Genomic DNA, 110,264 nt, shown 5'->3' with positions numbered 1-110,264 from the left:
TTGTCGCTTTGCGCCGCGCCGCGCGCCGCATTCGACATCCGCTCGAACAACGTGCCGCCCATCTTCACCCGCGGCGCCGGAGCAGCCGCCTGATCGGCGGCGCCCTCCCCGCCCGGTGCCAGCCAGCGCCGGCGGGACGGGTCCTCGCCCGCCACCGGTGCGGCCGGTGCCGAAGGCGCGGCAGGCGCATCCTGCGGCACGATGGTGTCGCTGCCCAGCACCAGCTCGTCCTTGTCGGCGGCGGGGGCAGCCGGTGTCGGGGCAGGTGCCGCCTGCGGGGCCACCGCGGCCGCGGCTGCCGGCGCCTGTTCGGGCGCCAGCGGCTGTACCGCCTGCGCCGGTGCGGCGGGCTCGCTCGGACGGAAGGACGGCGTTTCGTCCGTCTTGCGGCCCATGCCGAAGCTGAAGCCGCGCGATGCTTCGGACGGGGCCGGCGTCGGGGCCGCCTTTACATCGGCATCGATACCGGTCGCCACCACCGACACGCGGATGCGGCCTTCCAGTTCGGGGTTGAAGGCCGAACCCCAGATGATGTTCGCATCGGGATCGACCAGGTCGCGGATGTGGTTGGCGGCCTCGTCCACCTCCAGCAGGCGCATGTCGTCGCCGCCGGTGATCGAGATGATGACGCCTTTGGCACCCTGCATCGACACGCCGTCGAGCAGCGGATTGGCGATCGCCTTTTGCGCCGCTTCGAGCGCACGGTTGTCGCCCTCCGCCTCGCCGGTGCCCATCATCGCCTTGCCCATCTCCTGCATCACCGACCGCACGTCGGCGAAGTCGAGGTTGATGAGGCCCGGCATGACCATCAGGTCGGTGATCCCGCGAACGCCCTGTTGCAGGACCTCGTCCGCCATCGAGAACGCTTCCTTGAAGGTCGTGTTCGCATTGGCGATCAGGAACAGGTTCTGGTTGGGGATGACGATCAGCGTATCGACGAACTTCTGCAGCTCCTCGATCCCGCCATCCGCCGCCTTGGACCGGCGATTGCCCTCGAACGCGAACGGCTTGGTGACCACGCCGACGGTCAGGATGCCCATGTCGCGCGCCGCCTTGGCGATCACGGGGGCCGCACCGGTGCCGGTGCCGCCGCCCATGCCGGCGGCGATGAACACCATGTGGCAACCCTCAAGCTGCTTGGCGAGGCTTTCGATCGTCTCCTCGGCCGCGGCGCGGCCGATCTCGGGTCGGGCGCCGGCGCCCAGCCCTTGCGTGATCTTGGCGCCCAACTGGATGCGGTTGGGTGCGTTCGACTGCTTCAATGCCTGCGCGTCGGTGTTGGCGACCAGGAAGTCCACCCCCTGGACGTCCGCACGCATCATGTTCGCAATCGCGTTGCCGCCCGCACCACCGACGCCGATCACCGCAATGCGCGGCGTCAGTTCGTCGACTTCCGGTGCGATGAATTCGATGCTCATCCAAAATTCTCCGCCGTCCCGAAACGATACGCTGGGTTCGGGCCCCTGATTAACCTTTGTGCACCATGCTATTGCCCGGTGCCAATCGAAAAGCACGCGATTCGCGTGATCACTCGTCAATAATTTGCGCGCGCGGCCTGAATAAGCTTGCGGAAAATTCCAATTCCGCTTGGCCGGTGGACGGTTTGCCCCGTGGGGGCAACGCTGCGCAGATCAATTGGGTCCGCCGCTGCATAGAAAGCCAGACCTGCAAGCGTCGCGAAAGCCGGTCCGCCATGCGCTTCGGGCAGTCCGGTCAATCCGCGCGGCCGGCCGACCCGGACCGAGCGCCCAAGCGCCTGTTGCGCATAGTCGGCGACCCCCTTCAACTCGGCGCCACCGCCGGTCAGCACCACCTGGCGCCCGACCGGGCCCTCGAATTTAAGGTGCTGGAGCGCCTTGCGAATCTCGCCCATCTGATGTTCCAGCCGTTGGCGGATCACACCGATCAACTGCGCCTTGGTGATCTGCATGCCATCGCCTGCCCCATCTTCCGCCGAGATCGGCACGACCGGGATCATGTCGTGATTGTCGCGCGGGGAGGCATTGGCCGAGCCGTGGAAGCATTTCATCCGCTCCGCCTGCTGACGTCTGGTGCCGAAGGCGGAGGCGACGTCGTCGGTGATGTCCGCCGCCCCCATCGGCAGCGAGCACAGCCCGACCAGCATCCCGCCCGCGAACAGCGACACGTTGGTGATTCCCGCCCCCATCTCGACCAGCGCGACGCCCAGTTCGCGCTCCTCTTCCGACAGGCAGGCAAGGCCGGTGGCGACGGGCGAGGCGATGATCGACTTCACCTCCAGATGCGCCGAGCGCACGCACAGGTCGAGATTGCGCACCGGCGAGCCGTCGGCGGCGACGACATGGATATGCACGCCCAGCCGGTCGGCATGCAGGCCCAGCGGCTTCTTCACGCCGGTCAGCCCGTCCAGCGTATAGAGCGCCGGCTGCGCGTGCAGCACCATGCGTCCTTGCGGATCGATCGAGTTGCGCCCGGCCTGGAGCAGCGCGTCGATATCGCCCTGTTCCACCCGGTGCCCGCCCAGCTCGAACTCCACCTCCGCCACGTCGGACACCAGTCCGCCGGCGGAGAAGCCCACCCAGACATTCTCGATGTTCAACCCGGCGATCCGCTCGGCCTGTTCGACCGCCTCGCGCACCGCCGCCTCGGTCGCGCCCATGTCGGCAATATAGCCGCGTTTCACGCCGCGACTTTCGCGCTGGCCGGTGCCCAGCACGATCAGTTCGCCGCCATCGCCCTTCTTCGCGATCATCGCCGAGACCTTGGACGATCCGATGTCCAAGGCGGTAATCAGGCCTTCCGGTGCCACCTTTGCCATTGCCGTGCCCCTTTATGCGCCATCCGCGCTTGCGGTCATCGCCGGGGTGCCCCCTTGCGGCTCGGCGATGGCGTGATTCTGATTCATTCCCGGCTTGCGCGCAACGAGCTTTGCGGGGTCGCGCATGTCGAAACGCAACCACCCCCGGCCCAGCAGCGGCCGCGCGCCGTCCATTTCGGCGAACTTGACCAATGCGGCACCCGCCCCGTCTTCGGGCAGGGCCAGCGTTTCGCCGCTTTCGAAGGTCAGGTCCCAGCGCCGGTTGCCGACCCAGGTCGCCGCCTTCACCCGCGGCTTGAGCGCCGGTGCCGCAGCCAGCAGCGCCTGATAGCTCGCCTCCTGCCGGTCCGCGCCGGGCCCGATGACCAGCGGCAGGTCGGGGATGGCGGCGGCGTCCACCGGCTCCAGCAACACCCCTTGCGCATCGATCAGCGTGAGTTGGCCATTGTCCTGCCACACCGCCGCCGGCGTCCGCTCCTCGATATCGACGAGCAGCGTGTCGGGCAGGCGGCGCGAGACGTGCGCATCCTTGATCCAGCCATAGCGCAGCAGCTTCTGGCGCACCGCCTCCAGATCGACCAGCGGCATCGCCCGGCTCTGCTGGTCGAGCGCGACGGCATAGACCGACATGCGATCCATCCGCTTCAGCCCGGTCACCTCGATCTGTTCGACCCGGAAGCCGGCACGCCCGACCTGTTCGGCCAGCGCCGTGCCGATCATCCCCGGCACGCCGATCCACGTCGCCAGCGCCAGGGCCGCGATGCCCGCGCTCCCGGTGATCGTCCAGGTGACGGCCTTCTTCACCGTCTCTTCGCTGACCGGCACGCGTGCCAGGATGCGCTGCGACAACGGCACCTTGCGCACCGGCTGGCGGCGGCGCGGGGCCGGCCGCTTGGGCGGTGGCCCGCGCTTGATCGTCCGGCTCACGGCGTCCCGGCCCCGGTTATTGCCTCGTCGACGATGGCCTGCACCAGTTCCGGATAGCTCATGCCCAGGTGGCGCGCCTGTTCGGGCACCAGGCTGAGCGGGGTCATGCCCGGCTGGGTGTTCACCTCCAGCAGGAACAGGCCGTCGACGCCGCGCTCGTCGTCCCAGCGAAAGTCCGACCGGCTCGCCCCCTTGCAGCCGAGCAGGCGGTGCGCCTCCAGGGCCAGGGACTTGCAGGCATCCGCAATCTCGTCCGGAATCTGCGCGGGGCAGACATGCTCGGTCAGGCCATCGGTATATTTCGCGTCGAAATCGTACCAGCCGTTCCGGGGCTTCAGCTCGGTCACGCCCAGCGCCCGGTTGCCGAGGACCGCGGTCGTGAGCTCGCGCCCGCGAATATAGGGCTCCGCCAGCAATTCGTCGAACTCGGCCCACGGCCCCGCCGATCCCTGCGGGATCGGGTTGCCGTAATTGCCCTCGTCGGTGACGATCGCGACGCCGACCGACGACCCCTCGTTCACCGGCTTCAGCACATAGGGACGCGGCAGCGGATCGCGCTCGAACAGGTCGGCGGATCGGACGATCCGCCCACCCGGCATCGGCACGCCGTGCGGCACCAGCGCCTGCTTGGTCAGCACCTTGTCGATCGCGATCACCGAGGTGGACAGGCCCGAATGCGTGTAGCGCAGGCCCATCAGGTCCAGCATCCCCTGCACCGTGCCATCCTCTCCGGGCGATCCGTGCAGCGCGTTGAACACCAGATCGGGTTGCGCCTTGGCCAGATGCGCCGCCACGTCGCGGTCCATGTCGATGCGCGTCACCCGGTAGCCCAGCGATTCCAGTGCATCCGCCACGCCATTGCCCGACTGCAACGACACCGATCGCTCGGCGGACCACCCGCCCATCAGAACGGCGATATGCATCACTTCTCAACCCCTACGCGCTGGATTTCCCATTCGAGCGTGACGCCCGACTGCGCCTTTACCCTGTCCCGCACCACCTCGCCCAGCGCCTCGATGTCCGCGGCGGACGCGTCACCCAGGTTAAGCAGGAAGTTGCAGTGCTTTTCCGACACCTGCGCCCCGCCCAGCGTCAATCCACGACAGCCCGCGGCATCGACCAGCGCCCAGGCCTTGTGCCCGTCCGGGTTCTTGAAGGTCGACCCGCCGGTCTTCGACCGCAATGGCTGCGACGCTTCGCGTGCCGCCGCAATACGGTCCATCTCGGCACCGATCGCCGCCGGCTCGCCGGGGGTGCCGCGGAACACCGCCTCCACCACCACCGCGCCGTCCGGCAGCGCGGAATGACGATAGGTATAGCCCAGCCGCTCGGCCGGCCATACCGCCAGCATGCCGTCGCGCGTCACCACCGTCGCCTCGACAAGGATGTCGCACACTTCGCGACCATAGGCGCCGCCGTTCATCCGCACGAAACCGCCCACCGTGCCGGGGATCGAGCGCAGGAACTCGACGCCCGCAATCCCTGCATCGCGCGCGGTCGAGGATACCAGGATACCGCTCGCCCCGCCGCCGCAACGTAAGGTCACGTCATCCACCCGCGTGACCCTGGCAAAGGCCTTGCCCAGCCGGATCACCACGCCCGGCATCCCGCCGTCGCGCACGATCAGGTTCGACCCCAGTCCCAGCGGATACACGGGAATGGCGGGATCGAGCGCGACCAGAAAATCGGCAAGGTCCGCGACATCGGCCGGCTCGAACAGCCACTCGGCCGCCCCGCCCGCCTTGAACCAGACGAGCGGCGCCAGCGGTGCGTTCGGCGTCAGCCTGCCGCGAACCGCGGGCAGCGTCACCACGGATTCACCACGGCCCGGCGCCCCATAGCCGTACCCAGGCGCTCCACGCCGCGACATTGGCCTCCGCCGCACGACGCGTGGCTTCCTGCGCCTGCACCAGTGCGTCACCGGCCGCCGTCGCATGGCCCCCCGCCTCCAGCGCCTTGCGCTGCGCGTCCAGCATCTGCCGCTGGAGCCGGATCGAAGTGTCGAACCAGTCGCTCATCACGCCTTCTCCTGCTTTGCCGCGATCGCCGTGGCCAGCCCGGCCGCCCATTTGGTGATGTCGCCGGCGCCCAGGCAGACGATCATGTCGTCGCGCCGGATCGTGCCCGCCAGTTCGGCGGCCAGCGCATCGGCATCGGCAACCGTCGCCGCGGAGCGATGCCCGCGCCGCTTCAGCCCCTCGACCAGCGCATCGGCATCGACCCCGGCGATCGGCGCCTCGCCCGCGGCATAGACCGGGGTCACCAGCACGCGGTCGGCATCGTTGAACGCGGTCTGGAAATCCTCCATCAGATTGCCCAGCCGCGTGAAACGGTGCGGTTGCACCACTGCGATCACCCGGCCCGCCGCGCCCTCGCGCGCCGCGGCCAGCACGGCGCGGATCTCCACCGGATGGTGGCCATAATCGTCGATCACCACCGCCTTGCCGCCATCGGTCGCGACCTCGCCCACCTTGGTGAAGCGGCGCTTGACCCCGCCGAATGCGTGGAAGCCCTTCTGAATCGTCGCGTCGTCGATGCCCAGTTCCAGCGCGACGCCGATCGCGGCCAGCGCGTTCTGCACATTGTGACGCCCCGGCATCGGCATCTCGATATGCTCGATCGAGCGGGTCGATCCGTCGCGGTTGCGCACGATCGCCTCGAACCGGTTGCCGCCGGGGATGGGCGTCACGTTCACGCCGCGCACGTCCGCCTGCGCGGAAAAGCCATAGGTCACCACCCGCCGGTCGCGTACCCGCGGCAGGATGTTCTGCACCTCCGGATGATCCAGGCAGAGCAGGGCCGCGCCGTAGAAGGGCACGTTCTCGACGAATTCGACAAACGCGTCCTTGACCCGGTCGAAGCTACCATAATGGTCGAGATGCTCGGGGTCGATATTGGTCACGACCGCGATCGTGCCGTCCAGGCGCAGGAAGCTGCCGTCGCTCTCGTCCGCCTCCACCACCATCCAGTCGCTGGCGCCCAGCCGCGCGTTGGAGCCATAGCTGTTGATGATGCCGCCATTGATGACGGTCGGGTCCACCCCGCCCGCGTCGAGCAGCGCCGCGACCATCGAGGTCGTCGTCGTCTTGCCATGCGTGCCCGCCACCGCGACGGTGGATTTCAGCCGCATCAACTCGGCCAGCATCTCGGCCCGGCGGACGACGGGGATGCGCCGCTCCAGTGCGGCCTCGACCTCCGGGTTGGACCGGGTGATCGCGGTGGAGGTGACCACCACCGCCGCATCGCCGATATTGTCCGCTGCGTGCCCGATCGCGACCGGAATGCCCTTGTCGCGCAGGCCCTGCACCACATAGCCCTCCGCCACGTCGGAGCCCTGCACCGCATAGCCGAGATTCTTCATCACCTCGGCGATGCCCGACATGCCGATGCCGCCGATGCCGACGAAATGGATGGTGCCGATATCGGTGGGGACGCCCTTCATGCGCCCGCTCCCGCCAGCACCGGCTTGGCGCGCCCGACCGGCAGCTTCACCCGCGGCGCGTCCAGGCTCTCGACCAAATCGGCCAGATCGCTGGCCGCATCGGGCCGCCCGCACGACCGGGCCCGGCCGGCGGCATTCTGAAGGGCGGCGGGGTCCAGCCCCAGCTTCTGCATCTGCTTGGCCAGTTCCACGGCGGTGAAGTCCTTTTGCGCGATCGTGCGCGCACCGCCCGCCAGCGTGATCTCGCGCGCATTGGCGGTCTGGTGGTCGTCGGTGGCGGAGGGCAGCGGCACCAGGATCGCCGGCCGCCCTGCCGCGGTCAGCTCGGCCAGCGTCGATGCGCCCGCGCGCGCGATCACCAGATGCGCCCAGGCCAGTTGCTCGGGCAGATCGGGCAGATAGGTCGCCAGTTCGGCCGGGATCTGATGCTCGGCATATTTGGCGCGCACCGCGTCGATATCCTCGACCCGCGCCTGATGCGTCACCTGCAACCGCCGGCGGAAGGTGACGGGCAGCATGGCGAGGCCGTCGGGCACCACTTCGCTCAGGATGCTCGCGCCCTGGCTGCCGCCGGTGACGAGCACGCGGAAGATGCCGTCTTCCTCCAGCAGCGGATAGGCCTTGGTGCGCAGCGTCAGCACCGCATCGCGCACCGGATTGCCGATCAGGTGCGTCTTGGCCGCATGCTTGGCCGCCAGCCGCTCGGTCTTGTCATAGGACGTGGCGATCGCATCCACCTTGCCCGCGACCAGCCGGTTGACCCGGCCCAGCACCGCATTCTGCTCGTGGATCGCGGTCGGGATCTTGTCCGCGAACGCCGCCAGCAGCGCCGGCATCGCCGGGTATCCGCCGAAACCGATCACGGCAGCGGGCCGGAAAGTGCGGTACAGCTCACGCGCCATTGCCCGGCCGCGCCACATCTCGCGCGTCGCCTTGGCCCATCCGATCGGCCCGCCGGCAAAGCGCCCGGCGGGCAGCACATGCGTCTGGATATCCTCGAACAACCCCGGAAAACGCACGCCGCGCGCGTCGGAGACGAGCGCAACACGGTGCCCGCGCCTGGTTAGCTCGGCGGCCAGCGCGGCGGCGGGAACCATATGCCCGCCGGTGCCCCCGGCGGCGAGAACGAAATGCCGGCTCATTCCCCGCTCCACCGCACGACATAGGGGCTTCGCGTCAGGAACGGATTACGCCGGGTAAAGGCGAGCAGCAGCCCCATGCCGATCGACAATGCGATCATCGACGAACCACCATAGCTGATAAAAGGCAACGTCATTCCCTTGGATGGGGCCAGCCCCGTATTCACCGCCATCGACACCAGCGCCTGCGCGCCGAACTGCACCGCCAGCCCGGATGCCGCATACAGCTTGAACTCGTCCTGTTCGTCCAGCAGCTTCACGAACACGCGTACCACGATCGCGAGAAATACGAGCGCGACGATCGAACAGGCGATCAGGCCGAATTCCTCGCCGATGACCGAGAAGATGTAATCGGTATGCGCCTCGGGCAGCCCGAACTTGGCACTGCCGCCGCCCGGCCCGGTACCCGTCCAGCCGCCCGCGGTCAGCGTGTTGTGTGCGGCGTTCACCTGAAAATGGTCGGACGCCCCCTCGCCTTCCGCATCGGGAAAGATGAACGCGTTGATGCGGTTGCGCGCGGTGCCATAGAACATATAGGCCGCGGCCAGCCCGGCCGGTGCCATGGCGGCGATCCCCACCAGATAGCGGGTCGGCGTGCCGGAGATCATCAACAGGGCCATCCACACCGCGCAAAAGATGATCGTTTGTCCGAAATCGGGCTGCAGCATCAAAAGCGTCGCCACTACCCCGGTCAACCCGCCGGTAATCCACACGACCGGCAGCGTCTTGTCCTTTGCGCGCAGCGACAACAGCCATGCCGTGGTCACGATGAACATCGGCTTCAGGAACTCGGACGGCTGGAACTCCGCCACGCCCAGGCTGATCCAGCGCCGCGCGCCGTTATGCTGCGCGCCCAGGATCGGCGTCGCCAGCAGCAGCGCGATGCACACCCCTGCCCCGACCAGCGCCATGCGCCGCGCGGTCGGCACCGGCAGCATCGACACGCCGAACAGCACGGGCAGCGACACGCCCACCCACATCAACTGGCGCCAAAAATAATAAAGCGGCGTGAGTTTATGATGCTCGCCCGAATAGCGCACCGCGGTCGCGGGGCTGGCAGCGGCGACCGCGATCAGCCCGATCGCGATCAGGAACAGCGTCAGCAGCAGCAGCACCCGGTCGATATCCCAGAACCAGGTGCCCAGCGGCGAGCGATCGCCGCGGCCGCCGCGCCCCTTCATCGATGCGACCAGGCCCGGCGCCCGTGCCCTGCCCCTTGCCATATCGGTCACGATAGCGCCTCCACTGCCGCCCGGAACGCCGCACCACGTGCCTCGAAATCGCGGAACTGATCGAAACTAGCACAGGCAGGCGACAACAGCACGACATCCCCTGCCCGCGCCGCCGCCGCGGCCTGCGCCACCGCCCGCTCCAGCGTCACCGCCTGCTCCACCACCGGCACCCGACCCTGCAACAGATCAAAGAACAGCGGCGCCGCCTCGCCGATCGTATAGGCCGCCACGACATTGCCGAAATAGGGCGCGCAAGGGTCGAGATCGTCGCCCTTGCGCTTGCCGCCGACGATCCAGTGGATACGGGCAAAGGCGCCCAGCGCAGGGGCGGCGGATTCCGGATTGGTCGCCTTGGAGTCGTTCACGAAGACGACGCCGCCGCGCTCGGCCACGCGCTCCATCCGGTGCGCCAGCCCCTGGAAGCTGGCCAGTCCCGCCGCGATTGCCTCCTCACCCACGCCGAGCGCGCGCGCCGCGGCGATGGCGGCAAAGGCGTTCTGCGCATTGTGCGATCCCTTCAGCGAGGGCCAGCGCGACTGGTCCATCGCCACGTCCGACGGAATGACCGTCAGACGCTCCGTCGGCACCTTGGCCGCGATCCCGGCCGACGCCGCATCGCCCGTCCCGACGATCGCCACCTGCCCCGCCGACTGCATCGCAAACAGCCGCGCCTTGGACGCCGCATAGGCATCGAACCCGTCATAGCGGTCGAGGTGATCGGGCGTGACGTTCAGCAACACCGCGACATCGCAGCCCAGGCTCTGCGTCAGGTCGATCTGATAGCTGGACAGTTCCAACACGTACACGCCACCCGCCGGCAACGGCTCCTGCGCGAGGATCGGCAGGCCGATATTGCCCCCCATCCGCGCCGGCACTCCGGCGGTGTCGAGAATGTGGTGGATCAGCGCCGTCGTGGTCGACTTGCCGTTGGTGCCGGTAATGCCGACCACCTTGTGCGGCGGCAGATCGACGCGCGCCTGCGCGAAGAGTTCGATATCCCCGATAACGAGAACGCCCGCTTCCCGCGCCGCCGCCGCCAATGGATGCGTATTGAGCGGCACGCCCGGGGATACGACCAATGCGTCGAAGCCGGTCAGGTCTGCAATAGGTTCAATACGCATACCCCCTCTCCCCGCCGGGGGGAGGGAGGGGCCCGTCGCACCAGCGACGGGAGGGTGAGGGGCTGCCCCAGACGCAGCCCCGCTTGGCTGCCCCTCACCCCGGTGGGGAGAGAGAGCAAGGTCACTCCGCTTCGCGGCATCGCTATCCCAGGCAACAACCTCCGCCCCGCCGGCCAGCAGCGCGTGCACCGTCGCCGCGCCCGAGCGCGCCAGCCCCAGCACCGCGAACCGCTTGCCCGCCCAGGCGCGTGCGACGATCACCGCAACTTCAACGTCGAAAGACCGGCCAGCGCCAGCACGAAGGCGATGATCCAGAACCGGATCACCACCGTCGGCTCCGACCAGCCGAGTTGTTCGAAATGATGATGGATCGGCGCCATCTTGAACACGCGCCGGCCGGTGCGCTTGTAGAAGAAGACCTGCACGATCACCGACAGCGCCTCCACCACGAACAGCCCGCCGATGATGCCCAGCACGATCTCGTGATGCGCCGACACCGCGATCGTGCCCAGCGCGCCGCCCAGTGCCAGGCTGCCGGTATCGCCCATGAACACCGCCGCCGGCGGCGCATTGAACCACAGAAACGCCAGCCCGGCGCCGATCACCGCGCCGGTAAAGATCGCCAGCTCGCCCACCAGCGGAACGTGCGGGATGCCCAGATAGGCGGCGAACCGCGCGTTGCCGGCCAGATAGACGATCACGGTGAACGCCATCGATGCGATGATGACCGGCATCGTCGCCAGCCCGTCCAGTCCGTCGGTCAGGTTCACCGCATTGCCGAACGCCACGATCGTGAACGCCGCGAACAGCGGATAAGCGTAGCTCAGGTCTAGATACATGCGCTGCGTGAAGGGCAGATAAAGGTGCGGCCCGTTCTGTCCCATGATGATCCACGCCGCGATGCCGGCGATCAGGAATTCCAGGATCAGCCGCGTCCGCCCGGACACGCCCGCAGTCGAGGCTTTGCGCACCTTGTCGTAATCGTCCAGGAACCCAATCGAGCCGAAACCCAGCGTCACGAACAGGCATGCCCAGACATAGGGGCTGCGCGGGTCCATCCAGATGAACACGGCCAGCGCCATGCTGGTCAGGATCATCAGCCCGCCCATCGTCGGCGTGCCGCGTTTGGCGAGGTGCGTCTGCGGGCCATCGGCACGGATCGGCTGGCCCTTGCCCTGCCGAACGCGCAGCCAGCCGATGAACTTCGGCCCGATCAGCAGCCCGATCAGCAGCGCGGTCGCCACTGCGGCCCCAGTCCGAAAGGTCTGGTAGCGAATAAGGTTCAGGACCCCGGGAAACCCGAGTTGCTCCGCGATCCAATACAACATGCGTTACGTCCCGCCCCGCAGGGCCGCCACGACGCGCGACAGCCCCACCCCGTTCGATCCCTTGACGAGCACCGCGTCACCCGGTGCCAGCCTGTCCGCCAGCACCGCCTGGGCCGCGCGTGCGTCGGCCACATGGACGAAATCGACCCGGCCCTCAAGCGCCCTGCCGAGCGGGGCCATCGCTTCGCCGACGAGCAGCGCCATTTCGACGCGCGCGGCAAGGATCGGTTCGGCCAGTGCCGCATGGTAATCGTCGGACGCGTCACCCAGTTCGCGCATCTCGCCCAGCACCGCGACATGACGGCCCGGCTCATGCGCCAGCACGGCCAGCGTGGCACGCATCGACGCGGGATTGGCGTTGTAGCTTTCATCGATGACGAGGGCGGTCTGGCCGTCCGCCAACGGTGCGATGAACCGCGCCCCGCGCCCCGCCAGCCCGCCCAGTTCGGCCAGCGCCAGCCCGGCCTGCCCCAGGTCGCCACCCGCCGCGTCGACCGCGGCCAGCACCGCCAGCGCGTTCGACACCCAATGTGCGCCGGGCTGCGACAGGGTGAAGCTCAACTCGCGCTCCCCCACCCGCGCGGTGACGAAGCTGCCGCCGGTGGCCGCCCGCATGCTTTCGATCGCCCGCACATCGGCGCCCTTGTCGAAGCCGAAGGTGACGATCCGCGCCGCATGAGGCTGCGCCGCCACGATCAGCCGGTCGCGGTGCGGACTGTCATGGGGCACGATGGCGACGCCGCCCGGCTCCAGCCCCTGGAAGATCTCTCCCTTCGCGTCCGCAATCGCCTCCTCGCCGGAGAAGAAGGCGGTGTGTGCGGGCGCGATGGCGGTGACGATGGCGATATGCGGGCGGACGATCCGGGTCAGCGCGGCCAGTTCGCCGGCATGGTTCATCCCCATCTCGAACACGCCCGCGCGCATCCCCTGCGGCATCCGCGCAAGGCTCAGTGGCACGCCGGTGTGATTGTTGTAGCTCTTGACCGACCGGTGCACCCGGCCCCGCCAGCCGCGGTCGAGCGCCGCGAACAGCGCCTCCTTGGCGCTCGTCTTGCCGACCGATCCGGTGACGCCGATGATGGCCGCCTCGCTGCGCGCACGGGCGGCGCGGCCCAGATCCTGCAATGCGTCGAAACTGTCCCGGACGCGCACATGCGGGTGATCGGTCGGCTCCGACACGATCGCACCGGCCGCCCCTTGCGCAAAGGCCTGGGTCAGGAAATGGTGCCCGTCGGTCGCCTCACCCTTCATCGCGACGAACAGGTCGCCGGGGCCGACCTCACGGCTGTCGAAGGCGACGCCCACCGTCTCGAAGGGGGCGGACGCGGTGCCGCCGGTGGCCGCGGCGATATCGGTGGAGGTCCACACGGTCACGGCGCATTCCCCGGCGGGGGCGCAGGCTGCGACCCTGCCCCGCCGCCATATTTCAGACCCAGCTTCGGGCGTGCGGGCTTGGCATCGGCCCGGCCTTCGGGCGCGCCCGCCGGCGTCTTTGGCGTGCCGCTCATGCTGCCGCGCACTCCCGCGCGACCGTTACGTCATCGAACGGCAGCACCATGTCACCGACGATCTGCCCCTGCTCATGTCCCTTGCCGGTGATCAGTACGATATCCTCCGACCCCGCCTCGCGGATCGCCGCACCTATCGCCGCGCGCCGGTCGCCGATCTCCGCCGCACCCGGTGCGCCGCGCATCAGCGCGGCACGGATCTGGGCCGGGTCCTCGGTCCGGGGATTGTCGTCGGTCACGATCACGCGATCCGCCTGCATCGCCGCCACCTGCCCCATCGCCTCGCGCTTGCCCGGGTCACGGTCCCCACCCGCACCGATTACGGCGATCAGCCGCCCGCCCGCATGCGGCTTCAGCGCGGCGATCGCGGCCTCGATCGCGTCGGGGGTATGCGCATAATCGACATAGACCGGCGCCCCCGATCGCGCGATGGCGGCGCGCTCCAGCCGGCCGCGCACTGGCTGCAAACGCGCCAGATTGGCCACCGTCTGCCCGATATCGCCGCCGGTCGCGATCACCAGCCCCGCCGCCACCAGCGCATTGGCCGCCTGATATCCCCCGATCAGGGGCAGTTGCACGCGGTGGGTGGCGCCGTGCTCGTCCTCGATCACCAGCCCCTGGCCGAGCAAGGTCGGATGCCGCTCGACCAGCCTGAGCGTGCTGCCGCGCGTGCCGACCGTCACCAGCCGGTTGCCGCGCGCCCGCGCCAGATCGATCACCCGCGCCGCCTCGACATCGTCGGCCCACACCACCGCCGTGCCGGCCGGGTCGAGAACCTCGGAGAACAGCCGCATCTTGGCGGTCAGATAGGCGCCCATGTCGCCGTGATAATCGAGATGATCGCGGCTGAGATTGGTAAACGCCGCCGCCGACACGGTCAGCCCCTCGGTCCGGTACTGCGTCAGCCCATGGCTGGACGCCTCGAACGCCAGATGCGTGACACCCTCACGCGCCAGCCCGGCAACGTTCGACAAAAACGTCACCACATCGGGCGTGGTCAGCCCGGTATGCACCCGCTCGTCCGCCGTCGTCACGCCCAGTGTTCCGATCGAGGCGGCATGTTCGCCCGCCATCCGCCACAACTGGCGCGTCATCTCGACGGTGGAGGTCTTGCCGTTGGTGCCGGTCACCGCGACGTTGGTGGACGGGAACGGCGCAAAGAACCGCGCGGCCAGCCGGGCAAAGGCGGCCCGCGGCTCGTCGTCGGCGACATGCACCGCACCCTCGACCGTGACGCCGCGCCGCGCGACCACCGCGACCGCGCCGGCGCGCACCGCATCGGCGATGAAATCCTCGCCATTCACCCGCGCGCCCTGAAATGCGCCAAAGATCGTTCCCGGCGCCACCTTGCGATGATCGATCGCAAAGCCGGTGACGACGTCCGTCTCGCTACCGCCGGTCAGTTGTCCCAGCTTCATCGCACCATGCTCAATGCCCGGCCGCCGGCCGACGGCTGGGATCGTCCCACAAGGTCGGCGTGATATCCGACACGTCCACGTCGCGCGTCTCGTCGGGCACCACGCCCAACATCGCGCCGATGCGCGATATGGTCCGCCCGACAACCGGGGCCGCGTTCCACGCTGCGGTCTTCCATCCAGAGGTCTCCTTCGTGCCGAGCGGCGAATCGAGCATCGCCAGCACGACGTAGCGCGGCGCATCCATCGGAAATGCCGCGGCAAAGGTCGCCACGTTGCGCGACCGATCATAGCCGCCTGCCACAGCCGCCTCCGCCGTGCCAGTCTTGCCCCCCACCCGGTAACCGGGCGCGTCGCCCTTGCGACCGGTGCCGCGCTGCACGATCAGGCGCAGCATCTGGCGCATCCGGGCGCTGGTCTGCTCGCTGATGACGCGGCGTCCGACCGGCACATGGCCGGGCTGCACCTTCAGCAGGGTCGCCGGGCGCCAGATGCCACCATTGACCAGCGCGGCATAGGCATTGGCCAGGTGCAGCGGCGTGACGGCGATGCCGTGGCCATAGGCGGTGGTCATCGTCGTCGTTCGCGCCCAATAGGTCGGCAGCAACGGCCGCCCCTTTTCGCGCAGTTCGATATCGGGCTTGGTGTCGAAGCCCAGCTTGCGGAACATCGCCTGCATCCGCTGCGGCCCGATCTCGTCGGCGACGCGCGCGGTGGCGATGTTGGAGGAATAAATCAGCGTTTCCGCCATGTTCAGCCAGCGCTTGGGATCGCCGCGCTCGTCATGGATGGTGTAGCCGCCGACATGCAGCGGATGCGTCGCATCGAAGCGCCGCTCGAACGAGGTGACGACACCGGTGTCCATCGCGGTCGCCATGGTGATCGGCTTGAAGGTCGATCCCAGCTCGAACACGCTCTGCGTCGTGATGTTGCGCAGCTCCTCGCTGCCCGCCATGCCGACGCGGTTGGGATTGAACGTCGGCAGCGACACCATCGCGATCACCTCGCCCGTCGCCACGTCCAGCACGATGCCGCCGCCGGCGCGCGCCGAAAAGGTCGTCATCGCGCGGCCCAGTTCGCTTTCCATCGCCGCCTGCACGCGCGTGTCGATCGACAGCGCCACCGGCTTGCCGCTGGTCGCCGGATTGGTCAGCCGCTCGTCCAGCACGCGTTCCATGCCGCTCATGCCGTGCCCGTCGGTCGACAGGAAGCCCAGCGCGTGTGCCGCCATGGTCGATTGCGGATACAGGCGCTGCGTTTCGCGGTCGAAAACGATCGCCGGCTCGCCGATCGCGTTCACCTGCTCGACCAGTGCCGGGCTGGCACGGCGCTGGAGATAGGTGAAGCTGACATCCTTGGTCAGCAGGCCATAGAAAAAGGCCTGGTCGCCCCGTTCCGGCATCAGTGCGGCCAGCTTGGCGGCGATCTCCATCGGATCGCCGATCAGCTTTTTGGGATGGACCGCGATCGTCCAGGCGTCGATCGTGCGGGCCAGCGGCGCGCCGTTGCGATCGACGATATCGCCTCGCGCCGCCAGCGTCGCGATCCGCGTCGCCGCGTCCGCCGGCCCCTCGAAGATCGCCAGCAGCGCCAGCCGCCCGATCACCACCAGCACCGCGGCGGCGAACAGCAGCATCAGCATCATCAGCCGGGTATGCGCCGTCGCCACCAGCGCCTGCCGCTGGCCCGGCGATCGACGCGCCGTATCGGGTCGGGCGACCAGTACGCTCAACGCAGGCGCTTCGATTCGGCGCGGGCACCGGTCAGGATGTCACCCAGCGTGGTATCGGACAGGAGCTTGCGGTCCAGCATCGCCACCGCCTGCGGCCGCACCTTGGCGACCGCGGCGGCGCTGCGCACGACGGCCACCTCGCGCGCCTTGGTGGGTGCGATCGTGTTGGCGACGGCCGCGCGCACGACCTGGGGCTTGGGCGTGGGCAGCGATGCCATCTGGACGATCGCGGCGCGGGCGGCGGGCTTGGCGGCGGATGGGGCGGCGGGCTGCACGATGACGGTCGCGGGGGCGGCGGGCAGGACGGCAGGCGGTGCGGGCAGCGAGGGGACGAGCAGGGCGGCGGTCTGGATCGCGCCGCCGGCCTGGCCGCGCGTCACGTCCAGCGAGGCGAGTGCGACCTCGTCGGCCACGAACTGGCCCGCCACCGGTGCGGTCAGCGCCAGCGTGTCGCCGTTCCACTTCTCCAACTGAACGAGGTTCGCGCGCGTGTCGAACTCGGTCTCCAGCGCGCGGATGTCGCACTCGGCATTGCGGATGCGCGTGTTGACGTCATCCAGCTTCTTGCGCTCGGCCGCGACCTGCAGCGACACCAGGTAGAAGCCCAGCACCACTGCCACGCAGCTGCCGAACCATCCCAGACCTTTCAACCGATACGCCGCCGTCATTCGCCCAACTCCCGTGTCCCCCAACTGCCCCATGCCGGCGCGGCCGTCCGCCGCGCCGCCCGCAAGGTCGCCGATCGTGCGCGTGGATTGCGGGCCAGCTCGGCCTCGCTCGCGCGGATCGCTTTTCCAACCATCTCGAAACTGGGCGCTTTTGCCTGAACCTGCGCTGGCAGGTGGCGTGACCCGCCCGGCATCGCGCCCGATCGTTCGCGCAGGAACCGCTTCACCATGCGGTCCTCCAGGCTGTGAAAGGTCACTACCGCCAGCCGCCCGCCCGGCTTCAGCGCGCGCTCGGCCGCCGCCAGCCCCTCGGCCAGTTCGTCCAGCTCGCGGTTGATATGGATGCGGATCGCCTGAAAGGCGCGCGTCGCCGGATCCTTCTTCTCGTGCGGGCGATGGCCCAGCGCGCGGCGCACCACCGCGGCCAGTTCACCGGTGCGCGTCAGCGGCCGGGCCGCGACGATCGCACGCGCCACCCGCCGCGACTTGGGCTCGTCGCCATATTGGTACAGGATGTCGGCGATCTGGTCTTCGTCGGCCGTGTTCAGGAAATCCGCCGCCGACAGCCCGCTCCGCGCCATGCGCATGTCGAGCGGCCCGTCCGCCTGGAACGAGAAGCCGCGCTCGGCCTGATCCAGCTGCATCGACGAGACGCCGATATCCATCACCACGCCGTCGACCGGTGCAGCGAGCGCCGCCTCCATGCCGGAGAAGTCGGCATGGACCAGCGTCAGCCCCGGCTCGGCCGCCGCAAGCGACTGGCCCCCCGCGATCGCATCGGGATCGCGGTCGAACGCGATCACCACCGCGCCGCGCCCCAGCATCGCGCGGGTATAGCCGCCCGCCCCGAACGTGCCGTCGACATGCGTCTCGCCGGGCAGGATGGCGAGCGCGTCGAGGACCTCATCGAGCAGGACGGGGATGTGCGCGGCATCATGCGCCATCGCGGTCACAACGCGATCCCCTTTTCCATGCAGTGATACTGCGCGGCGGAGATCATCTTGGCCGGCAGGCCCGGCGTATCGACCAGCGTCCTGGGGTCCCAGATTTCGATATAGTCGAACGTGCCCCAGAAAAAGGCATGACCCTTTATGCCGGCGTGGAAGCGGGGAAAGCCCGGCATGATGAAGCGCCCGGACCCGTCGAACGGCACCGATTCGCCGTTCGCCAGATCACGCTTGATGTTATAGTCGATGCGGCCATCCGCGCCGCGCGACAACTCGGTCCGCGCGTCCAGCTCCTTCTTGAGCACGGCGACATAGGCGGGGTCATAGGCGATCAGGCAGCGCTCGGTTTCGTGAACGGCGATGATGATGGTGCCGCCATCCTTGCCGTCGGGGCGCGGCGCATTCTGGGCCAGGGTGGAGCGCAGGGCGTTCGGAATCGCGACCCGGCCCTTGTCATCGACAAGTCCGATACCGCTTCCCTGATACAAACCCCTTTCGGACACGCGAACCTCGCACTGGCGCGCACGGCCTCACCATGTCGAAAACCGCTTTTCGACGCGTTGAAATAGCCAACAGTGAGCCTGCCCCTCTGTTGATTTGGATTTACTATGCGCATGCCGGGGAAGCAACGGGATTTTTGGGGATGGCCGGGGAAACGCCCTTAAAATGGGCTGGGATCAGCTGGCAATTCGGGGAATGCGCCACATGGCGAACCGGTCACGGCCGCCGAAAACGACGCTGGCGCGCGGGTTTCGCACGCGGATCCCGGGTTTTCCCGCCGCGTCCCGCTGTTCGGAAATTCCTATGGCCCGCCGGTCATCGGCGCGGATCTGGTCGACCGTATCAACGATCGTCGACGGCAACCTGCGCGTTCACGCTGGGGGAGATGCCCAGTTCGGCCAGCGGTTCGTTGGGCAGCGCCGTCTCGTTCCCCGCCGCGACATTGGCCGCGATATCGGGCTGCGCCGCGACGCCCGCCGGCTGGTCGCGGCTGAGCGAGGCCAGGATCGTGCTGGCAAGGGCGATCAGCAGCACGACGGCTGCCAGGCCGATCATGCCGACCTTGACGCGCTGCATCGCTTGATGGGGATCGGGAGACTTCATCTGGTCGGACAAGACTAACGCATCATCGCGGTCCTGTCGATTCTTGGCTCGATGCAGCAGGATCGCGCCCTTCCTTAAAGCCCTTTGGCAGCGCGCCATGCCGGATCGTGCAGCGTCGACAGATAGCGAAAGCCGGTATCGCACAGAATCGTGGCAATGCGCTTGCCCGGCCCCAGCTGCCGCGCCAGCGCCACGGCGCCTGCGACGTTGATACCCGACGACAGGCCCAGGCACAGCCCTTCCTCGTCGAGCAGGCGGCGCACCCAGTGCCAGCCCTCGCCATCGGCGATTCGGAACTGCGTATCGACGGGCGCACCCTCCAGATTGGCGGTGATCCGCCCCTGCCCGATGCCCTCCGCGACGGACGATCCTTCCGCCTTCAACTCGCCATGCGCATAATAATCGTAGAGCGCCGCGCCATGCGGATCGCTCAGGGCGATGCACACCCCCTCGTCCCGCGCCTTCAGGCCCAGGCCGACGCCCGCCAGCGTTCCCCCCGTCCCCACCGCACAGGTGAAGCCGTCGATTCGGCCCTCCATCTGCGCCCAGATCTCCTCAGCGGTGCCGACGATGTGCGCCCGGCGATTGGCGATATTGTCGAACTGGTTCGCCCACACCGCATTTTCGGTTTCCTCGGCGATCCGGCGCGAGGTGTGCACGAAGTGGCACGGGCTGGAATAGGGTGCGGCCGGCACCAGCACCAGCTCGGCGCCCAGCGCGCGCAGCGTGTCCATCTTCTCCCGGCTCTGCGTCTCGGGCATCACGATGATCGTGCGATAGCCCTTGGCATTCGCCACCAGCGCCAGCCCGATGCCGGTATTGCCCGCGGTGCCCTCCACGATCGTGCCGCCGGGACGCAGCGCACCGCGTGCCTCGGCATCCTCGACGATGAACAGCGCCGCGCGGTCCTTCACGCTGGCACCGGGATTGGCGAACTCGCACTTGCCGAAAATGTCGCACCCGGTTTCCTCGCTCGGCCCCTTCAACCGCACGAGCGGGGTGTTGCCGATGAGCGCCAGAGTGTCGGGAATGATATGCATGGCGCGATAGATGGCGCCTCGAACCCCGCCCGGCAAGCGAGCGATACTATTCGCCGGCAAAGCCCGCCCGCGCCAGATGCTGGCCCAGCCGCCCGGTCATCCACAGGAAGAACATACGAAAATCACTGACCAGCGACCACCAGGGGTGGCGAAACGTCGCCGGCCGGTTCCGCTCCACCAGGGCATGGGCGGCCCATGCGAAGCCATAGCCCGCGGCCGGCACCGCCAGCCACCACCATCCCCCGATCGCGATCGCCGCGGCCAGGCACAGCAGGGTCAGCGCGGTGCCCGCATAATGCAGCGCCCGTGTCGCGGGCCGGCGATGCTCGCGCAGATAATAGGGCCAGAAGGCTGCGTAGCTGCCGATTCGCTCAACCATGATCCGCTCTCCGGGCACCATGCTAAGCCGCTTTGCACCCATCGGAAAGCGTCTGCCATCTTGACGTAACCATGTTGCATGCGCGAAGCAGCGGACCGCTATGAAGAGCCTCCTTCCCCTCTCCGTCGCCGCTGCCTCGCTGCTCGCGCTTGCCGCATGCAACTCGCAGCCCGCTCAACCCGAAGTCGTGGATGCCAATCCCGATCCCATGGCGACCACCCTCGCCAATCGCGCCCCCGTCGAGCTGCCGCCGGCGATCAAGGCGGACAAGACCTTCCGTTGCAAGGACAACAGCCTCGCCTTCGTCACCTTCTTTGAGGGCGACAAGCTGGCCAATGTCCGGCTGAAGGAGGGCGAGACCCCGGTCCGCCTGACCGCTCCGGAGGCCGGCCAGCCGCTGACCGCCGATGGCGGCTGGAAGCTGACGGGTGACGAGAAGAACATCACCCTGACCACCCCGGATAAGCCCGCGCAGACCTGCCACGTCTGATCGCGGTCACGAAACAGCTTGATCCATGTGAGGTCGGCGGGAGATAGCTTCCGCCGACCTTTTTCTTTGCCGAAACCGGCGGGGCACGGGCGTCAGGGGGCCTTGTGAAGACGATCGCGATCTACAGCCTGAAGGGCGGAGTGGGAAAGACCAGCATGGCGGCCAACCTTGCCTGGTGCGCGGCCAGCCAGGGGCGGCGGACCTTGTTGTGGGATCTCGATCCCCAGGCCGCGGCGACCTGGCTGCTCGGCGGACCGGCCAAGGGGGACCGCGCCCAGGCGATCTTTTCGCGCGACATCGCTCCCGCCAAGCTGATCCGCACCACCGACACGCCCCAACTAGACCTGATCGGTGCCGATGCTTCGCTGCGCCTGCTCGACCAGCTGTTCCATGACCTGTCCAAGAAGAACCGGCTGGGCAAGCTGCTTGACGGCCTTGGCGATTATGACCGCATCATTCTCGATTGCCCGCCGGGGCTGACCGAAACCACCGAGCAGGTGCTGCGCGCCGCCGATCTGGTGGTCGTGCCAGTAGTGCCCTCCGCCCTCGCCCAGCGCGCGCTGGAGGTGGTGGACGGCCATGTCCGCGGCCGGGTGCCGCTTCTGCCGGTCCATGTCATGGTCGATCGCCGCCGCCGTCTCCATGCCGATGCGGTGGCGGCACAGCCGGAGTGGCCGGCGATCCCGATGGCGAGCGTGGTGGAGGCGATGGGCGAGCATCGCGCCGCCGTCGGCCGATTCGCCCCGCGCAGTGCCGCCGCACAGGGCTACGCCGCCTTGTGGCGCGAGGTCGAGCGCCGTATCGCCAAAGGCTGATGGAACGGCTCGATCCCCAGCTTGTGCTCGGTGCCTATGCGGTCGGCGTCTTTCCGATGGCGGACCGCCGCGATGCCGACAGCGTCTATTGGGTGGAGCCGCGCAAGCGCGCGATCATGCCGCTGGACGGGTTCCGCCTGTCCCGTTCGCTGCGCAAGGTGGTGGCGGCCGACCGGTTTCGCGTCACCTGCGACCTGGCCTTCGACGCGATGATCCGCCTGTGCGCCGAAAGCGCCGCGGACCGCCCCGAAACCTGGATCAACACCGGCATCGAACAGGCGTTCGGGCGCCTGCATGCGATGGGGTTCGCCCATTCGGTCGAATGCTGGGTTGGCGACGAGCTGGTCGGCGGCCTTTACGGCCTGGCCTTGGGGCGCGCCTTTTTCGGCGAAAGCATGGTCAGCCGCCGCACCGATGCGTCAAAGGTCGCGCTCGCCTGGCTGATCGCCCGGTTGCGCCGCGGCGGCTTCACCCTGCTCGATTGCCAGTTCCAGACGCCCCACCTCGCCTCGATGGGCGCGGTGGAGGTCAGCCGCGCCCGTTATATGGCGCTGCTGTCCGATGCATTGGCCGGGGTGATCGATGCCGGCGCCTCCTCGGCCGGGGTGTCCGCCGCGGGCGACTTCTTCGCGCTGGATCGCGGCGCGGGTGCCGCCGACGACACCGTATCCGGGCCGGTCTCGGGCCAGGACATCGCGCAGCTCTTGGTCCACACGTCGTAGATCGGGTGCGGCACCACGTTCAGCTGTGGCCGTTCCTTGTAGAGCCAGCCTGAAAAGGCGCGGCGCCAGTGCCGGTCGGTGCCGCGCACGTCCAGTTGCACGAAGGCGCCGGTCAACTGCTCCTGCTCCCACGATGCGGTGCGCTCGCAGGCGCGCAGGCGCACGATCGCGTCGCCGACGCGCACCGCCTGGCCGGGCCTCAGCTTCAGGTCGCGCGATTCGCCGTTCCGCTTGTTCAGCAGGCCGACCACCGCGACGCGCTCCGCCATCGGGGTGCCGCCCTGGGGCAGCGTTCCCGCTTCGGGATCGACCGTTTCGATGCCGGGCGCGCCCGGCCGGTCGGGCACGAGCTGGCTGACCGACGGATCGGCCGCTTGGGGCTGCGCGGACGGACCGGTCCAGGCCTGGTATCCCAGCCAGCCACCGACCCCCAGCGCCGCCGCCAGCACGCCGCCGGCGAGCCAGCGCGTCTTCACCCCTCGGGCGTCCAGGCTTCGTAGTCGCCGGTCGCGGGGGCACGGCGGCCACCCTTCTCCAGCGCGCCGGCCGGGCGATAGGCCATCGCCGTGCCGGTCAGGTTCGCCGCCGCCGGCTTTTCCCAGCGACGCGGCTCGGGCAGCGAACGGTCGGGCACGTCGTCCACCTGATGGTGCAGCCAGCTGAACCAGTCGGGCGGGACCCGGCTGGCGTCGTTGGAACCGCTATAGATCACCCAGCGCCGCGGGCGGCCTGCGGTGTCGGTGCCACCCTGATAATAGACGTTGCCCAGCGCATCCTCGCCGACACTGGTCTTGCCGCGCAGGCCGAACCAGGTGCCGACGGTGGCGCCGTTCCACCAGGTGAAGGGGTTGAGGTTGATGCCCATAATGAAACAGCGCTTAGCCCGTGCGGGGCGTGCCTTCAACCGCGATCAACGCGGCCACGTCACCCGGTCGCCCTCGGCGATGCCCAGCTCGGCCGATCGGCCACCGACCAGTTCCAGCACCGCGGTCACCGGCTCGCCGGACGGGATCTGCGCCTCCGAAAACGGCGTGGTGTTCTCCGCGATGCGCGCGATCGTGCCGTCGGCGCGGATATACAGGATGTCCAGCGGGGTCGGCGTGTTCTTCATCCAGAAGCTCGTCTCGCGCGGGGGGCCGCCATCCGGGGGATAGGGCGCGAACAGCATTCCGCCATCCGGGGTCAGGTCGGTGCGGTACATCAGCCCTTGCGCCTGTTCCGCCACCGTGCGCGCCGGCTCGACCTGGAAACGATGCTCGCCGCTTGCGGAATGGACGGTGACGGGGATCGTCTTCGCCGCCGCCTGCGCCGTGCCGGAACCGTCCCGGTCGCCGCCCCCGGCCGAGCAACCGGCCAGCACCAGCGCCACCGGGAGGGCCAGACACCGGATCAAGCCGCCGTCCCCATGGCATCGCCCTCGACGACCACCGCCAGCGGCCCTTTTCGACCGTCGACGATGCGCGCGCGCAGCGGCTCGTCCGGCTCCACCGCCGCGATCCCGCCCCGGCGCAGCGTCTCCATATGGACGAACACGTCGCGTCCGTCGCTGCCCCGCACCAGGAAGCCATAGCCTTTCAGGCGGTTGAACCATTTCACGACCACCGGCTCGAACGGCCCGGCGCTGTCCACCAGCGCGACCGGATCGATCCGGTCGCCCTGCGTGCGCGCCACCTTGGGTGCCGGCTCTTCCACCGCACCCGACAGGTCGATCGTCAGGATCTCGCGCGCCTGGAATCCGCGCCCGCGCTCCACCGCCAGCGCCTCGACGCGCGCCCCTTCGGGCAGGCTGCGCCGGCCGTGCGGCTGCAGAACGGAAAAGTGCACCAGCACGTCGCCGATTGCGCTGTCGTCCGCCACCGCGAAGCCGAAGCCGCGGGTCACGTCGAACCATTTGATCACCCCGGCCAACCGGACGACGTCCCCTGTCGTCCCATCGGCTGTGGCGTGTTGCTCCTGCGGCGTTTCACCAAGCATAATCGCACCCCTGAGGTGCTGTGCTAGCATGCTTCTTCGCAGCCGCAACGAAAAGCCGCATTTCAGTGGCCTCAAGCGTCCTCTTCAGGGACATCGCCGGGTGCGCACGCAACGATCCTGCGGGAAAGCGCGAAATCGTGCCCGGCGCGCAGCATCGCTGCCAGTTGCTTCTGCTGCACGTCCCGGTCCGCCTCGCCGCGGCCATAGGGCCCGATCCGCTTGCGCCGGGCAAAGGTCAGCGCCGCCGCCATCGCCTGCCCCTCGATCACCGGAGCGAGCGCCTCGCTGTCCGCTTCGTCGACATGCGCCTCGCGCAGCGCCCCCGCCACCCGCCTCGCCCCCAGCCCGCGCCGCCCCAGCGCCCCCACCCGCGCCTCCGCGAACAACCGGTCGTTCACATATCCCAGATCCACCATCCGATCCGCCAGTGCCGCCGCATCCCCAGGCTCCCCCGCCCACCCCCGCTCGCGCACCTTGCGCCGCAGATACGCGATCAGCTTCCCCCGCGTCGTCGCAAATCGCTCCACATAACGCAGCGCCAGCCGCTCCAATGCAGCATTATCCAAAGGCTTTGGCGGGCGGCGCTCGGCAGACACGCCTTGTTTGTGCCACAGTGACGCAGGAATGAGAACGTGCAAAGCCGCCATCGAAGCGGTCGCACAGACCTGCAATCAGGCGGGCGCAGCAAGGAACGAAGGCAAGGGACATGAGCAACCAGCACCATCAGGACGACGCCGGCGCGCCCGTCGCGACGCCGACCGAGGATGCGCTGCCGCGCCGTTTCGCCGACTTCGAAACGCTGGGCGAGGCACTGGATTACGCGGCCGAGGGTAACCGCGGCCTTAATTTCCACGACGCGCGCGGTACGCTGCTGCGTCCCTATCCCTTTGCCCAGCTCCGCCTGGATGCGCTGGACTATGCCCGCCGGCTGATCGCCGCCGGGATCAGGCCCGAGGATCGGATCGCGATCGTCGCCGAGACGGGTGCCGAGTTCGCCGCCCTGTTCTTCGGTGTGGTCTATGCCGGTGCGTGGCCGGTGCCGCTGCCCCTGCCCACCTCGTTCGGCGGCCGTGGCTCTTATATCGAACAACTCCGCGTCCAGCTTTCCTCCTGCGATCCGCGGATGCTGATCTATCCGCCCGAGCTGGCACCGATGGCGGGCGAAGCCGCTGCGCTCGCCGGGGTCGAGGGAATCGACTGGTCCGAATTCGCCACCCGTCCCGCGCCCGACGCGCCGCTGCCCAGCGCGGATGCGGAGGCGATCGCCTATCTGCAATATTCCAGCGGCTCGACCCGCTTCCCGCACGGTGTGGCGATCACCCACCGGGCGCTGCTCAACAACCTCGCCGCCCATGCACACGGCATGGCGCTGATCGGCACCGATCGCTGCATCTCTTGGCTGCCCTGGTATCACGACATGGGGCTGGTCGGCTGTTTCCTGTCGCCGGTCGCCAACCAGGTTTCGACCGATTATCTGAAGACCGAGGATTTCGCCCGCCGCCCGCTCGCCTGGCTCGACCTCATCACCCGCAACACCGGCACTTCGATCAGCTATTCGCCGACCTTCGGCTACGACATCTGCGCCCGCCGCATGTCCAGCCAGACCAAGGCCGCCGACCGCTTCGACCTGTCGCGCTGGCGCCTTGCCGGCAACGGCGCGGACATGATCCGGCCGGACGTGATGCAGAGCTTCGTCGATGCCTTTGCCGATGCCGGCTTCCCCGCCACCGCCTTCCTGCCCTCCTACGGTCTGGCCGAGGCGACGCTGGCCGTCTCGATCATGCCGCCGGGCGAGGGCATCCGCGTCGAACTGGTCGAGGAAACGCAGCTTTCCGGCGCCGCCAATGACGAGCGCCGTCCGCAGCGTTTCCGTGCCATCGTCAATTGCGGCAAGCCGGTGCGCGATATGAAGGTCGAGATCCGCGAGGAAGACGGCACGCCGCTTCCCGAGGGCGCGATCGGCAAGGTCTGGTGTTCGGGCCCGTCCGTGATGGTAGGCTATTTCCGTGATCCGGAGGCGACCGCGGCCTGCATGGTCGATGGCTGGCTCGACACCGGCGACATGGGCTATATGTCCAACGGCTATATCTACATTGTCGGCCGCGCCAAGGACATGATCATCGTCAACGGCCGCAATCACTGGCCGCAGGACATCGAATGGGCGGTGGAGCAACTGCCTGGCTTCAAGGCCGGCGACATCGCCGCCTTTGCGATCACCACGCCCGGCGGCGAGGAAACGCCCGCCGTCCTCGTCCAGTGCCGCAGTTCCGACGAAGCCGAGCGCCTGCGCCTGCGCGAGGAAATTCGCGAGCGCGTCCGTGCGGTTACCGGCATGAACTGCGTGATCGAACTGATCCCGCCTCGCACCCTGCCCCGCACCTCCTCGGGCAAGCTCAGCCGCGCCAAGGCTCGCAACCTTTATCTGGCCGGCGAGATCAAGCCCTACGACGTCGCCGCCTGATCCTTATCTGCTCCCCTCCCCTGCGGGGGAGGGGTTACGGCCCTACCCCTTCAGCGGATCGTGCCCCCAGTTCATCAGCGAATAGCGCCACGGTGAGTGTTCCTTGTCGTCCGCCGGGCCACCCTGTTTCAGGTGGCGGTGCACATAACCGACCACCTTCTTCATGTGCGCATAATCGTCGTCGGTCAGATCGGCCTTCTTCTTGCGCTTGATCTCCACGATCCGCTTGCCCGACTTGTGGCCGACGCTCTCGCCCGCGCCGTCGCCATCCTCGCCCTTCCAGCCGACCTCCTTCGACTCGTCGGTATCCAGAAACTTCTCCAGCTCGGCGGGCGTCATGTTCACCGCTTCGCCGAAATCCTTCCAGATCGTCTCGTGATCGTCCGCCATCATCAAACTCCTTTGACGATGGGAAAACGCCGAGGTCGCGATCAGGGTTGCGACAGCATCACGTCGATCGCAAAGCCGATCCACATCGCCAGCAATACCGCCACCGACATCAGGAACAGGCGGAAGCGCCGGATGGTCGAACCCGTGACATGCGCATGGCTGTGCAGCGCACGCAGCACGACATAGATCCACCCCAGCAATACCTGCGCGACGCCGCCCTGCCCGGTGATCAGCAGCAGCGGCACCAGCGCGTAGAACAGCACCGGCATCTCGAACAGATTGCGCAGATTGTCCGCCGGCAGCGCGACCGCGGCGAAATAGCGGGTTGCCGCCTCGCCGCTGGCGAAATCCTCCCGGCGCGGCGGCGTCGCCTTCATGTGGCGCAGCCGTGCGCCCAGCAGCACGAACGTCATCACGAAGGTCAGCGCGACCAGCCCGATCACCGGCCCCAGCATGGTCAGCAACATCCTCATTTCGCGCGCACACCCCCCTTGATCACCGCGACCGGCCGTTCCAGCACCCGCACATCGGCCAGCGGATCGCCGGCCACCGCCACCAGATCGCCCCAGCGCCCGACCGCGATCGCACCCACGTCGTCACGCGCCAGGGCGGCGGCGGCGTTGGTGGTGGCGGCGCGGATCGCCTCGATCGGGGTCATCCCCCATTCCACCATCTTGGCGAATTGCAGCGCGTTCTGCCCCGCCGGAAAGACCGCGCCATTGTCGGTGCCGAAGATCATCTTCACGCCCGCACGGTGCGCATTGCGAAACGTCTCGCGCTGCTTGCGTCCGATCGCGCGCTCCTTGGCGAGGCTTTCCTCATGCACGCCGTTCTTCGCGCCCTCGGCCAGGATATAATCGTCGTCATAGATATCCATCGAGAACCAGGCGCCCTTCTCCTTGGCCAGTCGGAAGGACTCCGCATCGGCCAGGCTGGCATGCTCGATCGTATCGATCCCGGCGCGCAGCGCGTCGTTGATGCCGGCGGTGCCATGCGCATGCGCGGCGACCTTCATGCCCAGCATGTGCGCCTCGTCCGCCACCGCCTTCATTTCGTCCAGGCTCATCTGCTGCGCACCCGGCGCATCGCGCTTGGACAGCACGCCGCCCGTGGCACAGATCTTGATCGCCTCCGCCCCGTATTTGCGCATCACCCGCACCAGCCGGCGATAGGCATCGGGCCCGTCCGCCACCGCCGGATTGGGCACGTCCTGAAAACTGGGCGGCAGGCTCTCCGTCCCGTCGCAATGCCCGCCCGTGGCCCCCAGCGCATAGCCCGACGGCACGATCCGCGGCCCCGGCACATAGCCGCGCTCGATCGCCTGTTTCAGGCCGACATCGTTGTAATTCTCCGCGCCGACATTGCGCACCGTGGTAAAGCCCGCCTCCAGCATCGACTTCGCATTTGCCACCCCCACCGCGGCCCAGAAGCTGTCGGTATATTCAAGGCGGCGATATCCGCTGATCCGCGCATCGGCATCCAGATGGACATGCATGTCGATCAGGCCGGGCAGGATCGTCACGTCGCCCAGATCGATCCGCTTCGCATCCGCCGGCACCACGCCGCCGATCGCGGTGATCCGCCCATCGGTGATGGTGATGACCGGCTTCGTCGTCACGCGCCCACGCTCCACATCCAGCATCCGCGCCGCGGTGACCACCACCGTCTCCGCCGTCGCCGGCGTGGCAAGAAAAAGCGCGGCAAGGATCGCTAGTCGCATCGGGGCTCCGACAAGAAAGGAGGGAAAACACGGTGGAAAAAGGAAGGATTGCAGAAAGACCGCGCCCGGAACAGCGCCCCGCACACAAAAAAGGGGCGGAAAGCACGACGCTTCCCGCCCCCGCCGCTGCATGTGCGCCGGCTTAGATGTGGATGGCCCGCCCATAGGCGGACAGGACCGATTCGTGCATCGATTCGGAGATGGTCGGGTGCGCGAACACCGTTTCCATCAACTCCGCCTCGGTCGTCTCCAGCTGGCGGGCGACGACATAGCCCTGGATCATCTCGGTCACTTCCGCGCCCACCATGTGCGCACCCAGCAATTCGCCGGTCTTGGCGTCGAACACGGTCTTCACGAAACCTTCCGCCTCGCCCAGCGCGATCGCCTTGCCGTTGCCGATGAAGGGGAACTTGCCCACCTTCACGCTGTAGCCCGCTTCCTTGGCCTTGGCTTCGGTCAGGCCGACGCTGGCCACCTGCGGGCGCGAATAGGTGCAGCCCGGGATGTTGCCCTTGTCCATCGCATGCGGGTGCACGTCCTTGTTGCCCAGCGCCTGCGCGATCGCCTCGGCCGCGATCACGCCCTCATGGCTCGCCTTGTGCGCCAGCCACGGTGCGCCGGTCACGTCGCCGATCGCCCAGATGCCGTCGACGTTCGTGCGGCCATAGCCGTCGGTATCGATATGCCCCCGCTCGGTCTTCACGCCCAGCGTCTCCAGGCCGATATTCTCCGTGTTTGGCACGATGCCGATCGCGACGATCGCATGGCTGAACTCGGTCGTCTCGACCTTGCCGTCCGCGGTCTTGATCGACGCCTTGACGCCCGATCCGGTCGCTTCCAGCTTTTCCAGCCCGGCCTTGATCTTCAGCGTCATGCCGAACTTGGTCAGTTGCTTGGCCATGAACTCGCTGACTTCGGCATCCTCGACGGGCAGGATGCGGTCCATCATTTCCACGACCGTCACGTCCGCGCCCATGTCGTTGTAGAAGCTGGCGAACTCGATGCCGATCGCGCCCGATCCGATGACCAGCAGCTTGGTCGGCATTTCTTCCGGCACCATCGCATGGCGATAGGTCCAGACGCGCTTGCCGTCCGCCTTGGCAAAGGGCAGGTCGCGGGCGCGCGCGCCGGTGGCGACGATGATGTGCTTCGCTTCCAGTTCGACGGTCTTGTCGCCCTGGCGGACGGAAAGCTTGCCCTTCCCCGTCAGCGTGCCGACGCCCTCGTGCACCGTCACCTTGTTCTTCTTCATCAGGCCCTTGACGCCGGCATTGAGCTGGCCCGCGACCTTGCGGCTGCGGTCTACCACCTTGCTCAGGTCGAACGAAGGCTTCTCCGCGGACAGGCCGTACTGCGCGGCGTGCGTCATGTAGTGATAGACTTCGGCCGAACGGAGCAGCGCCTTGGTCGGGATACAACCCCAGTTGAGGCAGATGCCGCCCAGCCGCTCGCGCTCGACGATCGCGACCTTGAGCCCGAGCTGCGCGGCCCGGATCGCCGCAACATAGCCGCCCGGACCGGAGCCGAGGACGATAAGGTCGTAAGTGTCAGCCACGTTGATCTTCCTTATGATCGCTCGGCCCCCCGAGCGGATGCAGATGGCGGCGGGCTCGCGCCCGCCCTATTCTATCAGGCGGCCATCGGCGGCACGCGCCGCGGCTGGCGATCCTCGCCCATTGCGACGAAGACGAAGCGCGCCTGCGTCACCATGAAGGCTTCTTCCTTGTGCCGGCTGCGGCGCCACGCCTCGACGTCGATCGTCATCGAGGTGGAGCCCGTCGCCACCAGCGTGGCATAGACCGACACCTCGTCGCCGACGATCACCGGGCGGTGGAACTTCATGCCCTCCGCCGCGACCGTGACGGCGCGGCCGCCCGAATGGCGCGACGCGACCGAGCCTGCGGCCAGGTCCATCTGGCCCATCAGCCAGCCGCCGAAGATATCGCCATAAGGGTTGGCGTCGGCCGGCATCGCGGTGACGCGGATCGTCGGCGCACCATCGGGCAGGACGCCCGGCAGGCTGCTCATGCCCGCACCCCGCGATCGATCGCGCGGGCACGGCGCAGCGGGCCGATGCCCATCGCGATCGTCGCCACCATCGCCGCCGCGCCGCACCACCAGATCACCTCGCGACCCAGCGGATAGGCCCAGGCGCCGGCCCAGGTCATGGCCAGTGCCACGACCAGGCCGGCAACGATGTAGAACAATTCGATCGCGCTACGCATCGTTCAGGCGTCAGGCGAGCATGCCGAGCGGGTTCTCGACCAGCTCCTTGAACACCTTCATCAACTCCGCGCCATCCGCGCCGTCGATCGCGCGGTGGTCGAAGCTGCCGGTGGCCGACATCACGCTCGCCACGCCCAGTTCGCCGTCGATGATATAGGGGCGCTTCTCGCCCGCACCGATCGCCAGGATCATGCCCTGCGGCGGATTGATGACCGCCTCGAACTGCTTGATGCCGAACATGCCCATGTTCGAGATCGACGCAGTGCCGCCCTGGAATTCCTCCGGCTTCAGCTTGTTGTCGCGCGCGCGCCCGGCCAGATCCTTCATCTTGGTCGAGATGGACGACAGCGAGCGGGTGTCCGCCTCGGTCACGATCGGGGTGATCAGGCCGGCGGGCGTCGACACCGCGACCGAGATGTCGGCGCGGTGGAAGGTGATGAGCTGGTCCGGCGTGAACATGACGTTGCACTTCGGCACCGCCATCAGCGACACGCCCAGCGCCTTTACCAGCATGTCGTTGACCGACAGCTTGACGCCGCGCGATTCCAGGCTGGCGTTCAGCTCGCCACGCAAGCGCAGCAGCTTGTCCAGGCGGATGTCCACCGTCAGGTAGATGTGCGGCACCTGCTGCTTCGACTCAGTCAGGCGGCGGGCGATCGTCTTGCGCATGTTCGACAGCTTGGTCGCCTCATGCGGGATGTCCGGGATCTGCGCAGGCTTGGGTGCGGCCGCCGGCGCTTCGGCTGCGGGCGCGGCGGCGGGTGCCGACGCCGACGGGGCGCTCTTGGTCTGCGCACCGGGCTTTGCACCCTCGACATCGGCCTTCACGATCCGGCCGTTCGGACCCGAGCCGGCGATCGCCGACAGTTCCAGCCCCTTGTCGGCGGCGATGCGGCGGGCCAGCGGGCTGGCCTTCACCCGGTCGCCCGACGACGAAGCACCACCGGATGCGGGCTTGGCGGCGCCGGCATCGGCGGGGCGGCCATGATCCTCGGCCTCTTCCTTGGTGCGCTCGACCGGTTTGGCCTCGCTGCCCGTCTTGTTGGGATCGCTGGGGTCGGGGCGGCCCTTGAACTCGGCATCGGTAGGCTCTGGCGTTTCGGCCTTTTTCGGCGCCTCGACGGACGCTGCATCCTCGCCTTCCTCGGCCAGGATGGCGATCACCGCGCCGACCTTCACATTGTCGGTGCCCTCGGCGACCAGGATCTTGGCGATCACACCCTCATCGACCGCCTCGAACTCCATCGTGGCCTTGTCGGTCTCGATCTCGGCCATGATATCGCCGGACTTCACCGTATCGCCTTCCTTGACGAGCCATTTGGCCAGCGTGCCTTCCTCCATCGTCGGGGACAAAGCAGGCATCTTGATCTCGATCGACATGGAGGTCCTCTCGGGGAAAACGAATTCCGTAGCGGCCCCGTCTCTCGCGCCCCAAGCCGTCAGGGTCAAGTCACGGCCTTGCGCGAAAAGGGTGAAGGCGCCATCCACAGGCCAAACAAGGGGAATGGCATGCGCATCTATCTGGTCGTGGTGGACGATACGCCCGAGGCGGAAATCGCGCTGCGCTTTGCCGCGCGCCGTGCGGTGAAGACGAACGGCGGCGTCGAGATCCTCACCCTGCTTCCCCCGCAGGAGTTCATCGCCTTTGGCGGCGTCCAGGCCACGATCGAGGAGGAGGCCCGCCACCATGCCGAGGCGCTGGTGCAGGGTGCGGCCGGCACGCTGTTCGAGGAATCGGGCCTGCGCCCCTCGATCACCGTGCGCGAAGGCGAGGGCCCCAAGGTCATCCGCGAGATGATCGCGGGTAATCCCGAAATCGCCGCGCTGGTGCTGGGCGCGGCGGCCAGCGGCGCACCCGGCACGCTGGTGGCGCATTTTTCCGGTACCGATGCCGGCGCGCTGCCCGTCCCTGTCATGATCATCCCCGGCTCGCTCAGCCTGGAGGCGATCGACCGGCTGAGCTGACAATCTCTTTGACGGAGATTGTTGCCACGTCTCTCGCACCTTGGCACGGTCGCCCGCATGATTGCTGCCCTGCTTCTCGCCGCCGCGGCGCCTGCCGCCCCCGCCCCGTCCGTTCCCCGGCTGAAGGCCAGCGTCGCCGCCCTGGTCGGCTTCGGCACGCGTCACACCCTGTCGACCACCACCGATCCCAAACGCGGCATCGGCGCCGCGCGCGACTGGGCCGCGGCACAGTTTCAGGAGATCGGCGCCACCTGCGGCGGCTGCATCACCGTGGAGCGGATCAATCGCTCCTTCACCGGCCCGCGGGCGCCCAACGGGGTGATGGTGGAGGACGTGCTGGGCATCCAGCGCGGTCGCGATCCTAACCGCGTCGTGATCGTCGGCGCGCATATCGACAGCCGCGTCACCGACGTGATGAACTTCACCGACGATGCACCCGGCGCCAATGACGATGCCTCCGGCGTCGCCCTGGTGCTGGAGGCGGCGCGCCTGCTGGCCGGCAGGCAGTTCGATGCGACGATCGTCTATGCGGTCTTTTCCGGCGAGGAACAGGGTCTGTGGGGCGCGACGCTGCTGGCCGAAACCGCCAAGCCGCGCGGCTGGCAGGTGTCGGCGATGCTCAACAACGATATCGTCGGCAACACGATGGGCCAGGGCGGCAAGCGCGAGGCGCGCTGGGTGCGCGTCTTTTCCGAAGGCATCCGCTCGTCCGAGGATCTGGCGCAGCAACAGCGCCGCCGGTCGGAGGGTGGCGAGGATGACGGCCCCAGCCGCGCGCTGGCCAAGGCGATCGACGGCATCGCCGACGGGCTCGGCCCGCGCGGGGTCGACGTGTTTCTCGATCGCCGCCCGGATCGGTTCGGGCGCGGCGGCGATCACGAACCGTTCCTGAAGCTCGGCTATCCTGCGATCCGCTTCTCGGTCGCCAACGAGGATTGGGACGCGCAGCATCAGGATCTGCGTACCGAGGCGGGCACCGCCTATGGCGACACGATCGACAAGATGGACTTTCCCTATCTGGCCAAGGTCACCGCGGTGAACGTCGCCACGGTGCAGCGCCTTGCCGCGGCCCCCGCGGCGCCGGCAAGTGCCTCGATCGCCGGTGCCCTGTCGCGCGACACGACGGTGAAATGGGCCGCGGTTCCCGGTGCGGTCCGCTACCGCGTCCATTGGCGCCGCAACGACACGCAGGACTGGAGCCAGTCGCGCGAAGTGACCGAAACCGAAACCGTGCTGACGCAGGTGCCGGTCGACGATCACTTCGTCGGCGTCTCCGCGATCGGCGCGGACGGCGCGGAAAGCCTGGTCACCTTCGCGGGCCGCGAGGGACGATAGCGCCACCGGCCCGTTCCCGTCGGGGAACGGGCAGCGTCGTTCAGCGGCGCAGCAGCTTCGTCTTGCGCCGGACCACCTTGCGCGGTGAGTAGCGCACCCGGTCCTCATACACCTCGGTGGTCGTGGTGGTGACCACCGGTGCACTCTGCACCACCACCGTCGTCGTGGTCGTGCCCGGATAATAATAGCCACCGGCCGGATATCCGCCCGCGGTGGTGGTCGTCACCGTGGTACGCCCGTCGGGCGAGACCCAGGGCGCACCGCCCTGCACCGTCGTCACCGCCGGGGCGACCGGGGGCGGGGGCGGCGGATAGCCGTCGTCATAATAGGGGTCGTATCCCGGGCCGTCATCGTCGGCATAACCGGGCCCGTAATCGGGGGCGACCAGATAGTCATATCCCGGTTCCGCCCGGCGTCCCCGGCCGCGCGAACGCGAGCGGTCGATCGCATAACCGCCCGCCGCGCCGACCCCTGCCCCGATCAGCGTCCCGCCCAGCCGGTTGCCCCGTCCGGCAATCACATTGCCGGCAACACCACCCGCCACCGCACCGATGGCAGCACCCGTCAGGCCGTCACCGTCGCGGCGATCGTCGCGCGCGAACTGTTCGCGCCGGCGTTCGCCCATCCAGTCGACGTCGCCCACCATGTCATAGACCGTGCCACGATCGTCGATCAGCACCGCATCGTCATAATAGCGCGCCCAGCGGCGCCCCCGGCCGGGCGTGTCGAGCCCATAGTCGCGCCAGTCGTTGACCGTGAACCGCGGCGATACCCAATAGGGTGGCAAGGCGACGCCGCGCACCGGGCGACGATAGGCGTTCCAGCCCCCCGGCGCATTCGCGCCGCCCCACCAGCGGCCATCCACCATGCTGCCCCAGCGCGCGGCGGTCGGCCGGGCGGCGGCAGGGAGCGGCGCCGGGCGGTGGCTGGCGTTCGGCCGGTTTGCGGGCGGCAGGGCCGCAGGCGGTTGGGGTGCCGGCACATTCGCACCCGGCGGCGGATAGCTCGCGCCCGGTGCCCGCTGGGCCTGTGCCCCGCCACTGATCGCCGTGATGATACCCGCGCCTGCGAGCAGCAGCGTCCGCATGGTCGCCTGTCTCCCTGTTGTCAGCCCCGCCAACGCGGCAGCCGGTTTACAGGTTGCTTACCATGCCCCTGCGTAAGCCGAGAAGCGCCCGCCGCCGTCCCGATTTGGGCCGCGCGATACGCCTTCAGCCAAGCCGGGGAGCCAGCAGCGCCATCAGCGCCTCGCACCCCTGCTGGTCCTCCGCGTCGAAACGGTCGGGCACCGGGCTGTCGAGGTCGAGCACCCCCAGCACGCGGCCGTCGACGACGATCGGCACCACCAGCTCCGACCGGCTCGCCGCATCGCATGCGATATGTCCCGGAAAGGCATGGACATCGGCGACGCGCTGCGTCTCCCCGCTTGCCGCCGCCGCGCCGCACACGCCTTTGCCCAGCGGGATGCGGATGCAGGCCGCCTTGCCCTGGAATGGCCCCAGCACCAGTTCGCCCTCCACCATCCGGTAGAAACCGGACCAGTTCAGCGCGGGCAGATATTGCCAGATCAGCGCGGCAGCATTCGCCATGTTGGCGATCGCGTCGCGCTCTCCCGCGGTCAGCGCGTCGAGCGCGGCGTGCAGGTCACGGTAAAGCTCCGCCTTGGAGCCGGCGGCGATATCGAACTGGAACATGCGCCGCCATGTAGGCCGGCCCCGGCACGATGCAAACCGCCCCTCCCGCCTCATTGCCTCATCTGTTTGCAACAAAAGGATAAGTTCGGGGATTTTTCCGGATGCACGGCGCTGGCATCTTGGTACAGCTTGGCGTCGATGGGAGAGTTCGCAATGCCAGACACGGTGCCATTGGCCGCCGCCGCCGAACCGCCGGCCCCCGTGGCGCCGCCGGACGGGTTCTGCCCCGCCGACTGGTATGAACGCCATCAGGCGCCGTTCCGCGCCGGCATCCTGGTTCGGCAGGATCGGTCGCCACGCCTGCTGGAACAATTGCCGCCCGCCTGACGGCCTCAATCCAGCCGCGGCTTGCCGCGTCCCGCCTTGACCGTGCTGCGCCCCTTCTTGGCGTCCACCCGCCGCGTCTGCGACGCACGGGTCGGCTTGGTCGGGCGGCGCTTCTTCTGAACAAAGGTCGCGTCGCGGATCAGCGCCAGCAACCGCTCGCGCACCTCTTCCCGGTTCATGTGCTGCGACCGGCTCGATTCGCCGCGCAGGATCAGCACGCCCTCCCGCGTCATCCGCGATCCCGCCAGTTCGATCAGCCGCCGCTTCACCATGTCGGGCAGGTTGGGCGAACCGGCGACGTCGAAGCGCAGCACCACCGCCGAATCGGTGGTGTTCACATGCTGCCCCCCGGCGCCTCCCGAACGCGTCGCCGTCTCGACCAGTTCGTCGCTGTCGATGGAGATGGAGCGGGTAACGGGAATGGCGACCATCGGGCAGCTATGCGGCGAAGGTTCCGAAGCGTTCGGGCACCGGCGCGCTCGCCACGATCGGGTCCTTGGCCCCGCGGCCGATCTTCAGGTCCGCGGCGTGGAGCAGCATGCCGGCCGCATCCGCGCGCCCATATACCGGATCGCCGACCACCGCGACGCCCAGCCCCGCGGCGGCATGGACGCGGATCTGGTGCGTCCGCCCCGTCTCCGGCCGGAACTCCACCAGCGTGCGCCCGCCCTCCTGCCGGATCGCGCGCCAGCCCGAGCGGGCCGCCTTGCCGTTCGTATCCGGGACCATCCGCCATCCGGTTTCGCGCGTGGAAACCTTGGCGAGTGCGAGGTCGATCACGCCCTCCCCCTCGACCAGCCCGTCCAGCACCGCCAGATAGCGCTTTTCGACCAGCCCGCCCTCGAACGCCTGCTGGAAGCGCGCATGCGCCTTGGGATTGCGCGACAGGAGCAGGCAGCCACTGGTGTCGCGGTCCAGACGGTGCACCGGCTGCGGCCAGCGCTGGAAGCCGAAGCGAAGCGAATCCAGATGGTTTTCCAGACTGATGGCGCCATCGCGCGGCGGATCGACGGGCAGCCCGGCGGGCTTGTCGATCACCAGCGCTTCGCCGTCGATAAAGAGTACTCGGTCACCATGCATGATGCCGCTCCCTTGCCACCGAGTGCGCGCACATGCCAGAGCCGGTGGATTATGATGCTGCGAATGCTGCCCTTCCTGTCGCTTCTTCTCGCCCCCGGCCTGGCCGCGGCGCAGATTTGCGAGGGCACCGGGCTGAAGCCGTCCGCCGATGGCCGCGTGCTGGGCCATTTCCCCTATGGCGACGTGTCGCGCGACGAACTAGTGGAAGCGCCCGCGGGGTTCGCCCTTGGCCAGCGCTGCATGATCCGGCGCGACATGCTGCCCGATCTCCAGCGGCTGATCGCCGCCGCGGCGGGCGATCCGGCGGTCATGGGGTCGCTGCGCGGCCTGTCCTGTCACCGCGCGATCATCCGGCAGGGCAATGTCTTCTGCCGCGAACAACCGGGCGATGCATCGTCGCGCGCGATCTCCGTCGCGCCGCCGGGGCATAGCGAGCACACGACGGGCTATGCGATCGACTTCGCCGTCCGCCCTTCGCCCAACTGCCCAGATGCCGAAGCCTGCATGGCCGCGACGCCGGCCTTTCGCTGGCTGATGGCGAACGGCCCGAAATACGGCTTCGAACTGAGCTTCCCCGCCGCCAACAAGCAGCGGGTGAAGTGGGAGCCGTGGCATTGGCGCTGGGTCGGCGCCAGCGCCACCGCGCCGGGCGCCGCCCGTGCCCGCTTCATCTTCGCCAAGGCGCGGGCGGCCTTTCCGGCCAATCCCGCGGTGGCGGACCTGGTCAAGGTGACCGTGTCCGCCCAGCCGCCCATTCCCGCGGCACCGCCTGCGCCGGAGCCCAGGAAAGGCAAGCGCAAGCGGAAGTAGCGGCACGCCATACACCCCCTCCCCGGGAGGGGAGAGGGTATAAAGGCGTTACCCCTTCAACTTCGCCGCGGTCTCGGCAATGCGCTTGCCCTGATAGCGCGCACCATCGAGTTCCACCTGGCTCGGCTGGCGGCTGCCATCGCCGTCGGCGATCGTGCTGGCGCCGTAGGGCGTGCCGCCCTTCACCGCATTGACGCCGTTCTGGCCGGAAAAGCCGTAATCCAGCCCGACGATCGTCATGCCGTGATGCAGCAGGTTGGTCAGGATCGAGAACAACGTCGTCTCCTGCCCGCCATGCTGGCTGGCGGTGGAGGTGAACGCGCCGCCGACCTTGCCGACCAGGCCGCCCTTCATCCACACGCCGCCCGTCGTGTCCCAGAAGGCCGCCATCTGGGAAGGCATCCGGCCATAGCGGGTCGGTGCGCCGACGATTACCGCGTCATAGTTGGTCAGCGCGTCCGGCCCCTCGATCTCGGGATGCGCGGTATCGGTCTTGAAGTGCGCGGCGGCGACCACCTCGGCGGGCGCGGTCTCCTTCACGCGGCGGATGTCCACCTCGGCACCGCCGGCACGGGCACCCTCGGCGATCGCGTCCGCCATCTGCTCGATATGGCCATAGGACGAGTAATACAGAACGAGCACCTTGGTCATGGTCGGTTTCCTTGAACGTGAACGAGAAACGTTATGCGGCGTCGACAAGGACGATTTCGGCATCCTCGACCGCGGTGATGGTCACGCGCTGGCCGCCGCTCAGCGCCGCGCCATCGCGGGCGGAGAACGCGACACCGTCGATCGTGATCCGCCCGGTTGCGGGCACGAGATAGGCATGCCGCCCCTCGCCCACCGCATGCTCGACGCTTTCGCCGGCCTTCAGCGTCGCGCCCAGCACCCGCGCATCCGCCCGGATCGGCAGCGCATCGCCGTCATCGGCAAAGCCGCTCGCCAGCGTCACGAACCGGCCGGAACGCTCGCCCTTGGGGAAGGGCTTGGCACCCCAACTCGGCTGGCCACCGCGACGGCGCGGCTCGATCCAGATCTGGAAGATGCGCGTCGTCTCGGACTCCAGATTATATTCGGCATGGCGCACGCCGGTCCCGGCGCTCATCACCTGCACGTCGCCCGCCGCGGTACGGCCGCTGTTGCCCAGCGAATCCTGGTGCGTGATCGCACCGGAGCGGACATAGGTGATGATCTCCATGTCGGCATGCGGATGCGGCGGGAAACCGGCATTGGCGGCGATCTCGTCGTCGTTCCACACCCGGATCGCCCCCCACCCCATCCGGGCGGGATCGTAGTAGTTGGCAAAGGAGAAATGGTGCCGCGCGTTCAGCCAGCCGTGATCGGCATGGCCGAGCGAATCAAAGGCGCGGCGGTCGATGGTGTTCAGCGTGTCGGTGGTCATGATGTCATGCTCCCGTTTGGTTGCCCCCAAGATAAGCAGGCCATCGATCGCGTAAACGGAAACGCTGGAAACCGATCGTTTCCCGTATTAACATGGGCCGGATCAACAAGGGGTCACGTCATGCGCCTGCCGGATCTGGAAGCCTGGGCGATCTTCGCCGCGGTGGTCGAACATCGCTCGTTCAGCGCCGCGGCAGAGGCGATCGGCCTGTCCAAGGCCACCGTGTCCAAGGCGATCACCCGGCTGGAGGCGCAACTGGGCCAGTCGCTGTTCCACCGCACCTCGCGCCGCCTGGCGCTGACCGAGGCGGGCAAGCCATTGTCCGAGCACGCCGCCCGCATCCTGGCCGAGGCGCGCGCCGCTGAGGAGGCGGCCCACCATGCCGCCAGCGCCCCCACGGGTCGCGTCCGCCTCGCCGCGCCCATGTCGTTCGGGGTCGCCAACATCGCCCCCCTGCTCGCCGATTTCCTGAAGCTGCACCCGGGGATCGAGATCGAGCTCAGCCTCTCCGATTCGCGCATCGACATCGTCGCCGAAGGGTTCGACATCGCGCTGCGCATCGCCGATCTGCCGGACAGCAGCCTGCGGGCGCGCCGGCTGTGCGGCATCTCGACCCACATCATCGCCTCGCCCGGTTATCTCGCCGAACACGGGCATCCCGCGCATCCGGCGGAACTGGGCGAACACCGGCTGCTCGGCTATTCCAACCTCGCCGGCCCCTGGCGCTTTCGCCGCGCCGACGGTGCCGAGGTGTCCGTCCGCGCCGAAGGACCGCTCAGCGCCAATAGCGGCGACGCGCTGGTGCCCGCGATCCTCGCCGGGCTCGGCATCGCGCGCCTGCCCGGCTTCATCATCGGGCCCTATCTGGCCGATGGCCGGGTGGTGGAAATCCTGCCGGACTGGGCGCCCCCGGCGATCGGTCTCCACCTGCTCACCCCGCCCAGCCCGTTGCGTCCCGCGCGTGTCGAGGCGCTGATCGGCTATCTGGCCGATCATGTCCGCGATCCGTGCGGAGCGGGTCGATGAGCCGCCTGACTCCCGACGAGGACGATGCCCGCTATGTCCGCCGGGTCGTCCTCACCATCCTCATCGTCGCCATCACCGCCGCGCTCTACCGCGCCGGCGACCTGCTGATTCTCGCCTTTGGCTCCATTCTGGGTGCGATCGTCATCCACGCCATCGCCGATCTCTACCGCGATCACCTGCCGGTCGGCCCCAAGCGGTCGCTCAGCATGGCGATCGTCACCGTGCTGGCGGTGATCGGTTTTCTCGGCTGGCTGTTCGGCGTTGCCTTTCGCCAGCAACTCAACACGCTTGTCACGCAACTGCCCTCGCTGCTCGGCAATCTGGAGGCGTGGGCGAGCCAGTCGCCGGTCGGCGCCAAGGTGGTCGATGCGGTGCAGGCCGCCTATGCCGGCAGCCGCGTCGCGCAGGATGTCGGCGGGATCGCGACGGGCGCGGGTGAGTTCGTGCTCAACTGCCTGCTCCTCCTCGTCGGCGCGTTGTTCTTCGCCGCCGATCCCAAGGTGTATGAGCGCGGCTTCCTGTTCCTCATCCCCCGCGGCAAACGCCGTGCGGTGGAGGATGCGCTGTTCGACACCGCCTCGACGCTGCGCCTATGGCTGCGCGCGCAGTTGATCCAGATGACCACCATGGGCGTGCTGGTCGGCCTCGGCCTGTGGATCGCCGGGGTGCCCTCCGCCGCCGCCCTCGGCCTGCTGACCGGGCTCAGCGAGTTCGTCCCCTATGTCGGCCCGATCGCGGCGATGCTGCCCGCGCTCGGCCTTGCCGCCACCACGCATGGCAACGGCGCGATCATCGGCACGCTCGTCACCTTCGGCGTCGTCCGCATCATCCAGACCAACGCCATCACCCCCTTCGTCACCAGCCGCGTCGTCGCCATCCCCCCGGCGGTCACCCTGTTCGCCATCATCGCGGTCGGCGTAATCTTCGGATTGTTCGGACTTTTCTTCTCCGCCGCGCTGCTCGTCGTGATCTTCACCCTGATCCGCAGCCTGTATCTGCGCGAGGTGCTGGGCGAGGACATTCCGCGCGCCGAACACAATACCCTGCTCGGTCCCGGCGCGTGGCTGCGCCGCGACGACAAAGATAACAAACCCACTTAGGCATCAATTAACCTTTGGCGTTCACAGATTGCGTGGTTAATGAATCAAGGGTCGACCGCCGGGGCCGGTGGATTTCCGACGTGGAATAGACCGACAGGGGAATGCCAGATGCGCGTACTGCTGATCGAGGACGAGCCGACGACCGCCAAGGCGATCGAGCTCATGCTCTCCACCGAAGGCTTCAACGTCTACACGACGGATCTGGGCGAAGAGGGCTTGGACCTCGGCAAGCTCTACGATTACGACATCATCCTGCTCGACCTGAACCTGCCCGACATGCACGGCTATGACGTGCTGAAGCGGCTGCGCGTCGCGCGGGTGTCGACGCCGGTGCTGATCCTGTCCGGCGTCAACGAGATGGATTCCAAGGTGCGCAGCTTCGGCTTCGGCGCCGACGACTACGTCACCAAGCCCTTCCACCGCGAAGAACTGATCGCGCGCATCCACGCCGTCGTCCGCCGGTCCAAGGGACACAGCCAGTCGGTCATCCGCACCGGCAAGCTGGCGGTGAACCTCGATGCCAAGACGGTCGAGGTCGACAGTGCCCGTGTCCACCTGACCGGCAAGGAATATGCGATGCTGGAGCTTTTGTCGCTCCGCAAGGGCACGACGCTCACCAAGGAAATGTTCCTCAACCACCTGTATGGCGGCATGGACGAGCCCGAGCTGAAGATCATCGACGTCTTCATCTGCAAGCTGCGCAAGAAGCTCAGCCTCGCCTGCGACGGTGAGAACTATATCGAAACCGTCTGGGGCCGCGGCTATGTCCTGCGCGAACCCGACGAAGTCGGCCAGCCGGTCGAGGCCGCCGTCGCCTGATTTCAAGTCCCTCTTTCCTCCGGGGAGAGGGACTGAGGCCGCACCCACTTCTTTAACCCGTCGCATGGCAGTATCACGGCCATGCTCGACGCCCTGATCGCCCGCCTCGCCAACCGCTCGCCGCGCGAATTGCTGCGGTTGTCCGTCAAGACGCTCTGCCACCACCTCCGCGCCCAGCGCCCCGCCGCCCGCGCCGCGCGCCGGGCCGACCGCGCCTTTGATCGCGCCTGGGGCACCGACACCAGCGGCATGGTCGCGGTGCATGATCTGGCGCTGCGTGCCGAGCGTCGGCGCAGCGCGGTGCATTACGCCCCCAGTACCCAGGCCATGTTGCGCGATCCCGTCACCACGCTCGGCATCGATCCCCGCGACTATCACTTCATCGACTATGGCGCCGGCAAGGGCCGCATGGTGATGCTCGCCCAGCAGCTCGGCTTTGTGCACGCCACCGGCGTCGAACTGTCGCCGCATTTGTGCGAGATCGCCCGTCGCAATCTCGCCACCTTGCGCGAACGCTCACCCGCCCTGCCCCCGGCCGCGATCTTCGAGGGCGACGCCTGCGAGTATCTGCCGGCGGGGCCGCGGCTGTGCGTGTATCTCTACAACCCCTTCGACGCGACCGTCCTCGCCGGCGTCCGTGCGCGGCTGGACCAGGCGCTGGCCGCAGGTACCGAGCGGATCGTGGTGATCTACACCAATCCGGAACAGGCGCAGATCTTCCACGACGCGCCCGGCTGGCGGGCCGCGCCCGTTCTGCCCGACACCGCCTGCTTCATCGCGGGCGCGGCCTGAGCGCTACTTGCGCTCCCAGACCTTTTCGCCGCCGACCCAGGTTTCCTGCACCTTGGTGGCGCGAAGTTCGCTCGGCCCCACCTCCAGCGGATCGCGGTCGACGATGATGAAGTCCGCGCGCTGCCCGGCGCCCAGCCGCCCGAACTTGTCCTCGGCAAAGCCCGCATACGCCGCATCCGCGGTAAAGGCGCGCCATGCCTGCTCCCGCGTGATCCGCTCCTGCGGCTGCCACCCGCCGAATGGCTGCCCGTCCGCCCCCATCCGGGTGAACGCCGCCGCCCAGCCCGCGAACGGGTCGGGACTTTCCACCGGATAGTCCGACCCGAAGGCCAGCCGCGATCCGTTCTTCAGCATCGAGTTCCACGCATAGGCACCCGCCAGCCGGTTCGGCCCCAGCCGCACCTCGGCCATCCGCCAGTCGCTGGTCTGGTGCACCGGATGCATCGATGCGATCACGCCGTGCTTGCCGAAGCGCGGCAGGTCGGCGGGATCGACGATTTGCGCATGCTCGATCCGCCAGCGCCGGTCGCCCTTGAAGGTGTCGGCCAGCTCGTCGATCGCATCCAGCACCTGGGCGTTGGCGCGGTCGCCGATCGCGTGCACCGCGACCTGGTATCCGTCCATCGATGCGCGCACCATCAGGTTGCGGATCACGTCGTCGGACATGAAGCCCAGCCCGCTCTGGTCCGGCGCATCGGCATAGGGCGCCTTCAGCCACGCGCCGCGCGACCCCAGCGCGCCGTCGCCGTACAGCTTCACCCCCACCAGCCGCAGCCGGTCGTTATACAGCCACGGCGTCGGCCCGGTGCCGCCGATCCGCACCGTATCCTCGATGCCTGCGCCGTAACTCATGATCCGCACGCGCAGGTCGCCGCGGTCGCCCATCCGGCGATAGGTCATCCAGTCGTCCAGCGAGGTGCCCATGTCCGCGGTCGCGGTGATGCCATGGCTCAGCAACAGGCCTTGCGCCTTCACGAACGCGGTGTTGCGCTCCTTGCCCAGCGGCTGCGGAATCACCTTGGTGATCAGGCTTTGCGCCGCGTCCACGAACACGCCGGACGGCTGCGCGCCCGTCTTCTCGATCCGCCCCCCGGCCGGCGACACGCTCTTCGCCGTCACCCCCGCCACCTTCATCGCCGCCTCGTTGGCCCAGGCGGCATGCCCATCGACCCGTGACAGGAAGATCGGTCGATCCCCCGCCACGCCTGCCAGGTCGGCCGCGGTCGGGAAGCGCCCCAGCCCCCACGCCTCCTGGTTCCAGCCGCCGCCCAGGATCCATTTGCGCTCGGGATTCGCCGCCGCATAGGCCGCGATCCGCGCCTTGGCCTCGTCCAGCGAGCGCGCGTCGGACAGGTCCAGCTCCAACTGGCGGAAGCCCAGTTCCATCATATGCCCATGCGCATCGACGAAACCGGGGATCAGCGTGCGCCCCTTCATGTCGGCGCGCCAGTCCAGCTTCTCCGGCCGCTTGTCCTTGGACGACAGCAGCTTGGTCACCTTGCCATCGAGCGACAGCAGCACCCCGTTGAAGCGGACGACTTTACCGTCCTTGTCCAGCGTAATGCCGTTCACATTGTCGACCAGCGCATCGGCCAGCGCCGGCACCGGCGCCAGCATCGCGAGCAATCCGGCGATCAGCTTCGTCCTGAACCTCACCGGGGCAGCCTCCGCACGATCGCACTGGTATCCTGACGGCCGCCATCCATCCCCTGCACCTCGGCATAGAATTGATCGACCAGCGCGGTCATCGGCAGCACCGCGCCGTTGCGCTTGGCCTCGTCCAGCGCCAGCCCTAGGTCCTTGCGCATCCAGTCGATCGCGAAGCCGAAATCGAACCGGTCGTCCGCCATCGATTCCCAGCGATTGACCATCTGCCAGCTTTGCGCCGCGCCGCCGGAGATCGCCTCCAGCACCTTGGCCGTATCCAGCCCGCTCTTCTGGGCAAAGCGCAGGCTTTCCGCCACGCCCTGGATCACGCCGGCGATGGCGATCTGGTTGCACATCTTGGTCTGCTGCCCGGCGCCTGCCGCACCGACATGGACGATGCGCGCGGCATAGGCCTGCATCAGCGGCCCGGCCACCGCCAGCGCCTCCGCCGTGCCGCCGCACATGATCGACAGCTTGCCGTTCTCGGCGCCCGCCTGCCCGCCCGACACCGGCGCGTCGACCACCATCAGACCCTTTGCCGCGCCGGCCTCGGCCAGTTCGCGGGCGATCGCGGCGGACACGGTGGTGTGATCCACGAACAACGCACCCGCGCGCATCGCGCCGAACGCACCATCCTCGCCCAGCGTCACCTGCCGCAGATCGCCGTCATTGCCGACACAGGCGAACACTGCGTCCGCACCCCGCGCCGCCTCGGCCGGTGTATCCGCCACCGCGCCGCCATGCCTGTCCGCCCAGCCTTCCGCCTTGGCGCGGGTGCGGTTGAACACGGTGACCTCATGCCCGGCGGAGACCAGATGCCCCGCCATCGGGGCGCCCATCACGCCCATGCCGATAAATGCCAGCTTTGCCATGGGGCAGTCTCCTAATCGGCGCGACGCATGGTGGGAAGCGCGCGTTTCACCCCGCCCGCCGGCAATCGTCCGCGCCGACCGTGTAGGACTCCTTCATCCCCGCAGTGACATAGCCGCGCTGGATCACCAGTCCCGACCGACAGGTCAGCCGGAACGTCCCGTCGCCGCGCGGCCGCCCGGCATAATGGCCCACCGCGAATTCACGCATCCGCCGCGGCTCGCCCATATCCTCGATCTCCGCCCCGACCAGCAGGTTCAGGGGGTCGTGCACCACCGCATAGCCGCGAACGGCCAGATCCAGCGCCCCGACCGCCAGCCCCGCCAGGATCACCACCACCGCCACTTTCCACGACAGGAACCATCTCGGCATCGTTTCCCCACCGCAACGCTGTTCACCTCTTGCCCTATATCGGCTAGTCCCGGCGGCCATGGCTACGCAACCCGCCGTTCAGGCAGCACCGCCCGTCACGATCGCCGATATCCGGGCCGCGCAGGCACGTATTGGCGATGCGATCGTGCGGACGCCGACCCTGCTCAGCCGCACGCTGTCGGCACTCACCGGCGCGACCGTCTATCTGAAGTTCGAAAACCTCCAGTTCACCGCTGCTTACAAGGAGCGCGGCGCGCTCAACACGCTGCTGCAACTCTCTGACGAGGCCCGGGCCAAGGGCGTCATCGCCGCCTCGGCCGGTAACCATGCGCAAGGACTCGCCTATCACGCGAATCGGCTCGGCGTGCCGGTGACCATCGTCATGCCGCGCACCACCCCGATCGTGAAGATCGTCCAGACCGAAAGCCACGGCGCCACCGTCGTTCTCGAAGGCGACACCTTCGACGCCGCCTATGCCCATGCCCGCGTGCTGGAGGGCGAGCGCGGCTACACCTTCGTCCACCCCTTCGACGATCCCCGGATCATCGCCGGCCAGGGCACCACCGCACTGGAAATGCTGGAGGACGTGCCCGGCCTCGACACCTTCGTCATCCCGATCGGCGGCGGCGGCCTGATCTCGGGCATCGCGACCGTCGCCAAGGCCGCCGACCACCCGATCGAGGTCGTCGGCGTGCAGGCCGAACTCTACCCCTCCATGTATAACCGCATCCGGGGCACCGACCTGCCCTGCGCCGGCGATACGCTGGCAGAGGGTATCGCGGTCAAGGAACCGGGCGGCATCACCGCGCGGGTGATCGCCAACATCGTCGACGATATCGTGCTGGTCGGCGAACGCTGTCTTGAGGAATCGGTCAGCCTCCTTCTCCAGATCGAAAAGACCGTGGTCGAGGGCGCCGGTGCCGCCGGTCTCGCCGCGCTGCTCGAACATCCCGAGCGGTTCCGCGGCCGCACCATCGGCATCGTGCTGTGCGGCGGCAATATCGACACGCGGCTGCTCGCCAACGTGCTGCTGCGCGACCTTGCCCGCTCCGGTCGCCTCGCGCGCCTGCGCATCCGGCTTCAAGATCAGCCCGGCGCGCTGTTCAACGTCGCGCGCATTTTCGACCAGGAACGCGTCAACATCATCGAGGTCTATCACCAGCGCGTGTTCACCACCCTGCCCGCCAAGGGCCTGATCACCGATATCGAATGCGAAACCCGCGACCGCGCGCATCTCGACCGGCTGATCGCGGCGCTGCGCACGGCCGGATATGAGACAAGTCAGGTCGAACTCGCCTGATCGTCCCGCTTTGCAAGCGGGCATGCACCACTCATATAGGTTTAACAGCTAGGCTGTTTCACATGCATGTCCGGGGGATCTGTCGGCGGTGACCGCGCCATTCCGCTTTCCGCGCTTCTTCGTCACCTCGCCGGCCCCCTGCCCCTATCTGCCGGGCCGGCAGGAGCGCAAGGTGTTCACCGAGCTGAACGGCGCGCATGCCGGCGAGCTGAACGACGCGCTCGGCCGCATTGGCTTCCGCCGCAGCCAGAGCGTCGCCTATCGTCCGTCGTGCAGCGGCTGCGCTGCCTGCGTCTCGGTGCGCATCGTCAGCGGCGAATTCGTGCCCAATGCCAGCCAGCGCAAGCTACTGAAGCGCAACGCCGATCTGGAGGTGACCGCGTGCCGCCCCTGGGCGACGGACGAGCAATATCAACTGCTGCGCCACTATCTCTCGCTGCGCCATCCCGGCGGCGGCATGTCGGGCATGGACGAGGACGATTATGCCGACATGGTGGAGCATTCGCCCGTCGACTCGCTGATCGTCGAATATCGCGAGCCCACCGTCGATGGCCGCCGCGGCCGCCTGGTCGGCGCCTGCCTGACCGACCGGCAGGCGGACGGCCTGTCGATGATCTACAGCTTCTTTGCCGCCGACGGTGCAGGGCGGGCCGGCATGGGCAATTTCATCATCATGGATCACATCCTGCGCGGCCACGCCGCCGGACTTCCTTATGTCTATCTCGGCTATTGGGTGCAGGGCTCGCCCCGCATGGCCTACAAGATCAAATACCGCCCGATCGAGGCACTCGGCCCCAATGGCTGGCGCCGCATCGCCCCCGACGCCGAGCCGATCCCGGCCGAACTGAAATCCCCCGTGCCGGTATGACCAACTCCCTCTCCCCTATGGGGAGAGGGAAGGGGCCCGCTGCCGCCAGGCAGTGGGAAGGGTGAGGGGCAGACCAGCAGTGCTGCGCTGCTTGGCGCCCCCTCACCCTCCCACCGCGTTGCGGCGGGCCCCTCCAGCATCAGGTCGTCCATGCCCCCGGCATGGACTAAACAGCGTGGGGCGCTGTTTACCTGATGCTCCCCGGAGGGGCGAGGGACTCCGCAAATCAATCCTCCCGCATCACGCTGACATCCACCGCCAGATCCTCCTCGCCGTCGCCCAGGCGCGATCCCGCCACCGGCGCTGCACCCACCGCGTCCAGTGCGGTGGCGACGCGCACATAATCCTCCTCCGGGCACATGCCCGTGCAGGGGTCGAACGCAACCCAGCCCAGCCCGTCGATATGCGCCTCCGCCCAGGCATGCGGGGTCGCCCGGTGCCCGTCGACACGCAGCGCATAGCCCGAGACATAGCGCGCCGGAATGCCCAGCCCCCGCGCGCCGACGCAGAAGATGTGGGTCAGGTCGCGCGGCGTCGCCACCGGCCGCTGGAACGCGCCGCCCGCGTCCAGCCCCGGTTCGGGCCGCCCCATGTCCATCTCGAAACGCGCATGCAGTGCCGCGTTCCAGCGATGCAGCCGGCCGAGCGGGTCACCCGCGCCGGTCGCTTCGTCGGCAAAGGCGATGATCGCCGGATCGCGCGGCGTCATGTCGGTGGCGCGCAGATAGAGCGGCGGCGGCAGCATCTCGGCCGCGCCCCGCAACACCCCGCTCGACGTGCTGGTCAGCACTTCCCCCGACACGGTGATCGCGATCCCGTCCAGCGGCCCCTCGACATACAGCATCGTCACCGCATTGCCGAACCCGTCCCGCCCCTCCCTCAGACGCGCGTCGCGATCGACATCGATCCGCCACCCTGCGACCGTCTGGTCATGCGTATTCTCCGGCGTCAGGCGCAGCATCTGCACCAGCCGTGATTGCGGTTCGGAGAAACGATAAACCGTGCGATGATCGATCGAAAGCCGCATTGCCGCCCCCCTTGGTTTCGTGCGTCCCTCTCGCCCTCTCCACCGCGATGATGGACCTCAACTAAACTTGAACTGCCGGCCTATGGCACTGTGCAGCAAGGCATTCTCATGGATGAACGCTTGAAGATATTGATGTAGTCCGGATGCGATCACTTCGCCCGACCGCGTCTTGGCGACGCGGCTGGCACGCAGCCGCGCCATCCGGTCCGCCTCGCCATGCTGGCCGGTGCGCCGCGCCAGCATACCCAGCACGTCCACCGTTTCCTCCACCGACGCCGCCAGGCTGCGCGGCAGTTCGGACCGGGCGATCAGCAGGTCGATGACGTTGGCCGGCTCCAGCCCGTCCGAATACAGCCAGCGATAGGCGGTCACCGCCGACACCGTCTGCAGCAACGTCGTCCACTGGTCGCGATCGACCACGCCGCCCACCCGCTCACCGGCCGGCAGCAGGATATGGTATTTCACGTCGAGCAGCCGCGCGGTATTGTCCGCGCGTTCCACCGCCTGCCCCAGCCGGATGAACCACGTCGTCTGGTTGCGCAGCATCCGGTGCACTGCGCCTTCGAAGCCGCGGGTCTCGTTCTTCACCGCCTCGACGAGGTTCAGCACTTCGGTCGGGGTATCGGCCGCCGGCCGGCTCTCGAACACCAGCCATGCCCGGTTGATCCCGGTCCACGCCTCGCGGGTCAGCGCGGTGCGCACCGCCCGCGCGTTGTTGCGGGCCATGTCCAGACAGCGGACCAGCGATCCCGGATGGCTCGAATCCACCGTCAGGAAGCGGCCGACATCGCGCCGGCGCAGTTCGCGTCCGCCCGTGGCATAGGCCTCGGTCGTCTCGGTCACGGTCAGCGCGGTATTCCACGCCGCCAGCCCGGCGGAGCGCGGCGACAGCACGTCCAGCCGCACCGTCGCCTCCACCAGCCGCGCGATGAAGTCCGCCCGCTCGCAATATCGCCCCAGCCAGTAGAGCGAGGATGCCGTCCGGCTCAGCATGCGCGCGATCCCGCAGCGCACGGCGTCGGTCGCCGCACCGTCATGACCGGCGCTCCTGACCCGCAGTCTGGCCCAGACCCTGGCTTTGCGTCATGCCCCCCATGGTCTGCTCCTGCACCCCTTCCAGCGTCTGGCCCTGCCGCATGCCGGCATCGTCCATCAGCACGAAACTGTCCTTGGTGCCGCCGCCCTGGCTCGAATTGACCACCAGCGATCCCTCGCGAAGTGCCACGCGGGTCAGGCCGCCGGGCACCACCTGCACGCCCTTCGATCCGGTCAGCACGAACGGGCGGAAATCCACGTGCCGCGGCGCCAGCCCGCTGTCCGCCAGCGTCGGCACCGTCGACAGCGCCAGCGTCGGCTGCGCGATATAGCGTTCCGGTTGCGCGATCAGCGCGGCGCGGAACGCCTCGATCTCCGCACGGCTCGCGGTCGGGCCGACCAGCATGCCATATCCGCCCGAACCATCGACCAGCTTGACCACCAGTTCGTCCAAATGGTCGAGCGTGTAGCGCAGCGCCTCCGGCTCGCGGCACCGCCACGTCTCGACATTGGGCAGCTTCGGCTCGCTCCCCGAATAGAAGCGCACGATCTCGGGCATGTAGCTGTAGATCGCCTTGTCGTCGGCGATGCCGTTGCCCGGTGCGTTCAGGATGGCGACGTTGCCCGCGGCATAGGCGGCGATCAGCCCCGGCACGCCCAGCATCGAATCGGGACGGAATACCAGCGGGTCGAGGTAATCGTCGTCCACCCGGCGATAGATCACGTCCACCTTCACCCGGCCGGCAATGGTGCGCATCCACACGATGTCGTCGTCGACCACCAGGTCCGCCGCCTCGACCAGCTCGACGCCCATCGAATCGGCCAGGAAGCTGTGCTCGTAATAGGCGGAATTGTAATGTCCCGGCGTCAGCACCACGCACACGGGATTGCCCACCCCGTGCGGCGCGACCGACTTCATCGTCTGCAACAGCTTGTCCGGGTAACTGTCCACTGCCGCCACGCGGAACTGGCGGAACAGCTCGGGACACAGCCGCAGCATCGCCTCGCGATTTTCCAGCATGTAGCTGACGCCGGACGGCGTGCGGGCATTGTCCTCCAGCACGAAGAAATCGTCCGGGCCGGTGCGGACCAGATCGATGCCGCAGATATGCGCCCACACGTCGTGCGGCGGCCGCATGCCGGCGATTTCGGGCCGGAACTGCGCGTTGCCGAAGATCAGGTCGGGCGGCAACACGCCTTCCTTCAGGATGCGGCGCTCGCCATAGATGTCGTTCAGAAAGGCGTTGATTGCCTCCACCCGCTGCACCAGCCCTTCGGACAGGCGCGTCCATTCGTCCGCCAGGAACACGCGCGGCACGATGTCGAACGGAATGATCCGCTCGGCCGCATCGCTTTCGCCGTAGACCGCAAAGGTGATGCCGAGTTGCCGGAACGTCGCCTCCGCCGATTGTTGGCGGCGACGCAGCTCATGGTCGGGCGTTCGCTCCAGCCATTGTCCAAGTGCAGTCAGTTCGGCACGCGGCGGCGGTCCGCCGGCCGTTCCCATGATCTCGTCGAAGGCCTGTCGCTTCCCCATCAACCTCGATACGCTCCCCCGGTCGCCCCGGTTCCATGCTGTAGTGCATATCGGTCGGGAACAAGCATCATTTCGGCTGTGACACGGCTTTTCAGCGGTTCAGCGCCTCCAGCATCGCCGGCGTCAGCACCTGGGGCAGCACGCGCGGCCCCGCCGCGCCCGGCGCGTAGTACAGGTATAGCGGCACCCCTGCGCGGTTATGCCGCTCGATGAAGCGGCCCAGCACGGGATCGCCATCCGTCCAGTCACCGACCAGCACCGCCACCTTGTTGCGGCGAAAGGCATCGCGCACCGACTGCCGCTCGATCGCCGCCGCCTCGTTCACCTTGCACGTCACGCACCAGTCGGCGGTGAAATAGGCAAAGACCGGGCGCCCTTGCGCACGAAGGCCCGCCAGCTTCGCCTCGCTGAAGGCGTCACCGCGATCGCCCTGCCCGCCCGCCGCCGCCGGCTGCACCACCGCGACCAGCGCCACCGCCGCCGCCAGCGCCGGCAGCGCGGGCAGCCAGGCGCGCTCCGCACCCCCCGCCTGCCGCCGCCCCGTCCACCACAAGCCGAAGCTCGCCACCAGCACCGACGCCAGCCCCAGCGTCATCCCCGACACTCCAGCCTGCCGCCCCAGCACCCATGCCAGCGCCAGCGCCGTCACGAACATCGGCACCGACAGCACCCGCCGCATCGTCGCCATCCACGGCCCCGGCCGCGGCAACCGCGCGCGCAAGGGAGGCACGAACCCGATCAACAGGAAGGGCAACGCGATCCCCAGCCCCAGCCCCGCGAACACCAGCAGCGCCGCCCCGGTCGGCAGCACCAGCGCCGCCCCCAGCGCCGCCCCCATGAACGGCCCCGTACACGGCGTCGCCACGAACGCCGCCAGCGCCCCCGTCGCAAACGCCCCCGCATGCCCCGACCGCCCCGCAAACGCCGGCGTCGGCAGTTCGAACAACCCCGCCAGATTGAACGCGATCCCCGCCACCAGCAGCAGCAGCACGCCGATCACGCGCGGGTCCTGCAACTGGAATGCCCAGCCCATCGTCGCGCCCCCCGCGCGCAGGGCGAGCAGGGCCGCACCCAGCCCGACGCACACCAGCACCACGCCCGCGCTATAGGCCAGCGCCTCGCTGCGTGCCGCGGCCGGGGTCGCGCCGCCGCGCGCCAGGCTCAGCGCCTTCAGGCTCAGGATCGGGAAGACGCACGGCATGACGTTCAGGATCACGCCACCCAGCACCGCCCCCATCAGCGCCAGCAGGGCCGTGCGCCAGGCCCCGTCACCCGTGGCGCCCGCCACCGCACCGGGTATTGCGGTCAGCGCCAGCCCGCGCCCCTTGTCGGTCGCCAGCACGCCCGCGATCGCACCGCGCACCGGCACCGCCGCCGCACCGGTCTCGACGATCAGCACATCCCCATCGCGCCGCACCGTCTGCGGCGCGGCATGCGCCAGGATACCGGGCGCGGCGGGATAGAAATAGACGTCGCCGATCTCCGCCGCCGCCGGCAGCGGAACGGCCAGCCGAAAGCGTCCGTCCGCCACCTGGTATGTCGCCTGCGACCCCAGCGGCCGCGGCAGCGCCGCCCGCCATGCATCGAACCGCGCCAGCGATCCCGCCTCGATCGCGCCATCGCCCACGATCAGCGCCGTCGACAACATCTGGCTTTCCGGCACGCAGATGCGGTCGGTGCATACCAGATAATCCGCCTTCACCTTTACCGGCAAACGCGTGCCCGGCACCGCATCCCGCGGGATCGACACATCGGCCAGCAGCGCGAACGGCGCCTCGTAGACATAGTTCATCAGGCCTGAGATCAGCAGCCGCCCCGGCACCGGATAACGAAGCGGCCCCGCGGTCACCCCCGGCGGCAGCGTCCAGTCCAGGCTGGTGCCCAACCCCGCATCCCCGCCATGGCTCCAATAGGCATGCCAGCCGGGCTGCGGCACCGCCGAGAAGGCCAGGGTCACCCTGCCCCCCGGCGCCGGAGCGGCCGTTTCCGGGATCAGCGTCATGCGGACATGCGGCGCAGGCAGACTGGCCGGGTCGGCATTGCTCTGCGCGCCCGCGCCATTTGCGACGAACAGCAGCACCAGCGTCATCATCATGTAAAGCCAGTGCCGCATCGAAACCTTGCCTCTGTCGCGTTCCCCGTCCCATAGCGGGGGCGCCCCATCTATGCATCAAGGTTCCCGATGAAATCCTTTCTCGCCATGCTGCTCGCCTCCACGCTGGCCGTGGGCACCCCCGCCGCCGCGCAGCAGGCGCCCGCCCCGACCCCCGCACCATTCCCGGCTGCCAAGCCGAAACTGATCGTCGCCATCTCGGTGGACCAGTTCGCCGCCGACCTGTTCCAGCAATATCGCAACCGCTTCACCGGCGGATTCGCGCGGCTGCTGTCGGGCGGTGTCTTTCCCTCGGGCTATCAGAGCCATGCCGCGACCGAAACCTGCCCGGGGCACTCCACCATCCTCACCGGCTTTCGCCCGGCGCATACCGGCATCATCGCCAACAACTGGATCGACCAGCGGGTCGGCCGCCCGGACAAGATCGTCTATTGCTCGGAGGATGAGAATGTCCCCGGCTCCAGCCATGACAGCTACACCGTGTCGGACAAGCATCTGAAGGTGCCGACACTCGGCGAGCGGATGAAGGATGCCGATCCGCGCACCCGCGTCGTCTCGGTCGCGGGCAAGGACCGGGCGGCGGTGATGATGGGCGGCCACAAGGTTGACGAGCTCTGGTGGTGGGACGGCAAGACCTATGTCTCCTATGCCGGCCGCGCGGTGCCCCCGGTGGTGCAGCGCACCCGCGATGCGGTCGCCGCCCTGCTCGCCAAGCCGCAGGAGGCGCTGCCCCTGCCCGGCTGGTGCAAGCCGCTCGACCGCCCGATCGCCGTCGGCAACCAGGTCATCGGCCAGGGCCGCTTCCAGCGTGCGGCGGGTGATCTCAAGGCGTTTCGTGCGTCCCCCGCGTCCGACGCCGCGGTGTTCGCAATGGCCGCCGGGCTGGTGCAGGACATGAAGCTGGGTCAGGGGCCGCAGACCGACATCATCTCGATCGGCGCCTCCGCTACCGACTATATCGGCCATTCGCTGGGCACGCAGGGCACCGAGATGTGCATCCAGATGAACGAGCTGGACCAGACGCTCGACGGCTTTTTCGCCGTACTCGACCAGACCGGCGTCGATTACGAAGTGGTGTTGACCGCAGACCACGGCGCGCACGACATGACCGAGCGCCAGATCGAACGCGCCATGCCGATGGAAACGCATGTCGATCCGCAGTGGCAGGCCAAGACCGTCGGCGCCGCGATCGGGCAGGCGATGGGGCTGAAGGGGCCGGTGCTGCTCGGCTCGGACGGCGATATCTATGTCGATGCCGATCTGCCCGCCGCCACCCGCGCCAGGGTGTTGGCGGAGGCGAAGCGCCGCTACCTCGCCATGCCGCAGGTCGCCGCTGCCTTCACCCGCGCCGAGATCGCCGCGCAGGCCTGGCCGACCAGCCCCCCCGAAACCTGGACCCTGCTGGAGCGCGCCCGCTCGTCCTACGATCCCGAGCGGTCGGGCGACCTGCTTGTCCTGCTCAAGCCGCGCGTCACCACGATCGAGAAGGCCGCCCCCGGCTATGTCGAAACGCATGGCAGCCCGTGGGACTATGACCGCCGCGTGCCGATCCTGTTCTGGCGCCGCGGCATGACCGGCTTCGAACAGCCGCTGTCGGTGGAAACGGTCGACATCGCCCCGACGCTCGCCGCCACGATCGGCCTGCCGGTATCGGGTCTTGACGGCCGCTGCCTAGACCTGGACTCCGGCCCCGCCGACACCTGCCAAAGGTAACTTTCACCCTCTCCCCGAAAGGGGAGAGGGCGTTAAGCCGGCGCCCATTGCCCCCCGCCCCCAACCTTCGCTAACCAGCGAAAAAAACGGGGGGTATCAACCATCATGCACATGACGCCGACGGAGATATTCCTCCTCGCGATCCTTATCATCTTCACCGGCCCCTATCTGGTCTGGCGACTGGGCCGCACCGATTACTGGGCGCCGCTCGTCGTCGTGCAGATCATCGGCGGCGTGCTGCTCGGGCCGGGCGTGCTGGGCGCGATCTTTCCCGGCTACTACGCCTTCGTCTTCGCCGGGCCGACGATCACCGCGCTGAACGGCATCGCCTGGTGGGCGGTAATGCTGTTCGTCTGGATCGCGGGGCTGGAACTGGATGTGGGCGAGGCGTGGCGCCGCCGCCGGGAGACCGGGATCACCGCCGGCCTCGCCCTCGGCGTACCGCTGATCGCCGGCAGTCTTGCCGCGCTCGCGATGTTGCGCTTCCCCGGCTGGCGCGGCGCGGACGGCGCGGACTGGCAGGTGGTGCTCGGCATCGGCATGGCATGCGCCGTCACCGCGCTGCCCATCCTCGTCCTGTTGATGGAAAAGCTCGCCATCCTGCGCGCGCCGCTCGGCCAGCGGGTGCTGCGCTATGCCAGCCTGGACGACATCGCCATCTGGGGCGTTCTCGCGCTTATCCTGCTCGATTGGGAACGCGTGACGCGACAGGCCGGCTTTCTTGTCGGCTTCGCCGTCGCCACCTGGGCGATCCGCCGCCTGCTCCGCGCCATTCCGGAAAACGACCGCTGGTATGTCGGGCTGATCTGGCTGGCCGCCTGCGGCTTTGCGGCCGACTGGGCGGGCCTGCACTTCATGGTCGGCGCGTTCCTCGCCGGCGCCGTCCTTGACGCGCACTGGTTCGGCGAGGCGCGGATGGACCGGTTCCGCCAGACGATCCTGATGGGCATCATGCCCGTCTATTTCCTGTCGACCGGCCTCAAGACCCAGTGGGGCGTCGGCGGCGCCGCGGTGTTCGCCGCGGCCGCGCTGCTGCTCGTCGCCTCGGTCGGCGGCAAACTGGCGGGCGTCGCCATGGCCGGCCGCATCCTGAACTGGCCCAAGGGCGATGCCAAGGCGATCGGCTGGCTGCTTCAGACCAAGGCGCTGATCATGATCATCTTCGCCAACATCCTGCTCGACAAGCACATCATCACCAACGAGACCTTCACGGCCCTGCTGCTGATGGCGGTCGCCAGCACGATGCTGACCATCCCCAGGGTCGCCCCGATGCTGAAACGCGACCCCGCGCTGGTGAAGCGCGGCTTCTGATCCCCGCCCTGATTGTCCCGACGCCGGGGATGGTAACCCCGGCGAGACCCCAACCCGTTAAATGGCTGTTCCCCTCTCCTTGCAAAGAGAGGGGACCGGCTCAATCCAGGTTCGGGCGCAGCCAGCGCGTCGCCTGCGCAACGTCCACGCCGCGTCGCGCTGCATAATCGGCGACCTGATCCTCGCCGATACGCGCCACGCCGAAATATTCCGCCTGCGCATGCCCGAAATAGAAGCCGCTGACCGCCGCGGTCGGCAGCATCGCGAAGCTCTCGGTCAGTTCGATGCCCACCGCATCTTCCGCGCCCAGCAGGTCGAACAGCGTGCGCTTCAGGCTATGCTCGGGGCAGGCCGGATAGCCCGGCGCCGGGCGGATGCCGCGATACTGCTCGCGGATCAGCGCCTCGTTGGTCAGTTGCTCGCCCTCGGCATAGCCCCACAACACGGTGCGGACATGCGCGTGCAGCGCCTCCGCGAACGCCTCCGCCAGCCGGTCGGCCAGCGCCTTGAGCAGGATGTCGTTATAATCGTCCACATCCGCCTTGAACCGCGCCAGATGCGGCTCGATGCCGTGAATGGCGACCGCGAAGCCACCCATCCAGTCGCCTGCGGGATCGATGAAATCGGCCAGGCACATATTGGCCCGCCCCTCGCGCTTGGCGATCTGCTGGCGCAGGAACGGCAGCCGCGTGCCTTCGTCCAGCACCACATCGTCGCCGTCGCGCCGGCACGGCCACAGCGCGGCCACGCCCCTGGCGGTCAGCCACTTTTCCGCGATGATCCGGTCGAGCATGGCCTGCGCATCGGCATGGAGCGACCGTGCGCTTTCCCCAACCACCGCGTCGTCCAGGATCGCCGGGAAATTGCCCGCCAGCTCCCACGCGCGAAAAAAGGGCGTCCAGTCGATATGATGCCGCAGGTCCTCCAGCGACCAGTCGTCGAAGACGTGCACGCCCGGCTGCTTCGGTGCGCTCGCCTTCAGCATCATGTCCGCGGTGAAGCCACGCGCCCGCGCCTCGGCCAGGGGCAGCAGGTCGTTCTGCCCCTTGCCGGCCCGCGCATCGCGCACCTTCTGATATTCCGCGGCGATCCCGGCGACATAGCCCTCCGCCTGCGTGTCGGAGACCAGCGTGGTCGCGACGCCCACCGCCCGGCTCGCGTCCAGCACGTGCACCACCGGCCCCTCATAGGCGGGTGCGATGCGCAGCGCGGTGTGCACCTTGGAGGTGGTGGCGCCGCCGATCAGCAGCGGCATCGTCATGTTGGCGCGCTGCATCTCCTCGGCCACCGTCACCATCTCGTCCAGCGAGGGGGTGATGAGGCCGGACAGGCCGATCATGTCCGCGTCGTTCTCGTTGGCGGCCTCCAGGATCTTGGCCCAGGGTACCATGACGCCCAGGTCCACCACCTCGAAGCCGTTGCACTGGAGCACGACGCCGACGATGTTCTTGCCGATATCGTGCACGTCGCCCTTGACGGTCGCCATGATGACGCGGCCCTTGCCCTTCGCGCCCGGCTCCTTGGCGGCCTCGATGAAGGGCAGGAGGTGCGCCACCGCCTTCTTCATCACGCGCGCGGACTTCACCACCTGCGGCAGGAACATCTTGCCCGAACCGAACAGGTCGCCGACGACGTTCATCCCGTCCATCAACGGCCCCTCGATCACCTCGATCGGCCGCCCGCCGCGCTCGGCGACCGCCGCACGCAACTCCTCGGTATCGTCCACGACATGCGCGTCGATGCCCTTGACCAGCGCATATTCCAGCCGCTTGGTCACCTCCAGCCCGCGCCATTCGGCGGCCTGCTTCTCCGCCACCGCATCGGTACCCCGGAATTTTTCCGCCAGCGCGACCAGCCGGTCGCCGGCCTCCGGATCGCGGTTCAGGATCACGTCCTCGCAGGCGGTGCGCAGTTCGGGGTCGATCGTGTCGTACACGTCGAGCTGCCCGGCATTGACGATCCCCATGTCCATGCCCGCCGGGATCGCATGGTAGAGGAAGATCGAGTGCATCGCCCGGCGCACCGGCTCGTTGCCGCGGAAGCTGAACGACAGGTTCGACAACCCGCCCGAGATATGGACGTGCGGGCAGCGCGCCTTGATCTCGCGGCACGCCTCGATGAAGTCGACGCCGTAGTTGTTGTGCTCCTCGATCCCGGTCGCCACCGCAAAGACATTGGGGTCGAAGATGATGTCCTCGGGCGGGAAGCCGATGCCCGTCAGCAGGTCATAGGCCCTGACGCAGATCTCGACCTTGCGCTCCTTGGTGTCGGCCTGCCCAACCTCGTCGAATGCCATGACGACCACCGCCGCGCCATACGCCATGCACAGCCGTGCGTGATGAAGGAATTGCTCCTCGCCCTCCTTCATGCTGATCGAATTGACGATCGGCTTGCCCGAGACGCATTTCAGCCCCGCCTCGATCACGCTCCATTTCGAGCTGTCGATCATGATCGGAACCCGCGCGATATCGGGTTCGGCGGCGATCAGCTTGAGAAAGGTCGTCATGGCATATTCGGCGTCGAGTAGCCCTTCGTCCATGTTGACGTCGACCACCTGCGCGCCATTCTCCACCTGGCTGCGCGCCACCTCGACCGCGCGGGCATAGTCGCCGGCCATGATGAGCTTCTTGAACGCCGCGGACCCCGTGACGTTGGTCCGCTCGCCGACATTGACGAACTGGGTGGAGGAATTGGTGGTCATCGTATCTTTCTTCTCCCTCTCCCCTGCGGGGAGAGGGCCGGGGTGAGGGGCTGCCACGGGCGGGAGCGCTGCTGGGCAGCCCCTCACCCAACCCTCTCCCCCTAGGGGAGAGGGCTAAAAGGATCACGCCGCCATCGTAAACGGCTCCAGCCCGGCCAATCGCGTCCGCACCGGCGGCGTCGGGATGCGGCGCGGCGCCACGCCCTGCACACGCTCGGCAATCGCCCGGATATGCGCTGGCGTCGATCCGCAGCACCCGCCCAGCACGTTGACCTGCCCCGCGCCCGCCCATTCATGCACCAGCCCGGCCGTCGTCGCCGGCGCCTCGTCATAGGTGCCCAGTTCGTTGGGCAGCCCGGCATTGGGATAGACCATGATCAGCGTGTCGCAGATCTCCGACAGCGTCTTCACATGCGGCCGCAACTGTTCGGCGCCGAACGAGCAGTTCAGCCCGATCGTCACCGGCCGGGCGTGGCGCACCGCATGCCAGAACGCCTCCACGGTATGACCCGACAGGTTGCGCCCCGACAGGTCGGTCAGCGTCATCGACAGCATGACGGGCACGTCGCGGCCCAGATCGCGCGCCGCGTCGCTCGCCGCCATGATCCCCGCCTTGGCGTTCAGCGTGTCGAACACCGTCTCGATCAGGATGAAGTCCGCGCCCCCTTCCAGCAGCGCATCGATCTGCTCCCGGTACACGCCCTTCAGATAATCGAAATCGATCTCCCGATATCCCGGATCGTTGACGTCGGGCGACAGCGACAGCGTCTTGTTCGTCGGCCCGATCGCCCCCGCCACGAAGCGTGGGCGGCCATCCTTCGCCTGGAACTCGTCGGCGAGGCGCCGCGCCAGCCTGGCGCTCTCGACGTTGATCTCGCGCACCAGATGCTCGGCACCGTAATCGGCCTGGCTGATCCGGTTGGCGGAAAAGGTGTTGGTCTCGGCGATGTCGGCGCCCGCCTCGAAATAGGCGCGGTGGATCGCCTCGGGCACCTCGGGCTTGGTCAGCGCCAGTATGTCGTTGTTGCCCTTCTGGTCATGGCCCAGGCCCAGCGTCCCGGCATAATCCGCCTCGGACAGCTTCCAGTTCTGGATCTCGGTGCCGAATGCGCCATCGGTGATCAGGATGCGCTTGGCCGCCTCGGCAAAGAAGGTGTCTCGGATCGTCATCGGTACAACTCCCCCCTCCCGTTGGCGAGAGGGGTCGGGGAGGGAAAAATCAGGGCGCGAAGATTGCCGGCGGGATCAGGCCGCCGCCACCACCGCCTGCGGCTTGGCGCGCACGCCCAGCATGTGGCAGATCGCGAACGCCAGTTCGGCACGGTTCAGCGTATAGAAGTGGAAGCTCTTCACGCCGCCCGCATAGAGCCTGCGACACATCTCGGCCGCGATCGTCGCCGCCACCAGTTGCCGCGCGGCCGGGTGATCGTCCAGCCCCTCGAACAATCGGTCCATCCAGTCCGGGATCGCCGCCCCGCACAGCCCGGCGAATTTGCGCGTCTGCGCCACGTTCGACACCGGCAGGATGCCCGGCACGATCTCGGCGGTGATCCCCGCTGCCGCCACCGCGTCGCGAAAGCGGAAGAATGCCTCTGGCGAGAAAAAGAACTGGGTGATCGCCCGCGTCGCGCCGGCATCCAGCTTGCGCTTCAGATTGTCGATATCGCCCACCGTATCCACCGACTCCGGGTGGCATTCCGGATAGGCCGCGACCGAGATTTCGAACGGGTGCCGCTTGGCCAGTCCCGCCACCAGATCGGCCGCATTGGCGTATCCGCCCGGATGGCTGGCGAACTTGGCGCCCAGCGTCGGCGGATCGCCGCGCAGCGCCACGATATGGCGCACGCCCGCCGCCCAGTAATCCTCGGCGACCTGGTCGATCTCCTCGCGCGTCGCCTCCACGCAGGTCAGGTGCGCCGCCGCCGCCAGCGAGGTTTCCCGCTGGATGCGCGCCACCGTCGCATGCGTCCGCTCGCGCGTCGATCCGCCCGCCCCGTACGTCACCGATACGAAGCGCGGGCCCAGCGGCTCCAGCGTGCGGATCGCGTCCCACAATTGCGCGTCCATCTTCTCCGTCTTGGGCGGAAAGAACTCGAAGCTCACCTCCATGTCGCCGCCGACATCGGCGAACAGCGGCGCTTCCAGCGCACGGCGCGCTTCTTCGAGCTGGGGAACGGAAATCGTCGTCATGCCGCTTTCACCATGTTGGAGTCGACCGGGCGCAGGCCTTTCAGCCCCTGTTTGGTGCCCAGCCACAATTTCACCGTCAGCGTACCGCCGCCCAGCGTTTCGATCTGCGTCATGCGCAGGCCCGCATTGGCGAACCAGCCCGCAATCTGCTCGTCGGCAAAACCCAGCCGGGTATGCGCGTCGCGCGCGCGCAGGTCCTCGCGGTCATGCGGCGCGAAGTCGGCGATCAGCAACCGCCCGCCCGTCGCCAGCACGCGCGCGGCCTCGGCGATCGCAGCACCCGGCTGCTGCGCGAAATGCAGCACATGGTGCAGGATCGCGACGTTCGCCGCGCCGTCCGCCATGGGCAGCGCATACAGGTCCGCCTGGCGCAATTCGGTGTTTGGCCGGTCGTGCAGCTTGGCGCGCGCCAGCCGCAGCATCTCCGACGACCGGTCGATGCCCAGCGCCGCGTCCGCCTGCGCGCCGAACACCTCCAGCATCCGGCCCGTACCCGTGCCGATATCGATCAGCGTGCCGATCGACCCCTGCCCCAGTAGCGCGGCCATCGCCGCCTCGACCTCGCTCTCGGCGACGTGCAGCGAGCGGATCGCGTCCCATTCGGCGGCATGATCCTCGAACCAGGTCGCGGCCGATGCCGCGCGGTCCGCACGCACCGCCGCCAGCCGGGCCGCGTCCGCCACCGCCCAGTGATCGGGCTCGTGCACCGACCATTGGTCCAGCGCCGCCACGATCGGCGCCACCGCCTCGCGCGCGCCCAGCGCGACGAACACCCAGCTGCCTTCCTTGCGCCGCTCCGCCAGCCGTGCATCGACCAGGATCTTCACATGTCGCGACACGCGCGGCTGGCTTTGCCCCAGCACCTGCGCCAGTTCGCCGACCGACAGCTCCATCGTGCGCAGCAACGCCAGGATGCGCAGCCGCGTCGGGTCGCCAAGGGCACGGAAAATGTCGAGCGCCATCGCCATGGATCGACATATAAAGATATCTTTATATGCGGTCAACGGAATGGTCGTTTCGGACCTCAAACGGCACATCTGCGTTATGGCCCGGTTGCGGACGGTTAAGTTCGCTTCAAAAATCCAAGGGAGTATGCCCGCATGAAGACGTTTACCCTCGGTCTGACCGCCGCCGCCGCCCTCGCGCTCGCCGCCTGCAGCCAGAACGCCCAGGAGCAGACCGAACAGGCCGCCGACGCCGTCGCCGCCGATACCGAGGCGACCACGCGCAACGCCGTGAACGACGTCGACGCCGCCAGCGATCGTGCGCTGGGTTCGGCCGAGCGTTCGATGGACAATGCCGGCGACCGGATCGAGAACGGCGCCCGCAAGGCCGGCGATTCGATCAGCAACGGTGCGGATGCCGCCGCCGATGCGACCGGCAACGCGCTCACCCGCGCGGGCAACGCGATCCGCGACTGATGATGACGGCCGGGGATATGGGCCGGTGCCCTGTCCCCGGCGCCCCCGTCGGACTGGACAGCGCCGACCCTGCCGGACGACACTTGCCGCATGAACCGCCTTTTTCCCGCCGCCGCGCTCCTGCTTCTTGCCGCCTGTTCGGGCAGCGACGACCAGCCGGGCGGCCTTACCGCCGACGAGGCGAAACAGTTGGACGAGGCCGCCGCCATGCTCGACGCCAATGCCGTCGACCTGAACGCGCTGGATGACAACGCCACCGATCCCGAAGGGTGATGCCATGACCGATCCGCAGAACCGCCGCCGCCTCGGCTCCACCGACCTCCAGATCGCGCCCCTGGTCCTGGGCGGCAACGTGTTCGGCTGGACCGCGGACCGCGCGGCCAGCTTTGCCGTGCTCGACGCCTTTGTGGCGGGCGGCGGTACGCTGATCGATACCGCCGATGTCTATTCCGCCTGGGTGGACGGCCACCGCGGCGGCGAGTCCGAGACGATGATCGGCGAATGGCTCCGCACCAGTGGCAAGCGCGACGCGGTGCTGATCGCCACCAAGGTCGGCATGCTCCCCGGCGAGGGCGGCGAAAAGCTCGCCCCCGCCCGCATCGCCGCCGCGTGCGACGCCTCGCTGAAGCGGCTCGGCACCGACCGGATCGACGTCTATTTCGCGCATCAGGACGATGAGGACACTCCGCAGGAGGCCAGCATGGAGGCGTTCGGCCGCCTGGTCGACGCCGGCAAGATCCGCGTGATCGGCGCCTCCAACTTCCACGCCGCCCGCCTGAAGTCGGCCAACGACGCCGCCCGCGAGGCCGGCCTGCCCCGCTTCCACGTTCTGCAGCCCGAATATAATCTGGTCAGCCGCCACAAGTTCGAGGGCGAGTTGCAGGATTACTGCGTCACCGAGAATATCGGCGTCGTGCCCTATTACGGCCTCGCCTCGGGCTTCCTGACCGGCAAGTACCGCACCCGCGACGATCTCGGCAAAAGCGTGCGCGGCGGCCGCATGGCCGACCTGCTCGACGGTCGCGGCAAGGCCGTTCTCGACGCGATGGACGCCGTCGCCGCCGAGACCGGCGCCACCCTCGCCCAGATCGCGCTCGCCTGGCTGATCGCGCAGCCCGGCGTCACCGCCCCCATCGCCAGCGCCACCAGCGTCGCGCAGGTGGAGGATCTCCTCCCCGCCATGACGCTTGTCCTGACCGACGACCAACTGGAACGCCTGACGCTCGCGGGTGCGTGACCGGCTGTCCCTTGGCCATCGCGAGAGCGGAAGGCGAGGCGCGTTCGGCGCCGAACCTTTCCGCGATCAGGCAAGGATAGCCGCGGCACCCCGCGCCATGCCATAGACCTGATCGCCCCGACGGCGGATGCGAACAGGAGAAGCCATGACCACCCCGATGTCCAGACGCACGATCCTTGGTGCGATCGGTGCCACGGCACTTCCCCTCCCCGCGCACGCCGCCCCCGCTTCGCTCGCGCTCTATGCCGGCGGCTACAACCGGGAAGGCGGCCACGGCCTCCTGCCCCTCCACTACCGCCCCGACACCGAACGCTGGCAGGCGGCCGCGCCGGTCGCCGACGCGCCCGACGCCTCGTTCGGCATCCGCCACCCCCGCCACGGGCTCCATTATCTGGTGCAGGAGGGCGCGGACGGCATGGTCTCCGCCTTCCGCACCGATGGCGACCGCTGGACCCGCGTCGCGCATGTCTCGTCCGCCGGTGCCGATCCCTGCCATGTCGCGCTCGACCGCACCGGCACTGCGCTTGCCGTCGCCAATTACAGCAGCGGCAGCGTCGCCCTGATCCGTCTCGACCCCGCCACCGGCCTTCCCTCGGCCCCGGCAACGGTCCACCCCCACCGGGGCAGCGGCCCCGTCACCGATCGCCAGGCGGGCCCGCATGCGCACTGGGTCGGCTTCACCCCGGACAATCGCTGGCTATGGTCGGTCGACCTCGGCGCCGACACCGTCTTCGCCCATCCCTTCGACGCACGCACCGGCACGCTCGGCACCGCGCAGGCCGCCCTGCGCGCACCCGCCGGCTCCGGCCCCCGCCACATCGCGCTGCACCCCGCCCGCCCCTTCGCCTATCTGATCCACGAGCTCGCCAACACCGTCACCGCACTCCGCGTCGGCCCTGCCCCCACGCTGACCCCACTCGCCCCGCCCGTCTCCACCCTCGCACCCGGCTTCACCGGCAAGAGCCAGGCCGGCGCCATCGCGATCGACGCGCGCGGCCGCTATCTCTACGCCTCGAACCGCGGCGCGGACACGATCGCCGTCTTCGCCATCGCGTCGAACGGAACGCTCACGCCGGTCCAGACCATCTCCGCCACCGGCCGCTGGCCCCGCCACATGCAACTCCTGCCCGGCCAGTCCCGCCTCCTGGTCGCCAACCAGCATAGCGGCACGATCGACAGCTTCGCGGTCGCCCCCGACGGCCGCCTGACCCCGCACGGCCCCGGCACCGCCGCCCCCGGCGTCGCCTTCATCGGCCTGCGCGACTAGAGCGGTTTCCGACCGATCTGCGCCATCGTGACGGAGCCGATTTTGGTTCAGGGCAAGAAGCAAGGAGCGGAGCGATGCCGGGGCATCGTGACCGACGAGCGACGTGGCCCTGGGCCAAAATCGGCCCGCCCCGAAGGGGTTGCATCAGGAAGGCCGCTGGACGTCGTCGCGACGCTCGCAGGGGCAGACCAGCCCCTGCTTCGCGCCGCTCCTAGCCAGCAGCCTTCCTGATGCAATCACGATGACGCAGATCGGTCGGAAACCGCTCTAAACCTCACGCCACCAGCCTGACCCAAACCCCGTTCGTCTCGAGTAACCGTCGAGTAGCGGCAGAGCCGCGTATCGAGACGGTGTATCGAGAGGCATGTTGCCGCACGCGGCCATGTCTCGGCACGAACAGGCAAGGGGGACGACCCTTGCGCGCGAAACCCTGCGCCCCCTCAGGCAAGCTGGCAGATATCGAGCACGTCCATGTCCTCATAATCTTGGTTCTCGCCGGCCATCGCCCAGACGAAGCTGTAGCTGCTGGTGCCGGCGCCCATGTGCACCGACCATGGCGGCGAGATCACGGCATCGCCATCGCCCAGCAGGATATGGCGCAGCTCGTCGGGCTGGCCCATATAGTGGAAGACGCGGGCATCGTCCTCCAGGTCGAAATACAAATAGATTTCCGATCGCCGCTCATGAACGTGCGGCGGCATCGTGTTCCACACGCTGCCCGGATCGAGCCGCGTCAGCCCCAGGCACAGCGACGCGCTCTGGCAGGCATGGGGCAGCACCAGTTGGTGGATCGACCGCGCGTTCGACGTCTCCGGGCTGCCGCGCCGCATCGGCGGATTGCCCGCCAGCGTCATGTGGACGATCGGATAGGCGGCATGCGCGGGCACGCTGAGCAGGTAGAAGCGCGCGCCCGCCCCTTCGAACCGCACGTCCCGGCTGCCCATCGGCACGTAAAGCGCCTCATATTTCGCCAGCGGATAGGCGACGCCGTCCACCGTCACCGTGCCGGCCGCGGGCCCGATATTCACCACGCCCAGCTCGCGCCGCTCCAGCAGAGGATGTCCGGCCGCACTTGCCGGCTCCCGCTGCACCGGCAGGTCCAGCGCCGCCTCGCCCGGCATCGCCCCGCCGATGATGAAACGCTCCCCGTGCGAATAGGTGAGCACCAGTTCGCCGGCACGGAACAGCCCGGTCACCGCATGGCGATCGTGCAGGTCGGCGTTGCTGGCCCCCATCATCATGTCGGGATGAACGGCATGATAGGTCTTGGCGAACAGAGGATCGGCGCTCATCGCCCGGTCCGCTCCATATCGGCGACCGCGGTGGCGGCGAGCAGAAAGGCCCCGACGCCGTAATATTGCGTATCGCTGGCGGTGACCCGGTCGGGCCGGTCGCTCACCTGCTGCACCCAGCCCAGCCGTCCGTCCGGCTGTATCGCGCGGGTCAGCGCATTCCAGCCGCGGAGCGCCGCCGGCCGATAGCGCGCCTTGTCCAACAGACCGGCCTTCACGCCCCAGGCAAAGCCATAGGTGAAGAAGCCCGTCCCGCTCGTCTCCGGCGGGGAATTCTCCGGCGCCAGCAGGGACGGCGCCCAATACCCATCCGGCTTCTGCAAGGTCAGCAGCTTGGCCGCCATCTCCTTGAACAGCGCCTCCATCCGGCGCCGGTCCGGGCTGTTGGCGGGCAGTTGCGGGATGATCCGCGCCATGCCGCCGAACACCCAGCCATTGCCGCGCGCCCAGAATTGCTTGCGATCCTGCTCGTCGCGCCGATCGAAGAAGCGGCTGTCCCGGTAATACAGATGCTCGACCGGATCATACAGGAAGTCGGTGGTCGCCCAGAACTCCTTGATGGCGAACTGCCGGTATTTGGGATCGCCCGTCTGGTTGCTCAGCACCGCCAGGGCGGGCGGCGCCATGAACAGCGCATCGCACCAGCACCAGCGGTCCAGGCACTCGGTGGCACTGTAACCGCCCTTTTTGGGCACTGCGAAGGCCAGGGTCGTCACCGCCGGCTGGTCCACCACCCGGTCGAATGCCGCGCGCGTCGGCGCCCGCGCCTCGGCACCTGCGCCGTTTGCCGCCGCCCACAGATAGGCCTGGGTGATCGCATGATCGTCCGCGAAATAGGGCTTGTCGCCGGGCCGCCAGGCGTTGCGCCGGCCCATGTCCATGATCGCCTGCTTGATCCGCGGCGGGGTGCCCGGCGCATCCGCCAGCGCGGTCATCCCCACCCAGAACACGGCCTGCTCCCACGCCCGTGGATTGCGCGTCTCGCCGGTGGCTGCCGCGATATGGCTGGGATCCAACCGGCCAAGCTGCCAGTCCGCCAGCTTTACCGCCGTTGCCCGCACCGCTGCCGGATCGACCGCCGCCGCGCCTTGCGCTGCGGCAGGGATCGCACCGGGCCATGCGGCGACGGACGCCAGCCCCAGGGCCAGGGCAAGACGCATGCTCATCGTCACTTCTCCATCACAGCAAGGGGGGCGCGCCGATGGCAAAAGCCGGGCATCACGCGGCGATCAGATAGCCCTGCCGCCTCCCCTGCCCGCTCGTGCCGCCTCGGCATCCATCCCCCGATCTCGCGCATCGTTCGGCGCCGACAATTTGTAGGATAACTATCGGCCGTATGTCAAACGGTTCACGGCAAAGCGGTCTGGGGATCGTCGTTCGCGCCGTCGCTCAATTCGGAATGGCGGTTCAGGCTTTCCTGCATATGGTCCCACGCCGCCTGGCGCGCACGCGGCACGTCCATGCGCGTGATGGCGTCCAGGATCGCCTCATGCTCGGCCCGCACCTTGGCGACATAGGCCTCATGCGCGCCCACCGGCTTGTTGCGCAGATACAGGTTGCGTGGCGGCACCAGACGCAGGCCCAGAAAGTCGATCAACCGGACGAAATAGTCGTTTCGTGTCGCCCGCGCGATCGCCAGATGAAACTCCACGTCCGCCGCGGCGGCGGCCACCGGATCGTCGCTGAACTGCGCCATCCGCCGCAGGGCGGCGCGCATCGCCCCCACATCCTCGGTCGTGCGGCGTGCCGCGGCGAACGCCGCCATCTCCGCCTCGATGGCCAGCCGCATCTCCAGCAGCCGGATCACGTCGGCCAGTTCCGACAGTTCGTCGCGCGTCACCTGAAACGCGCGATACCGTGCATCCTCGGCCACATACACGCCCGATCCCTGACGGGAGACGACCAGCCCCTGCGCTTCCAGCCGGGCGACCGCCTCGCGCACGACCGTCCGGCTGACCTTTTCGGTTTCGGCGATGATCTTCTGCGTGGGCATCTGGGCACCGGGCGCCAGGTCCCCGTCCAATATGCTGGTTTCCAGCTTCGCGAACAGGGCATCCGCCATCGACAAAGCCTTGGCCATCTCACTCCTCGCCACCCGGTCTTATCCTACGATTACACGCTTCCCCCGCGCCTACATCGACAGCGCTGTCAATAGTCGACCGGATAGTCCTTCCGGAAATCCTGCCCCGCATAGGCGCGCCGCATCGTCCACGGCATCGCCGCCCCCGTCCAGAACGGGTCCGACGCCGGCCGCCCCAGCGCAACCAGCCCTTCGGAGGCGATATACATGCTGCCGGCGTTCGAATACCAGTCGCCCAGCGTCGGCTGCGCGCGGGTGAAGCCGATCGTCAGGAAGCCGTCCGCATTGAAGTTGCTCGGGTCGGCGAACACCCGTCGTGCCGCCATCACCGTCGCCGCGCGCACCTGCGGCCCGGGCAGCGTTTCCGGCAGCCAGCCGCGCCATGCCAGCACGCCCAGCACCTGATGCGCCGCGATGCGATAGGTCAGCGACCGGCCGATGGCGGCATAGGCGCCGTCCGGCCCGATCATCCGCTCCAGATGCTCGCCATATCGCTGCATCCGGTGCCGTGCCTGTTTAAACGCTTCCGCCGGCTTCAGATTGTTGAACGACGGGTTGCCGCGCGACAGCACCTCCAGCACCTGCACCATCATCGGATGGATGACGTAGCTGTTGTAGTAATCGAAGTGGAACCGCTCGCCATCGCCGTACCAGCCGTCCCCGACATACCAGTCGCCCGCGAACAGCTTGACCGTCATGTCGACGCGCATCGGGTCCCAATCCTCGCCGATCGAGAACAGGAACGCTTCGTTCATCGCCGCGAACAGCAGCCAGTTCTGGTAAGGCGGGGATATGCGGCGCAGGCCTTTGATGACCGCGACGATGCGCTGCTTGGTCTTGGTGTCCAGCGGCTCCCACAACGTCTTTGGCGCACGCAGCAGCGCGCTGGTGAAATAGGCGCTGTCGACCAGCGCCTGGCCATGCCCCTCCCATCCCAGCCGGTCCGGGCTGGCCGGATCGACCGAGTGGACATAGCTTTGCACCGCCTGTTCGCGCAGCGTACGCCGCAGCCGCCCCTCGGCATCGTCGGTGTCCGGCAGGGCCAGCCACGGCGCGATCCCGTCGATCAGCCGCGCGAACGCCTCCATATAGGCGACCTTGGGATCGCGCTTGTCCCAGGTCGGGCTTAACTCAGGCGTCCACTCCTGCTGCAGACGCCCCCGCGCCATGCGCGACAGCACCGGCGTCGCCATCCGCTCCAGCAGGCCGAGCAGATAGCGGCGGTCCTCTGCCCCGCTCGGCAGCGCGGACCTGTCCCCCGCCGCCTCCCCGGCCATCCCCTGCGCCCGCACCGGCACCGCCGCCCCGGCCACACCCCCCGCCATCGCCATCAACACCCGCCGCCGCTTCATCCCCATCCCCATCCCCTCCATCCTCCCCTTCATCGTACCGGCACCGAAAAATCCAACACCTGCGATGCGGCATAGGACTGCCACTTCTCACGGGTGTCGAAGCCCCCTGCCCCCTTGCTCCAGGCAGAGCCTGAAAAGTAGACAAAGGGCTTCCCCGCTTTCACCCGCACCAGGAACAGGTAATTGTCCGCATCGTCGCGCAGTTCGACGATGGTTGCAGGATCGACACGGATCGCCACCGCCATCCGGCCATGCGCGCCGTCTTCCGGGCCCCACCACGTCATGACCCCGCGCGTGCGATCGGCGCTCATCTGCCCCGCGATCGGCCCGGTCGTACGCTTGCCGATACCGATCCCGACGATCATTTCGCCCGGCTTGTTTGACGATAAAGTAGACACCATCCGCGTGAAATGCGTGCCGAGCGGCAGGGTGAAGCGGCGCGTCTCCCATACCGTACGTCCGACATCGACCGGCCAAGGGGCATAATCCACCTCGAAATCGGCCGCTTTTCCGCCGGTTGTCCTGATCCGGTACCGAATAAAATTGCGCGACGTCCACAGCTTGTTGTCGTGCCAGATGCCCAATCCGCCCGCGCCACGACCGGACCCGACATTGTAGAAGTCGATGCCCTCGCCGTGATAGCCATGCTGGTCGCCGCTACGCAGTTGGCGATCGGCGAAGGGCCAGACGAACTGCTTGCCCCAACTATCAATGCCCGATCCCGATGGTGGCTCCACCGCTTCCAGGGCGTGACCGTAGATGCGATGTGCAGTGCGGTCATTCTCCCAAAGCAGATCGTCATGGCGATAATCCGCCAACACCGCCACTGCAGCGGCCTTATGATCGGCTGGCGGGGGCAGTTGCGTATCGATCGGCGGCATGGCGGTTGCCGGCTGTTGCTGCGCATCCAAGCCTGAGCCACCCAAGACCATGATCGCCATCACGGGCACACCACGCATAAACAGGCTTCTCCAGCGCTGGATCATCACGCCTCCTTAGTTATATGACAAGCTATCTCCTCCCGTAACGAATGCAAGCGGGTTATAAGGAAGCCGGACATGCGCAGGCAGGCAGGCGTATATGTTGCATCGTGATCCGGCGTTGTGCAGCACTGAATCCGCCATGGTCACGGTCGTTTCGGAACGAAACCATTGCTGCGGTTAGTGCAGAAACGCGTACCGAAACCGTGTCATACTTCACTCAGGCCGCAGATGGTTAGCGTCAATCCGCCTGTCATGCCGGGCTTCATGAACAACGCTTGTTGGTGCAGCACGTCGCTGATTCAAGACACGGTTTTGAAAGGCGGCTTAAGCGAGCGGCAGGGTTTTCAGATAAGGATCGAGCAATAAACGACCCAAGGCTGCCGCTGGATGTCCCTTGAGCTTCTTCATGACCGCAAGCCAGGTCAGCGACTACACCGGTGCGGCAGCGCTGCTCGACGACATACCCAAGGCGCAGTGGCTGCTCGGCGACCGCGGCCATGACGCCGACTGGTTCAGGGACGCCTTGCAGTCGAAGGGCATCGAGCCCTGCATCCCGGGCCCCAGGTCGCGCAACGAACCCGTCCGGTACGACAAGCGCCGCTATCGGCACCGCAGCCGCATCGAGATCATGTTCGGCCGTCTGAAGGACTGGCACCGAGTCACCACGCGCTACGACCGCTGCCCCACTGCCTTCTTCTCCGCCGTCGCCAAGGATGCCACCGTCATCTTCTGACTGTGATCAACGAGTCCTAGCCTTACGGCCAGAGGGGGAGACCTGACGACCGAGCTGCGCGGCGAGTTGGCGTCGATGCTGGAGCTGAGCGCGAGCACAGACATGCAAAACGCCTCGGAAGCGGTGGCTTCCGAGGCGTTGCAAATGAAGTTGGTTGCGGGGACAGGATTTGGCCGCTGCAGAACTAGATTTAGACTAAGCGGCATAGACAAATTTGAGCCGGTATCGTCTGGTGGCTAGGATCAGGACCCATTGATGTGAGCGTCGCGATCTGATTCAGGCTCCGTGAGGAGACCGGAATGAGCGACCTGTACTGGCTGACGGACGATCAGATGGAGCAGCTGCGGCCTTTCTTCCCCAAGAGCCACGGCAGGCCTCGGGTGGATGACCGGTGGGTGTTGGGCGGCATCGTCTTCGTCAACCGCAATGGGCTGCGCTGGCGAGATGCGCCCAGCGCCTATGGTCCTCACGAGACGCTGTACAACCGGTGGAAGCGCTGGGGCGAGCGAGGCGTGTTCACGCGCATGATGGAGGGGCTGACCGCAGGCGATGCCGAACCAAAGACCGTCATGATCAATGCGACCTACCTGAAGGCGCACCGCGCGGCATCGAGCCTGCGGGTTAAAAAGGGCCTCTCGGCCGTCTGATCGGTCGGACCAAGGGCGGCGTGAACACCAAGCTCCATGCCGTGGCCGACGCGAACGGCCGCCCGTTGAGCTTCTTCATGACCGCGGGCCAAGTCAGCGACTACACCGGCGCGGCAGCCCTGCTGGACGACCTGCCAAAAGCGCAGTGGCTGCTCGGCGACCGCGGCTACGACGCCGACTGGTTCCGCGACGCCCTCCAGGCCAAGGGCATCCAGCCATGCATCCCCGGTCGGCGATCATGCAACGAGCCGGTCAGGTACGGCGAGCGTCGCTACAGGCGCCGCAGCCGAATCGAGATCATGTTGGGCTGCCTCAAGGACTGGCGACGCGTCGCAACCCGCTACGATCGCTGCCCCACGGCCTTCTTCTCTGCCGTCGCCCTCACTGCCACCGTCATCTTCTGGCTGTGATCAAAGAGTCCTGACCCTAAGCTACTGCGGAGGGATACACATGGTTGCGCCAAATTCGAGCAAGCAGGCCCGGTTTCATAGGGATTGCATGAGGCTCTATCCCAACTGCTTGGCTCCTGGTTGTTCGGAAAGGAGCACTGAAGCAGATCATATTATCCCTAGCTGGGCGGGCGGGTCAGACGATCCCGTGACCAATGGGCAGGGCCTGTGCAAAAAGCATGAAAAAGAAAAGACAGCAGCCGAGAACAAGTTGCGGCCCGCAGGCCTGAACGGACAACCGCTTCCAGCAAACCTATAGTCTAGCGTCGCAGCGCCGGGATCGCCGATAGGGAGGCGTGGCCGCGCCGCCCGCAGCCGCGGCAGCGGAGCCGGATCATCTTGTTTGCGACCTTACCGTCACCTTTGAACCGTTCGAGGATCCGCTCGGCCGGAAAGTTGATGGTGCGGCCGCACGCGCAGACGATCCGCATGTCGGCGCGATCAGCCGCCCATTCGCCAAGCGTTTGGTAGGAAGTGTCGTTCTTCGGCCGGCTGCTCACAGCGGCGAAACGTCCTCGTAGCGCCCTGCTTTCCGCAGCTGGCGCACGATGCCGTTGAAGGCTGCGGTGACCCCCTGGGCTCGCCCGATCTCGTTCGCCTGCGAGGCGGCGTCCCAGTAAAGTTCGAGCGGCCAGCGCTCAGGGCAGTGCGGCAGAAGGCAGCGCAGCGCCAGGCGCACTTCCATGCCGTCGACCGTCGTTTCCGAGCACCTGGCCACGCCGGCACGCAGGATATGCACCGACAGCGCAATCACCACGCGCTGGTGCCGAGGAAGCGTCGACACGGATCAATGAAAGTCGTGCGATTTGAAGCGCACGACGTCCTCAGGATCCTTACCGTCCGCATGGGGCGGCCAGTATTGGTTGCGCGGCTCGGGCTGCCATCCCTTGTCCCCGCGATCCGGTGAGCCTGGATGCTGGCCCGCATCGCCGCGCCCGGTGCGGTGCGGGAAGGACATATCTCCGACACGGTGGAGCAGGTCGCCATGGTCGACGATCCGGTCGCAGATGACGTGGATCACCTCGCCTTCCTTCTGCACTCGCCCTTTCAGCCCGACCATGGAGGCCGACATCACGGTGCGACGCTGCGCCTCGAAGCGGTCGGGCCAGAGTATGCCGTTGGCGACGCCGGTCTCGTCCTCGATCGTTATGAACAGCACACCCTTCGCGGAACCGGGCTTTTGACGCACCAGGATGATGCCCGCGACTTCGACGTGGCGGCCGTCGCGGACGCTGGCGAGGTCAGCGCAGCGGGTGACGCCGCGGCGTCGCAGCTCGTCCCGCACGAACGTCAGCGGGTGAGCGCGGAGCGACAGCTGGATGTTGCGATAATCCTCGATCACCTCACGGCCATCAGTCAGCGCCCGCAGCTGCACCTCTGGCTCGATACCTTCTGCGCTCAGCGTCTCGGCCGCACGATCCGCCGCGGAAAAGAGTGGCAGCGGAGCCTCGCCGAGCCCCCTCACCTTCCATAGACCCTGCCGGCGATCGGCACCGAAGCTGTGGAAGGCATCGCCGTCCGCCAGCTTCTCGATCGCGGCACGCTGCGCGCCGGATCGGCGCCACACGTCCTCGACGCAGTCATATGCGGTGGTGCTGCGCGCGGAGACGATTTTCGCTCCGTCAGCGTTCGATAGGCCGCGGATCACTCGCAGGCCAAGCCGCACCGCCAAATAGCGCCCGCCTGTTCGCTCGAGGGTGCAATCCCACCGGCTCGCATTGACGCAAGGTGGCCGCACCTCGACCCCGTGCTCGCGCGCGTCGCGGACGATCTGTGCGGGCGCGTAGAAGCCCATGGGTTGCGCGTTCATCAGCGCGGCGCAGAACACGTCCGGATGATGGTGTTTCATCCAGCTGCTTGCATAGGAGATCTTGGCGAAGCTGGCTGCATGGCTCTCGGGGAAGCCGTAGGAGCCGAAGCCCTCAAGCTGGCGGAAGGTTCGCTCGGCGAAGTCGCGGGGATAGCCGCGTGCGACCATGCCCTCGATCAGCTTCTCGCTAAAATGGCTGACCCCGCCGGTGAATTTGAAGGTGGCCATGGCGCGACGCAGCTGGTCCGCCTCGGCCGGCGTGAAGCCCGCGCCGACGATGGCGACCTTCATGGCTTGCTCCTGAAACAGGGGAACGCCGAGGGTCTTTTCCAACACAGCGCGCAGCTCCGGGCGCGGGTATTCCGGCCGTTCCAGCCCCTCACGCCGGCGAAGATACGGGTGGACCATGTCACCCTGGATCGGTCCCGGCCGCACGATCGCGACCTGGATTACGAGGTCATAGAAGCGCCGAGGCTTCATCCGCGGCAGCATGCTCATCTGCGCACGGCTTTCGATCTGGAAGGTGCCGAGCGTGTCAGCCTTCTGGATCATGGCATAGACTTCAGGGTCATCATCCTGTAGGTCTGCCAGTCCGACACGAATACCTTTGTCTTGTTCAAGTATATTAAACGCCCGGTTCATGCACCCAAGCATACCGAGGCCGAGAACGTCGACTTTCATAAATTTCAGACTGTCGATGTCATCTTTGTCCCATTCGATGATTTGCCGGCCTTCCATTGCGGCAGGTTCAATAGGAACTAGATCATCAAGACGATCATGGGTCAGCACGAACCCGCCTGGATGCTGCGACATGTGGCGCGGCACGCCGATCAGCTTGCGCGCGAGGTCGAGCGTGAGCCGCAGCCGGCGGTCGGCGATGTCGAGGTTGAGCTCGTCGACCTGCTTCTCACCGACGCCCTCGGCCGACCAGCCCCACACGAGGCCGGCGAGCGAGGACGTCAGATCCTCCGGTAGCCCGAGCGCTTTTCCAACGTCACGCACCGCGCCGCGCGCGCGGTAACGGGTCACGACTGCGGTCAGCGCCGCGCGATCACGCCCATAGGTCTCGTAGATCCACTGGATGATTTCCTCGCGGCGCTCATGCTCGAAGTCGACGTCGATGTCGGGCGGTTCGCGGCGCTCGCCCGACACGAAGCGCTCGAAAAGCAGCTCGTGCTTGATGGGGTCGATGGAGGTGACGCCGAGCACGAAGCACACGCAGCTGTTTGCGGCCGAGCCGCGGCCCTGGCAGAGGATCCCGCGCCGACGCGCCTCGCGCACGATCGCATAGACGGTGAGGAAGTACGGCGCGTAGCCAAGCTCGCCGATCAGCCGCATCTCATGCGCGATCTGGTTGGTGTACGCCTCCGGCGCTTGGCCATCGAACATCCGCTCGACCGCTTCGGTCGCCAGCTTCTCCAAGGCTTCCTGCGCTGACAGCCCCTCGATCAGGCGCTCGTGCGGGTATTGATAGGCCAGCTCGCCAAGGTCGAAGGTGCAGATGCGCGCGATATCGACGCTTGCCTGCAGCGCGTCCGGATAGGCGCGGAATCGCCGGACCATCTCGTCGGGCGATTTGAGCGCCCGATCCGCGTTGACCTCGCGGCGGTAGCCGAGCTCGTCGACGGTGCATTTCTCGCGCACCGCCGTCACCACGTCCTGCAGCAGCCGTGCCTCGGGCGCATGGTAGAGCACATCGCCGGTCACAACGGCACGGACCCCTGCCCCGCCTGCCTGCCGCGCCAGCGCATCGATGCGGACCGCGTCCCCCGGCCGACGCCGCTGGAACAGGGCCATATAGCCGCGACGCCCGTAGATAGCCTTCAGGTCTTTCAGTGCGGCGACGTTCTCCTCGTCGGCCTCGTGTGGCAGCAGGATGGCAACGACACCCTCCGACCACGGCTCGAGGTCGTGCCAGTGGAGAAGGCATCCGCCCTTGCCTGCCCGCTTCTTGCCGACGGTGAGCAACCGCGTGATCCTCGACCAGGCGGGCCGATCGGTCGGATAGAGCAACAAGCGCCGGCCGCAGGACAGATCGACGCGCGTGCCCGCGATCGAGCGGACGCCCGTAGCCTTCTGCGCCTCCCATGCCCGAACGACACCCCCAACGGTGCCGATGTCGCTGACGCCGATCGCCGGGTAGCCGAGCAGCGCCGCGGCCGCGAACAACTCCTCTGGCGACGACGCGCCGCGTAGCAGCGAGAAGTGGGTGAGCACCTGCAGCTCGACATAGTGGGTCATCCGAAGACCCCGTGCATCCACCAGGACAGGTCGCCCGTCTCTTCCTCGAAACCGTCACCGCGTCGGAAGACCCAGTAGCGGCCGCCCGCATCGTCCTCGACACGGTAATAGTCCCGCACCGCCCACACCTCGGCATCGCGGCGCCACCATTCGCCATGGACCCGCTCGGGGCCATCGCCGGCGACGATCTTGTAGGTCTTGCCGCGCCATTCGAACCGACGTGGTGGCTGGTCCGGCATCAGCGCTATCACGCGCGCCAGCGGCTCCGGCCGGGCAAAGAGGCGGATCGGGCGCTTCCATGCCGGCCATGATCCTGGCATCTCCACCGGGTCGGAGCGGGTGACGGCCCGCTCCGGCACATGGCTTTCGACGGGCGCAAGCCGGTAGACGGCATAGCCTCCAATCCTGCCAGCGATGACGTCGACCAGACGCGCCGGGTCCCGCACCAGCGCCTCGCCGGCGAGGACCGCGCCAAGGTCGACCGCATCCAGCGGTTCGGTATGCGGCGCGACCAGCCAGAATTGCTCGAGGCCCATGCCAGGGTCGATCCGCTCGATCCTGAGCTTCAGAAGCCTGAGAAGGTGCGATACCTCGCGCGTCGGCCGCGACGTGCCGACGCCCACGACCTGTTCCGTGCCGTCGACGCGCAAGGCCGTGAGGCGGAGTGCCCGTGCCCCTAAGCCTCGCGCTTGCAGGACCTGCGCAAGATCGTTCAGCAGGTCGCCCATAACCTGTTCGATCGCCTCGGCTGTGCCGATCGGCTCAAGGAGGCGACGCTCGACCATCGGAACTTCGGCATCCTCGCGCGGGGTGATTGGCTCGGCCACGGCGCCGAGCGCCTGGTCCAGACGCGTGATTGCCGGCAGACCGAGCCGACGCGCCAGTGGCCCACGCGCGACCGGCAGCAGATCCGCTACTGTCTCGAAGCCGAAGCGTTTGGCAGCGCTGATGGCGCTCGGCGCCAAGCGCAAGGCGACGATCGGCAGCGGCGAGATCGCACTGGCGGTTGCACCCGGCTCGACGCGGGTCAGCTCGCTGCGGCCGAAGCGAGCGAGGGCATGGGCCGCCCCTGCCGTATCAGCGACGGCCACGCGTGCGGTGAAGCCGGCACGACGGCAGAAAGCGATCAGCCGCCTGCAGAACCGCTCCTCACCACCATGCAGATGCGCGCAGCCAGCAAGGTCGATCCAGAGCCCATCGGCGGGCGTGACAGCAGCAATCGGCGACCAGCGCCGAACCGCGAACAGCGCCAGGCGGTCGAGGAGTGCCGCATCAGCCTCCGGCTCGGCCGGACGGAAGTCGAGATCCGATACGAGAGCGCGCGCATGGGTCGCAGCCATACCGAGATGAATACCGAGCGCCCGTGCACCTTCGCAGGCAGCAACCACCTCCTCGCGCCGGCCCGCCTTCCCGATAAGCGCCAAAGGCGGAAAGCCATTGCTTTTAATATCCAACGGCGATGCTTTCGGCGTCGGATGCCCTGTGATTACGGTCTTATAAGGGTGGCTTGCTGCCTCCGATCGCCGGCCGAGCTCGCGCATCGGCGGCTGTGCATGCGTTGGCAGCGCCGCGATCTGCGTCTCGACGTCGGCGCGGGAACGCAGGCCCTCGCGTGCCCACCGCGCACCTGGCCGCCAACCGCCGCCCCGCGGCACCGAACAGGCGCCGGGGTCGTCATCTACCGGCAGCTCGAGGACAGGCCGTTCAGGCTGCCGCGAAGCGGACCGCTCCAACCGTCTCAGCCGCTCGATGGCCAAGTCCGGCAGGAACAGCGAGACGACCCGTCTCATTGCTGCCCTCCACAATCAGGGAGAACCCCTCACCCCCACGCTGGCGAGTGCATTCCACCGTCCATCTCGCTCTTCCTACACCCGCGACCTCAAGCCGCTCGGACGGTGCGGTGCCGATCCGCCAGCGCGTCCAGGCCGCGGATGGTTCGGCAAGCGGATCCTCGTTGAGCCCGCGTCGACGGCGCAAAAGCAGGACCGGCATGTCAGCCTCGGCCGCGACCAACTGCAGGCGGCGGGTGGCGACCATGGAGACTTTGCTCGCCTCTGCGACGATGGCAGACGGTGTACCGTCGCGCACCGCATCCTCAATCACCGCCAGAAGGGCCGCGTCATCGCGCGGTTGGGCATGGATCACGGCTGCGCTGGGTAAGCCGATCTGCTCCAGCGCCGGCGCATACAGGTCAGCGCGGCAACTCGCCCACAACACCGGCCCGCCTGTCGCAGCAGCTTCACGCGCGGCGATGCTGGCGAGGAAGAGCGTCGTTGCCGCGTCGTCGACCATCGTGGCACTCTGCGCTGTCGCCTCGTGGAGCGCGCCAGCGCGTAGGCCCCCTGCCCCGAGCCGCCCGTCGATCGCGTCGACGCCGAAAGGCATGATGCGGAAGTCGGTCGTGGGTGTAGCGATCGTCCGAAGATGCGCTATGGTCGGCGCTGATGAATCAAGGGCGGCGGGCATAAGGGTTAGACTCTACCTGTTCCCTTTATGTTCCGTTACCGAGCCCTATTGGTCAAGCCTCGATCCTCTCGGTTTATCGTTTCGCGGTGGAACACCTGCCAAACGGTGTGAAAACAAACGGCGAAAATCAGCTTTCCAAGGCTGGTCGCGTGACTCATAGAAATGCGATGCCGATCCGCGCCGAAAACCGTTGGCTTTACCCGATCGACTGGCAGCAGCTGTCAGACACGATCCGGTTCGACCGCGCCGGCAGACGCTGCGAGCAATGCCGTCGGCCGCACCTTCGGCGGGTCGCTCACCTTGGCGATGGACGCTGGTGGGATGCCGATGCGAGGTGTTGGCGGTCAGACCAGGGCAAGCGGGTTTCGATGAAGGGCGGCTTTACGCTGGCGAGCGTCCGCATGACCTATGTCGTGCTGGCTTGCGCGCACCTCGATCATGATCCGAGCAACCGCGCCCCGGCTAACCTGCGAGCGCTCTGTCAACGCTGCCACATGATCCACGATGCGGCCGAGCACCGCTGGCAGCGCTGGTGGAATGCGTTTCGACTGCGGGCGATGCGGGACCTGTACGAGGATCCGCGCATCACCCGCGAGCGACACGCTGCAAGTTAGAGGTCAATGTTCCGGTTCTTCATGGCGTCAGCCGCGATGTCAGCGATAGGCTCTACCCCGCCTACTGCCTCATAGATCACGGTAACATCGTGGTCCACACCCCTTCTGTCTCCGATGGATTGAGCCGAGCGCGGGTCGATCCCGCACCCTCAGAACCGGAATGCAGCCTTGAGCCAGAAGCTGTTGCCTTGGGTGCGGTTCGAGGCGGAGAGCTCGTGCTGCCACTGGGCGACGATCGGCACCTTGCCGGCCTGATAGCGAACGAGCGGTCCGAGCGCGAATACCTCACCTCGATACCCGTCAGTGCCGACCTTTACGCCATTGAGCTTGTCGTCGGTCGTCTGCTTGAAATAGTAACCGGTGACACCGATTGTGATCGGATTGAAATTGTAGGATGCCGCGAAGTCGACGTGCGCTGCCTGCCCGGAGCGGTACTGGGTTGCCGTGTTCTTGGTGTTGAAGTCGTACATGAATTTCGCCGACACCTCGGGACCGCTGCCAGCGGGATTGAAGTGCGACACCGCGAACACGGGCTCGAACGTCCAATAATTGTTGCCGATGTTGGCGAGATCGGTGCGCTTGTAGCGTCCCGTGGGCACGAACGTGTCCATCGTCAGCACGAAGAACGTGTTCTTGCGGTTCCAGCCGAGAACGAATGGATTGACGATCAGATCGCCGATCCCGAATTTGTTCTGCCTACTGCCGCCGGCGCGAACATTGACGTTCACCACGGGCACGAACACCTGCATCGCGAGCGCTGCGCCGAGGATCTTGGTGTTGGTGACGTGGACGAAGCGTGGGATGTTGGCGACGGCATCCACCGACAGATCTGGCGGCCCGACGTTGTTGCCGTCGCGATCGTTCAGCCGATCGGCGGTGTAATAATATTGGTAGTCGAGGAGGTAGGTTCCGGGGGGCGGCAACGCCGCTATCGTCAGGGCCTCCGCGCCGTTGGGATAGGCGCTCTTACCCCCCTCTGACGCGACCGATGGCGTCGCGAGGGATGCGGCAATTCCCGCAAGGCCCCAGGCAAGCATCTTCATGACGTGATCCTCCCCTCGTCATTTGGACGCAGCGATCCGTCGGCGAGGTCGTCGCCGGCCTGCGTTCCAGTTGGTGATCTGTTCAGAGCTTCTTGAAGAACGGCGATCGGACAGACTTCTCCGCGTCCGCTGCGGTGGCAAATTTCTCGACGAAGATGTCTTTCTCGAACAGCCGGCCCTTCATGAGCGACCCGATCCCTGCCTCGATCATCGGGGGCGGACCGCACAGATAGGCTTGGTGACCGGCGAAACGGCCGCCGAAGTGGCGTTCGGCCGCCTCATGGACGTAGCCGGTTTCTCCACCCCACTCGTCCTGCGCCTCCGCTTGGGAAACGACGGGTACGTAGCGAAACAGCGGGTTTTCATCGGCGATCCGCCGGAACAGGTCGGCGAAATGCAGGTCGTGCGGTCGACGGGCACCGTGAAATAGTGTGATCTGCTGGTCATACCCCTGTTCGATAAGCTCGAGCACCATGCTCTTGGGGCTGGATAGTCCCGAGCCACCGGCAAGGAAGATCAGCGGCTTGTTCGCCGAGCGCCTCACGAAGAAGTGTCCGAACGGACCGGCGAAGCGCATCTCGTCCCCGACCTTCAACTCCTCGTGCAGGTGCTTTGTCGCCTTGCCGCCTGGCACAAGCCGGATATGAAGCTCGACAATGCCGGTCTCTGCGGGGCTGTTCGCGATCGAGAAGGCGCGTGTCCCCTCGATCCCGTCAATCGTCAGGTTGACGTATTGACCGGCCTGGAACGCGACCCCGGTCGGAACCGAGAGCCACACGCCGAGGATGTCGGGTGTCAGCATCTCGCGCCGGGTTACCGTCCCGACGTAATCGGCCACCGCGATCCGCTGCGCGTCCGGATCATCGTCGACGTCCGCCTCGATCGTGACGTCGCCCTCGATCGTGGCGACGCAGGCCAGGGTCGCCCCCTCGTCCCGCTCGAAGTCCATGAGTGCGAAGGAACTCGCACCGCCGTGATCGACTTCGCCTTCGAGCACGGTCACCTTACAGGTGCCACACAGGCCATGCCCGCAGGCGTGGGGCAGGTAAATCCCCGCCCGGAGGCACGCGTCGAGGAGGTTCTGGCCTTCAGCCACCTCTACGGTGTCGCCGGTCGGTTCGATCGTGAGCGTCGGCATGATGTCAGGCGCGGCCGAACGGTTGCGTCCAGAAGCGAATGAGCGACTTGTGGCCGACGCCCTGTTCGCCAATGCCCTTGGCCGCTTCAGGCTGCCAATCTTCGCCGTCCAGCATCCAGCGCGCGGTCGAGAGATCGACCTCCGCCCAGTCGGGATCGACCGAGTAGAGCGAGGGTAGGATTTCCGCGGTGAGCGCCCCGAAGGGCGTTTCAGGCGGCAGCGGCAGCGTGATCGCCGAGCAGAAGTTGTTGTGGCCCTCCCAGTGGACATAGACGAGTTGGGCGCCGCCGAAGTTCTCCACCCGGTCGCGGACCGGGCCGGAGTAACCGGGGTTGAGGCTTGCTGTGGGCATCGATGGTCGTCCTTATTCCGCGGCCACGGCCATGGGAGCGGCAGGGCGTCGGCCTTCCATCCACTTCTCCCACTGCGCCTCCTCGGGCGAGCCGGCATAATCCATGTTATCGGCACCCTGGTTTATGTGATACCAGTCGAGGACCTCCGGAACGGTCGCGCCGCCACAATTGCCCTGGAAGATCTGGTGGACCGGAAGCCACGCCTGCGAATACTTTTCCGGCTCGTGGTCGAAGATGTCCTTACAGCCGTCGGAGCAGGTATGGTACTTGTCCCCGCCGAACTCCGAGACGCGGAAGCTGATCGTGGTGGGATCGTCGACCTCCGTGAACGCCATCGGAACCTGACATACCTGGCAAAGCTGCGGCAGCCCGTTGTTGTAGAAGCGCTTGCCCTGATCGGCCTGGTCGCGCCAATTGAGATAGCGCTGCTCGTAGTGTTGCGCGAACGTGTCCGGGTACTTCTCGCGCAGCCAGGCGAGGTGCTGATCGTCGACATCCCACGTGTGGACGGCCGCGGCGTGGGTGTAGTTGTAAAAGATCGTCCACGCCTGATGGGTGATATGACCCTTTTCGGCCTTGGCGACGTCGGCGTACTTGGGCTCACGGATGCCGTAACGGGCGAGGTCCGCGAACAGCGCTCCGCCGGCCTGCTCGTAGTAGGTCTCCCACGCCTCGGCCCAGGACATCACCTTCTTCGGCAGCATGTAGTCCATCATCATGGCGACGAGGGTGAGGAGGCGGTATCCGCGCCAGAACCACTTGTCGATCCAGCCCTGCACGATCGGCACGTTGGCCTCGTCCTGCTCCAGCAGGAAGCGGACGGCCTCAAGTCCGAGCGTCATGTGCCGGCTCTCGTCCGATTGGGCGGAGAAGCCGAACGTCACTGTCGCCATGTCGCCGTTGTAGGCGGCGCCCGACATGAACGGCACGAACAGCAGGTTGGTGAGGACGTACTCGAACGCGAAGCTGATCGCGGTGAGGAACTCGAACGGCCCCGCGGTCGTCGCGTCATCGAAGAACGACTTCGGCACCGACAGATACCACAGCCGGTCATGCATGTGGGTGAAGTCGTGGATGCCGTCGAAGAACTTGTTGTAATGGCTGATCGTGTGAATCTGCGTCTGGCAGTGTCGTAGCTCGTCGATCGACTGCATCTGCGCGGCGACCCGCAGGCCTGCTCCAGGCAGATGGCGTGCGAGGTGCGCGAAGTGGCGGTGTGCCTGATATTCCAACGGCGTCACGCCCTGGATGAAGAGCTTTACTGCGTTCAGGTAACGCGCGTCGGTGATGCCGAGCTGCCCGTTGTTCTGCGCCATCGAATCGATGACCGCGTAAAGCTTGCGCTCCTTCTCCGCCTGGAACTTCCAATAGGCGTCCATGGTCAGCTTGAAGGGATCTTCCCAAGCATCCCAGTCGTGGACCTTGATCCCCTCGTACTTGGCGAATGGGAAGATGTCGTCCTTTGACTGATAGCTCGGCTCCCAGTCGAGGCCGCGGGTGAAGTGACCGTACTTCTGCTTCAGGTTCAGCTTACGGGCTGCCATGATTACCTCCAATAAACCGCGAAATAGTCATCGTCCTCGTCGACCGAACCGGACAGCGAGATGACGCTCAGGTGGATTTCCTGCGGGTCCCAGTCGCGCCCCAGTCGCTCGGATACGCTGGCTGCCTTGATCTCGAGCCGTCCCGGACGGTCGATCTTCGTCATCGCCGGCATCGAGCGGCGCTCGGCGCCCGGATTGTCGGCCATGATCGCCTCGGCGATCGCGAAGCCGTCCTGGGAGTTCTGCAACGTGATGGAGACGGGCTGGGTCATGCCGCCTTCTCCCGTTCGGCGATCGCGCCGAGACCGGCCACCCGGTCCTGAAGCTGCGCACCGATCTCGGCGACCGCGGATGCGCCCCGATCGCCGAGCACCATATCTGCGACCGGCTGAACCGCGGCGCGAGCACGCTCGTCCCAGCGGTCGAACCAATCCCTGAGAGTCTGGCGATTGGCCTCGGATTCTCCTGCTGCCGCCTTGAGCACTGCATCGGTCCAGCGGCTGTTGTCGGCGAACCAGTCGCCGAGAAAGCCGGTCATCATCGACAGCGGCGAGCCGTTATGGGCGGCACCGGCGCGATCGAATGCCTGCGTGACCAGCGGGTAGACGTAGCCGTCGAGCACGACGAGCTGGGCCACGAAGAGCTCGAACCAGTCGCGCACCACGAGAAGATCCTCGACCAGACGACGCATCGGCTGCCATTCGGGCGCATCGAGCCACTGTGTCTTGGCGGCAAGGAGCTGTTCGTCAGAACCCTCGCCGAGGACCAGGCCGATGCGCGAGATGATCTGGGCGATCCCCAACCGATCGGTGCCGCAGAAAGCGGCTGCCGACGTGATCTGAGTTCCATAGCCCCAATCGGCGATGAGCTGGCAGTTCATGTTCGCCGCCCATTCGACGTGACGCAGCGGCAACAGGTAGGTGGCGAACATCGCCCGCCAGTCCGTATCGACGCTGCCGACGAGGCCGCGCTTATCGACGAAGTTGACCGCATCGTCGAAGGACTGCTGCATCGCCGCGCGGCTAATGTTGTAGGTCGCATAGTAGAACTGGCGCGGATCGCGGAACGCATACCAGTCGGCCATCTCGATGACGGTGCGACGCGGGTCGAACAGCTCGCGCTCCGGATCCCAGGTCGGCCGGTAGTGGAAGTTGGCGACCGGCTGCACATCGTAGGTCGCCTCCTCGTAACGCGAGGCCGCCTTGTCGGTCCCGAACCGGCGCGCAATGTGCGAGAAGGTCTGCCGCCGTGGCGTGATCGCCTCAGCCTGAATATCGATGTTCATCAGTGCGCTCCGACGGGATGGACGTGGGCCGGCGATCCGCTGAACATCCGCAGCACAGTGGCGCTTTCGGCGGGGTCGGCGGCAGTGACCAGGCACCGATTGTCGGTGCAGAAATCACGAAAGGCGGGGATCGGCAGGACGAGTTCGACCGTGAGGTCGGGGTCGCCGTAAACGAAGTCGAATTGCACAACCTGCTTATTCGTGACGCCCGTCACAACAGCCTGGAGCTTCGGTCGCCGTGCCGGATCGCCGCCGGCTGTCCTCGTTTCAAGCATGATACCTCTTCCTTCGAAGCCGTCTTCGCGGCTTCTGAATGGTAAGAGTGTCCCACGCCGCCATGTCGATCAAATACAATATGGGCACGTGTTGATGCCAAAACGGTATTGCTTGTACGCTCGTCTCGGGCTCTGATGGGGCATGAGCCGCCAGACACTCCCTTCCGATCCGCCAACCGCCGCGTCACCCGGTATTGACGTCCGTCGGTTGCGTTATTTCCTCGCTGTCGCGGAGGAACTCCATTTCGGCCGCGCTGCGGAACGCCTCCACATCGCCCAGCCGGCGTTGAGCCGACAGATCGCCAATCTCGAAGCAGGGATCGGGGCGCTTTTATTCGACCGGACGCGGAGCACTATCGGGCTGACCGCGGCGGGCGAGGCGCTGCTTCCCCGCGCGCGGGACATCATCGTCCGTGTCGCCGACGCAGCGCGGGTGGCGAAACGCGCATCGGAGGGAACGATCGGGGTGATTCAGGTCGGTTTCGTCGGCTCGGCCACCTTCTCGATCCTGCCCGGCGTGTTCAATCGTTACCGGGCGGCTCACCCGGACGTCGAACTCGTCCTGCACGCGATGAACACCGCAGAATTGCGCGTCGCGCTCATCGAGCGTTCGATCGACGTAGCGTTCGCACGGCCCGGCATCCAGGATCCTGAAATCGTCAGCGAGGTAGTTCAGCGCGAGCCGCTAATCGTAGCCCTACCCGAGGTGGATGATCTAGCGCAGCAGAACCACGTGGCACTCGCCGACCTCGCCCTGCGCCCCTTCGTCCTCTATCCACGCCAACCCCGGCCAAGCTTCGCCGATCATGTCCTCGGGCTATGCCGGCGGGAAGGGTTCGTGCCGACGATCGCGCAGGAGACGCTGGAAATTCAAACCGCGCTTTCGCTGGTATCCGTCGGTGCCGGCGTCGCCATAGTGCCCGAGTCAGCGTCCGAGGCGCAACTTACCGGTGTCGCCTATCGTCCGTTTCTCGGCGACGTTCCGCAGACGCAATTGAGTCTGGCCTACCGGCGCGATAATCGCTCACCGGTCGTAAGCGGATTCTGCGCTCTCGCGCGCGACCGGCGGGCGCGATGAAGATCGCGCGAGGAAGTCGAGTACGAGCGACGCGAAGCGATCCGGCTGCTCGATGTTCGACAGGTGGGCGGCATCGAGCATCTCGAGCGTGGCGCCGGGTATCGCGCTCGCAAGCGCCTGGGCATGATCGGGCGGCGTCGCCGGATCGGCGCTGCCGCCGATGACCAGCGTCGGCACGCCGATCAGCGCCGCGGCGCGTCGCATATCCATATCGCGGATCGCCGCGCAACAGCCGGCATAACCGGTCGGGTCAGTCGAGCGCAGCATCTTCACGATCGGCTCGATCGTATCCGGATGGCGCATCGCGAAGCCCGGCGTGAACCATCGTGCGATCGAAGCCTCCGCCAGCGGGGCCATACCCTCGGCGAGCACCGCAGCGATCCGGGCATCCCATGCCGATGGCGGCCCCATATAGCCCGAAGTATTGGCGAGCACGAGCCGATCGAGCCGGTCGCTTTCACGTATCCCGAGCCATTGGCCGACCATGCCGCCCAGAGAGAGTCCACAGAAATGGAACCGGTCGATCCCGAGCGACGCGGTTAGTTCGACAACGTCACGGCCCAAGCGGTCGATACCATATGCACCGGCAGAAGCCTGCGATCGTCCATGACCGCGGGTATCGTAGCGCAGCACACGATAGGTTTGGGCAAAGGCGTCGATCTGCGGTGCCCACATGCCGAGGTCGGTGCCGAGTGAGTTTCCGAGCACGAGTACCGGCGCGTGTGCGGCCCCGTCGAAGCGATACGCGATGGTGCAGCCATCTCCGAGGGTCACCGTGTCCGTCATGCCCGCTCCAGCACGAGGCCGATGCCCTGTCCCACGCCGATGCACATGAACACGAGCGCGTAGCGCCCATCGATCCGATGCAGTTCTTCGACCGCCGTCATCGCGATACGGGCACCCGACATGCCGAGCGGATGGCCAAGCGCGATGGCGCCCCCGTTCGGATTGACGCGAGGATCGTCTACGTCGACGTCCAGATCGCGCAAAACTGCGATTGCCTGCGCAGCGAACGCCTCGTTGAGTTCGATCACGTCCATGTCAGCCATTGAGAGGCCGGTGCGGGCGAGGAGCTTGCGAGCCGCCTCGATCGGACCCGCGCCCATGATCCGTGGAGCGATGCCGGACGATGCCATGGCAACGATGCGGGCTCGGGGTATGAGTCCATGGCGCTGCGCCGCATCGGCAGAGCCGACGACCAGCGCCGCAGCGCCGTCGTTGAGACCGGATGCGTTCCCGGCCGTCACGGTCCCATTCAGGGTTACCACCGGCTTCAGCGCCGCAAGTCCTTCGGCGGTCGTGTCCCGTGGATGCTCGTCGACGGCGAACACTACCGCATCGCCACCTCGCCGTGGCAGCGTCACGGGTACGATCTCGACATTGAAACGGCCGTTATTACGCGCAGTGGCTGCCTTCATCTGACTCGACAGGGCAAAGCGGTCCTGTTGCTCACGGGTGACGTTCCACTGCTCCGCGACCGCCTCGGCGGTCTGCGGCATGGTGTCCACACCCCATGCCGAGCGCATCGCCGGATTGACGAAGCGCCAGCCCATCGTCGTATCCTCAATCGCCTGTCCGCGATCGAAAGGCTTGGCGGCCTTGCCCAAGACATAGGGCGCACGGGTCATGCTCTCGACGCCTCCCGCGATAAGGAGGTCGGCATCTCCCGAGCGTATCGCCTGCGCCGCCTGACCAACGGCGTTCAGGCCCGAGCCGCACAGGCGATTGATCGTCGCTCCTGGCACAGTTTCGGGCAGTCCCGCCAGGAGCACGGCCATGCGGGCGACGTTGCGATTGTCCTCGCCGGCCTGGTTCGCACAGCCGAGGATAACGTCGTCGACCTCCGACCAGTCGACCGATGGATTGCGTTCCACCAGCGCCCGTAGCGGGATCGCGGCGAGATCGTCGGCGCGAACCCCCGCGAGACTACCGTTCAGCCGGCCGATCGGGGTGCGAATGGCATCGCAGATGAAGGCGTCCGACATCGTCAGGCAGCCTCAGCCACGGCGTTCTCGATGCGCGCACCTGTGCTCGCGCGCAACTCATCGGCCGTCACACCGGGCGCGGTCTCGAGAAGGCGCAAGCCCGGCTTGTCGCACGCCAGTACGCCCAGGTTGGTAATGATGAGGTCGACGCACGCCTTCCCGGTCAGCGGGAGTGAGCAATCGGAAAGGATCTTGAATTCGCCGTCCTTGCTCGTGTGCTCCATGACCACGACGACGCGCTTGACGCCGGCGACCAGGTCCATCGCGCCGCCCATTCCCTTCACCATCTTCCCCGGAACGGTCCAGTTGGCGATGTCGCCGGAGGCGCTCACCTCCATGGCGCCGAGGACCGTGAGATCGATGTGCCCACCGCGGATCATCGCGAAGCTGTCCGCTGAAGAGAAGAAGGAGGAGGTCGGCAGCTCCGTGATCGTCTGCTTGCCCGCGTTGATGAGATCGGGATCCGCCTCTCCTTCGTAAGGGAACGGCCCCATGCCGAGCATGCCGTTCTCGGACTGGAGCACGACGTCCATGCCGTTCGGAATGTGGTTCGCCACGAGCGTGGGGATGCCGATGCCGAGGTTAACGTAGTAGCCATCGCGCAGCTCCTGCGCCGCGCGCCGGGCCATCTCGTCGCGGGTCCAGCCCCGCCTGTGATCGACAGTCATTCGTGCTCCCTCGCGCGCGTCGTGAGCTTTTCGATGCGCTTTTCATTGATCGTGCTGCGTACGATCCGGTCGACGTAGATGCCTGGCGTGTGGATGCAGTCGGCGTCGAGGTCGCCGGGCGCGACGATCTCCTCAACCTCGGCGACGGTTACTTTCCCGGCGGTCGCCATCACCGGATTGAAGTTGCGGGCCGTCTTGCGAAACATGAGATTGCCTGATGGGTCCGCACGCCATGCCTTCACGATCGCGAGATCGGCCCGCAGCCAGGTCTCGCGGATATATTCCTCGCCGTCGAAGACCTCGACCGGCTTGTCCTTCGCGACCACCGTTCCCGCGCCGGTCTTAGTGTAAAAGGCAGGTATACCGGCACCACCGGCGCGGATGCGCTCGGCGAGCGTCCCTTGTGGCGTCAATTCAAGCTGCAGTTCGCCAGAGAGGTATTGTTGTTCGAATAGCTTGTTGTCCCCGACGTAGCTGGAGACCATCTTCGCGATCTGCCGGCTTTCGAGCAGCATCCAGAGTCCGAAACCATCGGCACCGGCATTGTTCGAGACGACAGTCAGGTCACGGACGCCGCTTTCGCGAATCTCGGGAATCAGGCTCTCGGGATTACCCGAGAGACCGAACCCGCCCGACATGATGGTCATCCCGTCGAACAGCAATCCGTCCAGCGCCGTCGCGGGCGTGTCGTACACCTTGTTCACCCATGGCGCTCCGGATCAGGCGGCAGCGCGCGAGCGGGCCGAGAAGACCTCGTCATCGCTCGACGCCGACCGCTGCAACTCGAAGTCGAAAGCGACATAGGCGCTGTCGCCCTGACGCTGGGGAACCGGGAGCAGGCCCTCGCGCGTCGCGAACGCGAAGTCGTCTTTCGCGAAGGGATCGTCGCCGAAGTTGATCTGCGTGGTGAGCGCGCGATAGCCCGGCGCCTCAACGAAGAAGTGGACGTGCGCCGGTCGATTGCCGTGGCGGCCGATCGCCTTCAGCAACGTCTCGGTGGAGCCGCCAGGCGGGACCGAATAGCCGTTGGGCATCTTCGAGTGGAACGAGTAGCGGCCGTCGCTACCGATCTTGATGCGGCGACGATTGTTGAACGGCGTCTGCGCGCCCGTCGGATCGAAGTGCGAGTAGAACCCCTGCGAATTGGCGTGCCATACGTGCAGGATCGCCCCGTCCGGACTCTCGCCCTCCGGACCCTTGATCTGGCCGGTCATGTAGAGCGTGCCGGTCTCGTCGGGATCGTCGCTGAGGTCGACGTCGCCCTCGACCAGCGGCGCGCCCTCAACATAGAGCGGTCCCTCGATCGTGCGCGGCGTACCGCCGCTCTGACCAGCCTCCTTGTCCTTGGCGTCCATGTAAAGGTCCATGAAATGCTCGAGGCCGAGGCCGGGCACGATCAGGCCGAACTCGCGCGCGCCGTCCTGAAAGAACTTGATCGACGACCAAAACTCGCTTTCGGTCACGTCGTATTTGACGATCGTCGCCATCAAGCTTTCCACTAGGTCGCGCGTGATCGCCTTCAGCCGATCATCGCCACCCTCGACAGTCTTCCCGCTGGCGCGGTCCAGCAGAGCCTGTACCTCCGGCGTTTTCACGAAACCCTGGATCATCGTCCTCTCCTTGTCGTTCGTTTGGTTAGGTTTGTCGTCTGCGGATCAGCGGTCGTCGTGGATCGAGGAGGGGTGTCGGCACAGCGCCGTGACGCGCACCTCCATGTAAGGGAATAGCGGCAACGTGCTCAGCAGGTCGTGCAGTTCACCGTTCGACGCGACGTCGAAGATGCTAACGTTGCTGTAGCGCCCGGCGACCCGCCACAGGTGCCGCCACACGCCGGCGTGCTGCAACTCCTGGGCGCGTGCTTTCTCCTTCGCCTTCAGCGCGTCGATGGCGGTGGGATCGGCGTCGTTGGGGATGTTCACATCCATGGTGACGTGGAAGAGCATCGCTCAGCCCACCGCCTGGAGAGCAACGGGCACCGTCGTCCGCGTAGGCCGATCGCGACGCAGCGCCGCCACCGCGCGTTCGCTCGGTTCCACCCCGAGACCCGGCCCAGTGGGCAGCACCAGGTAACCACCCTCATACCGCAGCGGCTCTTCCAGGAGTTCCTCGGTCAGGAGAAGCGGACCGAAGAGTTCGGTCCCGAAATCGAGGCTGGGGAAGCCGGCGAAGAGCTGCGCCGAGGCGATCGTGCCGATGCCACCCTCCAGCATCGTCCCACCGTAAAGGGAGATGCCCGCCGCCTCGGCGATCCCGGCCAGCTTCCTTGCCGCGAACAGGCCGCCGGCCTGCGCGATCTTGATCGCGAAGACGTCCGCCGAACGGTTGGAGGCCATGGCGTAGCCGCTCTCAGGTCCGCACAGCGCCTCGTCGGCCATCACGGCGACGAGGCCGCGCGCGGTTAACCTTGCCATGCCGGCACTCTGCGCCGCCGGGATCGGCTGCTCGACGAGATCCACACCCGCGTCGGCGAGCATCGGGAGCGCCCGCATCGCAGTCGTCTCGCTCCAGGCTTGGTTGACGTCCACCCTGACGCTTGCCCGATCGCCAAGCGCACGCTTAATCGCGGCGACGTGCGCTACATCCTCTTCGAGAGGCCGCTTGCCGATCTTGAGCTTGAACGCATGATGCCGATCCCGCGCGAGCATGTCCTCGGCCTCGGCGATATCGCGTTCTGTGTTGCCGCTCGCCAGGGTCCAGAGCACCGGTAGCCGATCGTGCAGTCGACCGCCGAGCAGCTCGCTCACCGGAACTTCGAGCCGCTTACCCTGCGCGTCGAGCAGTGCCGTCTCGACGGCATTCTTCGCGAAGTGGTTCGCGACAATGAGGCGGCGCAGCATCTCCATTGCCGCGGCCGGTCGCGCATCGCTTCCGGTCAGGACGGGCGCGATGTAGCGGTCAATCGTGAGCTTGATACTCTCGGGACTTTCGGCGCCGTAGCTGAGCCCACCGATCGTGGTGCCTTCGCCATAGCCGATCACCCCGTCCGAGCACATTAGGCGGACCAGAACTATCGTCTGAGACTGCATGGTGGCGACCGACAGTACGTGTGGTCTGATCGTCGGGACATCGAGAATGATCGTCTCGATGGCGTCGATGATTGCGCCTGGCATCAGATAGTCCCTCTCCTCGTTGAGCAGAGGCTAGATGCTCACGATCATCAAGAAAAATGCCGTTTTGCTCCCTCACGATACCTTTTTGGCATTACCCAAAAGCCGCGTTATTGATTTTGTTGGAATGCCTCCGCGCCCGATGTTCTGTCGGGCTGAGCGGCTGCCTATGACGTGCCGCATCGCAAAACCTCACCGGAGCCGCGCGAGCGAGACGCCTTTTGCGGGTGCGACGATCCTCTTCGGAGGCTCGGCCGTACCGGGGGAACGCCAAGGGCAACTGCCCTTTCGTTCCCGAACGACAATCAGGCCCCCCGTGTAATTCGCCAAGCGCGGCACCCGACGCCCTTGCAGGGCATCGGCCGCGCTAGGGCGGCTCGCCCGCGCCAGAGGCCAGATTCTCGCCCTCCCTCCCCATCCCGTTCCTCGCCGGAAAGGCAGAGCCGGTTGCTGTTCGCGACCGGCTTTCAGCCTCAAAGGAAAGGAAAACATCATGGGACGGATCATCGACATCGGCACCGGCAGCTACACGGTGATGACCTTGGTCGCCGCAGAGACGCTCGGCCTGCCGCCGGAGCAGATCACCGCCAAGCTGGGCGATTCAGACCTGCCGACCACCCCGGTCGAAGGTGGATCGTGGGGGGCGGCATCGACCGGTGCGGCAGTGCAGCTCGCATGCCAGGAGGTCGGCAAGAAGCTCCTGAAGGTGGCCAGCAAGATCGCCGGTGAACCGCTGAGCGGAGCGAAGATAGACGACGTGCTGTTTGAGGACGGCTGCATGGTTCTGAAGGACACGCCGACCGTCCGGGTGCCGTTCGGAGATGCGATGCGTGCCGCTGACCTGACGGCCATCGAAGAGGAAGCAACCGCTGCGCCCGGGTTCGGCGACATGTGGAAGGGTCTGCACAAGTCCAAGAACATCCACAGCGCCATCTTCGCGGAAGTAAAGGTCGACGAGGAATTGGGCGTGGTGCGCGTCACTCGCATCGTCGATGCGGTGGCCGCCGGCCGCATCATCAACCCGAAAACCGCGCGCAGCCAGATCCTCGGCGGCGTGGTGATGGGCATGGGCATGGCGCTCCACGAGGAGACCTTCTCCGACCACCGGTTAGGTCGCTGGATGAACCACAACTTCGGCGAATACCATGTGCCCGTGCACGCCGACATCCACGATATCGAAGTGATCTTCGTCGATGAACCCGATTCCGAAGTGACCCCGCGCGGGGTCAAAGGCCTTGGCGAGATCGGCATCGTCGGCACCGCTGCCGCGATTGCTAACGCGATCTATCACGCGACCGGTAAGCGGGTGCGGTCCCTGTCGATCACGATCGATAAGATCCTAGATTGATTAGCCGATGTGAGCATCCGCCTTGCCGGGTCTATAGCCAGTCTCAGCCATTCTCTGGTTCTTGGCCTGGCTTGTAGCTGGGCTTTGCTGGCGGAATGATATAGCTCAACGTAACGATCCCCGCGACGATCAGTCCAGCACGCCAATTCCAGATTGCCAGGGCAAAGGCTGCCCAATAGGCTCCGGCGGTGACGGCGAATTTGAGGGTTGTTCGCCTGAGGTAGGCGTCTGTCAGGCGCTGGTCTGGAAGCCCCCTCGCGGTTGCATAGACCCAACGCACGAACCACCACGTCGCCGGCGCCGCTGCCACGCCCAGATAGGCCAAAACGGCGGTCTTGCTTTCCGCGTCACCACCGAGATGCTCGATGAGCGGCCGCGCAGGAAACGGCGTGATGCTGACAGCGGCAAGAAAGCCGATGCTGAGCAGATTGTAGCCATGATCGGCTTTTTGCAGAAGCTTGCCGGTGAAGTGGCTGGAAGCCCAGTAAAGACCGATCAGCATCACGCTAAGGGCGTAGGCGGCATATTCCGGTGCCAGCTTTAGGTATGCCGCTGCCAGGTCGCCGTCAGTCGGCTCTGGTGCGTGTAGTTCGGTCACCGGGAGGGTGATGGCAATTGCCAGCACCGCGTCCATGAATGCCTCAAGGCGGTCCGATGTGCGTTCGGTTGCTTTGAAAGACGATGTCGCCATCTGACGCTACAGCATTTCGAGTGGGCGACGGCCCGCTGGCCGGGGAAATGCCGCATCGAGTGTCGCAAGGTCGGCGTCGGAGAGGACGATATCTGCGGCAGCGCGGTTTTCCCGCACATGTGCAATCGAACTCGCTTTCGGGATGGCGATAAGGCCATCGTGGCGCAACGTCCAGGCAAGTGCGACCTGCGCAGGGGTTCCGCCAACCTGGGCCGCTACTTTGTCGAGGGCGGGATGGCTTGTGAGGCGTCCCTGCTCGACGGGACTATACGCCATCACTGGCACTTTGTGCTGTGCGAGCCACGGCAACAGGTCCAACTCAGGGCCTCGACGGACGAGATTGTATAGGATCTGATCGGTCACGCAGCCATCCCCGCCGGCAGCGACAAGCTCGTCCATATCGTCGGTATCGAGGTTGCTGACACCCCAATGCCGAATCTTTCCTGCCGATTTCAGCGCCTCCATTGCCTCTATCGTCTCAGCGAGCGGCACCGATCCACGCCAGTGGAGCAGGTAGAGGTCGAGCCGATCGGTGCCGAGCCGCTTCAGGCTCGCCTCGCACGCACCGGCAAGGCGGGAGCGCGATGCGTTCTGTGGATACGCCTTGCTGACGAGGAACAACTGGTCGCGATGATCGCCGAGCGCTTCGCAGATCAGCGTTTCCGCCGCGCCATCGCCGTACATTTCAGCGGTATCGATGAGCGTCATGCCCAGCTCGACACCGGCGCGTAGCGCGGCGATCTCATCGGATCGCCGCTCAGCATGTTCACCCATCTTCCAGGTGCCTTGACCCATTGAAGGAACCACTTCCCCGCCGGGCAATGTCACGTGTTTCATGTACTTTCGTCCGATGAGATGAGTTCGACTGTTCGGTCGCGGGAGGCGGATTGGCAGATGACCACCATGTAACGATCATATCGCGGCCGGCCATCGATCGAGTGCCATTTTGGCGATGGAGAGCAGTTCGTTGATCGTAGCGCCGTCGCGCGCCTGAACGGACATGCCTTGCATGACCGTATTGATGAATTTGCCTAGCACGGCCGGATCGGTGTTGGCCCCAAGCTCGCCCTGCACGGCGCCTCGTTGCAGACGCTCGATCAGGAGGGCCTCCGCCGCGATACGCTTGTCGCGCAGCAGGCATTCGATGGCGGCGGACGCCGGCGAAACGGCTACCGCTGCCGAATACATGAAGCAGCCGGCCGGCGTTCCAGGTTCCGAGAATGATGACGCCGCTCGTTCCAGCAAGCCTTTGACGGCCTCGTAGGTGGACAACGCCGGATCGTTGATGGGTGCATAGAGGTGGACGCTGAACGTCGCGGCGTAGCGCTCGATTACCGCCGCAAACAGCCCCGCCTTGTTGTCAAACGCTGCATAGAGACTGGCGGCGGCGACGCCAGTCTCCGCCACCAGATCGGCCATCGATGTCGCCTCGTAGCCGCGCTGCCAGAACAGCCGCACCGCCTTGTCGAGCGCAGCGTCAGTGTCGAACACACGAGGGCGACCTGCGCGGCGCCGGGCTTTCGTCTCTGTCATCTCTGGTACACGATATGGAACGATCGATAAATAATATCTTGAAACTGGTGCTCCGCTCCCTTACAGAACGATCATTCAATAATCAAGGATTTTCCAATGAGCCGCATCGTCCGTATCCACGAATATGGCGACGCCAGCGTCCTCAGGATTGAAGATGTGGCAGTCCCCGCGCCCGCGGCTGACGAAGTGCAGATCGCGGTGAAGGCAATAGGCATAAACCGCGCCGAGGTGATGTTCCGCAACCATGCCTACCTTCAGGAAGCCGAGTTCCCGAGCCGCCTTGGCTATGAGGCTGCCGGCACTGTCGTTACAGTCGGAGCGGACGTGACCGGGTTTGCGGAAGGCGAAGCCGTCAGCGTCATCCCCCCGCTCGATATCGCGCGCTGGGGCACTTATGGCGAGGTCGCCAACGTGCCCGCCCGCCTCGTCGTCAAGCATCCGGCGGCGCTGACGTTCGAGGAAGCGGCGGCCGTGTGGATGCAGTATGTCACCGCTTGGGGTGCGCTGGTGGAGCAGGCGAAACTCGGCGAGGGCGATTTCGTCATCGTCACTGCTGCCTCCAGCAGCGTCGGCCTTGCAGCCTTCCAGATTGCGCGGATGGTCGGCGCGACGGTAATCGCGACGACGCGTACCGGCGCCAAGCGCCAGGCCCTGATCGATGCCGGTGCACATCATGTCGTCGCGACCGGGGAAGAGGATCTGGTAGCGAGGGTGATGGAGATAACCGATGGTCAGGGTGCGCGCGTGGTGCTCGATCCGGTCGGAGGCCCGTCGTTCGCGCCGCTGACCGAGAGCATGGCACGCGGAGGCATCCTGCTCGAATATGGCGCGCTCAGCGGCGAACCGACGCCGTTCCCGTTGTTCTCCGTGCTGGGCAAGAGCCTCACGCTCAAGGGGTATCTCTACAGCGAGATCGTCTCGGACGATGCCGCCCTCGATCGCGCTAAGGCGTTCATCGTGGCGGGTCTGGAATCGGGCGCGCTCAAGCCGCGGATCGCGCGCACTTTCCCGCTCGACGCCATCCAAGACGCTCACCGCTTCCTCGAATCGAACGACCAGATCGGCAAGGTCGTCGTTACGGTCTGACCGGCATACCGGGGGAGTGAGCGATCGCTCCCCCGCGAATTTGCGCTGACGCAACGGCCTCGCACCAGCAATCGGTTTAACTCAACGAGGGTATCCCAACATGAAATCTCGCGCCGCTGTAGCCTTCGAGGCGGGCAAGCCACTCGAAATCGTCGAGATCGATGTCGCCCCACCCCGGAAAGGCGAAGTCCTCATACGGGTGACGCACACCGGTGTGTGCCACACCGACGCGTACACGCTGGCGGGGAGTGATCCGGAGGGTGTTTTCCCGGTGGTTCTGGGCCACGAGGGCGCGGGCATCGTTGTCGAGGTCGGTGAAGGCGTCACCAGCGTCGGACCGGGCGATCACGTGATTCCGCTCTACACCGCCGAATGCGGCAAGTGCGACTTCTGCCTGTCGGGCAAGACCAACCTGTGCGTCGCTGTCCGCGAAACGCAGGGCAAGGGCTTGATGCCCGATGGGACCACCCGCTTTTCGTACAATGGTCGGCCCCTCTATCATTACATAGGCTGTTCGACCTTCAGTGAATATACTGTCGTCGCCGAAGTCTCGCTCGCCAAGATCAATCCCGAGGCAAACCCCGAACATGTCTGCCTGCTCGGCTGCGGCGTCACGACCGGCATCGGCGCAGTCCACAATACCGCCAAGGTCCAGCCTGGAGACTCGGTCGCCGTGTTCGGCCTGGGCGGCATCGGCCTCGCGGCGATTCAGGGTGCGCGCCAGGCGAAGGCGGGTCGCATCATCGCCATCGACACCAATCCATCCAAGTTCGAGCTGGCACGCCAGTTCGGTGCGACCGAGTGCATCAACCCCAAGGACCATGACAAGCCTATCCAGCAAGTGCTGATCGAGATGACGGGCTGGGGCATCGATCATACCTTCGAGTGCATCGGCAACGTCCACGTCATGCGCGCCGCGCTTGAATCAGCGCACCGTGGCTGGGGTCAGTCGATCGTGATTGGCGTTGCCGGCGCGGGCGAGGAAATCTCCACCCGCCCATTCCAGCTCGTCACGGGCCGCGTATGGAAGGGGTCCGCTTTCGGTGGCGTCAAGGGACGGACACAGCTCCCCGGCATGGTCGAGGATGCGATGAGAGGCGATATCGATCTGGCCCCATTTGTAACCCACACGATGGGTTTGGAGGAGATCAACGAGGCCTTCGAACTGATGCACGAAGGCAAGTCGATCCGCACGGTCATTCACTACTGACCCGCCGATCCGAAGCGGCGCGAGGCGCTCGGATCGACAACTCGGCCGTCATCATGGCCCGACCCCGGCCATGATGAAGCGCGCTCTGGCAAATGGGCAACGCGTCGCGATGCGTTCGATCAGGTGCATCTCGACCACACGTTGGAATGGGTCTAATCTGTAAGCGGGAGCCGGCGATGTGTCACCGCGATTGACGCGGGGTTTTCTGAATGATTGACCCAAAACAGCCGAATAACTCGCCAAATTGATGTGCCCAAGAATCTCCCGCTAACTAATGGTGCCGTCACGTCGCGACACCCAAACGGCGCCTTATCGTTAAATTCAGAGATGTGGTAAGTGCAAAAGACAAGGTCATCCACTATCGCGGATGACCTTCCATATTCATTTATTCATTTCCTGATACGACCGGGCCAACCATTCCGGATAGAAACACGAACCTTACCCTGCAGTCAAACGGCAGCTTAGGGTGCCGACGCTCCGCTATTTCGCGGCCAGCAGGGTGAACTTGTGAATTTGCGGCGGTTCAGAAAACAGTTCTTCTGCCTTGTCCATCAGTGCGGCTGCAACCTTGCCGTCGAGATGTGCCTGCCGATCCTCCTCTGTGTCGAACGTATCGAAGATCGCGTACGCACCGGGACCTTCCTCGATCGCATACCAGGTCAGAGTGCCCGGCTCAGCTTGAACGAGCGGCAATGCCGAGGTCAGGAAATCGGCGACGTCGCGCTCTTTTCCGGGCTTGGCCTTCAGTGGTACATACAGGGCAAGTTTGGGCATAGATGACTCCTCAAGTGAAACCGACAGTCATTATTCGGCAAAGTAACGGAAGAGCGGGCCGGTACGTTCCCCATGAGGCGGAGCAAGCGCGGCCCCGCCTCCTGGTCGAAATCAGAACTGCTGTGCGGTCGGCCGGATGACGATCGCGTTGATGTCGACGTCATCAGGCTGTTCGACAGCGAACGCGATAGCACGCGCCACCGACGCCGCCGGGATGGCCTGCTTGTAGAAGTCGAGAACCGTCTCGGCAGCCGTGCCCGACGTCGTGAACTTCAGGTCGCTTTCGACGGCTCCGGGCTCGATCGACGTGACACGGACCTTTTCGCCCACCTCCTGGCGAAGGCCCTCGCTGATCGCGCTGACGGCGAACTTGGTGCCGGAATAGACCGTGCCGCCCGGTGCGAAGACCTTGATGCCCGCAACTGAGCTCAAGTTGATGATGTGACCGCTGCCCTGCTCGAGAAAACCGGGAAGAGCCGCCGCGATGCCGTAGAGCGTACCCTTCAGATTGACGTCGATCATCTGGTCCCACTCGTCGGTGTTGACCTCGGCCATCGGACGGATCGGCATCAGCCCGGCGTTGTTGATCAGCACGTCGAGGCGGCCGAAGTCGGCGATGATTGCGGCCACGACGGACTGGACCGCCGACTTGTCGGTGACATCAAGCGCGTAGCTACGTGCCGTGCCGCCATTTGCGGCGATGTCCGCGACGACCTCGTCGAGCCTGTCCTTGCGCCGCGCGGCGATGGCCACCTTCGCGCCGCGTTCCGCCAGAAGCCGCGCGGTTTGCGCGCCGATACCGGTGCTGCCGCCGGTGATGAGAACAACCTTGCCTTCGATACCTTTGGTCATAACCGTATTCCTTCAAGTCAGGTGTTGATTTTTCGCCGGATCGCGGCTCCGCCCCAGCGGTAGCCGCCGCGTGGATTAACGAGGCCAATAAGGCCCAGGCGAAGCGCAGGTGCCAACAGGCCGATCATCCGCAGCTCCTCTACATAGAACGGTTGTGCCAGCAGCGCCGACCCCACCCATTCTTTAAGCTTGCCCATGGCAGCACCCTCAGGTCGCGGAGACGGGGTTGAGGACGAACGCGCCGCGCTCGGCCAGATCGCCGATCTGAGAGAGGTAGTTCTGGAAGTGGGGCGTCGCGCGGTGGGCGGCAACCGCATCCGCGTCCGCGTACAGCTCGTCGAGGACGAAGCGGTTCGGATCGCTCTGGTCCTGCCAGAGATCGTAGCGCAAATTGCCCGGCTCCGCACGGCTCGGCTTTAACATGGCGTCGAGCAGAGCGTGCAGGCGGTCGACGGTATCCGCACGGGCGGTGAGCACGGCGACGATCTTCACGTTGGCTGTCATGGCACCGTTCCTTGTGATGGTTATATGCGAAGAGGGGCGCATCCTGAGCGCCCCGCCCGTCATCCTGGTACTCACGCAGCGGCGCGATCGAGGGCTTCGATCAAAGCGTCGGCCATTGCCTGGTCCGACGCCGGATTTTGACCTGTGATCAGCTCCCGGTCCACGACGACATTCGAAGCGAAGTTCTTGTCAGTGACCGAGACTACGCCACCGGCCGAGCGCAGCGCCTTTTCCATGTCGAAGAAGAGCTCGCCCTTCAGCACTTGCTCCTCGGCGATCTTCTCCTCGCTCGCCGAGAAGACGGTCATGCGGTAGCCCGAGTAGATCCAGCCTCGCGCCAGGTCGGCCGCCCCGGCGTCATCGCCTTCCTCCAGCGCCTTGCGGAAGGCCGGAGCATCGTCGAGCGTAGCGACAACGGCTACCGGTCCGTGGCAGAGGAGCGCGGTCGGCTTGGCCGCCGTGTGGAAGTGACGGAGGATCGTGCCCGCGTCGTGGTCCTGCATCAGGTCGACGACGGGAGCGTGGCCGCCCGGCACGAACACTCCGACGAAGCCGTCCAGGCCGCCCTCGACGACAGAGCGCAAGCTGCGGACGTCGTTCATCGCTGGGTGGCTGGCAAAAAAGTCCTTGGCGCGCTGGAATGCCGTCTCATCGCCGCCAAAATGATCAACCGAAACGGAGACGGCGTCGATGTGCGGCTTGGCCCCATTGGGCGTGGCGAGAACGATATCATAGCCGGCGTCGAGCAGAGCCAGCGCGGGGACCGCCGTTTCGTTGAGATACTGACCGACCGTCGCGGTACCGCCGCCACGCAGACCGATCTGCGTCGCGTTCGATCCAAGAACGAGAACCTGTCCCTTGCTCATCTGAACCTCCATGTTCGCGGCGTCCGTCGCCGATGAAGGGGAAATGGGCGTTGTTGACATATTCCAGAAGTTTATCTTTTTGATTTCAGATATAACGCTAACAGGATGACTGCATGCGCTACGATCTGAACCTGCTGCCGATCTTCGTCGCGTTGATGGAGGAGCGCAGCGTCACGCGGGCCGCCGAGCGCATGGGCATGACACAGCCCGCCCTGTCTAACGCCCTATCGCGTCTACGACTGATGCTCCAGGACCAACTGTTCGTCCGCGAGCGCTACGGCATCCAGCCGACCCCGATCGCGCTTGAGCTCTCGCCGCTGATCGCCGAGGCACTCGCGCAGCTTGACGACGCGGTCCTCGGTCAGCAGGCCTTCGATCCCGCACAGGCCGAACGGCTCTTCACCATCGCGCCGAACGGCTATGTCGAGTTCGTCCTGGTCCCCGCTGTCGTGGCGCGCCTGGAGAAGGTCGCGCCCGGCATCAAGCTCCGCCTGACGCCCTACGGCAACGATCTTGTGGAAACAGGCGTCGTGTCGGGCACGACGGCGCTCGTGCTGGGCCGCATCGTCGATCCGCCCGACAACCTCGTCGTCCAGCACTTGATGGACGAAGGGCTCGCCTGCGCCGTCCGCGCCGACCATCCGGGCGTCGGCGATGCCATGACGCGCGAGCAGTTCGAGGCGATGAAGCACGTCAACATCGTGCCGCCCGGACGGATGCGCGCCGGGCTGTTCCAGGCGCTGGCGCAACAGCAGCTGAAGCGCGACGTCGCAATCTCCGTGACAAACTTCTTCGCGGTAGCCGAGATGGTGGCGGTGACCGACTATTGCGCCACCTTGCCCTCGCTCATCTGCAGGCGGCTGATGCACGACCCCCGGCTGAAGATCCTGCCGGCCCCGGTCGACCTTGGCAGCTTTCCCGTGGAAATGGCTTGGCACGTCCGCTATCGGCATGATCCCGCACACCGCTGGCTACGCGCTCTGATCGGCGCGGTCATCACCGACCTCACGGGGAAGACGGCAGCGGCAGCCACGCCGTCGCCAGCCTGAGGACGATGTCGAACCGCGACGTCGCTCGTGCGTATCCCGTAGGTGACAAAGTTCGCTATACAGCCCCTGACGATAGGATTTATCATGCGCGCAATCGGCTACCAGCAGCCCGGAACGATCGATCGCACGGAAGCTCTCGTCGATATCGAACTTCCCGATCCCAACGCTACAGGCCGTGATCTCCTCGTCGAGGTCAAGGCTGTCTCGGTAAACCCGGTTGACACGAAGGTGCGCGCTGGCTCGGGTTCGATCCACGGTGATTGGCGTGTCCTGGGTTGGGATGCCGCCGGTGTCGTTCGCGCTGTTGGCCCTGAAGTGCGCGGCTTCGAACCGGGCGACGAGGTGTTCTACGCGGGCAGCATCGGCCGCGAAGGCACCAACGCCGAGTTGCACCTGGTCGACGAGCGCATTGTCGGGAAGAAGCCGGCCAGCCTCGATTGGGCAGAGGCAGCGGCGTTGCCGCTGACGGCGATCACTGCGTGGGAGGCCCTCTTCGAGCGATTGTCCGTGCGTACTCCTGTAGCCGGTGCAGCACATGCGCTGTTGATCGTCGGGGGTGCCGGCGGGGTAGGCTCGATGGCAATCCAGCTTGCTCGCCAGGTACCCGAGCTGATCGTCATTGCGACAGCCTCGCGCCCTGAAACGCAGGCCTGGGTGGCCGAGCTCGGTGCGCACCATGTCATCGATCATCGCCAGCCGCTGGCTCGGCAAGTGGCGAATTTGGGCATTGGTGCGCCGGCTTTCGTCTTCTCGACCACGCACACCGACGAGCATATCGAGCAGATCGCCGAGCTGATCGCCCCGCAGGGACGTTTTGCGCTCATCGACGACCCCAAGACGCTCGATGTCGTACCGTTCAAACGCAAGTCGGTGTCGACCCACTGGGAGTTTATGTTCACCCGGTCCATGTTCGAGACTGCTGATATGGAAACGCAGGGTCAGATCCTGTCGGCCATCGCCAGCCTCGTGGACGCCGGCGAGGTGCGCACCACCCTCACCGAACGGTTCTCCCCCATCAACGCCGCGAACCTCAAGCGTGCGCACCAGGCGCTTGAGAGCACTACCGCACGCGGCAAGATCGTCATCGAGGGTTGGCAGTGATGCGGTTCACGCTCACCCGCAACGTCCGCCGTGCCCGCGGCCCCCGCTGCACCAACTGAAAGGGACCAAGCCTCGGCGTTATCGATGCCAGCCATGTGCGGTGCTTTCGCTGGGTCACTGATATCTACAATCATAAAAGACCGTGATGTTTTGAGATAGCAGACGCGGTGCTCGGGTGAAAACTCGGGACGTCTGCTAGCTCGGCCTCTCACCAATCGGTGCCAAGAGCGGGGAGTGCTTCGGCTAAGAAGTCAATCCACGCCCGCGTCTTGGCGGCGGGGCGCCGCGTCGGGTGTGTGATGGCATATGCCGCTCCCAGCATCATAGGCGGCTCGTCCAGCTCAAGCTCGCTCAATTGGCCGGCGCGAAGCGCCTCTGCCGCAATAAAGCGTGGCCCATAGACCAGCCCTTGGCCCGCGATGGCAGCGCGAACCAAGGCCTCGCCATTGTCGGAACACATCGATCCTGAGATCGGCACCTTGATCGTCCCGTCTTTGCCGAACGCCCACGATGTCGTTCCTGCAAGCGACGCGTTGGTGTGGCCCAGACAATCGTGATCGCCGAGATCGGCCAGGCGGGTTGGCGTTCCCCGCCTCGCCAAATAAGAGGGGGCGGCACACAACACGACGCGCATCGCCACGAGCTTGCGGGCAACAAGCGCACTGTTGGCGAGGCGCCCGATCCGTACGGCGACATCCCAACGTTCTTCCAGCAGGTCGACGTAACGATCGTTGAAGCCCAGTTCGATCGTCACCTCGGGATGACGTGCGGAGAAAGCAGGGATGAGTGAGGCAAGGTGCAGAACGCCGAAGGTGGCCGGCGCACTGACGCGCAGCAGCCCCTGCGCGGTGATCGACCGCGACGATGCCTCCGCCTCGGCTTCGCCGATCTCCATCAGAATACGTTCGGCTTTCTCGAAATAGTCAGCGCCCGCCTCGGTGAGCGAAAGTCGACGGGTCGACCGCTGCACCAGCGTGGTGCCAAGCCGCGCTTCAAGAGCATCCAGGTGCTTGGCCGCCATCGCAGGCGACATGTGCAGATCGCGTGCGGCAGCAGAGATGCCACCGAGCCTGATCGCCCGCACGAACACGTCTATACCCGTCAACCGATCCGCCATGACTTCCTACCCGTGGTTGAAGCTGATTCTTCTACGCGAGCGATTATCATTGCGCGATATCGAGCACATATTCCGGTCGACAGATCGAACGATGATCCAGGCCGCCTCCTCGGCGCCTGCACCGGAGTGTATGACCATGAGCGTCCAGCCCACCTACTTCATCCCGCATGGCGGCGGCCCCTGCTTCTTCATGGACGATCCACGCGGCGTGTGGAGCGGTATGGAAGCGTTCCTGCGCAGCCTGCCGGATGCGCTCGCCGAAAAGCCCAAGGCCATCCACGTCGTCTCGGGACACTGGGAGACGGACGGCTTCGCCTTCACCGGCGCCGAACGGCCCGAGCTGATCTACGACTATTACAACTTCCCGCCCCATACCTATCAGCTGCGCTACGACGTGCCGGGCGCACCCGCGCTCGCCGCCCGTGCCGCGGCCCTGCTCAAGGATGCGGGTATCGCTTCCTCTGTCGACGCAAAGAGGGGCTTGGATCACGGCGTGTTCGTCCCCCTCAAGGTGGCTTTTCCGGATGCGGACATTCCGCTGATCGAGATGTCCGTCGAGCGCGGGCTGGACCCGGCCCTCCATGTTGCTGCGGGCCGCGCCCTCGCGCCACTGCGTGAGGAGGGCGTGCTGATCCTCGGCTCGGGCATGAGCTTCCACAACATGCGTGCCTATGGCGACCCGCGCTCGACACCGGGATCGCAGACGTTCGACCAGTGGCTGGCCGAAAGCATGGAGCTGGACGGCCCGCAGCGGGCCGAGCGTCTGGCGCACTGGGCGGATGCGCCCTCGGCGCGGTTCGCTCATCCCCCGGCCAAGGAGGAGCATCTGCTGCCCCTGATGGTCGCGGCCGGCGCGGCCGAAGGCGAAGGCGCCCGGGTCTATGCCGAGGAAGTGCTGTCGACCGCCATCTCGGGTTTCCGTTTCAACTGATCTCACCGCGTCACTGAAGGAGAATTGTCATGACCATCGGCGTCACCGGCGCGACCGGCCAGCTTGGCCGCCTCGTCATCGAAAGCCTGAAGCGCGAGTCGACCGACGAGCCGATCGTGGCGCTGGTGCGCTCGCCCGAAAAGGCCAGCGACCTAGGTGTCGAGGCACGCGCGTTCGATTACGCGAAGCCTGAGACGCTCGCTCCGGCACTAACCGGGATCGACACGTTGCTCCTGATCTCGTCGAGCGAAGTCGGGCAGCGCGAGCCGCAGCACCGCAACGTCATCGAAGCCGCCACGAAGGCAGGCATCAAGCGTATCGTCTACACCAGCCTGCTGCACGCCGACCGCTCGCCGATCAGCCTGGGCGAGGAGCACCGTGCGACCGAAGCGCTGCTGGCGTCCTCCGGTATTCCGACGACCCTCCTGCGCAATGGCTGGTACACCGAGAACTACACCGGCTCGATTCCCGCAGCCCTGGAGAATGACGCGCTTGTCGGCAGCGCTGGCGAGGGACGTCTGTCGCTCGCGACCCGCGCCGATTATGCCCAAGCCGCAGCCATCGTGCTGACCAGCGATGGCCATGAGGGCAAGACCTATGAGCTGGCCGGTGACGACGCGGTGACGCTCGCCGACCTTGCCGCCGAGATCTCGCGCCAGACGGGTCGCGACATCCCGTACCGTGATCTGCCGCAGGCAGATTACGCCGCGATCGTGAAGCAGGTCGGCCTGCCCGACGGCTTCGCCGAAGGGCTTGCCGCGTGGGACGTCGATGCCTCGAAGGGCGCGTTGTTCGATGACGGCCATCAGCTCTCGAAGCTGATCGGGCGTCCGACGACACCGCTGGCCGATGCCGTGCGGGCGCAACTCACCGCGCAGGGCTGACTTTACGAACAAACCCGACCGGCGAAGGTTATCCCTGGAAGGTAGCTCAGAACATCGACCTTTCCAGCAAGACGGCGCTCGTGACCGGTTCGACCGCCGGGATCGGCTTTGCGCTCGCTAAGATATTGGCGGCAGCCGGGTCAATCGTCGTCTTGAATGGGCGCGCCGAGAGTCGTACCTAAGAGGCTGTCGCCAACCTCAAGCGCGAGGTCGTGCATGTTGATGTACGCAGTGTGGCCGGTAACGTCGGGACCAGCGGTCGACATCCTGGTCAGCAATGCCGGCATCTTCGGCACTCAGGCCTTTTCGATATCCCCGATGAGGAATGGGAATGCTTGTGCCGATCCATCCTACTTTGTCCGAACTGATCCCGACCGTGCTGCTCGGCCTCCAGCCGGTCGGTAAACACGCATGAGCACTTTTGGCACGCGCGAGCACCAGATGTTTCCGGTCCTCGAGTCGGGGCAACTCGAAATCGCGTCCCGGTTCGCGAGCGGCCCCGCGCAGAAATTCGCTTCCGGCGCGGTGGTTTTCGATATCGGCGAGCTGGGAGCGCCGGCGTGGCTGGTGCTCGCCGGGTCGATCGATGTCGTGCGACGCGACGGCTTGAGCCACGAGGCGGTCACTAGCATGGAGTGGGCTGGCTTCATCCGGGCTCACAATCTTGAGCACTTGATGAGCCGACGCGGCAACTGTCATGACAATGCCGTCGCCGAGAGCTTTTTCTCCTTGCTCAAGCGTGAGCGCATCCGGCGCTGCACCAATAAAACCCGTGAGGAAGCCCGGCAGGACGCGTTCGAATACGTCGAGATGTTCTATCAACCCTGTACGCAAGCGGGTCAGGAACGGGATGCTGTCGCCCGTCGCGTTCGAACGGCAGCAGGTTTCAAAGGCGGAAGGCGTCTAGAAAACTAGGGGCTACTCAGGCTGAAGCTTGGTATTCACATCGGAGCATTCGGACTCGGCGTTGACAGACCTTGGATCGATCCGTTTTCAAAAACGGAAGGTCGTCCATACTCCGGTAAACAGCGAGTCCGCATAGCCGGCGCGCGTCAATACATTTCCCGCGCGGAGATATTCTGCCCGAAGCGTGAACGACAGATTCGGCGTGGCAGACCAGACGGCATTTAGTCGGCCCAACTGTGCGACGTCGTGGCCGGCCACGTTCTGCGTGCCCGCATAGGCGTTGCCGACTCCGCTGTAGACCGCATCGTGTTCGTCGTTGCGCCACACGAATGCGAGCTCGGTGAGGACGCGCACGCCCTTCAACGGCGTAAAGCTGACGGTCGGCGCGACGTCCAGATAGTTGGTCGGGCCGACAAAGATGCCGTAGCTGAAATAGGGGGCTGTCCCGAACAACTGGCTGGCATTGTGCAGCGTGCCCGTCCCGAACGCACCGCCCCCCGAGCTAATGTCGGCCCGCCAGCCGATCCGCGTGGCGGTCGGGGTCGGCTTGCCAAGCGCGAAGGTCTGCGCGGCGAAAATTTGATAGGCCGATACGGCACGTCCGTCATAGGTGCCGGACTGATGGTTGGCGCTCACGTCGACATTGATGGGTCCGATATCGCCCCACAGCCGCACCCCCCAGAACCGGCGTTCCTCGCGCGCCACAGTGGCGCCCCAGCGCTGGTTGCGGTTGCGCAGATAATAGAAGAACGGATCGAGATAGAGTTTCGAACTGCCGAACGCATTCGTGGGGACGACGACGCTGCCGGTGACGCCCGAGAAGCGCCGGCTCTTGTCGGTCGGATCGTCAAACGCGTCGAGCCCGAGCCGGGTATAGTGCAGGTCGAACACGCCGATGCGCGCCCGCCTGCCCGTCGCATAGGCGCGCACGCCATCGAAGGTGATGCGGATGTTGGGGTTTTCCTGGATGCTGACCAGCTGGATCGGGCCGTCCTGGAAGTCCTGCCGGCCGACGCGGATGCCGGCGTTCATGCCGCCGACATTTCCCTTCACTTCGGCGAAGAGTTGCTGGACGAGCAGGTCGTTGCGCTGGACGGGCGTGACCGCACCAAAATAGCCGCCTTCCTGCACGCCGCTCGCAAGCTCGCCATAGGCGCGGAAGTTCTTGCCGATGTGCAGGTCGGCACCAACGACGTTGCGCAGCAGGATCGCGTTAGTATCGCGCCCGGCACGCAGGCCCGGACTCGTGATGGTATCGTGGCGCAGACGTTGCTCGTCGCTGAGTGTCAGATAGATGTCGCCACCCTCGTCGAACGGGATGAACTTGAGCGCATCGAAAGGGCCCGTGCGTTTCGACCGGTCGCGCAGGAATGACCAGTCCTCTGCCCAGCGTGCCAGGTGGAATCGTGGTCCGGCCTTGGCGCCATAGCCCAAGGCTGCTTCGGGATAGCTGCCAGCGGGTGCGGCACCGGGGGCTGGAACGATCCCCTGCTGATCGACCGGGGCAGCGGGCGAGACCGGAAGCTGTTGGACGGGCGTGGGCTGGGTCTGCCCCAAGGCGATTCCCGGCATCGTCATGGCCGCGATTGCAACCCCTTTCGGCAGGCGCTTCATCGTCGTCTCCAACTGAACGTGCGGTCGTTTCCGGTCTTTGCGCCGGCCGCCTCTTCGCAAGCGCGAGGTGAGCAGCCCCCACTGGGTGGTCCGGTTCAATAGTTAGTGCATCGTCGTCT

General features: G+C 66.6%; 114 protein-coding genes and 3 pseudogenes (2 of these 117 only partly in view). 32 read left to right on the top strand and 85 right to left on the bottom strand.

What is annotated here, in order from left to right; all coding sequences use genetic code 11:
* From ftsZ to GQR91_RS09800, 21 genes are all read right to left on the bottom strand, one after another.
* Nucleotides 1–1,418, bottom strand: the 5' portion of a protein-coding gene (gene ftsZ, locus GQR91_RS09900; RefSeq protein ID WP_149681874.1) for a cell division protein FtsZ. The gene continues 58 nt to the left of window position 1, outside the view; the window shows 1,418 of its 1,476 coding nt (coding positions 1–1,418); the start codon lies at nucleotides 1,416–1,418; the stop codon falls past the left edge of the window.
* Nucleotides 1,419–1,534: 116 nt separating this feature from the next.
* Nucleotides 1,535–2,797 (bottom strand): cell division protein FtsA, encoded by a 1,263-nt coding sequence (gene ftsA / locus GQR91_RS09895; protein WP_112383449.1) that lies wholly within the window; start codon nucleotides 2,795–2,797, stop codon nucleotides 1,535–1,537.
* A gap of 12 nt (nucleotides 2,798–2,809) precedes the next feature.
* Nucleotides 2,810–3,724, bottom strand: coding sequence for a cell division protein FtsQ/DivIB (locus GQR91_RS09890; protein WP_112383448.1), 915 nt, complete (start codon nucleotides 3,722–3,724; stop codon nucleotides 2,810–2,812).
* A complete protein-coding gene (locus GQR91_RS09885; protein WP_149681875.1) occupies nucleotides 3,721–4,647 on the bottom strand; it encodes a D-alanine--D-alanine ligase in 927 nt (308 codons plus the stop codon). The genes GQR91_RS09890 and GQR91_RS09885 overlap by 4 nt, the downstream gene beginning before the upstream one ends.
* Entirely contained in the window at nucleotides 4,647–5,528 is an 882-nt protein-coding gene (gene murB, locus GQR91_RS09880; RefSeq protein ID WP_149682016.1) for a UDP-N-acetylmuramate dehydrogenase, read from the bottom strand. The genes GQR91_RS09885 and murB overlap by 1 nt, the downstream gene beginning before the upstream one ends.
* Nucleotides 5,529–5,541: 13 nt before the next feature.
* On the bottom strand, nucleotides 5,542–5,742 hold the full coding sequence (locus GQR91_RS09875) for a hypothetical protein (protein WP_149681876.1): 201 nt from the start codon (nucleotides 5,740–5,742) through the stop codon (nucleotides 5,542–5,544).
* The gene (gene murC / locus GQR91_RS09870) at nucleotides 5,742–7,166 is read right to left on the bottom strand and encodes a UDP-N-acetylmuramate--L-alanine ligase (RefSeq protein ID WP_149681877.1); all 1,425 of its coding nucleotides are present in this window, start codon (nucleotides 7,164–7,166) and stop codon (nucleotides 5,742–5,744) included. Before murC ends, GQR91_RS09875 begins: the two co-directional genes overlap by 1 nt.
* Nucleotides 7,163–8,308: an undecaprenyldiphospho-muramoylpentapeptide beta-N-acetylglucosaminyltransferase gene (gene murG / locus GQR91_RS09865; protein WP_162853755.1), complete on the bottom strand. Its 1,146-nt coding sequence runs from the start codon at nucleotides 8,306–8,308 to the stop codon at nucleotides 7,163–7,165. Before murG ends, murC begins: the two co-directional genes overlap by 4 nt.
* A complete protein-coding gene (locus GQR91_RS09860; RefSeq protein ID WP_235903969.1) occupies nucleotides 8,305–9,528 on the bottom strand; it encodes an FtsW/RodA/SpoVE family cell cycle protein in 1,224 nt (407 codons plus the stop codon). The genes murG and GQR91_RS09860 overlap by 4 nt, the downstream gene beginning before the upstream one ends.
* Before the next feature lie 5 nt (nucleotides 9,529–9,533).
* Complete coding sequence (murD, locus tag GQR91_RS09855) at nucleotides 9,534–10,919, bottom strand: UDP-N-acetylmuramoyl-L-alanine--D-glutamate ligase (protein ID WP_149681879.1); 1,386 nt, start codon at nucleotides 10,917–10,919, stop codon at nucleotides 9,534–9,536.
* The gene (gene mraY / locus GQR91_RS09850) at nucleotides 10,916–11,986 is read right to left on the bottom strand and encodes a phospho-N-acetylmuramoyl-pentapeptide-transferase (protein WP_112383442.1); all 1,071 of its coding nucleotides are present in this window, start codon (nucleotides 11,984–11,986) and stop codon (nucleotides 10,916–10,918) included. Before mraY ends, murD begins: the two co-directional genes overlap by 4 nt.
* Before the next feature lie 3 nt (nucleotides 11,987–11,989).
* Nucleotides 11,990–13,360, bottom strand: coding sequence for a UDP-N-acetylmuramoyl-tripeptide--D-alanyl-D-alanine ligase (locus GQR91_RS09845; protein WP_149681880.1), 1,371 nt, complete (start codon nucleotides 13,358–13,360; stop codon nucleotides 11,990–11,992).
* Complete coding sequence (locus GQR91_RS09840) at nucleotides 13,357–13,494, bottom strand: hypothetical protein (protein WP_160146752.1); 138 nt, start codon at nucleotides 13,492–13,494, stop codon at nucleotides 13,357–13,359. The genes GQR91_RS09845 and GQR91_RS09840 overlap by 4 nt, the downstream gene beginning before the upstream one ends.
* A complete protein-coding gene (locus tag GQR91_RS09835) occupies nucleotides 13,491–14,912 on the bottom strand; it encodes a UDP-N-acetylmuramoyl-L-alanyl-D-glutamate--2,6-diaminopimelate ligase (protein ID WP_149681881.1) in 1,422 nt (473 codons plus the stop codon). The genes GQR91_RS09840 and GQR91_RS09835 overlap by 4 nt, the downstream gene beginning before the upstream one ends.
* A gap of 10 nt (nucleotides 14,913–14,922) precedes the next feature.
* A complete protein-coding gene (locus GQR91_RS09830; RefSeq protein ID WP_149681882.1) occupies nucleotides 14,923–16,641 on the bottom strand; it encodes a peptidoglycan D,D-transpeptidase FtsI family protein in 1,719 nt (572 codons plus the stop codon).
* Entirely contained in the window at nucleotides 16,638–17,309 is a 672-nt protein-coding gene (locus tag GQR91_RS09825; protein ID WP_149681883.1) for a hypothetical protein, read from the bottom strand. The genes GQR91_RS09830 and GQR91_RS09825 overlap by 4 nt, the downstream gene beginning before the upstream one ends.
* Nucleotides 17,306–18,253 (bottom strand): 16S rRNA (cytosine(1402)-N(4))-methyltransferase RsmH, encoded by a 948-nt coding sequence (rsmH, locus tag GQR91_RS09820; RefSeq protein WP_149682017.1) that lies wholly within the window; start codon nucleotides 18,251–18,253, stop codon nucleotides 17,306–17,308. Before rsmH ends, GQR91_RS09825 begins: the two co-directional genes overlap by 4 nt.
* A 5-nt stretch (nucleotides 18,254–18,258) precedes the next feature.
* Nucleotides 18,259–18,759 (bottom strand): division/cell wall cluster transcriptional repressor MraZ, encoded by a 501-nt coding sequence (locus GQR91_RS09815; RefSeq protein WP_149681884.1) that lies wholly within the window; start codon nucleotides 18,757–18,759, stop codon nucleotides 18,259–18,261.
* 340 nt (nucleotides 18,760–19,099) lie between these two features.
* Nucleotides 19,100–19,372 carry a hypothetical protein gene (locus tag GQR91_RS09810; RefSeq protein ID WP_249042534.1) on the bottom strand — a complete coding sequence of 91 codons (273 nt, stop codon included), beginning with the start codon at nucleotides 19,370–19,372 and terminating at the stop codon, nucleotides 19,100–19,102.
* 62 nt (nucleotides 19,373–19,434) lie between these two features.
* Nucleotides 19,435–20,400 (bottom strand): cysteine synthase A, encoded by a 966-nt coding sequence (locus GQR91_RS09805; protein ID WP_112383435.1) that lies wholly within the window; start codon nucleotides 20,398–20,400, stop codon nucleotides 19,435–19,437.
* Between the two features lie 46 nt (nucleotides 20,401–20,446).
* Nucleotides 20,447–20,779 (bottom strand): Mpo1-like protein, encoded by a 333-nt coding sequence (locus GQR91_RS09800; RefSeq protein WP_149681886.1) that lies wholly within the window; start codon nucleotides 20,777–20,779, stop codon nucleotides 20,447–20,449.
* Between the two features lie 100 nt (nucleotides 20,780–20,879).
* Between GQR91_RS09800 and GQR91_RS09795 the strand changes: the two genes are divergently transcribed.
* The 3 genes from GQR91_RS09795 to aat all read left to right on the top strand — a co-directional run bounded on the left by GQR91_RS09795 (nucleotide 20,880) and on the right by aat (nucleotide 22,806).
* Nucleotides 20,880–21,269: a hypothetical protein gene (locus tag GQR91_RS09795; protein WP_112383434.1), complete on the top strand. Its 390-nt coding sequence runs from the start codon at nucleotides 20,880–20,882 to the stop codon at nucleotides 21,267–21,269.
* A gap of 104 nt (nucleotides 21,270–21,373) precedes the next feature.
* Nucleotides 21,374–22,084: a ParA family protein gene (locus tag GQR91_RS09790; protein WP_149681887.1), complete on the top strand. Its 711-nt coding sequence runs from the start codon at nucleotides 21,374–21,376 to the stop codon at nucleotides 22,082–22,084.
* Complete coding sequence (gene aat, locus GQR91_RS09785) at nucleotides 22,084–22,806, top strand: leucyl/phenylalanyl-tRNA--protein transferase (RefSeq protein WP_149681888.1); 723 nt, start codon at nucleotides 22,084–22,086, stop codon at nucleotides 22,804–22,806. The genes GQR91_RS09790 and aat overlap by 1 nt, the downstream gene beginning before the upstream one ends.
* A gap of 35 nt (nucleotides 22,807–22,841) precedes the next feature.
* Here the strand turns inward: aat and GQR91_RS09780 are convergent.
* The 5 genes and pseudogenes from GQR91_RS09780 to GQR91_RS09760 all read right to left on the bottom strand — a co-directional run.
* Nucleotides 22,842–23,075, bottom strand: a pseudogene (locus tag GQR91_RS09780) (DUF2155 domain-containing protein); the annotation flags it as partial.
* A gap of 203 nt (nucleotides 23,076–23,278) precedes the next feature.
* A complete protein-coding gene (locus GQR91_RS09775) occupies nucleotides 23,279–23,671 on the bottom strand; it encodes an NADH:ubiquinone oxidoreductase subunit NDUFA12 (protein WP_112383431.1) in 393 nt (130 codons plus the stop codon).
* A 45-nt stretch (nucleotides 23,672–23,716) separates the two neighbouring features.
* Nucleotides 23,717–24,199, bottom strand: a complete 483-nt coding sequence (locus tag GQR91_RS09770; RefSeq protein WP_149681889.1) for a DUF192 domain-containing protein — start codon at nucleotides 24,197–24,199, stop codon at nucleotides 23,717–23,719.
* Nucleotides 24,196–24,705 carry a cold-shock protein gene (locus GQR91_RS09765; protein WP_311732257.1) on the bottom strand — a complete coding sequence of 170 codons (510 nt, stop codon included), beginning with the start codon at nucleotides 24,703–24,705 and terminating at the stop codon, nucleotides 24,196–24,198. Before GQR91_RS09765 ends, GQR91_RS09770 begins: the two co-directional genes overlap by 4 nt.
* A gap of 146 nt (nucleotides 24,706–24,851) precedes the next feature.
* On the bottom strand, nucleotides 24,852–25,427 hold the full coding sequence (locus GQR91_RS09760) for a regulatory protein RecX (protein ID WP_149681891.1): 576 nt from the start codon (nucleotides 25,425–25,427) through the stop codon (nucleotides 24,852–24,854).
* A gap of 59 nt (nucleotides 25,428–25,486) precedes the next feature.
* Between GQR91_RS09760 and GQR91_RS09755 the strand changes: the two genes are divergently transcribed.
* Nucleotides 25,487–27,241 (top strand): fatty acyl-AMP ligase, encoded by a 1,755-nt coding sequence (locus GQR91_RS09755; protein ID WP_112383427.1) that lies wholly within the window; start codon nucleotides 25,487–25,489, stop codon nucleotides 27,239–27,241.
* Between the two features lie 42 nt (nucleotides 27,242–27,283).
* Here the strand turns inward: GQR91_RS09755 and GQR91_RS09750 are convergent, their stop codons facing one another.
* From GQR91_RS09750 to GQR91_RS09720, 7 genes are all read right to left on the bottom strand, one after another.
* Complete coding sequence (locus tag GQR91_RS09750) at nucleotides 27,284–27,634, bottom strand: DUF3140 domain-containing protein (RefSeq protein ID WP_112383426.1); 351 nt, start codon at nucleotides 27,632–27,634, stop codon at nucleotides 27,284–27,286.
* 38 nt (nucleotides 27,635–27,672) lie between these two features.
* Entirely contained in the window at nucleotides 27,673–28,104 is a 432-nt protein-coding gene (locus GQR91_RS09745; protein ID WP_149681892.1) for an MAPEG family protein, read from the bottom strand.
* Nucleotides 28,101–29,351: a Xaa-Pro dipeptidase gene (locus tag GQR91_RS09740; RefSeq protein WP_149681893.1), complete on the bottom strand. Its 1,251-nt coding sequence runs from the start codon at nucleotides 29,349–29,351 to the stop codon at nucleotides 28,101–28,103. The genes GQR91_RS09745 and GQR91_RS09740 overlap by 4 nt, the downstream gene beginning before the upstream one ends.
* Before the next feature lie 142 nt (nucleotides 29,352–29,493).
* Nucleotides 29,494–30,906 (bottom strand): dihydrolipoyl dehydrogenase, encoded by a 1,413-nt coding sequence (lpdA, locus tag GQR91_RS09735; protein WP_149681894.1) that lies wholly within the window; start codon nucleotides 30,904–30,906, stop codon nucleotides 29,494–29,496.
* Nucleotides 30,907–30,980: 74 nt separating this feature from the next.
* A complete protein-coding gene (locus tag GQR91_RS09730) occupies nucleotides 30,981–31,379 on the bottom strand; it encodes an acyl-CoA thioesterase (protein WP_149681895.1) in 399 nt (132 codons plus the stop codon).
* Nucleotides 31,376–31,576, bottom strand: a complete 201-nt coding sequence (locus GQR91_RS09725) for a hypothetical protein (protein WP_149681896.1) — start codon at nucleotides 31,574–31,576, stop codon at nucleotides 31,376–31,378. Before GQR91_RS09725 ends, GQR91_RS09730 begins: the two co-directional genes overlap by 4 nt.
* Before the next feature lie 10 nt (nucleotides 31,577–31,586).
* Nucleotides 31,587–32,957 (bottom strand): pyruvate dehydrogenase complex dihydrolipoamide acetyltransferase, encoded by a 1,371-nt coding sequence (locus tag GQR91_RS09720; protein ID WP_149681897.1) that lies wholly within the window; start codon nucleotides 32,955–32,957, stop codon nucleotides 31,587–31,589.
* 129 nt (nucleotides 32,958–33,086) lie between these two features.
* On the opposite strand from GQR91_RS09720, the gene GQR91_RS09715 reads away from it, so the two are divergent.
* Both GQR91_RS09715 and GQR91_RS09710 read left to right on the top strand, forming a co-directional pair.
* The gene (locus GQR91_RS09715) at nucleotides 33,087–33,542 is read left to right on the top strand and encodes a universal stress protein (protein WP_112383419.1); all 456 of its coding nucleotides are present in this window, start codon (nucleotides 33,087–33,089) and stop codon (nucleotides 33,540–33,542) included.
* A gap of 57 nt (nucleotides 33,543–33,599) precedes the next feature.
* Nucleotides 33,600–34,877, top strand: coding sequence for a M20/M25/M40 family metallo-hydrolase (locus GQR91_RS09710; RefSeq protein ID WP_149681898.1), 1,278 nt, complete (start codon nucleotides 33,600–33,602; stop codon nucleotides 34,875–34,877).
* Between the two features lie 40 nt (nucleotides 34,878–34,917).
* Here GQR91_RS09710 and GQR91_RS09705 read toward each other — a convergent pair whose 3' ends face one another.
* Both GQR91_RS09705 and GQR91_RS09700 read right to left on the bottom strand, forming a co-directional pair.
* Nucleotides 34,918–35,964, bottom strand: a complete 1,047-nt coding sequence (locus tag GQR91_RS09705) for an RcnB family protein (protein WP_149681899.1) — start codon at nucleotides 35,962–35,964, stop codon at nucleotides 34,918–34,920.
* 124 nt (nucleotides 35,965–36,088) lie between these two features.
* Nucleotides 36,089–36,571, bottom strand: a complete 483-nt coding sequence (locus GQR91_RS09700; protein ID WP_149681900.1) for a GAF domain-containing protein — start codon at nucleotides 36,569–36,571, stop codon at nucleotides 36,089–36,091.
* A 153-nt stretch (nucleotides 36,572–36,724) separates the two neighbouring features.
* Between GQR91_RS09700 and GQR91_RS09695 the strand changes: the two genes are divergently transcribed.
* Entirely contained in the window at nucleotides 36,725–36,898 is a 174-nt protein-coding gene (locus GQR91_RS09695; RefSeq protein WP_160146753.1) for a hypothetical protein, read from the top strand.
* 5 nt (nucleotides 36,899–36,903) lie between these two features.
* Here the strand turns inward: GQR91_RS09695 and arfB are convergent, their stop codons facing one another.
* Complete coding sequence (gene arfB, locus GQR91_RS09690; protein ID WP_112383415.1) at nucleotides 36,904–37,329, bottom strand: alternative ribosome rescue aminoacyl-tRNA hydrolase ArfB; 426 nt, start codon at nucleotides 37,327–37,329, stop codon at nucleotides 36,904–36,906.
* A gap of 7 nt (nucleotides 37,330–37,336) precedes the next feature.
* Complete coding sequence (locus GQR91_RS09685; protein ID WP_149681901.1) at nucleotides 37,337–37,978, bottom strand: RluA family pseudouridine synthase; 642 nt, start codon at nucleotides 37,976–37,978, stop codon at nucleotides 37,337–37,339.
* A gap of 51 nt (nucleotides 37,979–38,029) precedes the next feature.
* Between GQR91_RS09685 and GQR91_RS09680 the strand changes: the two genes are divergently transcribed.
* Nucleotides 38,030–38,788 carry a M15 family metallopeptidase gene (locus GQR91_RS09680; RefSeq protein ID WP_235903940.1) on the top strand — a complete coding sequence of 253 codons (759 nt, stop codon included), beginning with the start codon at nucleotides 38,030–38,032 and terminating at the stop codon, nucleotides 38,786–38,788.
* Between the two features lie 48 nt (nucleotides 38,789–38,836).
* On the opposite strand, the gene wrbA is transcribed toward GQR91_RS09680, so the two are convergent.
* On the bottom strand, nucleotides 38,837–39,439 hold the full coding sequence (gene wrbA / locus GQR91_RS09675) for an NAD(P)H:quinone oxidoreductase (RefSeq protein WP_149681902.1): 603 nt from the start codon (nucleotides 39,437–39,439) through the stop codon (nucleotides 38,837–38,839).
* Between the two features lie 31 nt (nucleotides 39,440–39,470).
* On the bottom strand, nucleotides 39,471–40,190 hold the full coding sequence (locus GQR91_RS09670) for a pirin family protein (RefSeq protein ID WP_149681903.1): 720 nt from the start codon (nucleotides 40,188–40,190) through the stop codon (nucleotides 39,471–39,473).
* A gap of 120 nt (nucleotides 40,191–40,310) precedes the next feature.
* Between GQR91_RS09670 and GQR91_RS09665 the strand changes: the two genes are divergently transcribed.
* The 4 genes from GQR91_RS09665 (at nucleotide 40,311) to GQR91_RS09650 (ending at nucleotide 43,927) form a co-directional block, all read left to right on the top strand.
* A complete protein-coding gene (locus GQR91_RS09665) occupies nucleotides 40,311–41,216 on the top strand; it encodes a LysR family transcriptional regulator (RefSeq protein WP_112383410.1) in 906 nt (301 codons plus the stop codon).
* Complete coding sequence (locus GQR91_RS09660; protein WP_149681904.1) at nucleotides 41,213–42,316, top strand: AI-2E family transporter; 1,104 nt, start codon at nucleotides 41,213–41,215, stop codon at nucleotides 42,314–42,316. The genes GQR91_RS09665 and GQR91_RS09660 overlap by 4 nt, the downstream gene beginning before the upstream one ends.
* Nucleotides 42,317–42,424: 108 nt before the next feature.
* The gene (gene ctrA, locus GQR91_RS09655; RefSeq protein ID WP_112383408.1) at nucleotides 42,425–43,135 is read left to right on the top strand and encodes a response regulator transcription factor CtrA; all 711 of its coding nucleotides are present in this window, start codon (nucleotides 42,425–42,427) and stop codon (nucleotides 43,133–43,135) included.
* A gap of 81 nt (nucleotides 43,136–43,216) precedes the next feature.
* A complete protein-coding gene (locus GQR91_RS09650; RefSeq protein ID WP_149681905.1) occupies nucleotides 43,217–43,927 on the top strand; it encodes a class I SAM-dependent methyltransferase in 711 nt (236 codons plus the stop codon).
* A gap of 3 nt (nucleotides 43,928–43,930) precedes the next feature.
* Here GQR91_RS09650 and GQR91_RS09645 read toward each other — a convergent pair whose 3' ends face one another.
* The 3 genes from GQR91_RS09645 to GQR91_RS09635 are packed head-to-tail and all read right to left on the bottom strand — an operon-like array spanning nucleotide 43,931 to nucleotide 46,816.
* Nucleotides 43,931–45,544 carry an amidohydrolase gene (locus GQR91_RS09645; protein ID WP_149682019.1) on the bottom strand — a complete coding sequence of 538 codons (1,614 nt, stop codon included), beginning with the start codon at nucleotides 45,542–45,544 and terminating at the stop codon, nucleotides 43,931–43,933.
* A gap of 35 nt (nucleotides 45,545–45,579) precedes the next feature.
* A complete protein-coding gene (locus tag GQR91_RS09640; protein ID WP_268878316.1) occupies nucleotides 45,580–46,512 on the bottom strand; it encodes an NAD(P)-dependent oxidoreductase in 933 nt (310 codons plus the stop codon).
* The gene (locus GQR91_RS09635; protein WP_149681907.1) at nucleotides 46,493–46,816 is read right to left on the bottom strand and encodes a hypothetical protein; all 324 of its coding nucleotides are present in this window, start codon (nucleotides 46,814–46,816) and stop codon (nucleotides 46,493–46,495) included. Before GQR91_RS09635 ends, GQR91_RS09640 begins: the two co-directional genes overlap by 20 nt.
* 58 nt (nucleotides 46,817–46,874) lie before the next feature.
* On the opposite strand from GQR91_RS09635, the gene GQR91_RS09630 reads away from it, so the two are divergent.
* Nucleotides 46,875–48,116: a threonine ammonia-lyase gene (locus GQR91_RS09630; RefSeq protein WP_149681908.1), complete on the top strand. Its 1,242-nt coding sequence runs from the start codon at nucleotides 46,875–46,877 to the stop codon at nucleotides 48,114–48,116.
* An 88-nt stretch (nucleotides 48,117–48,204) separates the two neighbouring features.
* On the top strand, nucleotides 48,205–48,984 hold the full coding sequence (locus GQR91_RS09625; RefSeq protein ID WP_149681909.1) for an arginyltransferase: 780 nt from the start codon (nucleotides 48,205–48,207) through the stop codon (nucleotides 48,982–48,984).
* A 226-nt stretch (nucleotides 48,985–49,210) separates the two neighbouring features.
* Here GQR91_RS09625 and GQR91_RS09620 read toward each other — a convergent pair whose 3' ends face one another.
* From GQR91_RS09620 to GQR91_RS09605, 4 genes are all read right to left on the bottom strand, one after another.
* Nucleotides 49,211–50,011: a transglutaminase family protein gene (locus tag GQR91_RS09620; protein WP_112383402.1), complete on the bottom strand. Its 801-nt coding sequence runs from the start codon at nucleotides 50,009–50,011 to the stop codon at nucleotides 49,211–49,213.
* Between the two features lie 57 nt (nucleotides 50,012–50,068).
* Nucleotides 50,069–51,004, bottom strand: a complete 936-nt coding sequence (locus tag GQR91_RS09615) for an alpha-E domain-containing protein (protein WP_149681910.1) — start codon at nucleotides 51,002–51,004, stop codon at nucleotides 50,069–50,071.
* Between the two features lie 40 nt (nucleotides 51,005–51,044).
* Nucleotides 51,045–52,583, bottom strand: a complete 1,539-nt coding sequence (locus GQR91_RS09610; RefSeq protein ID WP_149681911.1) for a circularly permuted type 2 ATP-grasp protein — start codon at nucleotides 52,581–52,583, stop codon at nucleotides 51,045–51,047.
* 91 nt (nucleotides 52,584–52,674) lie between these two features.
* Nucleotides 52,675–54,696, bottom strand: a complete 2,022-nt coding sequence (locus tag GQR91_RS09605) for a protein-disulfide reductase DsbD family protein (protein WP_149681912.1) — start codon at nucleotides 54,694–54,696, stop codon at nucleotides 52,675–52,677.
* Nucleotides 54,697–54,765: 69 nt separating this feature from the next.
* Here GQR91_RS09605 and GQR91_RS09600 point away from each other — a divergent pair, with 69 nt between their 5' ends.
* Both GQR91_RS09600 and GQR91_RS09595 read left to right on the top strand, forming a co-directional pair.
* Nucleotides 54,766–56,409, top strand: coding sequence for an alkaline phosphatase family protein (locus GQR91_RS09600; RefSeq protein ID WP_149681913.1), 1,644 nt, complete (start codon nucleotides 54,766–54,768; stop codon nucleotides 56,407–56,409).
* A 105-nt stretch (nucleotides 56,410–56,514) separates the two neighbouring features.
* Entirely contained in the window at nucleotides 56,515–57,720 is a 1,206-nt protein-coding gene (locus GQR91_RS09595) for a cation:proton antiporter (RefSeq protein WP_149681914.1), read from the top strand.
* A 100-nt stretch (nucleotides 57,721–57,820) separates the two neighbouring features.
* Here GQR91_RS09595 and metH read toward each other — a convergent pair whose 3' ends face one another.
* The 4 genes from metH to GQR91_RS09575 all read right to left on the bottom strand — a co-directional run bounded on the left by metH (nucleotide 57,821) and on the right by GQR91_RS09575 (nucleotide 63,579).
* Nucleotides 57,821–60,421: a methionine synthase gene (metH, locus tag GQR91_RS09590; protein WP_149681915.1), complete on the bottom strand. Its 2,601-nt coding sequence runs from the start codon at nucleotides 60,419–60,421 to the stop codon at nucleotides 57,821–57,823.
* A gap of 123 nt (nucleotides 60,422–60,544) precedes the next feature.
* A complete protein-coding gene (locus GQR91_RS09585) occupies nucleotides 60,545–61,591 on the bottom strand; it encodes a homocysteine S-methyltransferase family protein (protein WP_149681916.1) in 1,047 nt (348 codons plus the stop codon).
* Nucleotides 61,592–61,666: 75 nt separating this feature from the next.
* On the bottom strand, nucleotides 61,667–62,611 hold the full coding sequence (metF, locus tag GQR91_RS09580; protein WP_112383395.1) for a methylenetetrahydrofolate reductase [NAD(P)H]: 945 nt from the start codon (nucleotides 62,609–62,611) through the stop codon (nucleotides 61,667–61,669).
* Nucleotides 62,608–63,579: an ArsR/SmtB family transcription factor gene (locus tag GQR91_RS09575; RefSeq protein WP_112383394.1), complete on the bottom strand. Its 972-nt coding sequence runs from the start codon at nucleotides 63,577–63,579 to the stop codon at nucleotides 62,608–62,610. The genes metF and GQR91_RS09575 overlap by 4 nt, the downstream gene beginning before the upstream one ends.
* A 132-nt stretch (nucleotides 63,580–63,711) precedes the next feature.
* On the opposite strand from GQR91_RS09575, the gene GQR91_RS09570 reads away from it, so the two are divergent.
* The 4 genes from GQR91_RS09570 to GQR91_RS09555 all read left to right on the top strand — a co-directional run bounded on the left by GQR91_RS09570 (nucleotide 63,712) and on the right by GQR91_RS09555 (nucleotide 66,536).
* Entirely contained in the window at nucleotides 63,712–64,032 is a 321-nt protein-coding gene (locus GQR91_RS09570; protein ID WP_149681917.1) for a hypothetical protein, read from the top strand.
* 90 nt (nucleotides 64,033–64,122) lie between these two features.
* Complete coding sequence (locus GQR91_RS09565) at nucleotides 64,123–64,305, top strand: hypothetical protein (protein WP_112383393.1); 183 nt, start codon at nucleotides 64,123–64,125, stop codon at nucleotides 64,303–64,305.
* A gap of 4 nt (nucleotides 64,306–64,309) precedes the next feature.
* A complete protein-coding gene (locus GQR91_RS09560) occupies nucleotides 64,310–65,269 on the top strand; it encodes an aldo/keto reductase (protein WP_149681918.1) in 960 nt (319 codons plus the stop codon).
* A gap of 145 nt (nucleotides 65,270–65,414) precedes the next feature.
* Complete coding sequence (locus GQR91_RS09555; RefSeq protein WP_149681919.1) at nucleotides 65,415–66,536, top strand: lactonase family protein; 1,122 nt, start codon at nucleotides 65,415–65,417, stop codon at nucleotides 66,534–66,536.
* Between the two features lie 440 nt (nucleotides 66,537–66,976).
* On the opposite strand, the gene kduI is transcribed toward GQR91_RS09555, so the two are convergent.
* From kduI to GQR91_RS09530, 5 genes are all read right to left on the bottom strand, one after another.
* Nucleotides 66,977–67,813 (bottom strand): 5-dehydro-4-deoxy-D-glucuronate isomerase, encoded by an 837-nt coding sequence (gene kduI, locus GQR91_RS09550; protein ID WP_149682020.1) that lies wholly within the window; start codon nucleotides 67,811–67,813, stop codon nucleotides 66,977–66,979.
* An 11-nt stretch (nucleotides 67,814–67,824) separates the two neighbouring features.
* Nucleotides 67,825–68,994 (bottom strand): glycoside hydrolase family 88/105 protein, encoded by a 1,170-nt coding sequence (locus GQR91_RS09545; RefSeq protein ID WP_235903942.1) that lies wholly within the window; start codon nucleotides 68,992–68,994, stop codon nucleotides 67,825–67,827.
* Between the two features lie 182 nt (nucleotides 68,995–69,176).
* Entirely contained in the window at nucleotides 69,177–69,908 is a 732-nt protein-coding gene (locus GQR91_RS09540; RefSeq protein WP_112383390.1) for a FadR/GntR family transcriptional regulator, read from the bottom strand.
* A 68-nt stretch (nucleotides 69,909–69,976) separates the two neighbouring features.
* Entirely contained in the window at nucleotides 69,977–71,260 is a 1,284-nt protein-coding gene (locus tag GQR91_RS09535; protein WP_249042533.1) for a DUF2264 domain-containing protein, read from the bottom strand.
* A 29-nt stretch (nucleotides 71,261–71,289) separates the two neighbouring features.
* The gene (locus tag GQR91_RS09530) at nucleotides 71,290–72,219 is read right to left on the bottom strand and encodes a DUF4861 family protein (protein WP_149681921.1); all 930 of its coding nucleotides are present in this window, start codon (nucleotides 72,217–72,219) and stop codon (nucleotides 71,290–71,292) included.
* Nucleotides 72,220–72,622: 403 nt separating this feature from the next.
* Here GQR91_RS09530 and GQR91_RS09525 point away from each other — a divergent pair.
* Both GQR91_RS09525 and GQR91_RS09520 read left to right on the top strand, forming a co-directional pair.
* Nucleotides 72,623–72,976 (top strand): annotated as a pseudogene (locus GQR91_RS09525) (transposase); the annotation flags it as partial.
* 299 nt (nucleotides 72,977–73,275) lie between these two features.
* Nucleotides 73,276–74,033, top strand: a protein-coding gene (locus GQR91_RS09520; RefSeq protein ID WP_149681922.1) for an IS5 family transposase whose coding sequence is annotated in 2 segments (ribosomal slippage) — nucleotides 73,276–73,609 and nucleotides 73,609–74,033 — 759 coding nt in all. Because the reading frame shifts where the segments join, the coding sequence is not laid out codon by codon here.
* A 299-nt stretch (nucleotides 74,034–74,332) separates the two neighbouring features.
* On the opposite strand, the gene GQR91_RS09515 is transcribed toward GQR91_RS09520, so the two are convergent.
* Genes GQR91_RS09515 through GQR91_RS09495 form a run of 5 tightly spaced genes read right to left on the bottom strand, consistent with a single transcriptional unit; the run spans nucleotide 74,333 to nucleotide 80,415 of the window.
* A complete protein-coding gene (locus tag GQR91_RS09515) occupies nucleotides 74,333–74,572 on the bottom strand; it encodes a hypothetical protein (protein WP_149681923.1) in 240 nt (79 codons plus the stop codon).
* Nucleotides 74,569–74,829 carry a hypothetical protein gene (locus GQR91_RS09510; RefSeq protein ID WP_311732251.1) on the bottom strand — a complete coding sequence of 87 codons (261 nt, stop codon included), beginning with the start codon at nucleotides 74,827–74,829 and terminating at the stop codon, nucleotides 74,569–74,571. The genes GQR91_RS09515 and GQR91_RS09510 overlap by 4 nt, the downstream gene beginning before the upstream one ends.
* A gap of 30 nt (nucleotides 74,830–74,859) precedes the next feature.
* A complete protein-coding gene (locus tag GQR91_RS09505; protein ID WP_149681925.1) occupies nucleotides 74,860–78,123 on the bottom strand; it encodes an error-prone DNA polymerase in 3,264 nt (1,087 codons plus the stop codon).
* A complete protein-coding gene (locus GQR91_RS09500) occupies nucleotides 78,120–79,913 on the bottom strand; it encodes a Y-family DNA polymerase (protein WP_311732250.1) in 1,794 nt (597 codons plus the stop codon). The genes GQR91_RS09505 and GQR91_RS09500 overlap by 4 nt, the downstream gene beginning before the upstream one ends.
* Complete coding sequence (locus tag GQR91_RS09495) at nucleotides 79,828–80,415, bottom strand: ImuA family protein (protein WP_235903947.1); 588 nt, start codon at nucleotides 80,413–80,415, stop codon at nucleotides 79,828–79,830. The genes GQR91_RS09500 and GQR91_RS09495 overlap by 86 nt, the downstream gene beginning before the upstream one ends.
* 341 nt (nucleotides 80,416–80,756) lie before the next feature.
* Between GQR91_RS09495 and GQR91_RS09490 the strand changes: the two genes are divergently transcribed.
* Nucleotides 80,757–81,203 (top strand): hypothetical protein, encoded by a 447-nt coding sequence (locus tag GQR91_RS09490; RefSeq protein ID WP_149681926.1) that lies wholly within the window; start codon nucleotides 80,757–80,759, stop codon nucleotides 81,201–81,203.
* A 149-nt stretch (nucleotides 81,204–81,352) separates the two neighbouring features.
* Here the strand turns inward: GQR91_RS09490 and GQR91_RS09485 are convergent, their stop codons facing one another.
* The 7 genes from GQR91_RS09485 to GQR91_RS09455 form a co-directional block, all read right to left on the bottom strand.
* Nucleotides 81,353–82,246 carry a SphA family protein gene (locus GQR91_RS09485; protein WP_149681927.1) on the bottom strand — a complete coding sequence of 298 codons (894 nt, stop codon included), beginning with the start codon at nucleotides 82,244–82,246 and terminating at the stop codon, nucleotides 81,353–81,355.
* An 82-nt stretch (nucleotides 82,247–82,328) separates the two neighbouring features.
* On the bottom strand, nucleotides 82,329–83,384 hold the full coding sequence (locus GQR91_RS09480) for an NADH:ubiquinone reductase (Na(+)-transporting) subunit F (protein ID WP_149681928.1): 1,056 nt from the start codon (nucleotides 83,382–83,384) through the stop codon (nucleotides 82,329–82,331).
* A gap of 4 nt (nucleotides 83,385–83,388) precedes the next feature.
* Complete coding sequence (locus GQR91_RS09475) at nucleotides 83,389–83,736, bottom strand: phenol hydroxylase subunit P4 (protein WP_149681929.1); 348 nt, start codon at nucleotides 83,734–83,736, stop codon at nucleotides 83,389–83,391.
* Between the two features lie 12 nt (nucleotides 83,737–83,748).
* Nucleotides 83,749–85,281, bottom strand: a complete 1,533-nt coding sequence (locus GQR91_RS09470) for an aromatic/alkene/methane monooxygenase hydroxylase/oxygenase subunit alpha (RefSeq protein WP_149681930.1) — start codon at nucleotides 85,279–85,281, stop codon at nucleotides 83,749–83,751.
* 2 nt (nucleotides 85,282–85,283) lie between these two features.
* Nucleotides 85,284–85,553, bottom strand: coding sequence for an MmoB/DmpM family protein (locus tag GQR91_RS09465; RefSeq protein ID WP_149681931.1), 270 nt, complete (start codon nucleotides 85,551–85,553; stop codon nucleotides 85,284–85,286).
* Nucleotides 85,550–86,566, bottom strand: a complete 1,017-nt coding sequence (locus tag GQR91_RS09460; protein ID WP_149681932.1) for an aromatic/alkene monooxygenase hydroxylase subunit beta — start codon at nucleotides 86,564–86,566, stop codon at nucleotides 85,550–85,552. The genes GQR91_RS09465 and GQR91_RS09460 overlap by 4 nt, the downstream gene beginning before the upstream one ends.
* Nucleotides 86,566–86,841, bottom strand: coding sequence for a phenol hydroxylase subunit (locus tag GQR91_RS09455; RefSeq protein WP_149681933.1), 276 nt, complete (start codon nucleotides 86,839–86,841; stop codon nucleotides 86,566–86,568). The genes GQR91_RS09460 and GQR91_RS09455 overlap by 1 nt, the downstream gene beginning before the upstream one ends.
* 142 nt (nucleotides 86,842–86,983) lie before the next feature.
* Between GQR91_RS09455 and GQR91_RS09450 the strand changes: the two genes are divergently transcribed.
* Nucleotides 86,984–87,919, top strand: a complete 936-nt coding sequence (locus GQR91_RS09450) for a LysR family transcriptional regulator (RefSeq protein WP_149681934.1) — start codon at nucleotides 86,984–86,986, stop codon at nucleotides 87,917–87,919.
* Here GQR91_RS09450 and pcaD read toward each other — a convergent pair.
* From pcaD to GQR91_RS09415, 7 genes are read right to left on the bottom strand one after another with little or no spacing between them, the layout of a single operon-like run.
* Nucleotides 87,866–88,705: a 3-oxoadipate enol-lactonase gene (gene pcaD, locus GQR91_RS09445; protein WP_149681935.1), complete on the bottom strand. Its 840-nt coding sequence runs from the start codon at nucleotides 88,703–88,705 to the stop codon at nucleotides 87,866–87,868. The two genes, GQR91_RS09450 and pcaD, sit on opposite strands and share 54 nt — an antisense overlap.
* Complete coding sequence (gene pcaF, locus GQR91_RS09440; RefSeq protein WP_149681936.1) at nucleotides 88,702–89,904, bottom strand: 3-oxoadipyl-CoA thiolase; 1,203 nt, start codon at nucleotides 89,902–89,904, stop codon at nucleotides 88,702–88,704. The genes pcaD and pcaF overlap by 4 nt, the downstream gene beginning before the upstream one ends.
* A gap of 2 nt (nucleotides 89,905–89,906) precedes the next feature.
* Complete coding sequence (locus tag GQR91_RS09435; RefSeq protein WP_149681937.1) at nucleotides 89,907–90,572, bottom strand: 3-oxoacid CoA-transferase subunit B; 666 nt, start codon at nucleotides 90,570–90,572, stop codon at nucleotides 89,907–89,909.
* Nucleotides 90,569–91,276: a CoA transferase subunit A gene (locus GQR91_RS09430; protein WP_149681938.1), complete on the bottom strand. Its 708-nt coding sequence runs from the start codon at nucleotides 91,274–91,276 to the stop codon at nucleotides 90,569–90,571. Before GQR91_RS09430 ends, GQR91_RS09435 begins: the two co-directional genes overlap by 4 nt.
* Nucleotides 91,277–91,291: 15 nt before the next feature.
* Nucleotides 91,292–92,182 carry a dioxygenase family protein gene (locus GQR91_RS09425; protein WP_149681939.1) on the bottom strand — a complete coding sequence of 297 codons (891 nt, stop codon included), beginning with the start codon at nucleotides 92,180–92,182 and terminating at the stop codon, nucleotides 91,292–91,294.
* A 45-nt stretch (nucleotides 92,183–92,227) separates the two neighbouring features.
* Entirely contained in the window at nucleotides 92,228–92,515 is a 288-nt protein-coding gene (gene catC, locus GQR91_RS09420; RefSeq protein WP_149681940.1) for a muconolactone Delta-isomerase, read from the bottom strand.
* Between the two features lie 3 nt (nucleotides 92,516–92,518).
* Nucleotides 92,519–93,682 (bottom strand): muconate/chloromuconate family cycloisomerase, encoded by a 1,164-nt coding sequence (locus GQR91_RS09415; protein WP_149681941.1) that lies wholly within the window; start codon nucleotides 93,680–93,682, stop codon nucleotides 92,519–92,521.
* Between the two features lie 394 nt (nucleotides 93,683–94,076).
* On the opposite strand from GQR91_RS09415, the gene GQR91_RS09410 reads away from it, so the two are divergent.
* Nucleotides 94,077–95,027: a xanthine dehydrogenase family protein molybdopterin-binding subunit gene (locus GQR91_RS09410; protein WP_487247664.1), complete on the top strand. Its 951-nt coding sequence runs from the start codon at nucleotides 94,077–94,079 to the stop codon at nucleotides 95,025–95,027.
* 43 nt (nucleotides 95,028–95,070) lie between these two features.
* Here the strand turns inward: GQR91_RS09410 and GQR91_RS09405 are convergent, their stop codons facing one another.
* The 3 genes from GQR91_RS09405 to GQR91_RS09395 form a co-directional block, all read right to left on the bottom strand.
* The gene (locus tag GQR91_RS09405; protein ID WP_149681943.1) at nucleotides 95,071–95,718 is read right to left on the bottom strand and encodes a TMEM175 family protein; all 648 of its coding nucleotides are present in this window, start codon (nucleotides 95,716–95,718) and stop codon (nucleotides 95,071–95,073) included.
* A gap of 6 nt (nucleotides 95,719–95,724) precedes the next feature.
* The gene (locus GQR91_RS09400; protein ID WP_174236610.1) at nucleotides 95,725–96,555 is read right to left on the bottom strand and encodes an aldo/keto reductase; all 831 of its coding nucleotides are present in this window, start codon (nucleotides 96,553–96,555) and stop codon (nucleotides 95,725–95,727) included.
* Between the two features lie 75 nt (nucleotides 96,556–96,630).
* Entirely contained in the window at nucleotides 96,631–97,209 is a 579-nt protein-coding gene (locus GQR91_RS09395) for a TetR/AcrR family transcriptional regulator (protein WP_235903948.1), read from the bottom strand.
* Between the two features lie 138 nt (nucleotides 97,210–97,347).
* On the opposite strand from GQR91_RS09395, the gene GQR91_RS09390 reads away from it, so the two are divergent.
* Together GQR91_RS09390 and GQR91_RS09385 are read left to right on the top strand one after the other, a co-directional pair.
* Nucleotides 97,348–98,337, top strand: a complete 990-nt coding sequence (locus GQR91_RS09390) for a zinc-dependent alcohol dehydrogenase family protein (protein ID WP_149681945.1) — start codon at nucleotides 97,348–97,350, stop codon at nucleotides 98,335–98,337.
* A 100-nt stretch (nucleotides 98,338–98,437) separates the two neighbouring features.
* Entirely contained in the window at nucleotides 98,438–99,547 is a 1,110-nt protein-coding gene (locus GQR91_RS09385; RefSeq protein WP_149681946.1) for an S-(hydroxymethyl)glutathione dehydrogenase/class III alcohol dehydrogenase, read from the top strand.
* A gap of 480 nt (nucleotides 99,548–100,027) precedes the next feature.
* On the opposite strand, the gene GQR91_RS09380 is transcribed toward GQR91_RS09385, so the two are convergent.
* The 5 genes from GQR91_RS09380 to GQR91_RS09360 form a co-directional block, all read right to left on the bottom strand.
* Nucleotides 100,028–100,321, bottom strand: a complete 294-nt coding sequence (locus GQR91_RS09380; RefSeq protein WP_009823882.1) for a putative quinol monooxygenase — start codon at nucleotides 100,319–100,321, stop codon at nucleotides 100,028–100,030.
* A gap of 111 nt (nucleotides 100,322–100,432) precedes the next feature.
* Complete coding sequence (locus GQR91_RS09375; protein WP_149681947.1) at nucleotides 100,433–101,173, bottom strand: SDR family oxidoreductase; 741 nt, start codon at nucleotides 101,171–101,173, stop codon at nucleotides 100,433–100,435.
* 17 nt (nucleotides 101,174–101,190) lie between these two features.
* Nucleotides 101,191–101,370: a hypothetical protein gene (locus GQR91_RS09370; RefSeq protein WP_149681948.1), complete on the bottom strand. Its 180-nt coding sequence runs from the start codon at nucleotides 101,368–101,370 to the stop codon at nucleotides 101,191–101,193.
* A 10-nt stretch (nucleotides 101,371–101,380) separates the two neighbouring features.
* Nucleotides 101,381–101,677: a putative quinol monooxygenase gene (locus tag GQR91_RS09365; RefSeq protein WP_037528217.1), complete on the bottom strand. Its 297-nt coding sequence runs from the start codon at nucleotides 101,675–101,677 to the stop codon at nucleotides 101,381–101,383.
* Nucleotides 101,678–101,748: 71 nt separating this feature from the next.
* Nucleotides 101,749–102,543, bottom strand: a complete 795-nt coding sequence (locus tag GQR91_RS09360; RefSeq protein WP_149681949.1) for a type 1 glutamine amidotransferase domain-containing protein — start codon at nucleotides 102,541–102,543, stop codon at nucleotides 101,749–101,751.
* 113 nt (nucleotides 102,544–102,656) lie between these two features.
* Between GQR91_RS09360 and GQR91_RS09355 the strand changes: the two genes are divergently transcribed.
* Nucleotides 102,657–103,592, top strand: coding sequence for a LysR family transcriptional regulator (locus GQR91_RS09355; RefSeq protein WP_043061434.1), 936 nt, complete (start codon nucleotides 102,657–102,659; stop codon nucleotides 103,590–103,592).
* Nucleotides 103,593–103,676: 84 nt separating this feature from the next.
* Nucleotides 103,677–104,693: a zinc-binding alcohol dehydrogenase family protein gene (locus GQR91_RS09350; RefSeq protein ID WP_149681950.1), complete on the top strand. Its 1,017-nt coding sequence runs from the start codon at nucleotides 103,677–103,679 to the stop codon at nucleotides 104,691–104,693.
* Nucleotides 104,694–104,901: 208 nt separating this feature from the next.
* On the opposite strand, the gene GQR91_RS09345 is transcribed toward GQR91_RS09350, so the two are convergent.
* Nucleotides 104,902–105,810, bottom strand: a complete 909-nt coding sequence (locus GQR91_RS09345) for a LysR family transcriptional regulator (RefSeq protein WP_149681951.1) — start codon at nucleotides 105,808–105,810, stop codon at nucleotides 104,902–104,904.
* A gap of 91 nt (nucleotides 105,811–105,901) precedes the next feature.
* Here GQR91_RS09345 and GQR91_RS09340 point away from each other — a divergent pair, with 91 nt between their 5' ends.
* The 3 genes and pseudogenes from GQR91_RS09340 to GQR91_RS09325 form a co-directional block, all read left to right on the top strand.
* The gene (locus tag GQR91_RS09340) at nucleotides 105,902–106,741 is read left to right on the top strand and encodes a DODA-type extradiol aromatic ring-opening family dioxygenase (RefSeq protein WP_235903950.1); all 840 of its coding nucleotides are present in this window, start codon (nucleotides 105,902–105,904) and stop codon (nucleotides 106,739–106,741) included.
* 29 nt (nucleotides 106,742–106,770) lie between these two features.
* A complete protein-coding gene (locus GQR91_RS09335) occupies nucleotides 106,771–107,625 on the top strand; it encodes an SDR family oxidoreductase (RefSeq protein WP_149681952.1) in 855 nt (284 codons plus the stop codon).
* Nucleotides 107,626–108,249: 624 nt separating this feature from the next.
* Nucleotides 108,250–108,532: pseudogene (locus GQR91_RS09325) on the top strand (IS3 family transposase); the annotation flags it as partial.
* 86 nt (nucleotides 108,533–108,618) lie between these two features.
* On the opposite strand, the gene GQR91_RS09320 reads toward GQR91_RS09325, so the two are convergent.
* Both GQR91_RS09320 and GQR91_RS09315 read right to left on the bottom strand, forming a co-directional pair.
* Nucleotides 108,619–110,145 carry an alginate export family protein gene (locus tag GQR91_RS09320; protein WP_149681953.1) on the bottom strand — a complete coding sequence of 509 codons (1,527 nt, stop codon included), beginning with the start codon at nucleotides 110,143–110,145 and terminating at the stop codon, nucleotides 108,619–108,621.
* Between the two features lie 102 nt (nucleotides 110,146–110,247).
* Nucleotides 110,248–110,264, bottom strand: a protein-coding gene (locus GQR91_RS09315) for an IS3 family transposase (RefSeq protein ID WP_149681954.1) (it continues 1,155 nt past the right edge of the window). Within the gene, nucleotides 110,248–110,264 belong to an annotated coding region that runs on past the window's edge; the region does not span the whole gene.

The sequence above is a fragment of the Sphingomonas carotinifaciens genome, assembly GCF_009789535.1.
Taxonomy (GTDB): domain Bacteria; phylum Pseudomonadota; class Alphaproteobacteria; order Sphingomonadales; family Sphingomonadaceae; genus Sphingomonas; species Sphingomonas carotinifaciens.
This window is presented reverse-complemented; position numbering and strand designations above follow the sequence as displayed.

Excerpts from the sequence above, each read along its gene's own strand:
- ftsA (WP_112383449.1), bottom strand. The coding sequence starts at position 2,797 with ATGGCAAAGGTGGCACCGGAAGGCCTGATTACCGCCTTGGACATCGGA.
- GQR91_RS09885 (WP_149681875.1), bottom strand. The coding sequence starts at position 4,647 with ATGCATATCGCCGTTCTGATGGGCGGGTGGTCCGCCGAGCGATCGGTG.
- GQR91_RS09875 (WP_149681876.1), bottom strand. The coding sequence starts at position 5,742 with ATGAGCGACTGGTTCGACACTTCGATCCGGCTCCAGCGGCAGATGCTG.
- murC (WP_149681877.1), bottom strand. The coding sequence starts at position 7,166 with ATGAAGGGCGTCCCCACCGATATCGGCACCATCCATTTCGTCGGCATC.
- murG (WP_162853755.1), bottom strand. The coding sequence starts at position 8,308 with ATGAGCCGGCATTTCGTTCTCGCCGCCGGGGGCACCGGCGGGCATATG.
- GQR91_RS09860 (WP_235903969.1), bottom strand. The coding sequence starts at position 9,528 with ATGGCAAGGGGCAGGGCACGGGCGCCGGGCCTGGTCGCATCGATGAAG.
- mraY (WP_112383442.1), bottom strand. The coding sequence starts at position 11,986 with ATGTTGTATTGGATCGCGGAGCAACTCGGGTTTCCCGGGGTCCTGAAC.
- GQR91_RS09840 (WP_160146752.1), bottom strand. The coding sequence starts at position 13,494 with ATGAGCGGCACGCCAAAGACGCCGGCGGGCGCGCCCGAAGGCCGGGCC.
- GQR91_RS09835 (WP_149681881.1), bottom strand. The coding sequence starts at position 14,912 with ATGAAGCTGGGACAACTGACCGGCGGTAGCGAGACGGACGTCGTCACC.
- GQR91_RS09825 (WP_149681883.1), bottom strand. The coding sequence starts at position 17,309 with ATGACGGCGGCGTATCGGTTGAAAGGTCTGGGATGGTTCGGCAGCTGC.
- rsmH (WP_149682017.1), bottom strand. The coding sequence starts at position 18,253 with ATGGCGCATGATGCCGCGCACATCCCCGTCCTGCTCGATGAGGTCCTC.
- GQR91_RS09805 (WP_112383435.1), bottom strand. The coding sequence starts at position 20,400 with ATGCATATCATTCCCGACACTCTGGCGCTCATCGGCAACACCCCGCTC.
- GQR91_RS09800 (WP_149681886.1), bottom strand. The coding sequence starts at position 20,779 with ATGGTTGAGCGAATCGGCAGCTACGCAGCCTTCTGGCCCTATTATCTG.
- GQR91_RS09795 (WP_112383434.1), top strand. The coding sequence starts at position 20,880 with ATGAAGAGCCTCCTTCCCCTCTCCGTCGCCGCTGCCTCGCTGCTCGCG.
- aat (WP_149681888.1), top strand. The coding sequence starts at position 22,084 with ATGGAACGGCTCGATCCCCAGCTTGTGCTCGGTGCCTATGCGGTCGGC.
- GQR91_RS09775 (WP_112383431.1), bottom strand. The coding sequence starts at position 23,671 with ATGGGCATCAACCTCAACCCCTTCACCTGGTGGAACGGCGCCACCGTC.
- GQR91_RS09760 (WP_149681891.1), bottom strand. The coding sequence starts at position 25,427 with ATGGCGGCTTTGCACGTTCTCATTCCTGCGTCACTGTGGCACAAACAA.
- GQR91_RS09755 (WP_112383427.1), top strand. The coding sequence starts at position 25,487 with ATGAGCAACCAGCACCATCAGGACGACGCCGGCGCGCCCGTCGCGACG.
- GQR91_RS09750 (WP_112383426.1), bottom strand. The coding sequence starts at position 27,634 with ATGATGGCGGACGATCACGAGACGATCTGGAAGGATTTCGGCGAAGCG.
- GQR91_RS09745 (WP_149681892.1), bottom strand. The coding sequence starts at position 28,104 with ATGAGGATGTTGCTGACCATGCTGGGGCCGGTGATCGGGCTGGTCGCG.
- GQR91_RS09740 (WP_149681893.1), bottom strand. The coding sequence starts at position 29,351 with ATGCGACTAGCGATCCTTGCCGCGCTTTTTCTTGCCACGCCGGCGACG.
- GQR91_RS09730 (WP_149681895.1), bottom strand. The coding sequence starts at position 31,379 with ATGAGCAGCCTGCCGGGCGTCCTGCCCGATGGTGCGCCGACGATCCGC.
- GQR91_RS09725 (WP_149681896.1), bottom strand. The coding sequence starts at position 31,576 with ATGCGTAGCGCGATCGAATTGTTCTACATCGTTGCCGGCCTGGTCGTG.
- GQR91_RS09720 (WP_149681897.1), bottom strand. The coding sequence starts at position 32,957 with ATGTCGATCGAGATCAAGATGCCTGCTTTGTCCCCGACGATGGAGGAA.
- GQR91_RS09715 (WP_112383419.1), top strand. The coding sequence starts at position 33,087 with ATGCGCATCTATCTGGTCGTGGTGGACGATACGCCCGAGGCGGAAATC.
- GQR91_RS09710 (WP_149681898.1), top strand. The coding sequence starts at position 33,600 with ATGATTGCTGCCCTGCTTCTCGCCGCCGCGGCGCCTGCCGCCCCCGCC.
- GQR91_RS09705 (WP_149681899.1), bottom strand. The coding sequence starts at position 35,964 with ATGCGGACGCTGCTGCTCGCAGGCGCGGGTATCATCACGGCGATCAGT.
- GQR91_RS09700 (WP_149681900.1), bottom strand. The coding sequence starts at position 36,571 with ATGTTCCAGTTCGATATCGCCGCCGGCTCCAAGGCGGAGCTTTACCGT.
- GQR91_RS09695 (WP_160146753.1), top strand. The coding sequence starts at position 36,725 with ATGCCAGACACGGTGCCATTGGCCGCCGCCGCCGAACCGCCGGCCCCC.
- arfB (WP_112383415.1), bottom strand. The coding sequence starts at position 37,329 with ATGGTCGCCATTCCCGTTACCCGCTCCATCTCCATCGACAGCGACGAA.
- GQR91_RS09685 (WP_149681901.1), bottom strand. The coding sequence starts at position 37,978 with ATGCATGGTGACCGAGTACTCTTTATCGACGGCGAAGCGCTGGTGATC.
- GQR91_RS09680 (WP_235903940.1), top strand. The coding sequence starts at position 38,030 with ATGATGCTGCGAATGCTGCCCTTCCTGTCGCTTCTTCTCGCCCCCGGC.
- wrbA (WP_149681902.1), bottom strand. The coding sequence starts at position 39,439 with ATGACCAAGGTGCTCGTTCTGTATTACTCGTCCTATGGCCATATCGAG.
- GQR91_RS09670 (WP_149681903.1), bottom strand. The coding sequence starts at position 40,190 with ATGACCACCGACACGCTGAACACCATCGACCGCCGCGCCTTTGATTCG.
- GQR91_RS09665 (WP_112383410.1), top strand. The coding sequence starts at position 40,311 with ATGCGCCTGCCGGATCTGGAAGCCTGGGCGATCTTCGCCGCGGTGGTC.
- GQR91_RS09660 (WP_149681904.1), top strand. The coding sequence starts at position 41,213 with ATGAGCCGCCTGACTCCCGACGAGGACGATGCCCGCTATGTCCGCCGG.
- ctrA (WP_112383408.1), top strand. The coding sequence starts at position 42,425 with ATGCGCGTACTGCTGATCGAGGACGAGCCGACGACCGCCAAGGCGATC.
- GQR91_RS09650 (WP_149681905.1), top strand. The coding sequence starts at position 43,217 with ATGCTCGACGCCCTGATCGCCCGCCTCGCCAACCGCTCGCCGCGCGAA.
- GQR91_RS09645 (WP_149682019.1), bottom strand. The coding sequence starts at position 45,544 with ATGCTGGCGCCGGTGCCGGCGCTGGCCGATGCGCTGGTCGACAATGTG.
- GQR91_RS09635 (WP_149681907.1), bottom strand. The coding sequence starts at position 46,816 with ATGCCGAGATGGTTCCTGTCGTGGAAAGTGGCGGTGGTGGTGATCCTG.
- GQR91_RS09630 (WP_149681908.1), top strand. The coding sequence starts at position 46,875 with ATGGCTACGCAACCCGCCGTTCAGGCAGCACCGCCCGTCACGATCGCC.
- GQR91_RS09620 (WP_112383402.1), bottom strand. The coding sequence starts at position 50,011 with ATGCGGCTTTCGATCGATCATCGCACGGTTTATCGTTTCTCCGAACCG.
- GQR91_RS09615 (WP_149681910.1), bottom strand. The coding sequence starts at position 51,004 with ATGCTGAGCCGGACGGCATCCTCGCTCTACTGGCTGGGGCGATATTGC.
- GQR91_RS09610 (WP_149681911.1), bottom strand. The coding sequence starts at position 52,583 with ATGGGGAAGCGACAGGCCTTCGACGAGATCATGGGAACGGCCGGCGGA.
- GQR91_RS09605 (WP_149681912.1), bottom strand. The coding sequence starts at position 54,696 with ATGCGGCACTGGCTTTACATGATGATGACGCTGGTGCTGCTGTTCGTC.
- GQR91_RS09600 (WP_149681913.1), top strand. The coding sequence starts at position 54,766 with ATGAAATCCTTTCTCGCCATGCTGCTCGCCTCCACGCTGGCCGTGGGC.
- GQR91_RS09595 (WP_149681914.1), top strand. The coding sequence starts at position 56,515 with ATGCACATGACGCCGACGGAGATATTCCTCCTCGCGATCCTTATCATC.
- metH (WP_149681915.1), bottom strand. The coding sequence starts at position 60,421 with ATGACCACCAATTCCTCCACCCAGTTCGTCAATGTCGGCGAGCGGACC.
- GQR91_RS09585 (WP_149681916.1), bottom strand. The coding sequence starts at position 61,591 with ATGACGATCCGAGACACCTTCTTTGCCGAGGCGGCCAAGCGCATCCTG.
- metF (WP_112383395.1), bottom strand. The coding sequence starts at position 62,611 with ATGACGACGATTTCCGTTCCCCAGCTCGAAGAAGCGCGCCGTGCGCTG.
- GQR91_RS09575 (WP_112383394.1), bottom strand. The coding sequence starts at position 63,579 with ATGGCGATGGCGCTCGACATTTTCCGTGCCCTTGGCGACCCGACGCGG.
- GQR91_RS09570 (WP_149681917.1), top strand. The coding sequence starts at position 63,712 with ATGAAGACGTTTACCCTCGGTCTGACCGCCGCCGCCGCCCTCGCGCTC.
- GQR91_RS09565 (WP_112383393.1), top strand. The coding sequence starts at position 64,123 with ATGAACCGCCTTTTTCCCGCCGCCGCGCTCCTGCTTCTTGCCGCCTGT.
- GQR91_RS09560 (WP_149681918.1), top strand. The coding sequence starts at position 64,310 with ATGACCGATCCGCAGAACCGCCGCCGCCTCGGCTCCACCGACCTCCAG.
- GQR91_RS09555 (WP_149681919.1), top strand. The coding sequence starts at position 65,415 with ATGACCACCCCGATGTCCAGACGCACGATCCTTGGTGCGATCGGTGCC.
- GQR91_RS09545 (WP_235903942.1), bottom strand. The coding sequence starts at position 68,994 with ATGAGCATGCGTCTTGCCCTGGCCCTGGGGCTGGCGTCCGTCGCCGCA.
- GQR91_RS09540 (WP_112383390.1), bottom strand. The coding sequence starts at position 69,908 with ATGGCCAAGGCTTTGTCGATGGCGGATGCCCTGTTCGCGAAGCTGGAA.
- GQR91_RS09535 (WP_249042533.1), bottom strand. The coding sequence starts at position 71,260 with ATGAAGCGGCGGCGGGTGTTGATGGCGATGGCGGGGGGTGTGGCCGGG.
- GQR91_RS09530 (WP_149681921.1), bottom strand. The coding sequence starts at position 72,219 with ATGCGTGGTGTGCCCGTGATGGCGATCATGGTCTTGGGTGGCTCAGGC.
- GQR91_RS09505 (WP_149681925.1), bottom strand. The coding sequence starts at position 78,123 with ATGACCCACTATGTCGAGCTGCAGGTGCTCACCCACTTCTCGCTGCTA.
- GQR91_RS09500 (WP_311732250.1), bottom strand. The coding sequence starts at position 79,913 with ATGAGACGGGTCGTCTCGCTGTTCCTGCCGGACTTGGCCATCGAGCGG.
- GQR91_RS09495 (WP_235903947.1), bottom strand. The coding sequence starts at position 80,415 with ATGGTCGACGACGCGGCAACGACGCTCTTCCTCGCCAGCATCGCCGCG.
- GQR91_RS09490 (WP_149681926.1), top strand. The coding sequence starts at position 80,757 with ATGCCGATCCGCGCCGAAAACCGTTGGCTTTACCCGATCGACTGGCAG.
- GQR91_RS09485 (WP_149681927.1), bottom strand. The coding sequence starts at position 82,246 with ATGAAGATGCTTGCCTGGGGCCTTGCGGGAATTGCCGCATCCCTCGCG.
- GQR91_RS09480 (WP_149681928.1), bottom strand. The coding sequence starts at position 83,384 with ATGCCGACGCTCACGATCGAACCGACCGGCGACACCGTAGAGGTGGCT.
- GQR91_RS09475 (WP_149681929.1), bottom strand. The coding sequence starts at position 83,736 with ATGCCCACAGCAAGCCTCAACCCCGGTTACTCCGGCCCGGTCCGCGAC.
- GQR91_RS09470 (WP_149681930.1), bottom strand. The coding sequence starts at position 85,281 with ATGGCAGCCCGTAAGCTGAACCTGAAGCAGAAGTACGGTCACTTCACC.
- GQR91_RS09465 (WP_149681931.1), bottom strand. The coding sequence starts at position 85,553 with ATGACCCAGCCCGTCTCCATCACGTTGCAGAACTCCCAGGACGGCTTC.
- GQR91_RS09460 (WP_149681932.1), bottom strand. The coding sequence starts at position 86,566 with ATGAACATCGATATTCAGGCTGAGGCGATCACGCCACGGCGGCAGACC.
- GQR91_RS09455 (WP_149681933.1), bottom strand. The coding sequence starts at position 86,841 with ATGCTTGAAACGAGGACAGCCGGCGGCGATCCGGCACGGCGACCGAAG.
- GQR91_RS09450 (WP_149681934.1), top strand. The coding sequence starts at position 86,984 with ATGAGCCGCCAGACACTCCCTTCCGATCCGCCAACCGCCGCGTCACCC.
- pcaD (WP_149681935.1), bottom strand. The coding sequence starts at position 88,705 with ATGACGGACACGGTGACCCTCGGAGATGGCTGCACCATCGCGTATCGC.
- pcaF (WP_149681936.1), bottom strand. The coding sequence starts at position 89,904 with ATGTCGGACGCCTTCATCTGCGATGCCATTCGCACCCCGATCGGCCGG.
- GQR91_RS09435 (WP_149681937.1), bottom strand. The coding sequence starts at position 90,572 with ATGACTGTCGATCACAGGCGGGGCTGGACCCGCGACGAGATGGCCCGG.
- GQR91_RS09425 (WP_149681939.1), bottom strand. The coding sequence starts at position 92,182 with ATGATCCAGGGTTTCGTGAAAACGCCGGAGGTACAGGCTCTGCTGGAC.
- catC (WP_149681940.1), bottom strand. The coding sequence starts at position 92,515 with ATGCTCTTCCACGTCACCATGGATGTGAACATCCCCAACGACGCCGAT.
- GQR91_RS09415 (WP_149681941.1), bottom strand. The coding sequence starts at position 93,682 with ATGCCAGGCGCAATCATCGACGCCATCGAGACGATCATTCTCGATGTC.
- GQR91_RS09405 (WP_149681943.1), bottom strand. The coding sequence starts at position 95,718 with ATGGCGACATCGTCTTTCAAAGCAACCGAACGCACATCGGACCGCCTT.
- GQR91_RS09400 (WP_174236610.1), bottom strand. The coding sequence starts at position 96,555 with ATGAAACACGTGACATTGCCCGGCGGGGAAGTGGTTCCTTCAATGGGT.
- GQR91_RS09390 (WP_149681945.1), top strand. The coding sequence starts at position 97,348 with ATGAGCCGCATCGTCCGTATCCACGAATATGGCGACGCCAGCGTCCTC.
- GQR91_RS09385 (WP_149681946.1), top strand. The coding sequence starts at position 98,438 with ATGAAATCTCGCGCCGCTGTAGCCTTCGAGGCGGGCAAGCCACTCGAA.
- GQR91_RS09380 (WP_009823882.1), bottom strand. The coding sequence starts at position 100,321 with ATGCCCAAACTTGCCCTGTATGTACCACTGAAGGCCAAGCCCGGAAAA.
- GQR91_RS09375 (WP_149681947.1), bottom strand. The coding sequence starts at position 101,173 with ATGACCAAAGGTATCGAAGGCAAGGTTGTTCTCATCACCGGCGGCAGC.
- GQR91_RS09370 (WP_149681948.1), bottom strand. The coding sequence starts at position 101,370 with ATGGGCAAGCTTAAAGAATGGGTGGGGTCGGCGCTGCTGGCACAACCG.
- GQR91_RS09365 (WP_037528217.1), bottom strand. The coding sequence starts at position 101,677 with ATGACAGCCAACGTGAAGATCGTCGCCGTGCTCACCGCCCGTGCGGAT.
- GQR91_RS09360 (WP_149681949.1), bottom strand. The coding sequence starts at position 102,543 with ATGAGCAAGGGACAGGTTCTCGTTCTTGGATCGAACGCGACGCAGATC.
- GQR91_RS09355 (WP_043061434.1), top strand. The coding sequence starts at position 102,657 with ATGCGCTACGATCTGAACCTGCTGCCGATCTTCGTCGCGTTGATGGAG.
- GQR91_RS09350 (WP_149681950.1), top strand. The coding sequence starts at position 103,677 with ATGCGCGCAATCGGCTACCAGCAGCCCGGAACGATCGATCGCACGGAA.
- GQR91_RS09345 (WP_149681951.1), bottom strand. The coding sequence starts at position 105,810 with ATGGCGGATCGGTTGACGGGTATAGACGTGTTCGTGCGGGCGATCAGG.
- GQR91_RS09340 (WP_235903950.1), top strand. The coding sequence starts at position 105,902 with ATGATCCAGGCCGCCTCCTCGGCGCCTGCACCGGAGTGTATGACCATG.
- GQR91_RS09335 (WP_149681952.1), top strand. The coding sequence starts at position 106,771 with ATGACCATCGGCGTCACCGGCGCGACCGGCCAGCTTGGCCGCCTCGTC.
- GQR91_RS09320 (WP_149681953.1), bottom strand. The coding sequence starts at position 110,145 with ATGAAGCGCCTGCCGAAAGGGGTTGCAATCGCGGCCATGACGATGCCG.